Origin of the sequence: Streptomyces sp. NPDC015220 (genome assembly GCF_043079345.1) — a bacterium.
In the GTDB taxonomy this organism is placed as follows: domain Bacteria; phylum Actinomycetota; class Actinomycetes; order Streptomycetales; family Streptomycetaceae; genus Streptomyces.
The window spans coordinates 1-112554 of the sequence record NZ_JBIBUK010000006.1; the positions used below are offsets into that span (position 1 = coordinate 1).

Consider the following 112554-nt stretch of genomic DNA (forward strand, 5'->3'; position numbering starts at 1 on the left):
CCCGCGGAGCGGGTACCCCATCGCTGCGCGATGGGCAAGCGAACACCCCCGCTGCGCGGGGGTGTTGCGCGCCCCGCTCCGCGGGGCGCGTTGCTGCTCGCTCCGCGAGCAGCTCATCCGCCTTGCTGCGCAAGGCGGATGACGCTCCGTCCGCTGCGCTCCCGGAGCTGCGGGGCCTACAGGCCCCGAGAGGTGGCTTCCGCTGCGCTCCAGCCGCCGGCGGGCCTTCGGCCCGAGCAGCAAGGGGGCGTGGGGCTCGGCTGACTCAGCCACCGCGTGATGCCGCTCTCCTCCTGGCCCGGCTCGCCACCCACTGGGCCAGGAGGTTGCCTGCGGCCACGAGGACAGCGAAGACGGACGCGTCGAGCCACGTCCTTCCGGTAACGGCGCGCCACACCACCGCGACCGCCCCGTAGGCCGCAAACCACACCGCTACAACAGCCGTCCAGCGCATCCACCGCCGAGACCGCCACTCGATCAACCACTCCCGCCTCTGCATGCCGTCCGGTTACCCCCGTGAATGCTCGTCAGCAAGTCTTGCCCCGGATCCCGAACGGTGATCGGGGAGAGGTTTTCGCTTTCGGCTCGGATCGTGTCCTGGTGGCGCATCATCTGGTTGGGGCCTGGGGGCAAGGGTCTCGGTCTGGCCCCTCGGGTAACGGAGAGGAAGGATCTGCCATGGCTCTGGGCTGCCCCCGGCAAGCTGGGTCACGGCTGACGTGACCCAGCTTGCCTGGGGGATTTCGGGCGTTACTGCCGGGGTCGCATCGTCTCTTCTTGTCGGTGGCGGCGGAGCGTCCACAGTGTCCCGAGGAAGAACAGGGAGAACATGACTGCGCACGCGGCCGCCCTGACAACCGTCGCCGTGCCCTCGTCACCCGTGATCGCGTCGATCAGCAGCAGGCACCACAGCAACGCGAATCCTCCGTGGAACCAGCGTCCGAATCGAAGGATTTTCACTGCTTGGGCCGGGAGCGGGTACCGGCCCCGCCACCTGAACGGACTCATGAGCGTCTGCTACCCGCCACCGGTCAGCCTGCACCCCGACTTCTGCTTGGCGTCCCGAAGTGATGCATCATGTAGCTTTGGGAAAACTGGGCTACTTCCTGAGTGGCACTGGATAGAATCGATGGAAGTAGCGGGGCGGGTGGGGAGGGGAAGGGCACTATGAATTCCGACGCGCTGGGGCCGAGCGCAAAGTCGTGGACATCGGCGCATGAGGCCGTGGAGATGAGTGGCTACGAGACGCTCTCCATGCTCCTGGACGCCGGGGCCGATCCGAACGAGGTGTGCTTCGAGCTCACGCTGCTGCACGCGATCGACGTGGAAGGGGACAGCCACCTCCAGACGGGACACCCCCTGCACACAGCCACCACGGCGATCCTGCTGGCGTACGACGCCGACCCGCGCCTGCCGGCCATCGACGGAGAGACTCCCCTGCAGATCGCCGAGTACTGCGACCACGAGCCGGCCAGGCGGCTGCTCCAGCGATCCCTCGCCCTCACGCTGCAGGCACCCCCAGGGAGTGCGCGTGGCAAATGATCGCGGACCTTCGCCTCTTGACCCGGACTTCGCTTACGGCGACGCCTCGATCTACGTGGACGCGGTGGCCGCCTCGCGGATCGTGGCCCGGCTTCGAGACGCCCTCGGCCTCGAGGACGACGGTCCGGGGCTGACCGTCGGGCCGGTGCGCGTGTACGGCGAGCCCAACGACTACGCCACGGGCCGACGTGCTCATCCCTTCGACTTCCTTCAATGGCCCACCGTGCTGGAGTGCGAGGCGTGCGCGGGAGCGTCGGCCGAGGTGGTGCAGGCCGTCACGGCCATGCTCGAGGCGCTGTGGCGCGACGGCTTCAAAGCCGTAGCCGCCTGCGCCTTCGAGGACGAGCTGCCCGCGCGCGGCGGGACAGACAGGTATCTCCTCCCCGCCCCTGGCCCCGACGGGCCCGCGGCCTCTTCGGGCCTGTGGTGGAAGAACCTGATCTCACCCGGAAAAAGAAAAGGATGGATTCTGTGATCAGCCTCCGGGAACATCAGGTGACCCAGAAAACGAGCATTCGTGAATGGGTCAAATTCTTTGCAAGATCTTCTGTGCCTGCTGAGGGAGCACGGGGCACGCTGGTGTCCGCGACCGGATCGGGCAAGACGATCACCGCTGCCGCGAGCGCGCTTGAATGCTTCCCGGGCGGTCGGATCCTCGTGACCGTGCCGACCCTGGACCTGCTTGTCCAGACCGCCCAGGCATGGCGGGCAGTCGGTCATCGCGCGCCGATGGTCGGAGTGTGCTCGCTGGAGAACGACCCGGTCCTCAACGAGCTGGGCGTGCGCACCACCACCAACCCGATCCAGCTCGCACTGTGGGCCGGGCACGGGCCCGTGGTCGTGTTCGCCACGTACGCCTCCCTCGTGGACCGCGAGGACCCGGAGGACCTGACGGGTCAGCGGAAGGTCCGCGGGCCGCTGGAGGCCGCTCTGGCGGGCGGGGAGCGGCTGTACGGGCAGCAGATGGCGGGCTTCGACCTCGCGATCGTGGATGAGGCGCACGGGACCGCCGGTGATCTCGGGCGGCCGTGGGCGGCGATCCACGACAACCAGCGGATCCCCGCCGGCTTCCGGCTCTACCTCACCGCGACCCCGCGCATCCTCGCCGCCCCCGCTCCGCGAAAGGGCGGGGACGGCCAGGAGGCGGAGATCGCGACCATGGCCGACGACCCGGAGGGCACGTACGGCGCGTGGCTTGCCGAGCTCGGTCTCTCGGAGGCGATCGAGCGCGAGATCCTCGCCGGTTTCGAGATCGACGTCCTGGAGATCCGCGACCCCTCCCCCGTCCTCAGCGAGTCCGAAGAGGCACGGCGCGGCCGGCGCCTGGCCCTGCTGCAGACCGCCCTCCTGGAGCACGCCGCCGCATGGAATCTGCGTACGGTCATGACGTTCCACCAGAAGGTCGAGGAAGCCGCGGCGTTCGCGGAGAAGCTGCCCGGGACTGCTGCCGAGCTGTACATGAACGATGCCTCGGACAATGACCTGGCGGCTGCGGACCGGTTGCCGAAGTCGTCGATCGGCGCGGAGTTCTACGAGCTGGAGGCCGGCCGCCACGTCCCGCCGGACCGGGTCTGGTCGGCGTGGCTGTGCGGCGACCACCTCGTCTCCGAACGACGCGAGGTCCTGCGCCAGTTCGCAGGCGGCATTGACGCCAGCAACCGGCGCGTGCACCGGGCGTTCCTCGCCTCCGTACGCGTGCTCGGGGAAGGCGTCGACATCACCGGCGAACGGGGGGTGGAGGCCATCTGCTTCGCCGACACCCGCGGCTCCCAGGTGGAGATCGTGCAGAACATCGGCCGCGCGCTGCGGCTCAACAGGGACGGCAGCACGAAGGTGGCCAGGATCATCGTGCCGGTGTTCCTGGAGCCGGACGAGGACCCCACCGACATGGTCGCCAGCGCCAGCTTCCGCCCCCTCGTAGCGGTCCTCCAAGGCCTGCGCAGCCATGATGAACGACTCGTTGAGCAGCTGGCCTCCCGCGCGCTCACCAGCGGCAAGCGCAAAGTCCACGTCCGGCGGGACGAAGACGGGCGGATCATCGGGGCTGATGGCGAGGACCAGGAGCAGGGCGGCGCCGACGCCGCTGCCGAGTCCGCGCTGCTGCACTTCTCCTCTCCCCGGGACGCCGCGACCATCGCGGCGTTCCTGCGCACCCGGGTCTACCGGCCCGAGTCCCTGGTCTGGCTCGAGGGCTACCAGGCCTTGCTGCGCTGGCGGCAGGAGAACGGGATCACCGGCGTCTACGCCGTGCCCTATGACGTGGAGGTCGAGGTCGGGGTCACGAAGGATTTTCCGCTTGGCCGATGGGTTCATCAGCAGCGGAAGGCGCTGCGGGCGGGTGAGCTGGAGGAACGGCGCAAGACCCTGCTCGACGCCCCGGAAGCCGGGATGGTCTGGGAACCGGGCGAAGAGGCGTGGGAGAACAGGCTCGCCATGCTCCGGTCCTACCGGCGGGCCACCGGACACCTCGCGCCGCGACAGGACGCGGTGTGGGGCGAGGGCGAGACGATGATGCCCATCGGCCAGCACATGGCCAACCTCCGCCGCAAGGACGGCCTGGGCAAAGACCCGAAACGGGCGGAACAACGCGCGAAGCAGCTGGCCGCGGTCGATGAGGACTGGAACTGCCCGTGGCCGCTCAACTGGCAGCGCCACTACCGCATCCTCACCGACCTCGCCGCTGATGAGGCCGGCGGCGTGCTGCCCGACATCCAGCCCGGCGTCCTCATGGACGGCGACGACCTAGGCAAGTGGCTCCAGCGGCAGAGGAATGCCGCTACCTGGGCGCAGCTGTCCACCGAGCAGCAGGAACGGCTGACCAGGCTCGGCATCAAGCCGTTGCAGGCGCCGCCTCCCGCCCCTGCGGCCGGGCGTGCGGCGCGGGGCCCGAGCAAGGCACAGAAGGCATTCCAGCGTGGCCTGGCGGCCCTCACGCAGTGGGCCGAACGGGAAGGCGCCCAGCGGCCGGTACCGCGCGGCCACAGCGAGGAAATCACGGTCGACGGCCAGGACGAGCCGGTGGTCGTCAAGCTGGGCGTATGGGTCTCGAACACCAAAACGAGGCGCGACAAGCTCACAGTGGAGCAGCAGGCCGCGCTGCGGGAGCTGGGCATGGAATGGGCGTAGCGCGAAGGATTTGCCAGGCCACTCGGTTGGCAGGGTCATCCGGCTTTTCTTGGGCATCTCACCCTGCGGTGGCCGGCTATCCGCCTACGATGCCGTCCGCGGACTACGGGGAGGTCGGGGAATGCACGGGCTCGAAGCGGTGGTGGTCCGGCTGGCGTCCACGGTGGCGCAGACGGTCGCCAAGTCGGTGCTGACGCCGAAGCCGGGGGCGGGTCTGGTGGCGGATCCGGTACGACCGCTGCCGAAGCCGGCGGGGCCTGAGAAGCTGGCGCGGGTCCTCGGCGAGCGCATCGCGTCCGCGTACGCTTCATTGCCGGAGCATGAGCGGCTGGCCGCAGTGGCAGCGGTGCAGGACACGTTCGCTGCCGCGGGCCCGATCGGCTGAGGTTCTCCTGCTGCGCGGGAGGTATTGACTAGCTGGTCAGGACGGGTTGGCGTGGTGTCAGGTTCGCTGATTCGGTCGCTGCCTGGGTGGCGTAGTGCTTTGCTTCGAACTCGATGGGGCTGAGGTAGCCGAGGCGCTTCTGGATGCAATCGGTTCGGCGTGTGCGCCGTGAAGTCGCGTTGTATCAGGTCGGGGGATAGTTCGGCGTCCGGGTCCCGGCGGGTGGAGCCGTTGCCCCTGCGGGGGCTGATCCTGGTCAGGCCTGCTTGGCGTATGAGCCGCTCGACCGCTTGCGGCCGACGTGGACGCCCTCGCGTTTCAGGACGGCATGGATTCTGGTTGATCCGTAGATGGCGCCGGAGTCCTGGTGGATCTGCCGGATCTGCCCGGTCAGCTCGGTGTCCTGACGGATTCGTTCGCTGGGCTCCTTCTCTGCTTGGCGCCGGCGGTAGTAGGTGGAGGGTGGGATGTGCAGTTCCCGCAGGGCAGGCTCGACTTCCAGGTGCGGATGTTCGTCGAGGAGCGCGGTCACCTGGGCCGGGTCGGGTTGAGCTGGGCGGCGAAAAAAGCCGAGGCCGTCCGCAGGATTTCGTTCGCCCGGCGCAGATCGCGCACCTCACGTCGCAGCTGGGCGAGCTCTGCCTTCTCCTCGGTGGTGAGCAGGTCATTACGCTCGCCGGCATCGGCCTCGGCCTGCGGGATCCAGTTGCGCGGGGCTTCGTGATGCACGTCGAGATCCTCGGCCATGCGAGGGATCACGGGCTTCGGCTCGGCAGTTCGGTACATCCGCACCGCACGCTCGCGCAACTCCAACGGGTATTTCCTCGGCGCGGGCATCGTCTGGGCTCCTCTCGTGAGATCCATCTGACCTGCGGTCACTCTTCCCCGCATCTTGGGGGAGCCTTGGTCGCCCGCGCAGCCCTGCGCCTGTCCCCCGCAGCCCGCGAGACGCTGGCCCAGCGGACAGCGGACGAGTACCGCGTACGCCGCCTGCGTTTTTTGAAGGAGGATCTCTACGACCGCCCCGGCCTCATCGTCGTCGACCGGCTCGAGCGTCAGGCAGCCGACGCGCTGAGCGGCGGGCATGTCGCCGAACTCCAGCGCTTGGCTCGCCTGATCAGCTCCTGTGACCGCTGGTGGTTCCCGGTGCTACAGCAGTGGGAACAGGTCGGCCGGGGCTTCAGGGACGCCGGCATGCAGCAGCAGGCCATGCTCGTCCTGCACGACGCACTGAAAGCCCTCAATGGCGGCAGCCTGCCTCCTGGCATCACGCGACCCGAAGTGCCCGAGACCGGGGGCGCGGCGAAGAGGGCATACCCATGAAACTGGTTCTGTGGGAGTGCTGTTCGCGCGGCTGGCCAGCTGGCGGGCCTGGCGTATCCAACGGCACAGCGCAGCGCCCTTGTCCTACGACGCCGCTTGGCGCCAGGCTCGCCTGCACCGCTGCCCTGACGAGATGGTGTATCGACTGCACGGGCACGAAGCCCCTGCCACCCCAAGCACGGAACATCACGGTTACAACAGGCACTGGCCATCTGGTCCGGCTTGGGGGACAGCGTCCGTGCTTCCGCTGCCGGCTACTTCCGTGGACACGATCGACGATGTACTGCACCGCCGGTGCGCGTCAACGATTTCAATGCGCTACACGGTGGCCCCGGCCGGGCTGGAGCCGATCACGCGGCGGTGCCGCCGCAGTTCTGGTTGCTGTGGTGGCCGGGGGCCGGGTCACCAACTTCGCCCTGCCCGGACACGAGCGGCTGACCAAGTGCTGAGATCCAGGGTTTGTCCGGGCCGGGTGGGTGAAGCTGAGAGCGCCTGCATCCGGTCAAGAGCGAGCATCCGGTTCACGGCCTGCCGGATGGTGAAGCCGCCCTGGTCCCGCTGTGGGAGGACCGCCGGCGGGGAAGCCTCGGCAGGCTCAGCGGGAGGACTTCGATGCTCTGGCCTGGGGCGCGACGCGGCTGTGCTCGCGCTTGGAGGCAGCGAAGAAGACCAGAGAGGCCAGGCGGCGGCGCAGCGCGGGGAGGCGGCTGGCCACGGGGCAGATGACCGCATGCGGTTTTCCGCGCACGTACACGGGCACCCCCATGGCGAATTCCGGACGGCCCTCGCGGGCGGCGCTGGAATAGGCGCCGGCCTCGTGGTGGATGAATTCGACCGCTGGCTTGACCAGGGCCTTCTGGTGCTGGAGAAGGGCCTGGATCGCCGCCAGATGTTTCTGCTCGGCAGCCTGCCGCGTCTTGTGCTGTCGCTGCTGGACGGCCGGCGGGCGTCGCTGTTGGACGGGGTCTTCATGCCGCTGGTGACGGGATCCGCTGGAGGCGCGGCCCTCTCATCGATCGCAGCGCCCGCTGACCAGGCCGCACGCGTCGGGCCCGGTCCTTCGACGGGGGGGCCGGGCCGCTGGCTGTTCGGCAGGAAGCGTCGGCGTCGCTGGGTCTGGCTGCCATTCACCCGGGGCCGGGGAGCCGGGGTGGCTTTCCGGTCCTTTATCTGGTTTCGATGTTTGTCCGGCCAGGGTCAGCCGGTGCTGACGCATTCACGCGCTCAGCACGGTCGGATCTGGTAGACCGGGGTCCACGACGCGGTGCCGGTGTCCTTGGCCGTGTTGGTCCAGCGCAGGCTGCCGTTGGAGTTGTGGAACTTGGCGACGGTGCCCGACGTCCACCCCGCCTGCACCGCCGTCGGCCATGCCGCCGTGGTGTCGCGCCGCGTCGGGGCTTGGGAGGGGGCGGCTACCGCGGGCGGTAGCGCGGCCTGCCGGGTGTGGTCGTCGTCGCGGAAGTGCGCGGGCCCGCAAGCGCCCATGCGCCGGGCGCCACCGGGCTGCGGGGTGTGGCGGGGCCTCCCTGTACCGGCGGTGTCGGGCACGGTAACGCGTACAGGACGTCGCCTTTCCCGGGGGCATTTGTTCGAGTCGTGTCAGCAGTTGCCTCGGGGCGGGGCGGGATTCGAGCACGCGTGGCTCGTTCGACGCGCGGGCATGATGGCCGGCGTCCCGTCCCTTCGAAGCGCGCCGCTGCCTTCTGCTCGTTTCCTCCCGCTTTTTTCTTCCAGGTTGGGGTGCGGGGCTCGTCTGCGGGCGCGGTCGACGACGGCGCCCGCGTCCGTCCGGGGGGCGAGGGGCGCCGTCGTGGTCCGGGGGCGAGGTCAGGTGGTGCTGTCCGCCGCCTCCAGGGTGAGGGGGTGGGTGGCCAGCGGGGTGACCTTGATGTCCGCGTGGGGGCGGATGGGCAGGGAGGCCAGCACCTGCTCGAGGGCGTCCGCGTCGGCGGCTGACCAGATGCCGACGTTGCCGCGCTGGCCGGGCAGCCGCCAGATGTGCTTGAGCACGCCGGTGGCGATGAGTTCGTGGGCGTGGGCGTGCTCTCGTTTGATGACTTCGTCGCGTTCCTCGGGCGGGAGTGCGTAGACGCGGGAACCGTCAAGGTGGATCATGAAATCCATGGGGTTCTCCTTGAGTGGGTCGGCTGTGTGTTCCTAGGGGTCTGGTGCGTCAGCGGGTCCGTGGTCCGTCGGGGTGGGCGCAGACGCGGGTCGCCTGTTCCGGTGCCGGGTCCGGTGCGTCGGCGTGCTGGTGGCCGGCGGGCAGGAAGCGGACCACTCCCAGTGTCGTGACCACCAGGACCGCGGCCCCGATGGCGAGACTGATGCGCATGCCCGTCATGAAGTGGGCCGAGTCGGCGATCAGAGCACCCAGCAGGGCCACGCCGATGGCTCCGCCGAACTGGCGGGCCGCGCTGAGGACGCCGGAGGCCAGGCCCGCTCGCTCGTGCGGGACCGATTCCAGCATCGCCGTCGTCAGGGGCGGGACGGCCAGGCCGCCGCCGATGCCCAGTGGCACCAGCAGGACGAGCAGGAGGGGGGTCGGGGTGTCCTCGGTGACGAAGAGCAGTCCGAGGATGCCCAGTGTCTGGATGAGCTGGCCGGTGACCAGTGGGAAGCGGGGGCCGTGGCGGTTGGTGAGCTTGCCGGCCAGTAGGTTGACCAGGGTGGTGAAGGCCGTCATCGGGATGAACATCAGGCCTGCCATCAGGGCCGAGGCGCCGCGGTGTTCCTGGAAGAAGATCGTGAAGACGAAGACCAGCCCGTAGTAGCCCAGGTTGAGGGCCAGGCCGGCGCTGGTGCACACGGCCACCGCGGGGTTGCGGAACATGGACAGTGGTACCGCCGGATTGCTCTGGCGGGACTCGGCGGTCAGGAACGCGGTCGCGGCGGCGATCGCCACCGCGAATCCGGCGAGGGTGGCTGGGTGCGTCCAGCCGTCGGAGCCCGCGTTGATCACCGCGAAGACCAGGGCCGCGAGGGCCAGGACGGCTGTGATCTGGCCTGCCGGGTCCATCGGGGCCCGTCCGCGCGGGGAGCGCGGTGCGCGGAGCATGCCGATGAGGGCGACGATGCCGACGGGGATGTTGATGAAGAAGATCCAACGCCAGCCGAGTCCGGTCGTCAGGGCTCCGCCGACGACCGGGCCCGCGGCCACGGCCACCCCGCCGCCCGCTGTCCACCAGGCGATCCCGCGGGCCCGCAGGGACGGGTCGTCGTAGGCCTGGCGGACCAGGGCGAGGGAGGCCGGCATCATCACCGCTGCGCCGGCTCCTTGGAGGGCTCGCGCGACGATGAGCACGTCGAGGCCGGGCGCGAGTCCGCACAGGGCGGACATGAGGGTGAAGACGGACAGGCCGATGGTGAAGGCGCGGCTGGCACCGATGCGGTCCGAGATCGCGCCTGCCGACAGCAGCAGTGCGGCGAAGAGCAGGGTGTACGCCGTCACCACCCACTGCAGTGCCGAGACCTGGCCGTCCCACTGCGCGCCGATGCTCGGCAGGGCGACGTTGACCACCGTGGTGTCCAGCGTGATCACGAAGAACGCCAGGCAGGCGACGAGGACGGTGGCGTTGGGGCTCAGGGTGGGCCGGACGTCCGCCGCCTGTGTCTTTGGGGGAGCGTCGGCGGCGGGCGGCCTGCTCACAGTGTCCTTTCGAAGTGGTCCCGCACCGAGTCCAGTGCCGGGGTCACCGTCGTTTCCTGGTCGTAGAAGTCGAATTGGCTGCCCGTCGTCCATCGCAGCTCCTTGGGGGCCGTCAGGGCCTCGTGGAAGCGGCGGGCGCCGTCGGGGACGGCGGCGTCCGGGCTGTGCAGCATGAAGGTGGGGGCCGTGCACCGGGGGGCGACCGCGATGGGGTCGAACGTCAGCCATTGGGGCCAGCTCATGACGGCGAAGCGGTTGTCCCACTGCGGGACGGCTCCCCGGGCGGTGTTCAGGTAGTAGTCGAACGGCCCGTACATGGCGGCCCGCTCGTCGGTGTCGCTGGCCGCGGCGATGTAGTCGACCTCGCCGGTCGACTCGTACTTCGCCCGGGCCGTCTCGCCCAGGGTCATCCGCTCGCGGATGCCCTCGGGGCCGCCGTAGATGTCCTGGACCAGGGTCCGGTCGTGGAGCCAGGGGGCCACCATGGCGACGGAGCGGATCTGCGAGCTGCGTGATCCGGCGACCGCGACGTATCCGGCGCCGGCGCAGATGCCGAGTGCGCCGATTCGGGAGGCGTCCACGTCGGGGCGGGTCTTGAGGTACTCGACGGCGCTGGTGATGTCGGCGATCTTGCGCTCCGGCGATTCGAAGTTCCGCGGGTCGCCCTTGGACTCGCCGTAGCCGCGGAAGTCGAAGGCGAGGGCGGTCAGGCCCCGCTGGGCGAGGCCGGCGGCGTAGCGGCCCGCCATTTGCTCCTTGACCGTGAGCCACGAGCCGACGACGAGGACCGCGGGAGAGTTCTCCCCGGCGGGCTGTGACGCCGGCCGGTAGAGGTCGCCGCGCAGGTCGACTCCTTCACTGGGGAGCGCCACCCCCTCGACGCGCACATCACCGTTGGGGTTCATGGGGGTCTCCCTTCCTGGTCCTGCCGGCGCTCGCTGCGCTCCGCGACGTCAGGTAACCAAGCGGGTTGACTCTCTGTCAAGTGATAAGTCACATTTCCTTGATCGAAAATGACTCTCTTGTTGACATCGCATCCGTCGCGGAGTCACCCTCGATCGATCAACCGAACAAGGAGTCGACTATGACGCAGGGTCAGCTCGCCCCGCCGCGCGACGCGCAGTCGGTGGGGGTTTACTTCCTGGACCAGATCGGCGGCGGGCGGCTCGACGCCGCGTTCGCCTGCCTGGCCGACGACGTCGTGATGGAGATGCCGTTCGCCCCGCCCGGCAGCCCGACCCGGCTGGAGGGGGCCGACGCGCTGCGCGGCCTGTACCGGGGGGTCGTGGGCGCGGCCCTGTCGATCGAGCTGCCGGTGAGCACCACCCGGCCGTTCGCCGACCCCGAGTGGGCACTGGTGGAGTACACGGGCCGGATCGTGCAGCCCGGCGGGCAGGAGTACACCAACGTCTACCACGGCCTGTTCCGGGTCGTGGACGGGAAGATCAAGGTCTTCCGGGAGCTGTACGACACCTACCGGTTCGCCGAGCAGGTGCCCCTCGAGGCGCGCCGGGCGATGTTCCCGACCACCGGCGAGGGGTGAGCGCGATGTCCGAGGCAGCCGCCCGTGCCCTCGGCGTGGGAGTGCCCCTGTCCGGAGCCTGGGCGACACCGGCCGCCCAGGTGCGGGTCGCCCGGCAGGCCGAGGCGCTCGGTTACCGGTCCCTGTGGACCTTCACCCGTCTGCTCTTCCCGATGCGGAGCAACGACGCCGAGTGGTCCTCCGACTTCCAGCCGGCCTTCCACCACGGGGTGGCGGAGCCGCTGATCACGCTCGGCTACCTGGCCGGCCGCACCGAGCGGATACGGCTGGGCGTATCCGTGCTGAACGCGCCGTTCTTCGCGCCCGCGGTGCTGGCCAAGCAACTCATCCAGCTCGACCGGGTGTCGGACGGGCGGCTCGACGCCGGTCTCGCCCAGGGCTGGTCCGAGGAGGAGTTCCGGGCCGTCGGCCTGCCCATGGAGCGGCGGGTGGCGCGCACCCTGGAGTACGTCGAGGTGCTCCGGCTGATGTGGGAGCAGGACCAGGCGGAGTTCGCGGGCGAGTTCACCGAGCTGCCGCGCACCCTGGTGCGCCCCCGCCCCGTGCAGCCGGTCTTCCCGCTGCTGCTGGGGGGCTCCACCGAGAAGGCCTGGACGCGTGCGGGGCGTCTGGCCCAGGGCTGGGTCAGTCCGGGCTTCGTCACCGTGGCGGAGGTCGCGCGGGCCGCGGCCGGGGTGCGGGCGGCCGCCGAACGCGCCGGGCGTTCCCCCGACGAGATGCGTGTCGTCGTGCGGGCCACCGTCTTCCTCGGCCGCGAGGCCGGCTCCGGGCGGGCCCCCTTCAACGGTTCGATCGCCCAGATCCGGTCGGACATCGAGCAGATGCACGACGCCGGAGCCACCGAGGTCTTCCTCGACTTCAACTTCGATCCGCGGATCGTCGGCCCCGACGCGTCCCCCGCCGGTTCCCTCAGCCGGGTCGAGGAGGCGCTGGGCGAACTCGCCCCCGCCGCGCTCCCCGCCGCACGGTGAGACGCCCCCTTCGCGGACTCGAGGACTGGGAGACATCATGATCCATGCGATTTCGCGGCTCGTCGCGGGCTGCCGGCCCGACGGCGGCTCGGTGGTCGAGGCGGACGGGCCGGTCGCCGCGGTGACCGTGGGCGCGCTGCCCGGCGTCGAGTTCTACCGGGTCTGGGGGAGCAACGGCGCCCCGGTGGTGGGCGACGGCGGCACCGAGGCGGCCTTCGCGCCCTACTTCCCCGGGGCCGGGGGGGCCCGCTTCGTGATACTGCGCTGGCCCCCGGAGACGGGGCGGGGCCCGGAGGGCGACCCCGACGCGCTCACCGCCGAGGTCGAGCAGGTCTTCCCCGGGCTGCTCCAGGCGCTGGCGCCGGACGAGAAGGGGTACCACGCGACGGACACCGTCGACATGTCGGTCGTGCTGGAGGGTGAGCTCTGGCTCCGGTTGGAGGACGGCTTTGAGACCCGGCTGACGCCCGGCAGCTGCGTCGTCCTGCGTGGCAACCGGCACTCCTGGTCCAATCGGAACGCCGAGCCCGCCGTCATGGCCAGTGTCTTCATCGGCGCCCACGGCGCGCCCGGGCAGGCCGGCGTGGTCTAGCGGGCGGCGCCGGGCACGCCGGCGCGGTCGGTGGCGGCGGGCAGGCCCGGCAGGCCCGCGTCGTCGAGGGCCTGCCGGTAGGCGGCGCCCGCCTCGGCGGTGTGCCCGTGCCGGTGCCAGACGTCCGCGATCCGGCGCCACGCGGCGGCCGAGGAGCGGTCCGTGGGCAGTTGGCGCAGCTGCTGCGCGGCGGCCCGCAGGGTGTCCCGGGCCTGTTGGTCCTCGCCCTCGGCGAACTGGGCGTGGGCCAGCACGGCGCGGGCCTCGACCGATTCGCCGCGTGGCTCGTCGCGGAGCAGCGCCAGCGCTCTGGAGGCGTGCTGCCTGGCCTCGGCGGCCCGGTCCAGGCGCAGGCACGCCCAGGCGAGGCCGGTCTGCGCCGATGCCTGCTCGGCCGGTGTCCCGACGTCCACGAGCTGGGCGTGCGACCGCTCGAGCAGTTGGTGGGCCCGCTCGGGGTCGGCGGGTTCGCAGGACAGCAGCAGTGTGCCGTAGACCGTGCGGAGCAGGGCGTGGTGGCGCAGGTGGTCGCTCTCGGCCAGCAGCGCGCAGGCCCGTTCGGCCAGGGCGAGGGCCTCGTCGATCCGGCCCTGGGAGCGGGCCACGAGAGCGGCGTTCCAGTAGGTCTCCCGTTGGGCGCTGCGGCCGCCGCCGTCGTCGGCGATCCGGATCAGCCGGTCGGCCACCAGGCGGGCCTTGGCCAGGTCGCCGCGGCTGCGGTAGCAGCCGACCAGTACGGCGCCGAGCTGGATGTGGTCGTCCGTGGCCTCGAGGCCGAGCTGGTCGAGACGGCGCAGGGCCCGTTCACCGATCTCGACGCTGAGGACCTGGTCGCCCAGGGCCTGGTGGCAGCGGCTCAGCGCCGCGGCCAGCCGGCTCCACTCCGCCGAGCCGGCGACGCAGCGGGGGTCCTCGTACAGCGCGGTGAGGGCCTGGGCGGCGGCTTCGAGGCGGCCGAGCCGTTCCAGGGCGAGTGCCTGTCCCAGGCGGGCGCGGCGCACGGTGGCCTCGGGCAGGACGGGTGCGGCGGCGAGGACCTCGCTGAAGGCCTGCAGTGCCTCGGCGTCGGCGCCGTTGTGCAGGGAGAGGTCGGCGAAGGCCGCCTTGAGCTCCAGCTCGCGGGTGCGGGTGTCGTCCTGGCCGGTCAGCAGGTAGCCGGGGGTGCATCCGAGGCGTTCGGCGAGGAGGGCCACGACCGCCGCCGAGGGGGTGCGCTTGCCGGACTCGATCAGGGAGATGTAGCTGACCGAGACGTCGTCGCTGGCGAGGTCCTGCTGCTTGAGACCGCGAGCACGGCGGAGTTCCCGCAGCCGTCGGCCGGTGCCTTCACCGTCTTCGGCGGTGCTGTCCACAGTGTCTCCTCGGGCCTGCTGGTGGGCTGTCGACGGGGTGGCGGAGATTTTACAGGAAGTTTGACAAACTTCGCCATGGTCGGTGAAGGAAGTCACATTTTCCGGTTCGGCGGTGCGACTTCAGGATGTACAAGGTCGCTTTTCGCGGCTTCCCCGGGTCTTGGCTAAGGTCACGCGGAGTGACGGCGGTGCACCGCATGCAGGGATCCGGGGCTGATGGCGGGCGCGTGCGGATGGCAGACGGGAGTGGGCATGTTCCGACCGATCCGGCGCGCGGCCTTCTTCGACCTCACCCATCCGGAACGGTCCTGGAGTGAGGACGCGCTGGTCAGCGACGCGGTGGCGGGTCATCGGGCCGAGGGGGACCTGGTCGTGCTGGTGGTGGAGGCCCGCCGGCCGCCGCCGCGGCGGCTGTTGGCCGGGGGGACCGTTCTGCGGCTGCCCGCCTCCGCCGCCGGCGACACGGACAAGTGCACGGCGGTCGTCGAGGCGATGATCCGTCTGTGCATCGACCCGGCCAGCTGTTTCGGCTACGGGGACCTGTGCGCCGGGGCGGGACTGCTCGGTGTCGTCGGCAACCCGCGCGTCATCGCGTGCGGCGCGGACAGCGGCAGGCTCGCCCGGGAGCGGGGCTGGCCGGTCGTCGTGCCGTCTTCCGTCGCGTAGGTGTCCGCGGGCCGCTTCGCCCGGTCCGGGCGGGGCGCCGCCGGAGCCCGTCAACGTCCACGGACCCCAGGAAGTCGCCATGCATGTGTCCCAGCCCGCTCGTCCGTCCCGCATCCGCGTCGATCTGCTCACCCGGGAGTTCCCTCCGGAGGTCTACGGGGGTGCCGGTGTTCACGTGGCGGAACTCGCCGGTGAGCTGCGCGCCCTGGTCGACCTGCGGGTGCGGTGCTTCGGCTCGCCGCGCGACGCGCCGGGCGTGAGCGCCTACGCGGAGCCCGATCCGCCGGGAGAGGGCAACCCCGCCCTGCGCACCCTCGGTGTGAACGTCGCGATGGCCGCGGACTGTGCGGGCGCGGACCTGATTCACAGTCACACCTGGTACGCCAACGGGGCCGGCCGGCTCGCCCAGGTGCTGTACGGCGTCCCGCACGTGGCCACCGCCCACAGCCTGGAGCCGCTGCGCCCCTGGAAGGCCGAGCAGCTGGGCGGCGGTTACGCGCTGTCGTCCCTGGTGGAGCGGTCGTCGCTGGAGAGCGCGGACGCGCTGATCGCGGTGTCGCACGGCATGCGCCAGGACATCCTGCGTGTCTATCCGCAGGTGGATCCCGGGCGGGTGCACGTGGTGCACAACGGCATCGACACCCGGGTCCACCGTCCCGACCACGGCACCGGGGCGCTCGAGCGGCACGGGGTGCGCCCCGGCCGGCCCATCGTGCTGTTCGTCGGCCGCGTCACCCGGCAGAAGGGACTCCCGCAGCTGCTGCGCGCGGCGTTCGAGCTGGATCCGCGGGCCCAGCTCGTGCTGTGCTGCGGGCAGCCGGACACCCCCGAGATCGCCGCCGAGACCGCCGCGCTGGTGGACGAGCTGCGCCGGGTGCGGGAGGGGGTCGTGCGGATCGACGGGATGCTCGACCGCACGTCCCTGCTGCAGTTGCTCACCCACGCGTCCGTGTTCGTCTGCCCGTCCCTCTATGAACCGATGGGCATCGTGAACCTGGAGGCCATGGCCTGCGGCACGGCCGTCGTGGCTACCGCGACGGGCGGTATCCCGGAGGTCGTGGCGGACGGCGAGACGGGCCTCCTGGTGCCGGTCGAGCAGGAGCAGGACGGCAGCGGCACCCCCCTGGACGCCCGGCGATTCGCCTCCGACCTGGCGGCCGCGGTGAACCGGCTGCTGGCCGACCCGGACCACGCCGCCCGGCTCGGCGCGGCCGGTCTGGAGCGGGCGCGCAAGGAGTTCGGCTGGGACGTGGCGGCGCAGCGGGCGCACGCCGTCTACCGCTCGGTGCTGGACGGTCGCTCGACCTCATGATGTGTGGGTGGTTCGTTTGACCTGGTCACGGCGTGCGGCGCTACCTTCACGGACATGTCTCACACGACGTCCGCGCACCAGGCAGAAGGCGTCCCGGAGCATTCGATGCCCTCGTACGGGAAGTCACCGTTCGTGGGCGGGGAGATGAGATCCGGGGGGCCTGCCGCGTCATCCGTGGAGTCGTCCCCGAAAAGCGGCGCCCGGGTGACGACCCTGGAACTGTTCTTCGATCTCGCGTTCGTCTTCAATTTCACGCAACTGGCCCGGGTGCTCAGCCGCGACATGACGTTGCGCGGGGTCGGCCAGGTGCTGCTGGTCTTCTGGCTCCTGTGGTGGATGTACGGCGGGTACGCGTGGCTGACCAACCATCTCCCGCCGCAGCGCCGGCACCACCGTGTCCTGCTGCTGCTCGGCATGGCCTCCTTCCTGGTCATCGGCCTGGCCACGCCGAACGCCTTCGACGGGGACGGTGTCGCGTTCGGCATCGGCTACCTGCTGATCGTCACCGTGCACGCCGTGCTCTTCGCGTTCGGCGGCCCGGGCGCGGCGCGCAACATGCTGCGTATCGCGCCGTTCCACACGGTGGGGGCGCTGCTCATCATCTGCGCCGGTTTCCTCCACGGGTGGCCGGTGTACGCGCTGTGGGCCTCGGCCGTGGGTCTGGAGGTCATCGCGCCGGTGCTGACGGGTGTGTCGGGTTTCGAGCTGAAGCCGGGCCACTTCGTGGAGCGGCACGGACTGCTCATGATCATCGCGCTCGGGGACTCGTTCCTGGCGCTGGGCATCGGCACCGACGGCGGGCAGGCGGGGCCGTCGGTGGTGACCACGGCGGTCCTCATCTTCGTCATCCCGGCCGGCCTGTGGTGGGTGTACTTCGATGAGTCGGAGAAGGCCTGGCGGGCCGAACTCGCCCTGGAGCGCCAGGACCCGGTGCAGCGCTCGCGGCTCGCCCTCGCCGCGTTCTTCTACGCCCACGTCCCGATGCTGCTCGGGCTGATCCTCATCGCCGCGGCCGTCAAGAAGACCATCGTGCATCCCTACGACCCGCTGGCCACGGCCCCCTCCATCGCGCTGGCCGGCGGGGTCGCGCTGTACCTGGGCGGCATCGCCTGGTTCCACGGGATCCTGAAGATCGGCCCACAGCGTTTCCACTTCACCGCCGCGCTGCTGGCCGTGCCCGCCGTTCCGGTGGGCCACGCCGGGTCAGCGGTGGCCGAAGTCGTCCTGCTCGGCGTCCTCATCGGCGCCGCCCTGCTCAGCGACCATCGCTGGACCAAGAAAATGGCACACCTCTATCACTGAAGGAAGAACACTCCATGAGTTCTGTGGCCGACCGGCTGGACATCATCGAGACCTGCACCCGCATGGGCTGGTACATCGACCAGCGCGAATGGGAGTCGCTGGACGAGGTGTTCAGCGACCAGATCATGCTCGACTACACCAGCCTCAACGGCGGTGAGCCGGGCCCCGTGTCCAGGAAGGACCTGATCGCCGCCTGGTCGGGGCTGCTCGGCAACTTCGCCGCCACCCAGCACCTGCTCAGCAACTTCCTGGTCGACGTGCGGGGCGACAGTGCCGTCACGACCGCGATGTTCCAGGCGACGCACCGGATGCCGAACGAGCACGGCGGGCCGCTGTGGACGCTCGCCGGCACCTACCGCATCGACCTGGAGCGGACCGCCGGCGGCTGGCGGATCAACGGGATCGTGATGACGGCCACGTGGGCCGACGGGAACCAGCATCTGTTCACCCGCGCCGCGCAGGCCCAGTCCGCCGATTCCTGAACGGCGATATCAGAAAGTCGGCCACCTTTTTCTTGCTGGCTCCTGAGTTTCTCGCTCAGGATTTCCCTGGGATTCCTTCCATTTCTAGGAGAGTTCATGGGCAACACCACGGAAGAAACCAGGAAAGTCGTCCAGCGGTGGTTCGACGCACTGACATCGGGCGATTTCGACACCGCACTCGACACCCTCGCCGAGGACGTCGAGTGGATCAACTACACGCCGGTGCCCGGCTACAACGACGACATGAAGTGGATCGGCAGCTACCGCGGCCGGGACGCCGTCCTGGAGACCCTGAGGATCTTCACGGGTGCCGTGGACGTCCGCTTCGAGAAGTTGGTGAACCTGGTCGTCGACGGCGACCAGGCCGCGGGGGTCATCCACGAGATGTCCACCGTGCGGGGCACCGGCGTCGAGTTCGAGATCGAGTTCGTCCAGTGGCTGACGGTGCGCGGCGGCAAGATCACGCGCTGGAAGTCCTACACGGACCCGTCGCAGATCATCCGGGCCCTGAGGGGCGACGTGCCGGGGCAGGAGGCCGCCTGATGAGTGCCGAGCTGATCGCCGCCGTACGCGACCGGGACACCGCACGGGTCACCGGGCTGCTCGCGGCCGGCGCCGACGCGAGCCACCGCGAGCCCGGCACCGGGCTGAGCGCCCTGATGATCGCGGCGGGTCAGGCGGACGCCTCCACGGTCCGCGCCCTCATCGACGGGGGCGCCGACGTGCTGACCGCCGACAGCCGGGCCGGCGCGACCGCGCTGCACAAGGCCTGCCAGGGCGGCAGCCTCGAGGTGGTGAAGGCACTGGTGGAGGCCGGTGCCTTCGTGGACGCGGTGGCGCCCACCACCGGGCACACCGCCCTGATGGACGCCCTGTGGTACAAGTACCCGGACATCGCCGGGTACCTGCTGGACCAGGGCACCGCGCTGCAGGTCCACACGCACTACGGCTTCTCGCTGGAGCAGCACTTCGCGTACGAGCTGAACGTCAACACCTTCGGCAAGGACAGGCTGCTGGAGGCCGAGGAGCACCTCAAGGCCCGCCGGGCCGCGGACGAGCGCGCGGTGGCCGAGCAGGAGCTGATGGCGGCGACCGCGAAGGGCGACACCGAACGGGTGCGCGAGCTGCTCGCCGGCGGCTCGGCGGTCGACGAGCGCTCCCCCAACCTGAGCGGCTTCAACGACAGCCACACCCCGCTGCTGGTGGCCTGCCGCGACGGGCACGACGAGATCGTGCGGCTGCTGCTCGCGGCCGGTGCGGACGTCAACGCCGTCGAGCCCACCTTCGGCGCCGTGCCGCTGCACAAGGCCGTCTACAACGGTCACGCCGGCATCACCGCCGACCTGGTGCGCCAGGACGGCATCGACCTCGACTTCCAGGGCGCGACCAACGGCTACAGCCCGCTGCACGACGCGCTGTGGCACGGCTACGAGGACTGCGCGCGCACGCTCGTCGAGGCCGGCGCCCGGCTCGACCTGCGCGGCCACGACGGCAAGACGCCGCTCGACCTCGCCGTCGAGGTCTTCGGCGACGACCACGCGCTCACCGAGCTGATCCGCTCCCGCGGCTGACCCGGCACGGTCCGCCGCCCCACGCCCGACGGTCCTTCACAGACACGGAGTCGAAGCATGCTGTTCTACGTCCAGATGAAGTGGAAGCACGAGGGGCGCATCACCCTCGACGAGCTGTGGGAGCTCGAGCAGGACGAAGCGGCACACGCCCAGGAGACGGTGGAGTCCGGCTTCTGCGTGGGCATCTGGAAGGTCGCCGCGCAGAAGCGGGTCATCGCCATCATCGACTCGCCGGACGCCGAGGAGCTCGACCGCACCGCTCTGGGCCGGCTCCCCATGCGGGAGTACCTGGAGTTCGAGACCGTGTGGCCGCTGCGCGACTACCTCGGCTTCGCCGAGGACGTCAAGCAGCGCTACAAGGTCTGAGCGGGGCGAGGAGTCCGAGTCCGTGAACCTCGAACGCAACCGCACCGCCCTGGTGACGGGCGCCAACCGCGGCATCGGTCTGGAGACCGTCCGCCAGCTCGACCGGGCCGGCTTCGACGTCGTGCTGGCCGCGCGTGACGCCGCGCGCGGCCGGGCCGCCGCGCGCGCGCTGGGCAGCTCCCGCATCCGGGTGGAGGAGCTGGAGGTCACCGACGCCGAGAGCGTCGAGGCATGCGCCCGGCGGCTGGCCGGCGACGGCGTCGACGTCGACGTCCTGGTCAACAACGCCGGGATCTACCCGATCAACTCGTTCTTCTCGCTCGACGAGGACACCCTGCGCCGGGCCCTGGACGTGAACCTGATGGGAGCGTTCCACACCTGCCGGACGTTCTGCCCCGGCATGGCGCGCCGCGGGTGGGGCCGGGTGGTGAACGTGTCCTCCGGGCTCGGCTCCCTCACCGGCAACGTGCCCTCCCCCGCGGCCTACGGCGTCTCCAAGGCCGCCCTCAACGCACTGACCCTGGTGGTGTCCGCCGCGGTGCCGGAGACCGTCAAGGTCAACGCCGTCTGCCCGGGCTGGGTCCGCACGGACATGGGAGGCCGGGGCGCGCCGACCAGCGTCGAGCAGGGCGCCGACACGGTGACCTGGCTGGCGCGGCTGCCGGACTCCGGGCCCACCGGCGGCTTCTTCCGCAACCGCACCAGGATCGACTGGTGAGCAGCTCCCCGGGGCGCCGACCGGGCGCCGCTTCCACGGCCGTGCGGCGATCGCCGGCCGGGCCCGCGAGGAGGTCACCGGCGGCCGGTACACCGTCCCGCGCACCACGGCGGGCCCCGAGGGCCCCACGGTGCCGCCGCGCTTCGACCCCGCGGGGCTCATGGCCGGTTTCCGGGCCCGATACACCTTCGTCGTCGACCACGATGTGATCACCCGGATCACCCCGCGCCCTGCCTGACCCGCCACCACTTGCGAGGAGACCGCCGTGCCCCACCGCCCTTCGACGCCCGTTCTCGCGCTGGCCGGCGCCCTGCTGCTGGCCGGCTGCTCCGAGGGCTTGGAGCAGGCCGGCAGTCCCCCGCGCGGCTCGCGGCAGGCGGCACCGGGCCCGGTGCGGGAGACGGCCGGGCAGCCGCCGGCCGTCTCCCCCGGCGCCGGGCGGACGGACCCGGCGGTGGACCCCGCCGCCCAGGCCTACGTCGACGCCGTGGCCGCCGAGGACCTCGACGCGCTGGTGGCGGCGTTCCGCCCCGATGCCCGCCTCGTGGACGTGGAACGGGAGTTCACCGGTCACGACGAGATCCGCGACTGGGCCCGCAACGAGGTCATCGGCGGGCGGCTGACCGTGTTGAAGAGCACCCCCAAGAGCAACGGCACGACGCTGCTCGTGCACTTCGCGCCCGGCGGGAGCGGCGGATTCGAGGCCACCTACGACTTCGACGTCCGCGACGGCCGGATAGCCGCGCTCGATCTGCAGTACGCCTGACCGCGTCTTCGCGCCCTGCTTCCCTCCCCCCTTTCCTGCAAGGAGTGGCTCTCCCATGAGTACCGCCACCGCTTCGGGGCCCGGCGAGACCCGCAACCCCCTCGCCCTGGGCGCCCTCGGGCTGGGTGCCTTCGCCATCGGCACCGCCGAACTGGTCATCGTCGGCGTCCTCAACCTCATCGCCGACGACCTGGACGTCTCACTGAGCACCGCGGGCCTACTGGTCACCGCCTACGCGCTCGGCATCTCCATCGGCGGCCCGGTCGTCACGGCGGCCACCATCAGGGTGCGGCGCCACACGCTGCTGTGCGCGGCGCTCGTCGCCTTCGTCCTGGGCAACCTGGCAGCGGTCTTCGCCGGGGTCTTCGGCCTGCTGGTCGTCGCGCGGGTGCTCTGCGGCGCCCTGCACGGCCTGTTCCTGGGCGCGGCCTCCGCCGTCGCCACCGGTCTGGTCGCCCCCGAGCACCGCGGTCAGGCCGTCGGCCTGGTCTTCGGCGGCATCTCGGTGTCGACGGTGTTCGGGGTGCCGCTGGGCACCCTGCTGGGCCAGAGCCTCGGCTGGCAGGCCACGTTCGCCGGGGTGGCCGTCCTCGGGGTCGCCGCCCTGGTGGTGATCGCGATCTGGGTGCCGGCCGTCCACGGCAGCGGCTCGGGCGGTCTGGGCTCCCAGGCCCGGCACGCCTTCCGCCCGCGGGTGCTGGCCATGCTGGCCGCGCAGGTGCTGCTCATGGGCTCGCAGTTCATCGCCTTCACCTATCTGGCGGCGTTCCTGGAGGACGCCACCGGCATCGACAGCTCCCTGGTGAGCGTCTTCTTGATGATCTTCGGTGTGTTCAGTGCGATCGGTACGTTCGCGGGCGGGCGGTTCGCCGACGTCAACGCCTCGCGCACGCTGCTGGTGGGCAACGTGGTCCTCGTCGTGGGCCTGCTCGGGCTGTATGTCTTCCGGCAGAGCCCGCCGCTGGTCGGGGTGTCCCTGGCGGTGTGGGGCGTCGTCGGTTTCGGGGTCACCCCGGCGCTCCAGCTGCGGGTCATCTCGCTGGCCGGCAAGGGCGCGGACCTGGCCGCGACGCTGGGCGCGTCCGCCGCGAACGTAGGGGTCGCCGCGGGTGCCGCGGTCGGCGGCTGGGCCCTGGCCTCCTTCGGTATCGAGGAGGTCCCGCTGACCGCGCTGGTCTTCGCGGTCGTCGCGCTGCCCGCCGTGTGGGCCACCCGGTTCCTGAAGGTGCCCGTCGACCGGGTGGCGGCGGCCGGTTCCGTGCCGGCCGCCGCGAGCGACGCCACGCCCGTGTCCGCCGGCGGTTGAGCCGGCCGGCGGGTGGAGCCCGTCGCCGCGGCGTCCCTTGAGGGGCGCCGCGGCGACGGGCTCCGCGGTGTGGATGCCGCTCGCCCCGGCCGCCGAGATGGGCGGGGCGGGGGTGACGGGGCCGAACCGCGAGCACAGCACGTGCGGGGATCCGCCGATGCGCACGAGCGCCGTCGGGTGTTCGAGGGCCCGGCCGGTGAGGTGGCCGGCGGCGGTCGCGGACGGGCGGTCCGCGCGGAGCGTGAGCCGGGTGATGCCGTCCGGGCCGGACCGGACGGCCCACGCCCATGTCCTTCTCTCACGGCAGGCCGTCGGCGGAGACGGCGGCCGGCGCCGGTGACGGTCGGCTTGCGGATGCCGCCGGTGGCGGGCTCGAGCCGGAACAGGCCGCCAAAGGCCGTGTCGGCGGTGATCAGGCAGGTGCCGGCCGGGTCCGACTCGATGCCGTTCCGGGTGATGGCGCCCGGCGGGCGCGGGCGACGACGCCGTGGAGGTCGAAGCCGGTGGCCAGGGGGGCGTGCCGTGCGAGGCGACGGTGTCCTCGCTGGTCGCGGCGGGCAGGCGGTGGAGGAGCTGGAGCGGCGAGTCGGTGACGCGGGCGGTGCCGTCGGGGGCGGTCTGGGCCGTCGCGCAGCGGCGCGCCGGGGGCGGGCCGGCGAAGCGGGCCGGGCGGGTGCCGGTCGCGGTGTCGTGGACCGTGATGCCGTACGCGTCGTTGCCCCGGAGCCGGCCGTGCCGGTCGGCCACGGTGCCCCTGGTCCGGGTGCGGCCGTCGGCGCCCGCGGGCAGAACAACAGGGGCCCCCGTCCGGCCGGCGCGGGCAGGAGGACAGGGGCCCCCGTCCGGCCGGCGCGGGCGCGGCAGACCGTGCCGGTGGAGAAGGAGGTGACGTAAGAGGTCGCCGGTCCCGGGGTCGGTGGCCGGCTCTCCGGGTGGGCCTGGCTGCCGGGCAGGGCGATGGCCCGGGTGACGGTTCAGGACCCGGCTGCCGGTGGCCGGCGCGGTGATGCCGAGGGCGGACGCGCGGGCGAGGGCGAGTGTGCGGGCGGTGATCCGCCGGCGGGTGTGGGCCGCGGCCATGGGCCCTCTTCTCGCCGATGACGCGGAGCGCCGGGTGTGCCCCGGCGGGCGTCGGGGACCGTAGGGCCGGATCCGGGCCCATGGTGGGGGCCGGGAGCGGCCCGTCTTGGTCACGGTGGGGAGACCGGGCTGCGAGAGGGGGCGGCCGGGCCCGGATCGGTCGCGGGAAGAGGTCGGCTCCTGGTATGCGGCGTACGGGGTTCTGCAGGGTGGGGAGGGTTGTGTTTCGGCCACGGTGTCAGTCGGACACCGCGGCCGTGGGCTCCGGTTCGACGGGCCGGGGCGCGACGGTCCGCTGCCGTACGGGGGCGGTCCCGGGGTAGTCCTTGCCGCGCCACAGGGCGACGCGCTGGGCGATCGGTTCGGTGAAGCGGGCCGCCAAGGGGCCCAGGACGACGAGCAGCAGGACGTAGCCGGTGGCCATCGGGCCGAGGGAGGGGTCGACCGCGCCGGCGGAGACGGCGAGGCCGGCGATGACGATGGAGAACTCGCCCCGGGCGACCAGGGCGCCGCCGGCCCGCCACCTGCCCCGCTGCGCGACGCCCGAGCGCCTGGCGGCCCAGTACCCGGTGCCGATCTTGGTCAGGACGGTGAGCACCGCCAGCGCGAGGGCGGGCGCCAGTACCGACGGGATGGTGCTGGGGTCGGTGCTCAGGCCGAAGAAGACGAAGAACACCGCGGCGAACAGGTCCCGCAGCGGCATCAGCAGGTGGTGGGTGTTCTCGGCCACCTCGCCGGACAGGGCGATCCCCACCAGGAACGCGCCCACCGCGGCCGACACCTGCAGCTGCTGGGCGATCCCGGCGACGAGGAGCGTGGTGCCCAGGACGACGAGCAGCAGTTTCTCGGGGTCGTCGCTGGAGATGAACCGGGAGACGATCCGCCCGTAGCGCACCGCGACGAGCAGGACGGCACCGACCGCGGTGAGGGCGATGGCCAGCGTCATGCTGCCCGCCAGCAGTCCGGAGCCGCCGAGCAGGGCGGTCAGGATCGGCAGGTACAGGGCCATCGCCAGGTCCTCCAGGACGAGGATGCTGAGCACGACCGGCGTCTCCCGGTTGCCGAGCCGGCCCAGGTCGCCGAGGACCTTGGCGATGACGCCGGAGGAGGAGACCCAGGTGACGCCCGCGAGGACCACGGCGGCCACCGGTCCCCAGCCCAGCAGCAGCGCCGCGGCGGCTCCGGGGAGGGCGTTGAGGAGGAAGTCGACTCCTCCCGCGGGGGCGTGGGTCTTCAGGTGGCCGACGAGGTCGCCGGCGGTGTACTCCAGGCCGAGCATCAGCAGCAGCAGGACGACGCCGATCTCGGCGCCGACCTCGATGAACTCCTCGCTGCCGCCCAGCGGGACGACGCCGCCCGCGCCGAACAGGAGTCCGGCCAGCAGGTAGAGCGGGATGGGTGAGAACCTGAGCCGGACGGCGAAGCGGCCGAGCAGGCCGAGCGCGAGGACGACCGCGCCGAACTCGATGAGGAAGACCGCGGAGTCCACGTGATCAGCTCCGTTCGAGGATCTCGTGGGCGCCGTCCACGCCTTCCCGGGTGCCGATGACGATCACGGTGTCGCCGCCGTGCATGCGGAAGTCGGGCCCCGGTGAGGGGATCGCGTGGGAGCGGCGCATGACGGCGACGATGGAGGCCCCGGTGTCGGTGCGCATCCTCGTCTCGCCCAGGGTGCGTCCGTTCCAGTAGGAGGCGGCGGTGATGGTGACCTGCTCGGCGAGCAGCCCGAAGTCGCTGGTGTGCAGCAGGTTGGGGTTGTTGTGGCCGGGCAGCAGGACGTCGGCGAGGGAGAGGGCCTCCGCGCCGGTCAGCACCAGGGACAGGCCCGCCGAGTCGGGGTCGTCGTCGTGGTGCACGTTCAGGGTGCGTCTGCTGTCGCGGTGGGCGATCACCGACAGGGTGTCGTGCCGGCGGGTGGTGAGCTCGTACTGCACCCCGATGCCGGGCAGCGGGGTGGTCCTCAGGCGGGGAGCAGGCATGGTGTCTCCTTGGGCTGCGGGCTGTGTCATTGCTTGCGGAACCACACGCCGCCCAGCGGCGGCAGGACCACCCTGGCGCGGGCCGGCAGGCCCTGGGCGGGTTCGGGGGCGGCGTGCACGGGTGCGGGGTTGGTGGCCCCGGAGCCTCCGTAGTGGGCCGCGTCCGTGTTGAGGACCTCGGTCCACCGGCCCGGTTCGGGCAGTGCCAGGGGGAAGTCGCGGCGGACGGTGGGCTGGAAGTGGAAGACGCACACCAGTGTCTCGCCGCCCTCGCCGCGGCGGACGAAGGAGTAGACGTTGTCCTCGGCGGCGTCCGCGTCGATCCAGCAAAAGCCCTCCGGCCGGCCGTCCAGGCTCCACAGCGCCGGGTCGCCGAGGTAGGTGCGGTTGAGGTCGCGGACCAGGTCGCGCACGGCGCCGTGCGCGTCGTGCCGCAGCAGGGACCAGTCCGGGCCCCGGTCGTGGGACCACTCGGTGTCCTGTGCGAACTCCTGTCCCATGAAGAGCAGTTGCTTGCCGGGGAAGGCCCACATGAAAGCCAGGTAGGCGCGCAGGTTGGCCAGTTGCTGCCAGCGGTCGCCGGGCATCTTCGCCAGCAGCGACCCCTTGCCGTGCACCACTTCGTCGTGGCTGATGGGCAGTGTGTACTGCTCCGCGTAGGCGTACACCATCGGGAAGGTCATGGCGTGGTGGTGGTACTGGCGGTACAGGGGGTCCTGCGCCATGTAGGACAGGGAGTCGTGCATCCAGCCCATGTTCCACTTCGAGGTGAAGCCGAGGCCTCCGTGGTCGGTGGGGCGGGTGACGCCGTCCCAGGCGGTGGACTCCTCGGCGATGGTGATGGCGCCGGGGCAGCGCCGGGGCACGGTGGCGTTCATCTCCTGGAGGAACTCGACCGCTTCCAGGTGCTCGCGGCCGCCGTAGGCGTTCGGCAGCCAGGCGCCGTCGGGGCGGGAGTAGTCGAGGTAGAGCATGGAGGCGACGGCGTCGACGCGCAGGCCGTCGACGTGGAACTCCTCGCACCAGTAGACGGCGTTGGCGACGAGGAAGTTGCGCACCTCGTTGCGGCCGTAGTCGAAGACCAGCGTCCCCCAGTCGGGGTGCTCGCCGCGGCGCGGATCGGGGTGCTCGTACAGCGGCCTGCCGTCGAAGCGGGCCAGGGCCCACTCGTCCTTGGGGAAGTGCGCCGGGACCCAGTCCACGATGACGCCGATGCCGGCCTGGTGCAGGGCGTCGACCAGGGCCCGGAAGTCGTCGGGGCCGCCGAGGCCTGCCGCGGGGGCGTAGTAGGAGGTCACCTGGTAGCCCCAGGAGCCGCCGAAGGGGTGCTCGGCGACCGGCATGAACTCGACGTGGGTGAAGCCCAGCGCCTTGACGTAGGCGGGCAGTTCGGTGGCGAGTCCGCGGTAGTCCAGGCCCGGCCGCCACGATGCCAGGTGCACTTCGTAGACGCTCATGGCGCAGCGGTCCGCGGTGCGCTGGGCGCGCCGGGCCATCCAGGCGCCGTCGTTCCAGATGTGGCGGGAGCGGTGGACGACGGAGGCCGTGCCCGGTGCCGCCTCGGCCGAGGTGGCCAGGGGGTCCGCCTTCTGGGTCCAGCGGCCGTCGGGGGTGAGGATGTCGTACTTGTAGCGGCAGCCCTCGCCGAGGCCGGGGACGAACAGCTCCCACACCCCGCAGGCACCGAGCGAGCGCATGGGGTGGGCCCTGCCGTCCCAGTGGTTGAAGTCGCCGGTCAGGCGTACGGCGCGGGCGTTGGGGGCCCATACGGCGAACGCGGTGCCGGTGACCGGGGTCCGGCCGCCGCCGTGTTCGCGCACCCGGGCGCCCAGGACCCGCCACAGTTGCTCGTGCCGGCCTTCGCGAATCAGGTGCTGGTCGAGTTCGCCGAGGGTGGGCGGGAAGCGGTAGGGGTCGTCGCTGGTGTGCGTCTGGGTGCCGTAGTGGGCGCGTACACGGTAGTCGGGCGCCTGCGGGCCGGGCAGCCGGCCGGTGAACACGCCCTCGCCCTGGTGTGTGAGAGGTGTCAGTTCCTCGCCCGACGGCGTGGTCAGCCACACCTGGTCGGCGAGCGGCCGCAGCACCCGGACGGTCACGCCTTCGGTGTCCGGGTGCGGGCCGAGCAGGGCGTGCGGGTCGCTGAGGTCTCCGGTGGCGAGCCGCTTGCGGTCGGTGGCGGCCGGCTCGGTGGGGCGCTGTGCGGTGGTCACGACTGCGAAGTCCCGTCCGTGAGTATGTGGGCCACGCGGTGGCGGGGGTCGAGGCGGACGTAGTTGTCGCGGCCCCAGCGGTAGACCTCGCCGGACAGGGCGTCGTGCACCGCGAAGGTCTCCGAGCGGTCGATGCCGAGTGCGGGCAGGTCGAGGGTGACCGTGGCCTCGCGGGTGTCGTGCGGGTCGAGGTTGAGCACGACGAGGACCCAGTCGCCGTCGGCGGTCCGCTTGGAGTAGCAGGTCACCGCGTCGTTGTCGGTGCGGTGGAAGCGCAGGTTGCGCAGCTGGTGCAGGGCGGGGTGGGCGCGCCGGATGTTGTTGAGGGCGCGGATCAGCGGGGCCAGGGAGTTGCCCGCGGTCTCGGCGCCGGCCCAGTCGCGGGGGCGCAGCTGGTACTTCTCGGAGTTCAGGTACTCCTCGCTGCCCGGTCCCGTGGGTACGTTCTCGTACAGTTCGTAGCCGGCGTACACGCCCCAGGTGGGTGCCGCGGTCGCGGCGAGCACGGCGCGGGCGGCGAAGGCCGCTCTGCCGCCGTACTGGAGGTAGGCGTTGAGGATGTCGGGGGTGTTGACGAAGAGGTTGGGCCGCAGGTAGGCCGCGCTTTCCTGGCCGCCGAGGCCGGCGAGTTCGCAGAGGTAGCTTTCGACTTCCTCCTTGGAGTTGCGCCAGGTGAAGTAGGTGTAGGACTGGTGGAAGCCCACGCGTGCCAGGGCGTGCAGCATGGCGGGGCGGGTGAAGGCCTCGGCGAGGAAGAGGACGTCGGGGTCGTCGGCGTGGATGGTGTCGATCAGCCGCTGCCAGAAGGCGACGGGTTTGGTGTGGGGGTTGTCGACGCGGAAGATGCGCACGCCGTGGTCCATCCAGTGGCGCAGCACGCGCAGGCACTCGGTGTGCAGTCCGTCCGGGTCGGTGTCGAAGTCGATGGGGTAGATGTCCTGGTACTTCTTGGGCGGGTTTTCGGCGTGGGCGATGGAGCCGTCGGGGCGGTGGTGGAACCACTCGGGGTGTTCGGTGACCCAGGGGTGGTCGGGGGAGCACTGGAGGGCGAAGTCGAGGGCGATTTCGAGGCCCAGTTCGCCGGCGCGTGCCACGAAGTGGTCGAAGTCGTCGAGGGTGCCCAGGTCGGGGTGGACCGTGTCGTGTCCGCCCTCGGCCGAGCCGATGGCCCAGGGGGAGCCGGGGTCGTGCGGTCCCGCTTCGAGGGTGTTGCCGGCGCCCTTGCGGTGGGTGGTGCCGATCGGGTGGATGGGGGGCAGGTAGACGACGTCGAAGCCCATGTCGGCGACGGCCTCGAGGCGTTTGGCGGCGGTGCGCAGGGTGCCCGGGCGCGGTGGCCGGGTCCCGTTGTCCGCGGCCGTGGGGAGGGCGGCTCCTTCGGAGCGGGGGAAGAACTCGTACCAGGCGCCGTACAGGGCGCGTTCCCGGTCCACCCGCAGGGGGAGTTCGGGTGAGCGGGTGAGGAGCCTGCGCAGTGGGTGGGCGGTGAGCGCGGCGGTCACGGGGGCGGTGGTGGCGGCGGTGAGGCGCTCTTGCGGGTCCAGGCGCGTGTCGCGCAGCAGCCCGGCCGCGTCGGTCAGCGGTGCCGCCTGGCCGGGCGGGAGCGGGCCGGCGGCCTCGGTGAGGATCGCCGCGCCCTCCTGGAGGACCAGTTCGGTGTCGATGCCGGCCGGGATCTTGATTTCGGCGGCGTGCCGCCAGGTCGCCCAGGGGTCGCTCCAGGCTTGCACGTGGTAGGTCCAGTCGCCTTCTGCCGCGGCACGGATCCAGGCGGTGTAGCGGTCGGTGCCGGGGGCCACCAGGCGCATGGGGACGGGGTCGCCGGTGCGGCCGTGGGGGTCGGTGAGCACGACGTCGGCGGCGACGGCGTCGTGTCCTTCGCAAAAGACGGTGGCGCAGACGGCGAACTCCTCGCCGGGGACGGCGCGGGCGGGGGTGTGGCCGCCGTCGATCCGGGGTGTGACGTCCACGATGGGGATGCGGCCCTGGCGGGGTGCGGATCCGGCTCGGGCCGCCGGGCCGCCGGGCGGCGGTGCGGCTGCGGCGGCCGGGCGGGTCGCGTGGCGCTGCATGGGCTTGCCCTCCATGGGGCTCGTGCCTCCTCGGGCCGGGGTGGGGTCGCTGGATGGGGGGTGTGCGCTGGTGCGGGCGGTGCGTGGCGGCCGGTGGGTGCCTTTCAGCGTCGGATCGCGGTGGTGCCGTTGCTGACCTCGGAGATGATCCGGCGGTATCCCGTCACCAGGGGGTGGTGCGGGTAGGCCGTGGAGAACACTCGTTCCCCGGCGAGTTGTGCCATTTCGGGGGCGTACGGCAGGACGGTGGTGATGCGGGTGTTGTAGGCGCTTTCCACTTCGGCGAGCAGCCGGTCGCCCACGGCGCCGTCGGGGGCCATGTTCACGGCGATGCTCATGGCGCCGAAGCCGAGCCGGCCGGCCAGGGCGGTGGTCTCCCGGGCGCCGGCGAGGTCGAGGCGGTCGGCGCGGGTGACGACGACGAGGGCGTCGGAGCTGGCCATCGCGGTGACGGTCTCGTTGTTGAAGCCGGCGTGGGTGTCGAGCAGCAGTGCGTCGAGGGCCAGGGTGTCGATGAGCCGGTCGAAGCCCTCGCGCAGCAGGCCCACGTCGTAGCCGCAGCCCATGATCTCGTTGACGCCCGTGGTCTGGCTGCGGGCGGGGACGAGGAAGAAGCCGTCGTGTCCGGCGCTCTGGTCGACGGCGTAGGCGGCTTCCTCGATCTCGCAGCGGCCGATGAGGTAGTCGGTGAGCGACCGCCGGGCGGGGATCGTCGCGTCGGCGAACATCACGTCCAGCGCGGGGGTCTGGATGTCGGTGTCCACCAGGGCGACCCGCAGGCCCGAGGAGGCCAGCAGCAGGCCGAGGTTGGCGGCCGTGCTGGATTTGCCGGTGCCCCCTCGGTAGGAGTGCACCGTGATGATCTGCGACATGTTCTCCGCCTGACGGTTGTCGGGGGGGGGCGGCCGGTGGGGGGTTTCAGTCGGTGGCCCCGGCCGGTGCCTGCCGGTGCACGGCCAGCATCGTGATGTCGTCGGACTGTTCGGCCGGGCCGACGAAGTCGCTGAGTGCGCCGTCCATGTGGTCGAGGAGTTCCTGGCCGCGTGCGGTCGCTTCGGTCAGCTGCTCGATGAGGAGGTCCTCGCCGAAGAAGCGGCCGGTCGCGGAGCGGGCCTCGGTGACCCCGTCGGTGTAGATGAACAGGGTGTCGCCGGGGCTGATCTGTGTGTAGCCGAGCGAGAAGGTGCAGTCGGGCATGACGCCCACGACCGGTCCGGTGGGCTGGAGCAGTACCGGTTCGGCGCCGCTGCCGCTCATCAGGACGGGCGGGTTGTGGCCGCCGTTGATGTAGACGAGGTTGCCGGTGGCCGGGTCCAGGACGCCGAAGAACATGGTGGCGAAGTAGCCCTGTTTCATGTGGTTGCGGGTCAGGTAGCTGTTGGTGCCCACGACCGCGTTGAGCAGGGGGGTGGCGCCGACGACCGGGATGGCCCGGGTGTGTTCGGCGCCGGCGGGGTCCTGCGCCATCAGGTCCGCGGCGATGAGGTTCTGCAGGCCGCTCTGTTCCGCGGTGTGCCGCAGCAGTGAGCGGATGAGTGCCATGAACAGGGCCGCGCCGACGCCCTTGTCGCACACGTCGGCCACGACGAGGGCGAGGCGGCGGCGGTTGACCAGTTCGAAGACGTCGTAGAAGTCGCCGGCCACGGTCCGGGCGGGTCTGAAGCGCACCCGGATGTCCCAGCCGTCGGGGCTGGGCAGCGAGTCCGGCAGGAACCCGAGCTGGATCTCCCGGCCTATTTCCAGTTCCCTTTCGTAGCTGAGCAGTTCGGCGTGGGCGGCGACCTCCTCGATGTTCTGGTTGAGTGCGGCGTGCTGGTGGCAGTCGCGCAGCCGCGCCTCCACCAGGACGGGGTGGAAGGGTGGCAGCAGGTAGTCCGAGCCCGCGCGGACGTGGCCGTCGAGGAGGTGCAGGTCGTGCTCGGCGTAGGCCACCACGGTGGGCTGCTGTCCCTCGTCCGCCAGCCGTCGGGCCACCGATCTGACGGTGTGTGGTGACAGTGTCGCGTCGGCGAGGAGTGCGGTCACCGCCGGCATCCGGCCGCGGGAGGCGGCCAGCACGTCGCCCGGGGTGCAGGTGTGCGCCTCGGCGCCCACGGCGGCCAGTGCCTTGGCCAGCTGCTCGGGGGCGGTGCGTCGTTCATCCAGTATCAGGACTGTGGTCTGCGCCATCTCCGCCTCGTCTACTTGGCTGCCGGCCGGCGCATCACGAGGGTGCTGACGTTGCGCCCCGCGACGAGCTCGTACTCGAAGGTGTCCACCGCCGTGAACGCCAGGAAGACTCCCAGGCCGCCGATCTCCCGCTGCGCGAGCGGCACGTCGAGCGCGGGTGCCCGCATGCCCTGTCTGGGGTCGAACGCCGGGGCGTCGTCCTGGAAGCGGACCCATACCTCGTCCGGGTCGATGCCGCCGTCCACGGCGATCTCGCCGGGTTCGCCGCGGTATCCGTGCAGGACGATGTTGGTGGCCAGTTCGTCGGCCGCGAGGCGGAAGCGGTACAGGGAGCTCTGCGGCAGGCGGGCCTGTCGGCCGAGGACCAGGACGAAGTCGGACACCGGCTCGAGCGAGTCGACCGTCGCGGGGACGCGCAGGGCGCCGGCTGTGCCGCACTCCGGTGTCTGGGCGACGCCCGCCGGCCCTGCGGCCTCGAAGTCGAACGTCATCTCGGTCGGTCCTTTCAGGCGTCCACGAGATCGATGCTGTGGTCGAAGCCGGCGAGCCGGATGGTCCGGGCCACCGGTTCGCAGGCGCCCACGACGGCGATGCGCACCCCGTCGCCCATCTTCTGGCGGGCGAAGACCAGGGAGCGCAGGCCCGCGCTGGAGAGGTAGCCGAGCTGTTCGGCGCGGATGACCAGTTCCACCGCGCCGGAGCCGGCCGCCTGGCCGACGGTGTCGTGGAACTCGCCCGCCGTCGAGGCGTCCAGTTCCCCGGCGAGTTCGATGGTGGCGACCTTGTCGTTGATCCTCAGCCGCACGTCGAAAGCCATGATGGTTCTCCTTCGCAGGTCAGGCGGTTGTCCGGTGGGCCGGGCGGCCCACGAGGACGACCGCGCGGTGGGCTCCCAGGTGGTAGCGCCCGGGGTGCTGCAGTTCCGGCTCGCCGCCGACCGGGTGGGCGGCGGTGCCGGTGTCGGCGAACAGGTGCCAGCGCTGGGGTTCGGGCAGGGCGGGCAGTTCCAGGTCGTGGTCCTCCCAGTGCGCGTTGACCGCGACGTAGACGTGGTCGTCGCTCACGCTGCCGCCCTTGGCGTGCCTGCCGCAGCGCATCATCGCGAGCACCCGGCCGTGGGCGGCCCAGTCGGGGGACCAGGCGCTGACGCCGTGCCAGCTGACGTCGGGGTAGCCGCTGCCGACCCGGTCGGTGCCGGTGGGGTGGTCGCTGGTGCGCAGGACGGGGTGGGCGTGGCGGAAGGCGATCAGTTTGCGGGTGAAGTCCAGCAGTTCGGCGTTGGTGTCGGTGAGTGTCCAGTCGAACCAGGACAGTTCGTTGTCCTGGCAGTAGGTGTTGTTGTTGCCGAGCTGGGTGCGGCCGGCCTCGTCGCCGGCCAGGATCATCGGGATGCCCTGGCTGGTGAGCAGGATGGTCAGCAGGTTCTTCATCTGCCGCGTCCGCAGCTCGCGGACGTGCGCCGAGGCGCTGGGTCCCTCCTCCCCGCAGTTCCAGCTGTTGTTGTCGTTGGCGCCGTCGTTGTTGTCCTCGCCGTTGGCCTCGTTGTGCTTGTCGTTGTAGGAGACCAGGTCGGCCAGGGTGAATCCGTCGTGGGCGGTGATGAAGTTGACCGAGGCGGAGGAGGTGCGGCCCTGGTACAGGTCGGGTGAGCCGGCCATGCGGGTCGCCAGTTCGCCGACCAGGCCCGGCTCGCCCTTGACGAAGCGCCGGACGGTGTCGCGGTACTTGCCGTTCCACTCCGACCAGCGGCCGTAGTTGGGGAAGTTGCCCACCTGGTAGAGGCCGGCCGCGTCCCAGGCCTCGGCGATCAGCTTGGTGTGCCGCAGGATCGGGTCGTGCGCGAGCTGTTCGAGCAGCGGTGGGTTGGGCAGCGGGGTGCCGTCCGGGGCCCGGTCGAGGATGGCGGCGAGGTCGAAGCGGAATCCGTCGATGTGGTACTCGGCGACCCAGTGGCGCAGGCAGGAGAGCACGAAGTCCCGTACCACGGGGTGGTTGCAGTTGACGGTGTTGCCGGTGCCGCTGAAGTTGTAGTACTCGCCGCGGGGGGTGAGCATGTAGTAGGTGGCGTTGTCGAGGCCGCGGAAGGAGATGGTCGGGCCCTGTTCGTTGCCCTCGGCGGTGTGGTTGAAGACCACGTCGAGGACGACCTCGATGCCGGCCCTGTGCAGTTCCTTGACCAGGGTCTTGAACTCGTCGGCCTGCATGCCGAAGGGGCCGGTGGCGGCGTAGCCGGCCTTGGGGGCGAAGAACGAGACGGTGTTGTAGCCCCAGTAGTTGTACAGGCGCCTGCCGGTCGCCGGGTCGGAGCGCGGGTTGTCCAGTTCGTCGAATTCGAACACGGGCAGCAGTTCCACGCAGTTGACGCCGAGTTCGCGCAGGTAGGGGATCTTCTCCCGCATGCCGGCGTAGGTGCCGGGCGCCGTGACCTGCGAGGAGGGGTGGCGGGTGAAGCCGCGCACGTGCGTCTCGTAGATCACGAGGTCCTCGGCGGGGATCCGCGGCGGCCGGTCGCCGCCCCAGTCGAAGTCGTCGTTGAGCAGTTGCGCGCGGTAGTGGTAGACGTTGTCCCGGTCGCGTTCGCGGCCCCACACCTCGCGTCCGGAGATCAGCCGGGCGTAGGGGTCGCTGAGGATCGTGGTGCGGTCGAAGCGGTCGCCGCGCCCGGGGTCGTGGGGGCCGTCGGCGCGGAAGCCGTACTCCAGGTTCTCCGCGTCGAGCCCGAAGACCGTCATGGCGTACACGCTGCCGGTGCGGAACTCCGGTGGGAACTCCAGTTCGGCGCTGGGGTGGGTGGCGCCGCGTTCGAAGAGCACCAGGCTCATCGAGGTGGCGCCGTCGGAGTAGACCGAGAAGTTGACGCCGCCGGGTACCGGGGTGGCGCCGTAGGGGAAGGGGCGGCCCGCCCTGGCCCGGTAGGGGCCGATGGTGTGGGTCGGGAAGGCGTCGATGCGCTCCCGGATGTCCTGGGTGCTCATCGGCCCGCACGTTCCAGTTCGGCGTCCAGGTCCTCGGCGACCCGGAAGAAGTCCAGGAAGCCGGTGGCGGACATGACGAACGAGACCTCCTCGGAGAGGCCGACCAGGGTGATCTCCGCGTCCACCTGCTGGGCGTGGCGGTGCACGATGAGCAGGGTGCGCAGGCCGGCGCTGGAGATGTAGGAGATGTGGGTGAGGTCGATCAGGACGACCGAGTCCGGGCCGATGAACGGCAGTAGCTGGGACTGCAGTTGGCCGGAGGTGGTGGAGTTGATCTCGCCTTCCAGGGCGACGACGGTGGCTGTGGCGAGCACCTGTGTGCTGACCTTGACGGTCATCCCCTCACCTCCGGGCGGGAGTCGGCTTCGAGGCGGACCCTGACCTTGACGCGGCCCGAGGTGTCGGGCAGCCGGACGGTCAGGGCGTGCGCGTTGAAATCGGTGTGCTCCACGCCGTCGATCGTCACCGCCGCGATGCGCACGGCGCCGGCCGGCAGCAGGTCGGGGGCGACCCGCAGGACGCGGTCGGCGATCAGGGCGGGGTCGGGTTTGAACCAGAAGTCCATCGGTTTGCCGCCCGCGAGCAGGTTGTTGTAGACGGCGGCCAGGTAGCACAGCTCGGCCGAGTGGTACATCGACATCGAGTGGCTGCCCTTGAGGCGCTCCGCGCCCAGCAGGTAGGGCAGGCCGCCGGCCGTGGTGTTGAAGTAGACGGCGCCCTCGTCGTGGTCGAGGAAGAAGGCGTTGTAGAAGGACTGGGCGTCGCGTGCCTCGGTGCGGAAGTCCGCCCGTGCGGTGACGCCGTGCAGGATCAGGTAGGCGAGGATGGCCTGCTCCTGCTGCCACCATGCCTTGCGGTCGTGCCAGGCGAAGCGGAACCGCTCCTCGCCGTCCACCTTGACGCGTTCCACGACGTCGTACCATCCGCCGCGCTGGCGGTCGCCGCCGACCTCGGGCATGGTCTCGCCCAGAAGGACGGCTGTCTGGAGGTAGGCGTCCTTGGGGCGCAGGGAGTTCATGCGCATCAGGTTCCAGGCGATCTTCAGGTTGTGGCCGACGACCGCGCGGTTCTGCTGCCAGCCGTGCGTGGTGTCGGGCGACCAGTCCTTGTGGAATCGTTCCTGCACGAACGGGCTGTTCTTCGGGTCGGGGAAGCGCTCCACGATGGTGTCGAAGGTGTACTGCAGCATGTCGGCGTATTTCTGCTCGCCGGTGGCCAGGTACAGGTTGATCAGGTAGGCGGGGGCGTGGTCGCCGACGGAGTTCCAGTTCTTGCGGGACTGGTTGGGGCCGAGGGAGGAGTGGTGCGGGCTGAGCAGGATCGGGTCGATGTGCGAGAAGTAGCCGCCCTGCTCGGGGTCGAGGTAGAAGCGGTCGAAGAGCCGGATGGTGGCGTCGGCGTCCGCCTTGATCCGCGGGTCGCCGGTGATCCGGTAGGTCTGTACGGGGCCGGCGAGCGCGTAGATCTGCTCGTAGGCGGGCAGGGCGTCGTAGTCGTCGGAGAACTCGGAGGTGAACAGCTTCGTCTCGACGTCGCCGTCGACCTTGAGGCCGTGGTACCAGTACACGACGTTCTCGTCGGTGTCCACGAACCGCATGTGCTCGCGCAGGTACTCGGTGCCGCGCTCGGCGACCTCCAGGTACTCGTCGTCGCCGGTGAGCAGGAAGGCGGAGGCCATGCCGTAGACGAGCCGGGAGATGGTGTCCGTCTCCTGGACGTGGCTGGCGGTCTTGTCGCCGCCGAGACGGATCTCGGTGCGGTAGTCGGCGAAGTCGACGGGGCCGTCGCCGAACTGGGCCTTGCGGTAGAAGCCGGCGATCTGTTGGATCTGGCGGATCCACCAGCCGGTTTCCTCGAAGCGGAAGTCGTCGGGGTGGCGCCCGACGAAGATCAGCCGCTTGGCCTCGAAGCGCAGCGTGCGGCTGTGGGGGTAGAAGACGCCGTGGGCGAGGACGAAGGTGCCCTGGGTGAGCAGCTCGTCGATGTGGCTGGTGGCGTCCTGGTAGGGCTCGCCGAGGTTGTGCAGCAGTTCCGCGCTCGGGCCGCCGTCGAGGCTGATGTCGAAGGACCGGCCGTCGGCGGTGACCAGGGAGAAGACGCGGGCCTGGCTGTCGAAGCCGGACACCCGTCCCGCGATGGTGTCCGAGAAGGTGAAGTCGACGTTCCTGACGCTTTCTGGCATGAGGTCACATCCCTCGCAGTACGAGTTCGTCGATGATGGTCCTGGCGAAGAGATGGCAGTGGTCCCCGGTGCGGGCGGTCACCAGGTCCCCGTCGACGACGACGTCCTGGTCGACGTAGTGGGCGCCCATGTTGCGCACGTCGCCGAGCAGGTTGTTGTGGCAGACCACCTTGCGTCCGCGCACGGCGTACGGGATCGACGAGGCCAGCCACATGCCGTGGCAGATGATGCCCTTGACCACGCCCGGGCGGGCGAAGGCGCGGCGCAGCAGGTCGGTGGCCGGCGCGAGCTGTTCGATGTCCTCGGTGTAGCGCAGCCGGTCGGCGACCATGCCGGAGGGCACGATCAGTGCGCTGTACTCGCGCAGCCGTCTGTCGTCGAGGTCTTCCAGGCTGCGGGTCACTGTCAGCGGTGCGCGGTGCTCGTGGCCGGTGAAGGTGATCGACTTGTTGCCCCACAGGCGGGTGACGAGGTCGACCTGCGCGCCGTCCTCGGCGAACCGGCGCTGGTAGTAGGCGATCTCGGGTTCGTAGAAGTCGCTCTCCGTCAGGATCGCGATCTTCCGCCCGGTGAGCGCCCCGTCACGGGACGGTACGTCAGCCACGGTCTGCCCCTTCGGTGGTGCGCAGGTCGATGAGGAACGGCTTGTCGTCGGCGAGCATCCGCTTGACCGCGTCGGCGGTCTGGCCGTGGTCGTCGACGCGCAGGGCGTCGACGCCGAACCCGCCGGCGATCCGGGCGAAGTCCAGGTCGGGGTGGGAGAGGTCGAACGGTGTCGGGTAGGCGTGCGGGGCGACGTCCCGTTCGCGCCAGTACTGCTCGATGTTGTGGTCGAGCAGTCTGTAGCCGCGGTTGTTGCAGACGACGAACTTGGCGCCGATGCCGTGCCGTACGGCGGTGTAGAGCGCCTGGATGGTGTACATGGAGCCGCCGTCGCCGGTGAAGCCGATGACGGTCTTGTCCGGGTGGGCCAGTTTGACGCCCATCGCCCCAGGGATGCCGACGCCGAGCGAGCCGCCGCGGGTGGAGAACCAGTGGCCCGGCCGGCGGCCCGGCAGGTGGGCGGCGAGGGCGGGCGATGCGGTGAGGGCCTCGTCGAAGACCATCACGTCGTCGGGGAGCTGGGCTGCGAGTTCGCGCAGGAAGGCGTGCAGCAGCGATCCGTCGTCCGGTGTCCGGGTGGGCCGCTCGCCGCGGCGGGTGCGCAGGCGGTCGGCCGCGGCCGCCTTGTCGCGTGCGGACAGGTGGCGTTCCAGCTGGGCGCCGAGCGCGGACAGCGTCTCCTTGGGGTCGGCGACCAGGCCGAGGGTGACGGGGTGGTTCTTGGCGATCTCGTAGTCGTCGAGGTCGATGTGGACGATCCGGGCGTCCTCGCGGAACGGGTCGCCGGTGTCGGGGAAGACCTCGGGGAAGGTGTAGGTGCCGACGATCAGGACGGCGTCGGCGTCCTTGACGGCGGCGGTGCTGACGGCGCCGAACATGTGGCCCAGGTCCCCGCGGTAGAGGGGGTGGGTGACGTCCAGGTTCACCTCGGAGTAGTTGACGCCGTGGATGTCGGCGCCCAGCTGCTCGGCCACCCGTACCAGTTCCTCCTGGGCGCCGGACGCCGAGACGCCGTCGCCCACCAGGACGAGCGGCCTCTCGGCGCCGGTCAGCAGTCTGGCCGCCTGCGCCACGAGCGCCTCGGTGGGGGCGGTGCGGGTGCAGGGGGCGGCCGTCGGCACGATCCGCTCGGTGTTGAGCGCGTCGAGGACGTCGAGAGGGAGCGCGACGAAGACCGGGCCCATCGGGGGTGTCATCGCCAGCTTCATCGCCCGGCGCAGCACCCGCAGCACCGAGCGCGGGTCGGTGACCCGTGTCGCGTACTTGGTCACGGGCTTGGCCATGGCGACCAGGTCGGCGGCCATCTGGGCGTCCATGGACTCGTACTGGACGCCCGACTCCCCCGCGATCGTCAGGATCGGCGAGTGGCCGCGCTTGGCCTGGTACAGCATGCCGATGGCGTTGCCGAGGCCGACCCCGCTGTGCAGTTGCAGGAGCGCGGGCCGGCCCGTGGCGCGGGCGTAGCCGTCGGCGATGCCGACCGCGACGGTCTCCTGCAGGGTCAGGATGTACTGGAGGTCGTCATAGTCCTGCAGTGCGTCCAGGAATCCCTGCTCGACCGTCCCGGGGTTGCCGAACATGAAGGGAATTTTGTCGGCGATGAACTGCTCGATGATCGCCGCATTGCCCTGCCTGGCCATGTCTGCCTTCTCTCGGTTTCTCGGTCGTTGCCGCGGAATTACCATCCGAAGCGGCGCAGGCCGTCCTCGAGAACCTCGACGACCTTTTCTCCGGTCAGGTAGGAGTCGGGCGTCGAACGCCCGGTGATGAACGGGTAGTCGACGATGACCGAGGTTTCCTTGCCGAAGTTCCCGATGTAGCGGCCCTCGGGTCCGGTGGCGTCGCGCAGGATGTATTCCAGCGGGTACGGGGGCGGGCCGATCACGAAGTCGGTGCCGAGGAATCCGGTCCCGTCCTTGTAGTCGTACTCCTTGCAGTGGCCGGTGACGTGCTTGCCCCAGATGATGGACCTGCGGTCCTCCCAGTCGCGGGCGAAGGCCAGCGGCGCGACGCCGTAGCACTCGGCCGCGATCGGCTTGCCGGCGCGCAGGAAGGCCAGGATGATCTGGTGGACCCGCTCGTTGTTGGCCAGGTCCACGATCGGGCCCGAGCCGCCGACGATGAGCAGGGCGTCGTAATCCTCGAGTTCCTGGGCCACCACGTCGGCGGCCCGGTGGTAGGCCTCCAGTTTGCGCAGGTAGTCGTCGTCCGCGGTGTAGGGGCGCTCCGGGATCCAGCTGGAGATGTCGATCGGGTCGTCCAGGCGGGTGGAGCCGTCGATCTCCCGGGTGAGCTTGGCGACCTCCTCGGTGGTGACCGAGCGGCCGAGCGGCGGGTCGATGTACTCGGGTTGCATCGACGGCGGCAGGGCGTGTGCGCGCTTGCCGGTCGGGGTGGCGAACTCCACCTGGTAGCCCCGCTGGTCGAAGTGGTACAGGGGCCCGACGAGTTCCTCGCCCCAGTAGCCGTGCTCCGACAGGATCACGAGGATCTTCTTGGCCATCTTCCTGGGCACGCCGACTCCTTCGGTCTTCGGTTCGAAAAGGGGGTGGCCGGGCGCCGCGGGGAGGGGGCGGCGCCCCGGTCACCGGATCAGGGGGATCAGCGGGCCTGGGGGCCGATGATCCAGTTCTCCCTGGCGGCCAGGGAGAAGACGTGCTGGTGGTCGGCGATCTCGTCGCGTGCGGCCTTCACCTGCTGGGTGAAGTAGGGCGAGCGCAGCGCTTCCCGCAGGGCGTCGATGTCGTCGAACCAGAGCTGCTCGACGCTGTCGAAGGCCGCCTCGCCGAAGACGTAGGCGCCGTCCACGGTGTGGGCGTGCAGGTAGCGGCGCAGTCCCGGGGTGCCCTTGACGGCCGAGGCGTACTGGTCGAGGGTCTGCTTACGGTAGTCGTTGAGGGCCAGGCCGGGGCGCCTTTTGAGCAGCACGGTGAGCTTGACCCAGTCCCGGCCGGCGGCCGGCGGCGGGCCGGGGACGATCTCGTGGGCGGTGGTGTCGATGACGATGGTCTGCCAGAAGGCGGCCCAGTTGGGCTCGTCGAGCCGGGCGCCCTGCAGGAACTCCTCGGTCTGCAGCGAGGCCAGCTGCTCCTCGCCGTTGGCCAGGAAGATCTCGGCGATGCCCTGGTGCGGCAGCGCCGGCTCACCGAGGTTCTCCTCGATGTCCACCACGGTGTCGACCATGTACTTGCGGATCTGCGGGATCTTCGATGCGTACCGCACCGCGTGGACGTTCACCCAGTAGTCCTGGAATTCCTGTGCGGTCATCCCCGGCTTGGGTGCCGCCAGAATGAACTGGTGGATCATCGAATTCTCCTTTGGATGGGCTCTTTCATGATGTGCAGCGGTCATCCGGAAAGCCAAAGAAGGGAATTCGACTTTCTGAACTGCCGCGTCCGGCGGCGGCGCTGTCACTCTGCCTTCAGCTCCGGTGGGTAAAGGAAGTAGTTGGCCGCGGAGGCGGCCTGCGCGCCTTCTTGCACCGCGGCCGACACCTGGTGGGAATGGGGTGCGGTGATGTCCCCGGCGGCGTACACGCCGGGGATCGAGGTGTGCTGCTCGGTGTCCACCTCGACGTAGCCGTGCGCGTTGAGGCGGACGCCGAGGCCGCGGGCCACGGCCGTCTCCGGGGTGGCGCCCTGGATGGAGAACAGGGCGTCCAGCGGCAGGCGCCGGCCGCCGCGCGTCACGATGGCCGACAGCCGGCCGCCCGCGCCCTCGGCGGTCTTGATGCGGTCGTGGACGACCGGGACGCCGGCCGCGGCGAGGCGGCGCCGGAAGCGCTCGCTGATGTCGTTGCTGCGGCTGTTGGTGAGCAGCCGGACCTGTGTGGTCAGGCTGTGCAGCTGCATGGCCTCGCCCGCGGCGGCGTCGGTGTGTCCGACGACGAGGATGCGGCGCCCGCGGTTCTCGTACCCGTCGCAGGCGATGCACCAGAACATGGAGCGGCCCACGTAGCTGCGCCAGTGGGGGAAGTGCGGGAAGTGGTCGAGGACGCCGGTGGCGAGGATCAGCGTCCTGGCCCACCACACGTGTCCCTGGGCCTGGACGGTGAATCCGCGCCGCGCGTCGCCCACCACGCCGGTCACGCGGTGTGCGGCGATGCGGACGTGGCGGTAGTGGGCGAGCTGGCGCCGGCCCAGTTCGCGCAGTTCCGTGGTGGCGATGCCGTCGGGGAACCCGAGGTAGTTGCGGTTGGTCTGGTGGTGGGTGGAACGTCCCTGTCCGGTGTCGAAGACCGTCACCCGGCGTCCGTAGCGGGCCAGCTGGAGTGCGGCGGACAGTCCGGCCGGTCCCCCGCCGACCACCGCGACGTCCGTGCCGCCTTGACCGTCGGGGTGGTCCAGGTCGCGCGGGTCGCGCGGGTCACGCGGGTCGGGCAGGTCACGCGGGTCGGACCGGTCGGGCAGGTCGCGCGGGTCGGGCAGGTCGGGCAGGTCGGGCAGGTCACGCGGGTCGCGCGGGTCGGGCAGGTCGGGCGGGTCGGGCGGGTCGGGCGGGTCGTCGGGGTGCGTGGTCACGGCCACGTCGCCTCCCTCTTCGTCGGCGCCGGCGCGGTTTTCAGTGCGCGGACCCGCCGGCGTGTGCGAGCCGGCGCACCGCGGCGAGCGGTATGGGCAGCCACTCGGGCCGGTTGCGGGCCTCGTAGAGCGCCTCGTAGACGGCCTTGTCGGCCTCGAAGGCGCGCAGCAGCGCGGGGCTGGTGCGCGGGTCTGGGCCGCCGGCGGCGGTGTAGCCGGCGCAGAAGGCGCGTCGGGTGCGGGCGGTCCAGTCCGTGGCCCGGCGGGCCAGGCGGGTGCCGCGCGGGTCGCGTGAGGCCGGTGAGGCGGGCGGGGCGCCGAGGACGTCGCCGAGGGCGTGGTGTGCCGCGTAGTCGAAGGAGCGCAGCATGGCGGCGACGTCGCGGACGGCCGGCTGCGGGTGGCGCCGCTCTGCGAAGGGGTGGCCCGGTTCGCCCTCGAAGTCGATCAGGACCCAGGCGTCCGCGGCGCGCAGTGCCTGTCCCAGGTGGAGGTCGCCGTGGATGCGCTGGACGGGCAGCGGGGTGCCGCGTTGCACCGTTTCGCGCAGGTCCTGGTAGGCGTGGTGCAGGCCGCGCGCGTAGGGGGCCAGGCCGGGCACCTCGGCGAGGGCGTCGTCGAGCCGGGCCATGAGGGTGTCGGTCAGTTCCGCGGCTTCCGGCGGGCTCAGGGGGCGGGTGCGCAGTTGCCGCGCCAGGGCCCGGTGCACCTGGGCGGTGGCCCGGCCCAGCGAGAACGCCTCGTCCCGGAAGTCGCCCGGCGGCGGGCCGGATGCGCGTGTTGCGCGGATGCAGGCCTGCGCCTGTGCGGTGGCGATGCTCCAGCCGTCGCCGCGCGAGGGCACGAACTCCTGGAGGATGCACAGCGTGGCCGGCTCCGCGCCGTCTGCCGCGGGGGTCTGCGCCCAGGCCAGCGGGGCCGCGCTCGGCACGTCGCCGGCCCGCTCCAGTGCGGTCAGCATCTCCAGCTCGGTGTTGGCGCCGGGCATGATGCGGCGCAGCACTTTGAGCATCATCCGGTCGCCGAAGGCCACCGAGGTGTTGGACTGCTCCCCGGTGAGTGTTCTGGCGGGCAGTCCGGCCGGGATCACCGCCCCGGGCACGTGGTGGTACTCCAGGGCGCCGCACGGCTGGGCGGTGACGAAGCGGTCGAGCAGGGCGGACAGCAGCGCGGGGTCGCAGGTCGCCTCGTAGAAGGTCAGCCGCCGCCCCTGCGGTGTGCGGCCGTCGCCGATGACGGCGTCGGCGGGCACGCCGGGGCCGGGCGGGCCGGGCGCGGCGCCGACGAGGAACTGGTAGCACTCGTCGTCGCCGGTGCGGAAGACGGTCTGCAGCAGTGCCGGTGCGCCCGGTACGACGATCTCCGCGAGTACGGGCCGGACCTCGGGCAGGCCGCGGCCCTTGCCCGCGTACCAGCGTCTGCCGGGCAGCCAGGCCGGCAGGAGCCGGCACAGCTCGGCGACCATGGCCTCCAGGTCCGCGGCGGCGGGCCCGTCGGGGCGCGGGGGCGTCGCGGTGCGCTGTCCGGCGCCGTTCACGCGGCGCTCACTTTCGGGTCGCGGGCCGTGACGGGCGTGGCGCGGCCGGTGGGTGTGTGCGGGCCCTGGGCGTGGGAGGGCGAGAGCACGGTGGCGGCGTGGGCCAGGGACACCATCGTCATGTGGTGGTGCCAGCCGCGGTAGGAGCGGCCCTCGAAGTCACGGATGCCGAGGCCGTCGCTGACCTCCGCCAGGTCGCGTTCCACGCGCCGCGCGAGCATGGCCGTGCGGTAGACGGTGCCGAGCTGCGACTGTGCGAGGTTGGAGAGCCAGAACTCGCTCGGGGAGCGCCGGGCCGGGTCCGTCCAGGCGGCCAGCAGCACGAGGTCGAGGCGTTCGGGCCGGCCGGGCGGGGCGGAGCCGGCGCGCAGCGCGACGCGGGCGGCGCCGACCGAGGTGGCGCGCATGGTCTGTGTGGTGTGGTCGAACCATTCCACCGGCATGCGCCGGCGGTGCAGTGCGGAGAGCAGGCCGGCCGAGCCCACCCAGCCCTCGGCCGGGCCGGGGGGTGTGCCCGGTGGGGCCTTCGGTCCGGGCGGCAGGGGGGTGATGGAGGAGGCGTCGACCCGGACGACGAAGGGGAGCTGGCGGGCCACCAGTTCGGCGCAGACCGGCTGCGGCGGTGTCTTGCGCAGGTCCATCACCACCGGCCGGCCGCGCAGCCCCCACTCCCGCGCCATCTTGCTCACCGAGTCGACGGCGCACTGCTCGGGCGGGCACGATCCGACGTCGGTGGGGATGCAGGCGCGGCGGCGCAGGTCCTCGCGGTCCGTCCAGCACTCGGGCAGTGCCAGCTGCCAGTCCACGGGGCAGCTGGCGCGGTCCCCGGCGAGCCACACGCTCATCGCCTGCTGGCAGTTGACGACGCGTCCGATCTGCGAGACCCACTGCCGTTCCACACCGACCGAGTGCCGGCCCACCTTGGTGATCACCAGGGGCTGCACCACCCAGGCGCGGGGCTGGGCGCGTTCGATGAGCAGCCGGGCCAGGTCGCCGCGCACCGGGTCGACGTCCCACGGAGACTTGCTGATGAATTGGTAAAGACTTTGCTCGGAGCCGCTGCCCGCACCGTTGGCGAGAGCGCGCATGGTCTTCTTCCCGCGGACCGCGAGGAGTCCGCGTACATACACCTCGCCCCAGCGCCGCTGGTCGCTGCGCGGAATGGAGCGCAGTGCCGAGATGACTTCGGCGAATTCGTCCGGTGAAATGTCGCCGGGAAGCGTCTGCCGGTCTTTTTCGGACACTTTTATCTCCTCTCCATCAATTACGTGAGCCGCATCCCGGTCGAGTCGCGGGCGGGTGCTGCGCGTGCGGGGGGGGCCGCCGGATCGGGGCAGGCCTGGCCACCGCGTGCCGGGGGCGGCGTCGGGCGGCCGGGCCGGCGGGGCGCGGTGGTGGACACGGGGCCGGCGGGCGGTCGGTGCCGCCGGCCCCGTTGTCCCTCCTGCCGGTGACGGGGGAATGCCCGGCAGGTTCGGGGCGGGGTGAGCCGGCCGGGGGCTCCGCCCGCCGTGCGGGTGGGTGTCTCAGGCGCCCGTCAGCGGGCCGCCTGCCAGGTAGGCGGGGACCCGGTCGGGGATCAGCCGGCCGAACAGCGGGGCCCAGTCGGTGGGTTCCTGTCCGGGTTCGTTGTAGAGCTCGAAGGTCTTCCCGCCGGCGGCCGGCAGGCGCAGGGACTGCACGCACGCCTCGGCGACCGACTTCCTCGACACCCAGCCGCTGCCGCGGTCGTGCTGTTCGAGGCGCACCTGGGCGCCGGCCGTGTCGCCGTCCGTCAGCCAGCTGGGGCGCACGACGGTGTAGGGCAGGCCCGAGGCGCGTACTTCGTCCTCGCCGCGCAGGCGCCAGTCCAAAAGCCTGCCGTAGGCGTTCATCGGGTGTTCGCGCCGGGTCACGTAGATCTGGCTGACCAGGACGATGTGCGGGCGCCGTCCGCCGTCGGCGGCCGCGGCGAGCACGTTGCGCACCCCGTCGTAGACGGTGGTCTCGGGGCTGTGCGGTCCTGAGTCGGCGGTGCCCGGCTCGACGGTGAAGACGATGGCGCGGCAGTCGCGCAGTGCGGGGCCCAGGGAGTGCGCGTACCGGACGTCGGCGCGGTGCCTGTCCACGGCGGGCGGCAGTGCCGCGCGGTGCGGGTCGCGGCTGACCACGCGTACGCGGCGGCCCTCCTCGGTCAGCCGGCGTGTGATGAGCACGCCGGTCCGGCCGGCCCCTCCGATGACTGCAATGGGGCTGTGCATGGTGCCCTCCAGGGGTGAGTGCCGTCACACCCAGCGCAGGATGTCGTCAGCGTGCCTGAGCTCGGTCTGGGCGGGTACGCCGGTCAGGGCCGGCACCCGCAGTCGGGGGTACACGGTGACCCCGCGCAATCGTGATCCCGGCCAGAGCACGGCTCCGTCGCCGACGGCCGAGAACTGCTCCAGCCGCAAGGGCCTGACGCGCTCGGAGAGCACCTGGGCCATGGGGCCTATGTAGGTGTCGGTGATGTCGGCCCAGCTGCCGACCACCGCCGACTCGCCGACCGTCGACCGGGCGAGGGCGGCGCCCTCGCGGATGTCGGCGCCGTCGCCGACGTCCGTGTGCTCCAGGCGCACTCCGGGTCCGATCTCGACGTCGCGGCCGATGCGGACGCCCGGGCCGATGACGACCGAGCCGTCGTCGATCTTCTGGGCCAGCGTGGTGCCGGCGACGTCGTCCTTCGTCTGCAGGCTGCTGTCGTGGATCCAGCAGCGCGGATCCGTCCGGTGGGGGGCCGGCATCAGCCGGTTCATCTGCTCGTACGCGCCGTCGAGCACGAGCTGGACCGTCTGCAGGTAGTCGGGCACGTTGCCCATGTCGCCCAGGCGCCCGATGGTGTGGGTGGCCACCGGCACGCCCCGTCCGACGAGGTGGGGCAGGAGGTCGCCGCCCCAGTCCAGGCGCTGGTGGGACTGCCGGAAGAGGTCCGGCTCGCGGGCGAGCATCCGCAGGCGGCCGCAGTCCACCAGGTACATCCCGGCGTTGGTGGCGAGGGTCGCGGCCGGGTCGCCGGCCGTCCGGGGGAAGAGGGAGGCGAGCTGCCCGGTGCCGGGTTTCTCCACGAAGCCCTGGACCAGGCCGCGTTCGTCGGTGCGCATGACGCCGTACTTGCCGGCGATCTCCGCCGCGGTGCGGGCCACGGACGCGACGGTGACCACCGCGCCCCGGGCGCGGTGGGTCGCCTCCATCCGCGCCAGGTCGAAGTCGAAGAGCGAGTCGACGGGCAGGACCAGGGCGCGGCCCTGGAGGTCCCACTGCTCGAGGTTGTGCAGGGTGGCACCGGCCGAGCCCACGTTGTACCGGTCGAAGCGGGAACGCGAGTAGGTGATGTCGACGCCGAGGCGCTCGCCGTGGCCCAGCAGGAGCTTGATCTGGCCGCGGTTCTCCAGGCCGTGGGTCACGACGTAGAACCGGCGCACGCCCTGTGCCCGGCAGGCGTCCGTCATCCACTCGACCAGCCGCCGGCCGGCGAGCGGGATGAGCGCCTTGCTGCGGATGTAGTCCGGGGACTTCAGGGTGATCGGCTTGGCCCGCTCGCCCCTGCCGCCGGCCAGGATGATGCCTACTGTTTCCTCGTCACGGTTCACGCCCACTGCCCCCCGCGAATGTGGATGGTGCTGCGTCGAATTCCGGTTCCCGGTCCGCCCGGCCGCCGCCCTATCGCGGAGCGGCGCTCCAGTTCTCGTCGTCCGATTCCGTGGGCGACACCCGTCCCCTGTGCGGCGGAAGAGCCAAAAACGTATTCCGTTGCATTTCCGTCCCCTCTGTCCGGCGGAAATGGCACCGCGCCATTCCGCCTGAAACAGCATGGCGCGCAAAGGGGCCAAATCCATGGACGGGTAGGCTCGGGATCGCGCATTGCGGGAATCAGCAAGGGGGAAATGTGTGCAGGGATCCGGACATAAGCCCACAACCGAACGTCGTACCTCTGTGCGAGCGCGGGCTTGGCTGTTACCGCCGCGCGCTGGCGGAGGGCCTGGTGTCCGACGACGTCCCGGACTGCCTGATCGAGCTGGGCCTGATGCGGCGGCAGGCCGAGCCCGGCAGCCGCTGGGTCGCCGTGCCGCCGGACATCGCCTCCCACGACCTCACCCGCCCGCTGGAGCGCGCCATCCTGGCGCAGCAGCACATGGTGGCGGGCATCTACGACGCGCTGTCCGCGGCCGAGGACGTGTACCGCACGCAGCAGCGCACCTCGGCGGCGTCCGTGCGCCTGCTGCACGGTGCCGACGTCATCTACGCGGCCCTGGAAAGGGCCTCGGATGCCTGCCGCGAGGAGCTGCTGACGGCGCATCCCGGCGGTGCCCGTGACCCCGACGCCCTGGGCAGGACCCTGCCGCGCACACTGCGCCTGAACAAGCGCGGGGTGCGCCAGCGCACGCTCTACCAGCACTCGGTGCGCGCGCACGGTCCGACGCTGGCCTACATCGAGCGGGTGACGAACGCCGGGGCGCAGGTGCGCACGCTGGACGAGGTCGTCGACCGGCTCATCGTCTACGACCGCTCCGTCGCCTTCATCCCCGACCCCCGCTACGACCAGCAGACGACCGCCCTCGCCGTGGAGCACCCGGCGCTGATCCACTACCTCGTCAAGGTCTTCGAGCACGCCTGGCAGCGCGCCGAGCCGGTCACCGTCAGCCAGGACAGCAGGCCGCCGCTGCTGACGGACGAGACCCGCCGGGCGGTGCTGAAGCTCATGGTCGAGGGCCACACGGACGCGGGGATAGGCAAGCGGCTCGGCATCAGCAGCAGGACGGTGTCCTACCACATCAAGAAGGCGTCGGACCTGGTGGGAAGCCGCAGCCGGGCCCATCTCGCCTACCTGCTGGCCCGCTCGGAGCTGCTCGAGCCGCCGCGCGGCGGCTGAGGCGGGAGCCGGGCCGGGCCGGGGCGGGCGGAGCCGGCCGCCCCGGCGCCGGCTCATCGGCCCAGCCGTTCGGCGCCGTGGAGCACCCGGACGACGTCGGCGGCGAGGTCGCCGCCCAGCGCCATCTCCAGCACGTCGCAGCCGGGCATCAGCCGGCTCAGCCGCGTGGCCACCCCGCCCGGCCCCCGGTGGCCGCCGAGCACCACGAACCGGTCGTGGCGGCGGGCCAGTTCGCCCGCCGCGGCGGCCAGGTGGCTGTCGTCGAGGTACACCAGGTGCGCGTGCGCCGGCCCCGGCCCGCGCTCGCGGACCGCCAGCGCGAGCCGGGTGCCGTCCTCACCGACCGAGACCAGGCAGACCCCGGCGGGGTCCGTGCGCCGCCCCGCACCGCGGCCGGCGTCCCAGACGACCACGGGGATGTCCCCGTCGCCGCTCCCGGCCCAGCCGGCCGTCACGTCGGCGGACGCCCCCGCACCGATGCGGATGTGGTACGGCCGCCCCGAGCGGGCCGCGCTGCGCACCACCGCCCTGATCTCCCGCACACCGCTGGGCGCCGCGATCCGCACCCGCGGCGTCCGCAGCAGCTCCACCGGGTCGCTCTGGGAGTCGGGCACCACCACCGAGGCGCCCGAGCGCAGGTGGGCCAGGGCCAGCCGGGGCAGCCGCTCCGCACCGGCGCCCGCGCCCAGTCCGCACACGAACACCCTGAATCCCGCCGTGACCAGCCCCTCGACCATGCTCACCATGGCACTGTCGACCCTGCCCAGCTGGAAGAACCGGTCCGGGTGAGCCGCCTCGAAAGGGTGCCGGCCACCGCCCGGCACAGCTTCCACGCACACCACCCGGCCGTCCTGCGCGCCCATCCTCGCCAGTTCCTCGCGGTAGACGTCCTCCGCCAGGATCGCTGGAGCCCCCATGGCGACACCCCTCTCAGAGAAGATCACGGAACATTTAGAATGCTCTCTTTGTTTTTTTGGACGAAGAACCGCCCTCCCCGGACGCCGGCTCAGGCGGCCGCGGAAGGCGCCGGACGATCACGCGCCGTCGGTGACGACGGCGCGCCACACGAACGGCAGGAGCCGCGCCAGGAAGTCCTCGGCACCGCCGCCGCCCTCCCCCGCGGGACGTCCGCGGTGGACCTCGGCCCCGGTGAGCAGGCACACCGCCAGGTCCGCCACCACCGGGGGCCGGGCCTGGCGGTGCAGCTGCCCCGCCCGGTCGGCCTCCCGCAGCAGCTGGTGCAGCGTCGGCACCCAGGCCTGGTGCCAGCCGGGCACCGCCTTCGGCCTCTCCCGCGCCAGCAGGGCCGCCGCCCGGACGACCACGCTCTCGTCGAGCAGGTCGGCCAGGCGCTGGAGCAGGGCGACCGCGGCCGGCAGCGGGGAGGACTGGCCGGCGACCGCGGCCGCGGCCCGCGCCCGGGTCAGGGCCGAGGCCTCCTCCACGACACCCTCGGCCAGCGCGCGCTTGCTGGAGAAGTGGAAGGTCAGGGCCCCCATGGAGACCTGCGCCGAGGCGCTGATCGCGGAGAGCGTGGCCCCGTCGTAGCCGTTCACGTCCATGTCGGCGGCGGCAGCCGCGATCAGCGCCCGCCGCGTGCGCGCGGCCCTGTCCTGAGTCACCATCCGCCCTCCCGCGGCCGCGGCGGCCGTCCGCCTTCCCGGGGAAGACCGTAGCCGAACCGCACCCCCAAAGCAAAGTGATCGTTCTATTTATTTTTGTCCCGTGGCATGTGACGCGGTCCGGTGCGCGGGCGGGGGCCGCCGATGGGCCGGGGGGCCGGCCCCCGCCCGCGCCGCAGCGGCTCCCGGCCCGCCGGACCCCCCGGGCGGCGCCTCAGCGGTGCACCGCGGTGACTCCCCCGTCGACCGGGACGGCCGCTCCGGTGACGAACGACGACAGGTCGCTGCACAGCCACGCCGCCGCCCGGGCCACCTCCTCGGGGCCCGCCATCCGCTTCTGCACCGCCGCGTCCATGAAGACCTGCTCCAGCCGCGGCGTCCGGGCGAGGACCTCTTCCATCATCTCGGTGCGCGTACTGCCCACGACGAGCGCGTTGACGCGGACACCCCGCTCCCCGTAGTCGGCCGCCGCCGCCTTCGTCATGCCGATCACAGCGTGCTTGGCGGCCACGTACGCCGCGGAGGCGCCGGTGGCGGCCACACCGGCCACGCTGGAGGTGTTGACCACCGCCCCGCCCCGCCCGGAGGCCAGCATGACGGGGATCTGGTGGGCGAGGCAGTTCCACACGCCCCGCACGTTGACCTCCATGGTGCGCGTGTACACCTCCTCGCCGATCTCGTGGAGGGCCTGCCCGGCCGTGGCGTACCCCGCGTTGTTGAAGGCGGCGTCCAGGCCGCCGAACGTGTCCGCCGCCCTGCCCACGGCATCGGCGACGTCCTGCCCGCGGGTCACGTCGCCGGCGACCGCGAGGGCCCGCCCGCCCGCCGCGGTGATCTCGCCGACGAGGCGTTCCAGCCGGTCCGCGCGCCTGGCCAGCAGACAGACCGCCGCGCCCTGCCGGGCGAACAGCCGCGCGGCGGCCGCCCCGATACCGCTGGAGGCGCCGGTGATCATGACGGTCTTGCCGTCCAGCATGCTCACCGCTCCCAGCTTCCGCCGGCCGCCGCCTCGGCGTCGATCCGGTGCAGCAGCCCGGCGTCGATCCGCTCGAGCCGGTCCACGACGTGGCGCACGCCCGCCTCGGCCATGAGCTGTGCCTGGAAGCTGTGCTCGAAGGCGCTGGGGTGGCCGATGAAGGCGACGCCCAGGGCCCGGGCCTCCTCGGCCACGCGGGCGACGTCGTCGATGACCAGCGCCTCCTCGTGCTCCAGGCCGAACGTCCGGGTGACGATCTCGTGGATGCCGGGACGGAAGTCGTTGGTGCAGACGTACCCGGGGGCGTCGAACAGGTCCGCGTACGCTCCCAGATGGGTGTCGAAGTGCGACCTGGCGAGACCTCCGTAGCACACCACCTTCAGGCCCATCTCCCGCAGGCGGTGCAGCAGTTCCACCGCACCCGGCGTCAGGGCGACCGGATGGCGTTCGAGGTACCTCTCCCGCTCCTCGAAGTAGGCCCCCAGCGCCTGCTCCGCGGTGAGGGGCTCGGCGACGGCCTGCGCCATGCGCAGGCCCGCTATGTGCTGGGGCTGGGAGAAGATCGCCCGCTCGGTCTGCGCGGTGTACCGCCCGCCGCGCTTGACCACGAAATCGTGGATGACGGGACTGAAGGTGTCGTTCAGGAGCACCCCGTCGATGTTCACCGCGGCAAGCCGCAGCCGCGCGAAATTCCGCCTCATGAATCCTCCCCGGTCCTCGGCCCCGCCCCGCCGGGCGGGGCGCGGTGCGCTCTCCAAGCGCTCATGGACTGCCCCGCACATGCACCCTTGCACCGTGCGGCCGTGCGCTCATGGACTGCCCCGCACATGCGCCCTTGCACCGTGCGGCCGTGCGCTCATGGACTGCCCCGCACATGCGCCCTTGCACCATGCGGCCGTGCGCTCATGGACTGCCCCGCACATGCACCCTTGCACCATGCGGCCGTGCGCTCATGGACTGCCCCGCACATGCACCCTTGCACCATGCGGCCGTGCGCTCATGGACTGCCCCGCACATGCACCCTTGCACCATGCGGCCGTGCATCACCCCGGACCGCGCCCGGCCGGGCACGCCGCGCGAGAGACGCCCGGCGGCCTCAGCCCGACACCGGCTCCGCCCGCTCCAGCGCCTGCGCACGACGCGGATCGAGATCGAGCCGCACCACCGTAGCCGGGACGGCGATGCCCGGCAGCAGCAACTGCCACATCCGCCGCGTGCGCTGCGGCAGATCCACCCGGCCGGTACTGGCCGCCTCCGACAGCATCTGCATACCGGTACACGTGGCGACGATGTACTCCGCCACATGCGCGGGATCCACTCCCGCCTGGAGCTCCCCGAGATCCCGCGCGGCCAGCAGGCACTCCTCCATCACCCGGCTCCAGGCCGCGTACGGCTTGTCCGCACCGCCCATGCCCAAAACCCCCACCTCCGTGGTGAGCCGGACCCCCGCCCGCAGCACGACATCACTCTGCAGCTGATGCGACCACAGCAAAGTGATGTCCACCAGCCGCTGCAGCCCCTCCGACTCCAGCAGCGGCAGGATCCTCTCCGACTGCCGGCCCATCACCGCGCGCGCCAGCCCCTCCTTGGACTCGAAATGGAAATAGAGGGAACCAGCCGTGGCACCGGCACGCTCCAGGATCCGGTTGATACCGGCAGCCGCGTAACCCACCTCGTCGAAGACCTCGGCCGCGGCGCGCAGGATGCCCTCGCGTGTCTCCACAGCCCGCTGCTGTTTCGGCTGCCGCATCGCCCCTCCAAAGAAAATAGAACGATCTCTAACTTACTCGATCCCCCACGATGCGGCAGCCCCCCGGACAGAATCACCCCGTTCGACTGGTATCTCCGCCCCCCATGACCATCCCCCGCACGTTTCTTTGCTGACCCTTGACCCGAAAAAAAGAGAGCACTCTCTAAAGTTCGAGCTGCTCTCCCGTACGTCTCCAGTCAGGCTCGAGGACCGGTACACATCCCGGGCACGCCTCGCAGATCCGAACGTCCTAGGGGGAAACGCCGTATGCACAGCACCGTTCCGATGTTCCCGGCAGCCCGCGCAGGGGGCACGCCCGTCACCAGCGAGCAGGTCCACAAGAGCGCCGGCGCCGAGCAACTGCTGACCCAGTACCACCAGCACGGTGACGACGACTACCTCATACGCGCCCGCTGGCCGCGCAACCACAGCTTCTACACCCCCCGGCACGGCCTGCTCGACCCGATGCTGCTGGCCGAGTCGGTACGCCAGTGCGTACCACTGCTCAGCCACGCGGCCTACGACGTGCCCTTCGGACACCGCCAGTCATGGAGCCACTTCAGCTACACCCTGGACCCCGCAGCACTCACCCCCGACACCACGACACCGGCAGACGTGGAACTCCACGTCGCCTGCCGGGACATCGTCCGCCGCTCCACACGGCTGGCCTCCCTGAACATGCACGTCACCGTCGTACGCAACGGCACCCGGGTCGGCACCGCCCACACCCGGTTCACCAACCACACCCCCGCCCTCTACCAACGACTGCGCGGCCCCTACGCCGACCTCACCGAAGCCACCGCCCGCGCCCTGCCCCTCCCCCCACCCCTCACCCCCGCCCACGTCGCACGCGACGCCTTCGACGACGTCGTACTCTCACCCACCAACTCCCCCCGTCGCACCCAACTACGCATCGACCTCAACCACCCCGTCCTCTTCGACCACCCCGTCGACCACGCACCCGGCATGCTCCTCCTCGAAGCAGCACGACAATCCGCACACGCCGCGACCCACCCCCACCCCGCACACCCCCTCGCCATGGACGCCGTATTCGCCCGCTACACCGAACTCGACACACCCTGCTGGATCCACACCGACCCACTCCCCACCCAACACCCCCACGAACACCGCATCCTCACCACCGCCGTCCAGCACAACACCTGCGTCTTCTCCGCCATCACCACACTCCGACAACCACCCACCAACTGAACCCACCCCAACCCCACCCCCACCCCACCCCCAACCCCAACCCCAGCCACCCAGCCACCCGCCCAGCCACCGGACCACCACGAGACCGGAACCGGCCCTGCCGACCCTGCCGGCCCGCTCACCCGCCACACCAACCGCACGACACCCCCCCACCGGACCAGCGTGACAGGTCAGAAAACGCAGCACACCACGACGGCAGGCCCGACGAAGCCGGAACGGCACGCTTCGGCGACCCAGAGCCCTCTGCGTCAGCCGCGCACCCCGGCCGGCACGCCCGCCCGGCCCCCCACCGCCGGGACCCCGACCAGTCCCGACCGCCCGGCAGCGGGACCACACCACGCGAAACCGGCCGTCAGCGCCGCTAACCGGTAACGGTGCAGGCGCCGACCACCCACCCGTGAAACCCGCGGGCGGGACCAGTCATGACTTCACCGTAAGCCCACCAGACGTCATCGACCGCGCCCCAGCACTGCGCATAGAAGCCGGTGCCCCTCAGCAGGACGGTCAGCACACGGGCGCGCGTGCCACAGTCCCCACGCAGCCGGACAACGTCCGTGGTGTGCAGCTGGAGAACCGACTACAGCAGACTGGACGAGTCCAACACCCCGACCGTCACCCACACCCGGACACCCAAACCGTGAGAAGCCTGAGCGCCATGCCCCCGACACCCCATCAGGAGCACGACACCCATGTGCTCGCGATACAGCCCTGAGAGCGTTGGATCGGGAACGGGGGTGTGTTCGGCGGTGAACGCCACTGGGGCTCTGAGCCCCAGTGGCGTTCACCTGTCCGGGGGCAACTACCGCCTGATCCCGGCGGTTTGGCTGCTCTCGCGCTTCATACAGGGGCAGCCGCTCGTTACCGTCTCCGATCATGCGTGCCCTCTTCCCAGGATCCTTCGACCTGGTCACTCAAGGGCTCGAGGACATACTCCGGCGCGCCGCCCCCCTGTTCGACGAGGTCGTCGTGTGCGTGATGTCCAATTCGAACAAGACCGGCCGCCCCCCGTCACGGAACGCCTGGACCGACTCCGCGCGGCAGCGGAGGACTTGAGCAACGTCACGGTCAACTCCCACACAGGGGGTCTGCTGATCGACTACTGCCGCTGAGCCGGCATCGACGTCGTCGTTCGCCGAGTCCGGGGTGTCGCCGACCTGGACTACGGAGCGCCGATTGCCCGTATGAACCACGAACTGGCCGGAGTCGAGACGTTCTTCTCCGCCGCGGATCCCGCCCTGGCCCACGTCTCCTCCACCCTTGTCACCGCGATGGGACAGCGGTAGGGCGGCACACCCGGGTCCCGTCGCACCGTTGACGCCCGCGGCGGCGCTGCGACCGTGCCGCCGAACAGCGGCGACGAGCCGACGCCACGAAACCTTCACATCATGATCCACGTCACTCGGGCAACCCGCGCTGCCGAACCCGCGTCTTTGTCGACAACAGACCGACACGCCCCGGTCCTCTCGGCCGGGGCGTATTTACAACGCGCTATACACAGCATGTATACACAGCGTTTATAGAAAGGCATGCATGTACGGCAAGGCTTTCGCTCCCGAGTACCAGGGCGCCCTGACCACCCTGTCCGTGAACTCCTCGCTCACGGACGTGCTGGCGGAAGGCATCAAGAAGCTGCGCGAGGCCGAGCGGTCGGGTCAGCTGGCCGAGGCCGCCCGCTGCGGGCTCGCCGTCGCCGAGGCGTACCGGCGGCTCGGAAAGGTGGAGGAGGCCGACCGGGCCTGGAAGGCGAGCTACCGCACCGCTCGGGAGGCCGGTGACGCCGCGGCGATGGCGTGGGCGCTGTGGAGCGGCGGCACCCTCGCCCGGCAGCGCGGGGCGTTCCCACTGGCCTGGCGGCTGCTCGGACTCGCGGCCGAACTCGGCGAACGGGCCGGCGACGTCGTCTGCCGGGGCTATTCGCTGGCCGGACTCGCGGAGACCGGCCGCATCCAGGGCGACTACGCGGCGGTCGGCCGGCTGCACGAGCAGCTGCTGGCCGAGGCCCGCAGGCGCGGCGAGGCCCGGCACACGGTGTGGGCCCTGGAGGGCATCGCCCAGATGCACCGCAACACCGGGGACTTCGACCGGGCGTACGCGCTGTTCGAGGAGGCGGCGGAGATAGCCGAGCGCGCCGAGGACCGGCGCGGGCACGCATGGGCGCTGCGCGGCCTCGCGGACATCCTCTCGGTGCGCGACAAGGACACCGAGCGCGCGCTGGAGCTGCTGTCCCGGGCGGAGGCCGGCTGCCGCGCGATGAACCTGTCCAGCGCGCTGGCCTACAACCACAAGATGCGCGGCAACGTCCTCTACCGGGCCGAACGTCACGAGGAGGCGCGCCGGACGTACGAGCTGGCGCTGTCGGAGTTCCGCGCGATGAACGAGCCGCGGGGCGAGGCGCTCGCCCGGCTGGGCCTCGCCAAGTCGCTGGCACGGCTTGGCAGGAGCCGCGACGAGACGGCGGCCGAACTCGCCGACCTGGCGCGCTCGTTGGAAGGCAGCGGCCTCAAGCACGTGCAACGGCTGGTGGAACGCGCCCAGGAGGAGTTCGGACTCGACGCGGAGGTCGTACGGTGACCGCGCTCCAGGCCCCGCCTGCCGCGCCCGAACTCCTTGCCCACTGCGCCGGGTTGGTGCGGCCGGCGCTGCGCCAGGCGGTGGGTCGGCTTCATCCGTGGCTGGGCGAGATGGCCGCGTACTCCTTCGGCTGGTGCGAGGTGGGCGGCGCGCCCGCCACCGCACCGGGCGGCAAGGGTGTACGACAGGCACTGGCGGTGCTCGGCGCGCGAGCGGCGGGCGCCGACGAGCATGCCGGGATCCCGGCGGCCGTCGCGGTGGAACTGGTCCACGCTTTCTCGCTGCTGCACGACGACATCATGGACGGCGACGCGACCCGGCGACGCCGCCCGGCCGTGTGGAAGGCGTACGGCACGGGCCCGGCGGTGCTGGCCGGCGACGCCCTGTTCGCGCTGGCGGTGGAGACCCTCGCCGCCGTGCCGCAGGGTGCCGGTGCCGTACGGCTCCTCTCGGCGGCCTTGGCCGACCTGATGCGCGGGCAGGCCGACGACCTGCTGTTCACCGGCCGCCCGTGCACCGGCCCGGACAGGGTGACGGTCGAGGAGTACCGGTCCATGGTGGAGGCCAAGACCGGTGCCCTGCTGGGCTGTGCCGCCGCCCTGGGCGCCGTGCTCGGCGGCGCGGACGAGGACACCACCAGCGTGCTGGACCGGGCCGGACGGCATCTCGGCATCGCCTTCCAACTGGTCGACGACGTACTCGGAATCTGGGGCGACCCCGCCGTCACGGGCAAGCCCACGGGCGGCGATCTACGGGAGCGCAAGAAGACCTACCCCGTGCTGGCCGCCCTCGATTCCCCGGCGGGCCGTGCCCTGCCCGAACTGCTGGACTCGCCGGGGCGTTCCGAGGAGGCAGCCGAGCTGATCGAGGCGGCCGGCGGCCGAACAGCGGCACTGGCCGAGGCCCGCACGCACACGTCCACCGCCCGTGCCCTCCTGTCACGGGCCCCGCTGGCCGCCGGGGCCGCAGGGGACCTGCTCACGGTGCTGGACTTCCTGGCCGGCCGCGAGCTGTAAATAGGCCCTGACAGAAGTTGTTGATCAAGTGACCGTCGGCTTGTCCGCTCGTTGGTCGGGACGTGGGGAAGCGTGAGTCTCGGCCGTTGTTGATCAAGTGACCGTCGGCTTGTCCGCTCGTTGGTCGGGACGTGGGGAAGCGTGAGTCTCGGCCGTGGATCGTGTCGGACGAACTGTGGTCTCTCATCGAGCCGTTGCTGTCGGAGCCGGGCCCGAAGCTGGTGGCGGGCCGGCCGCGGGTGCCGGACCGGCAGGCGTTGTGCGGGATCCTGTTCGTGCTGCACACCGGGATCCAGTGGGAGTACCTGCCGCCAGAGCTGGGCTTCGGGTCCGGCATGACCTGCTGGCGGCGCCTGGCCGCCTGGAACGAGGCCGGCGTGTGGGAGAAGCTGCACCTGGTGCTGCCGAAGAAGCTGCGGTCGGTGAAGCAGTTCGACTGGTCGCGGGCGGTGATCGACTCCTCCCACGTCCGGGCGGCCCGCCGGGGCCCGAAAGCGGTCCCAGCCCGGTCGACCGCGCGCGGCCGGGCAGCAAACACCACGTCCTTGTCGACGGTCAGGGCGTCCCACTCGCGGTGTCGCTGACCGGCGGAAACCGCAACGACGTCACCCAGCTCCTGCCCTTGCTGGACAAGGTTCCCGCGGTGGCCGGTGTCGTCGGGCGACCACCCAGACGGCCGGACATGCTCTTCGCCGACCGGGGCTACGACCACCACGACAAGTGCCGGCGCCTGCTGTGGAAGCGCGGCATCCGACCCGTGATCGCCGAGCGCGGACAGCCACACGGCTCCGGCCTGGGCATCTTCCGCTGGGTTGTGGAGCGGACGATCTCCTGGCTGCACGGCTTTCGCCGCCTGCGAATCCGCTGGGAGAGACGCGACGACATTCATGAAGCCTTCCTCGGCCTCGCCACCTGCCTCATCACCCACCGCCACGTTCAACGCCTTTGGTTAGAACCTCTAAGCTTGTTGTTTAACCTCGCACGTCACCCGACCTGCTGACATCTTCTGTTTCGGAAAACGTGAGACGCGGCCGTCCTTCACGCTTCGAGGTGTTGAGTCACGGAGTGTGAAGGAACGGCCGCTGTGATCAGTCTTCCGGTTGAGGGACCTGCCGTCGAGGCGTTGGGTTTCCTGTCCCGCTTTCGGGTCGAGTTCTACGACTGCCTGTACGCGCGTGCGGATGCGCTCTTCGAGCTCACTGACGCGATGCTGTGCGCGGACGGTCCGGTCAAGTCGCCGGTGGAGCTGACATTGGCAGCCGAGCACCGGCGCGGGCACGGTGCGATGTACGCCGCGCTGGACAAGGGGTGGCTGCAGTCGGCCCGCCTGCGCCGCGTCCTGGCCGGCCTGCCGCTGCCGGGCGCCGCCGACGGTCGAATCGTGCTCGCCGCGGACGTCTGGGATCACGAAGTGCATCCCAACGTGCGATAGCCCGATCCATAACAACTGGGGGCGTTCACCGCAGCCGCGGTGTTCAGGTGGTCAGGCGTGCCAGGAGCGCGGGATGGTCTGCCAGGGCTGATGCCAGCATGGCTCGGGCATGGAGCTTGAAGGAGTCGAGGTCGGCGGAGCTCCAGTCGATGCCGCCCAGGGGTGGCTGCGGGTCGTACTCGATGAAGAGCTGGACAGTGCGGGCGGTCTGCTCGCCCGCGAGCCGTTCGACCAGGTGGAGAGCCATGTCGATACCGGCTGACACGCCGGCGGCAGTGAGCAGGGGGCCGGATTCGACCCAGCGTTCGGCGGTGGGCGTCGCGCCGAACTTGGCCAGCAGGTCGCGGAAGCCCCAGTGAGTGGTGGCCTGACGACCGTCGAGCAAGCCGGCGGCGCCCAGGATCAGTGAACCGGTGCACACCGAGCCGACGACGTCCGCCGTTTGCGCGGCCTTGCGAATCCAACTCAGCAGGGGCTCGTTGGCCAGGGCGGCGAGGGTCGGTTCAGTCCCGCCGGGGACGATCAACGCGAAGGGCTCGGTGACCTGGTCGAACGTGTGGCTGGGCACCAGCTTCAGCGGAGTGTCGGTGCCCAGGGGGACGAGGTTCTGACCGACGACGGCCACCTCGAATGTCGGGTCGATCTGGGCCAGCGCCGACAGCACCTGAAGTGGCCCTACAAGGTCGAGCGGGGTGATGCCGGGATAGAGCACGAATGCGAGCGTCTTGGTCATGTCGTCACCTTCGGCCCCTGGCCACGGGAGCGCCAAGGGCGGTCAGCGAGTCGGTCGGAATTCTTGGGGTGCAAGTCATTCAGACATAGGGTCAGGGTCATGGAGGAACGAATGGTGGTCCTCGTCGGATACGACGAGGCGGAGTTGCTGGACATCGCGTGCGTAACGACGAGCTTGATCACGGCCAACCGGCTCGGTGCCAGCCCGGCCTATGCCGTGAGCGTGGCCACCCCGGGTGGCCACGCGATCACCTGCGACTCAGGGCTGACGCTGCAGAGCCAGCGGTCCCTGGAGCGTCTGAGGGGGCCGCTGGACACGCTGATCGTCTCGGGAGGGTTCGGCCACGAGGCCGCAGCGGACAATCAGCTGATCGTCGGCCATGTCCGTCGCCTGGCCCGGGAGAGCCGCAGAGTCGCCTCGGTCTGCACCGGGGCGACCATCCTGGCGTCCGCTGGCCTGCTCAACGGAAGACGCGCCACGACTCACTGGCGGTATGCCGAGCAGTTGGCCGCAGCCTACCCGGAGATCACCGTGGATCCCGCGCCGATCTACATCCGCGAGGGAAGAGTGTCGACGGCCGCGGGTGTCACCAGCGCCCTGGACCTGGCCTTGGCCTTCATCGAGGAGGACCACGGCGCGCAGTTGGCGCGCGACGTCGCCCGCAGCCTGGTCACCTATCTGCAACGACCAGGCAACCAGGCACAAATGAGCATGTTCACAGCCACGCCAGCACCCACGAACAGCCTGGTCAGGCGAGTCGTCGACCACATCACCTGCCACTTGGCCGACAACCTGACCGCAACCACACTGGCAGCCGGGGCGGGGGTGAGCGAACGCCACCTGACCCGCCTCTTCATCGACCACCTTGGCAAGGCACCAGGCCGATTCGTCCGCGACGCACGCACCGAAGCCGCCGCCCACCTCCTGGCTTCCACCTCAATACCAGTGGCGAGCGTGGCCGCACAATGCGGCTTCAGAACCGCTGAAACGCTCCGCCAGGCATTCGTCAGCCGCTACGGGACACCGCCTTCGCGCTATCGAGCAACGCAAAGTACACCAGCCTCCTGACGGCAGCACCGCGCTCTCCCCACCAGGAACCACCACCGACCGAAGGCGGGTCTGTGTAGCGAACGGTGGAACTCGGTCGGTTTTGTTCAGCGTCGTCCGGCGGTGAGCCGGCCGTCAAAGGTGATGTCGAAGACTTGGAGTGCGGCCTTCCAGCGCATGGTCCAGCGTTTGCGTCCGGTGCCGGTCGGGTCCAGGCCCATGGCAGCCAGGTAGACACATGTGAGGCCGGGACCTCATCCACGGCGCCCGTCCCACTCACGTGATGGGCAGTGGGCGCGGCATCCGGGCAGTGATCCCTGTCCCGGCGGACCAGCGCAGTCACCGGCTACGTCGAGGCAGCCGGGGCGGCAGGCCACCGGCCTTCCGACCGCGAGAACTACAAGCGGCGCAACACCGTCGAGCGGTGCATCAACCGCCTGAAACAACGGCGCGGCATCGCCACCCGCTACGAGAAGACCGCCACCATCTGCCGTGCCGGACTCCACATCGCAGGCATCTTCCTCTGGTCCGCCCGATGATCCTCACGAAACTGCCGAGGCCGCCTGGCAATGGGCACGTAGATGGCGTCAGTCGGTGTCGAGGCCGTCGATCAGGCGGCCCAGGAACCGGGTGAACGTGGCGTCGGGGGTGAGGGGGCGCCCGGGGGCGGAAAGGGCCTCGGCGAGTTCCGGGTGGCGGCCGTCGGCGGCGACAGCGGCGAGGTAGCGGCCTTCGGCCGCGCCCCTGTCCGGGGATCGTGAGACTGCGGCCTGCGCGATCTCGTAGGCGACATGCCCGGCCACGAATGCGGTGAGCTGGGCGAAGACTTCCAGCTTCGCCGCACCGTCCAGTCCGGTGGGTCGCAGGACGGCGAGCGCGTGTTCCAGGAAGGCCAGCGTGTTGGGGCCCGGGACGCGACGGGTGGACAGGGCGGCGGGCAACCAGGGGTGGCTCAGCATGTGGGCGCGCTGGGTGTGGGCGATGGTCTTCAGATCGGCGCGCCAGTCGCCGGTGGGTGGGTCCGTGACTGTGAGTTCACCGCTGACGTGGTCGACCATCAGTTCCAGCAGTGTCTCCTTGTCAGGTGCGTAGCTGTAGAGCGACATGACGCCCGCTCCGACCTCGGCGGCCACCCGCCGCATGGTGACCGCTTCGAGTCCTTCAGCGTCCGCCAGAGTGACGGCTGCCGCGGTGATCGCCTCCCGGCTGAATGATGGCCTGCGGCCCCTGCGGGGCTCGGTGGGCCGCAGCCAGAGCTGTTCGGGATCGACGCCCGCGGCACCGGACTTTCCGTCGCTGGTCACGTTCTTGCGCTCCTTCCCCTGGTTGTCGAGGCAGCTCTTGCCGAGGTCATCCAAGCATGCTCTATTCTCGTACGTCGTACGAGAAATAGGAGGGGAACGATGTCATCACGCACGCCCGACGCCGTGGCCGGACCGGCCTGGGTGCCACCCGCCGGCAAGCCGCCGCTGTCCTCCCGGATGATGAGGGCGATCTGGCGAGGCCTGCCGGTGAAACGGCACGAGGTCGGATGGGAGCCGGGGCTGGTGGTGCCGGCTGCCGACGGCAGCCCGTTGATCACTGACCATTACTTCCCACGGGCCCAGGGCGACTTCCCCACCCTGCTTGTCCGCTCGCCTTACGGCCGAGGCCTGCCGTGGTCGCCCCAATACGGCCTGCTCTTCGCCGAACAGGGCTTCCACGTGGTCCTGCAGAGCTGCCGCGGCACCGGCGGTTCGGCCGGCGTCTTCGACCTGTGGCGCAACGAGGCCGCCGACGGCCAGGCCACGGTGTCCTGGCTGCGCGGGCAACCCTGGTTCAACGGAACACTGGGGACCGTCGGCCCCAGCTACCTGGGCTACGTGCAGTGGGCCCTCGCTTCGGACCCACCGCCGGAACTGAAGGCGATGGTGGTGCAAGTAGGGCTGCATGATCCCTACGCCCTGTTCCACGCAGACGGTGCGCTGCGTCTGGAGAACGCCCTCGCTGTCGGCGTGAGCATGACCTACCAGCACAAAGGCATGGCGCCGTTCCTCAGGGCGACGCTGCGTCTGCAGCGCCGCCTGCGCGATGTCACAACCGCGCAGCCCCTGCGTGGGGCGCACGTGTCCGCCCTCGGCAGGGAGGTTCCCTGGCTGGACGACGTGATGACACACCCCGACGCCAAGGACGCCTACTGGCATGGCGCGTCGTTGACGGAGGCGGCAGAGAGGCTCCGCGTGCCCACGGCTCTGATCGCCGGATGGCACGACGCGCTGGTCGACCAGACCTTCACGCAGTACGACCGACTGCGACACGTCGGATGTGAGACCGCCCTGCTCGTCGGTCCCTGGACGCACACCTCGGCCCTGCAGCAAGGATGGCCCCTGGTATTCGCTGAAAGCCTCGCGTGGCTGCGCGCCCACCTGTACGCCGATCCCTCCGGCCTGCGTCCTACCTCGGTGCGGGTGCACATCGGCGGCGAAAACACCTGGCGGGACCTCGACGACTGGCCACCGGCCGCGGCTGCCACCTCGTGGTACCCCGTCCCCGGCGGGCATCTCACCCAGCAGTCCCCCGCGCACTGCGCACCCGTGACAGCGTTCCACTACGACCCGGCCGACCCCACCCCCTCCCTCGGCGGCCCCCTGCTCTCCCGCACCGCCGGTCCCCGGGACAACGCCACACTGGAGGCCCGAGACGACGTCCTGACATTCACCGGCCCACCACTGACCGAGCCCATGGACATCCTGGGCCCCGTCACCGCACGGCTGAGCATCTCCACGGACACCGGACACGCCGACGTCTTCACCCGCCTGTGCGACGTGGACGCACAAGGCCGCTCCGTGAACGTCTGTGACGGGCTGGGCCGACTCCGGACGACTGGACAAGCGCCCTCGCAAGTCACCGTATCGATGAGCTCCACCGCCCATCGATTCGCCGTCGGGCACCGCATACGCTGGCAGATCAGCGGAGGCGCCCATCCACGCTACGCCCGCAATCCCGGCACCGGGGACTCGTCGGTGAACGCCACGAACTTCACACCGGTGCACATCACGATCCACACCGACTCGGCATTGATGCTCCCCCACGCCTCCGGACTCGTGTAAGTCCGCCGGCTCTCCGAGGAACGGCTGACGAGCCGGGCCGTCCGGCCCGGCTCATTCCTCCACGCCCTCGTGCGGCAGGCCTCGGTGTGAGGTCCCAGACGCTATCCGCTTATCGATGGCGGGGCTGGTCTGGTCGAACAGGGTTCCTGTTCGGGTGATCGCGCGAGGGCCGGCGCATGACAGCAGGGCCTCTTGGTAGGTCGGGGGTGCGGACCAAACCGATCACCAGGAGGCCCTGTTGCCGCGGTCTTTCGCGCTCACCTGTGTGGAGTCCAACTCGCCGTCCCTGTCGTGTGACTGCCTCGCGCACAGGTTCGGTAACGCGGCCGACGGGCAGGAGCGCGTGCGGTGCTACGGCTCGGACATGACGGATGCGGAATGGCAGGTCATCCGGGCGGTGCTGCCGGTGCCCGCGTGGCTTGAAGGACGGGGCGGCCGGCCGGAGAGCTATTGCCACCGTGCGATGCTGGATGCCGTCCGCCACGTGGTCGACAACGGCGTCAAGTGGGCCAATCTGCCTGTGGACTTCCCGCCGTACCGGCGTGTGCATGCATTCGCCCGCCGCTGGCAGGTGCCGGGTCTGCTCGCCGAGCTCCACGACCGGCTGCGTGACCGCGTGCGGGAGAAGGAGGACCGCTCACCGGATCCGACGGCCGCCATCGCGGACTCGCAGTCACTGCGGGCAGCGGCGAACATCCCGCGCTCCACGTCCGGCTGGGACGGCGGGAAGGAGGTGGGTGGCCGCAAGCGGCACCTGGTGGTGGACTGCCTCGGCCTGGTCCTGGCCGTCGCGGTGACCGCGGCGAGCGTGCAGGACCGCGACGCCGCCGTCCCGCTGCTTGAGCGGCTGCGACAGATGTACTTCTCCATCCGCCTGGTGTGGACGGACGGACGGCGGCTATGCCGGGCGGCTGGTCGACTGGGCGGCCGAGAACCTCCACCTCACCCTGGAGATCGTCAGACGCACCGACGACACATGCGGCTTCGTGGTGCTGCCGCGCAGGTGGGTGGTTGGAAAGAACGCTCAGCTGGCTGATGCGTTCGCGCCGCCTGGTGCGCGACTTCGAGATGCTGCCCGTCACGCACGAGGCCATGGTGCTGTGGTCGATGACGATGCTCATGAGCGGCCGCCTGGCCGGACGCCGCCCCGGTGCCCTCAGCCGGCCGGCACCACGAGCGCGGTGAACACTCCCGGCCGCGCCTGCCGAGCCCACCCCCGCTCCACCAGGCGTTTCGCCTTCAACCACAGCCCCTCTACCTTCGCTGGAACCACCTGAAGCCCCAGAGCCCTGGCCAGCTGCTGACAGCGCATGCCCTCCCTGCCCGCTTCCGGCTCCAGCACCGACACGATCCGCTGGTAACCCGCGCCAGGGCCGACACCGTCATGCCGTCGGTCCGGTGGGGCACCACCGAGCCGGCCACTGAACCCCGCTGCGGCTCCTCGACCACGGAAGGCGGCTCGGCCAGCACCTCGGCCACCGCTGCACGGGCATCCACCAGCCGCTGAAGAGCCCGTTCCGCCTCGCCGAGCGCGGCCTGCACCCGCTCGGCCTCCTCCTGCAACCGTGGGACCTCTTCCCGCACCTTCTTCTCCTGGGCTTCCAACAGACCGAGCACCGACGGCACCAGCCACCTCCACGAGCGACGCGAGCGAACGAACCGTCCGCATCTCTCCCGCCGCCAGCCGCAGTTCATGCCCACCCAGCCCGAACCAAACGATCACGTTCGGAAAGCGGATGGCGTCTCAGCCCACTCTGTGCAGAGCTGGATACGGCCCGTGACATCCTGTCACAATGCGATTGAGCGATCACGCAAACAGTGTTGACCTTCGCCCGCTCCGCTATCGGTTTCCGGCAGTCACGGGCGACTCCTACGACGACAACTGGCTGGTCATCGGTGGTTCCGTGACGACTCCCGCAGGCAACTGTCCTTTGCCGATCCCTGCTTGCTGATCGATGAAGCACGTGAGGTGCCCGCCTGGCTGCGCGCGGTAGCAGCGGGGGCGGTGGCTGTGACCAGACCTGATGCCGACGGCGAGTTGTCCCCGGACACGTGGTTCGTCGAGCCAGTCCTGGCGTTCAGCCTCGCCGACCGGAACGAGGCCAGGGTGGTGCTTCGTGTTCACCTGTCTTTGGAGGGGGCGCCCCCGTGGCAGCAGCGTGATGACGGAGCGGACCTCTACCAGTACGTCGTAGAAGTGCAGCTGGATACGGCTGCACTCCTTCACGCAGCTGACCAGTGGGATCTCGCGTTGGCGTCCTTCCCGACCCGCTGACCGCCCTCTTCTCCCCGGATGCGGTCCGCTGGCTGCCCAGCACACACTCCATTCCTTGACTTCTCTATCGGGATTTCATGGGGACACCGCCGATGTCGTACACCTGACCGCTTATGGCGTCCACGCGGTACGTTTCCTGCGGGGGTGAGTCCTGCGATTCACCGCCCTGCCCCTCTGTGTCCCACGACACATTCACCAGCCAGTTAGGGGTCCACGTGCCGTCCTCGTCTTCCGCTTTGACCGCGAAGGCTTTGGCTTGAAACGCGGCATCAGCAGACCCATTGCTCCGCAGCCGTGCCGCTAGCGCCTTGCCTACCGCATTCTCGGCCTGCTTGGCGTCGAGCTTGCCCTTCGGTAGGTTCACGCGGGTCGGGCCCAGGGTGACGTCGACCTGGGCGACCTGCCCGGCCTTGTCGACCTGGACGTCCAGCATCCTGGGCATCAGGACGCCGTCGTGCGTCCACCGCCACTTGGTGATCCATCCGAGTCGGGCTTCGTCGCTCACGGCATCCGTTTGCCGCACGTCCGCGTCCTTCACCCACGGGTACTGCTGTCTGGCGTAGGACTCCGCGACCCGGTAGGCCTCCTTCGCTGTTGCGGGCGCCTTCGCGCCGGGCACCGGGTATCCCATGACAGTGGGACGATCACGGTTTTCCAGCAGGACGTTCAGGTGCTTCTTGTCCGGCCAGGACAGACTGCCGTGGCCGAACTCCTGTGAGTAGCCCTTCTCACGGCTGTGCAGGTTGAAGATGACGTTCTTGCACGGCGCTCCCACGCACGGCTGCTCGTAGAACTGGCCGATCGTGTACCGGTCGCCGAACGCCTCCTTCACCGCGGTCCCGACGGCTCGCTTCTGGTCGGAGTCCGCGGCGGAGAGGCCGGTGCCGTCCACGTTCGTGTAGTCGAGCATGGGGCTGGCGACTCCCGTGCCGAGGATCAGGAAGGTGGCGGCGGTGATCAGCGTCCCCTTCAGGCCGGCCAGCCAGGTCAGCGAGCGGCGCACCGTGAGCACAGTTGCGGCGGCAGCGAGGCCGGCCAGTCCGCCGAGGATGTTCATCTCGGCGTCCGAGCTGTCGCACACGCGTCCCAGTCCGTCCACGGTGGCCTGGGTGAACTCGATGCCGAGAGGCAGGACGACGACGCCGACCAGGACGGGCAGCGGGCGGCGGACGGCCATGAGAGCGAGGATGCCGACGGGCACCATCATGGCGAGGTTCCACAGGCCTTGGGTGGTGTGGAAGGGCTCGTCTAACTGGTGGTTGAGGACGCATGTGCTGCTGGCCGGGCCGGCGTTCATGAAGGTGACGCCGAGTACGCCGGTGAGGGTGAAGACGAGACCGGCCCACCACACGCTGTGAGGGTTGCCCAGCCTGCGGGCAAGCGCCCATGCCGCACCACCGAGCACGAGGGCGGTCAGCAGGCAGGCGGCCAGGTAGCCGACGTGGTGTTGGAAGATGGCGGTAAACACGGCCCTGTTTCTGTTCCTTGCGTGGTCACGGCGAGGGGGACACAGGGGCAGCAGGGCCCCGCCTGTACAGACGGGGCCCCTGGGCCGCTGGTTTCAGCAGTGCGTCGAAGGCGTCTGGAACGTGCCGCCGCTGCAGTTGACCACGCACGGTCATGCCCTGACAGTAAGCGCCGTGGCTCAGGGTCCACGACCTCTGCACCCTCTGGACCGAACTGACGGGGAAGTAGCTCGAGTAATGCACAGAGCTCAGCGCGGCATAGATGCCCCCGCAGCGGCCGAACCTCAAGCGGCCCGCGGTTCTCCTGGTAGATGCGGCCGATCTCGAACGTGGCTGTAGAGCCGATGTTGAGTCGATCCAGGCGTGGCGGCGACGTGTAGGTCCAGCGCCTACGCACACGCTGCGTCACTGCCCGCCGAGCCCGCGGACAGCTCCGCACCGCTCGCCCTGGAAGAGGATGGCGATATTTGTATCTGGTTCTGTCCGCACCTCCGTGGACGATCTCTCTCCGATCCTCCCTCAGGCAACTCGATAGAATCGCGGCATGCTGGAGGATCCTGTGGTCGCGCTGTCAGAGGCTGAGTACCGACGCGTCTGGGACCGCTTCTACGAGGACTTCAGCTTCCGGCCGAGTATGAGTTCGTTCAAGTGGCCGGCCGTCAAGGAGCCCGTCGCGTCGGTCACCTGGAGCCTTGCTGCGCTTGACGGTGATCCGGGTTACAAGCGCCTGGACCGCCTGGTCAAGGTGGTCGAGCAGGGGCTGGCTTCCTGCGTTGGCCCGCAGGGCACGCTGCTCGCGCTCGACTGGCAGCACACGTCGTACCGCTTCGCACCGCAGGAGGTCGGTGGTCCTGGGCAGCCGGCTTGGCCTCTGAGTCCCTACCCCGACGGGGATTACTACATCTACCTCTCGGAAGACTTCCGCTGCGGCAGTTTCGGACACCCTTGGGAAGAGTCCCTCTGCCTGTTCGACGAGGAACTCCTCGACGCCGTAGCCGCGGAGGTCGACGAGCTCCTGGGCTCACCGATCCGCAGGTCCGGCACAACAGCGGGGCCCGTCTGAGCTCGCTTTTTGACTCAGGGCCGCCCACGCCTTCACCGTCAGCGAAGTCGGGCTGGCCTTCGTCCAGGACGCCCGGCGCCGCGGGGAACCGTGCCGGCCACTGGACTGGATCCCCGAGATCTACCACCCCCTGGGCGGGGGCGAGGCCGTCATCCCCGACGCCCTGCTCTACTACCGACGCGGCCACGAAAACGGCCAAGGCTCGATGCTCCGGGCCTTCGTGGAAGTCGACCGCGCCACCATGGGACCCGAACGCCTCGCTGCGAAACTCACGCCCGCCTGCACCACTACACACCCACGCCGCCTCCCGGACGCCGGCCGGCGATGCTGGAACCGGTGCAAGAGGAATGCGCCGGCACTACCCGCTCTTCCCGCGACTCCTGTTCGTGCTGGACGGCACCGGCCCCGCCTGCATCAAAACCCGCATCAACGCGCTGCGCGCGGCCGCCGCAAACCCGGCGGTGGCCGCCTTCCTACGCGACGTCCCCACCCTGGCGTCACCGCTGACCGACCCTGCTCCGCGACGGCCCCACCGAGCCCGTATGGCGACCCGTCCAATCTTGAACCGCCAGATCGCGCCCTCAAACTGCTGTCGCAGCCGCTTGGGGTACGGGCCGTAATCGCCGATCGGCAGATACGGCTCGATGAACTCCCATTCGCTGTTGGTCAGTTGCACTCGCGTCACGCAAGAAGATCTGGCATCCCCGCGTGAGCCACTGCCCACGGAGAACGCGCCCCCGGGGTCTTGAACGGCCCTCGGAGCGAGGTGGGGCGCCGGCTGCCAGGAATAGGAACGGCGAGCCAGGCCTGGAGTGCGGACCGTGGTCCGTATGAGACCGCCTGCGGGCTTCAGCCTGCCGACATGCGTGTCGTGCCCCTGGTGCGAATGTGCTGACTGAGAAAGAGAGCGGCGCGGTCCAGTGCCTCGTCGGCTTCGTCCAGGACGCCGGCGAACGCCTGGAAAACATGTGGAACGTCAGCGGTGATGTCCAGGATGACGTCCACTCCGGCTTCCCTCGCGCGGGTGGCCATGCGTGTGGAGTCGTCCAGGAGTATTTCGTTGGCGCCCGTTTGCAGAAGCATTGGAGGGAAGCCGGTCAGGTCGGCGAGGGTGGCGGGGCTGAGCATGGGCTGATGCGGATCCTGTCCCGCAAGGTACATGGTCCCGGTGTGTTCCAGGCCCTCACGCGTGAAGAACGGGTCGATGCCCGCCTTGGTGTCCATGCTCTCGCCTGTCCGGGTCATGTCGAGTCCGGGGGAGAACGCCACGATCGCGGCGGGCATGGGCAGGCCCGCGTTGCGGGCGGCGAGGCAGGTGGTGACGGTGAGGCCGCCACCGGCGGAGTCCCCGGCGAACGCGATCGCCGAAGGGTCTTCGCCGCTGTCGAGAAGTGCGCGGTAGGCGCTCAGTCCGTCCTCGATTGCGGCCGGGAACGGATGCTCGGGGGCGAGCCGGTAATCCAGGGAGAACGCCCTGGATCCTGTTTTGGCCACCAGGTTCCCCGTCAGTGACATCGCCGTCTCCGGTGAACCGACCACGTAAGAGCCGCCGTGAAAGTAGAGGATCGTCCCGGCCTTCGGAGTGTCGGTCGGCTCGACGAGCATCGCGGGCCTATCACCGAGCGTCGCAGTCCGGGTGCGGATCCCAGCCGGGACGACCATTTCCCCCATCATCGCCCTGAAGCCGGCGCGGAGCTCCTCCACGGACCGAGGACCCGCCGGCCGAGGCTGTCGGAACATCGCGTCGATTTGCGCGCGCTGCTGCCTGCTCATTGTCGCCTCCATCGCGAGTGCATGCCAAAGAACTATATGCTCAGGCATATAGGCTAGAATATATGCCATGGCATCTAAGTCAAACTGTGCCCCGATCGACCTCCCGGGCTTCTTCGCCGATCTCGTCCGCTGCGAGACACGCCTCTACAACGCGCTGAACGACCGCCTTCGCGAGCGGCACGGGATCGTCACCTCGCAGTTCGAGTTCCTGCGCTTCCTGCGCGACCACCCCGGGTCCCGGGTCGCGGACCTCGCCACCGAATTCGCCATCGGGGTCGGCGCGACCAGCAAGGGCGTCGACCGCCTGGAGAAGCAGGCCTGGGTCATACGGCGAACCAATCCATCGGATCGCCGCTCATCACTGCTGGACCTGACCGCTGGAGGCCTGCAACTCGCCGAAGCGGCGGAGGCGACCTTCACCAAAACACTGGCCGAGCTGACCGCGGACGTCCTGGGCGGCCCCCCAGGACTGGCCGCCGTTCAGATCCTCTCGGAGCTGCGCTCCGTACTCGAACGCGACCAGATCGGCCTGCCCACAGGCTGACCGGCATGCGCATCCAGCGCGACTGCCCGTTGGCCCCGTGATCAACGTTTGTTGCGAGGCCGTATCCGGCAGATTGATCACGACCCGATACGCGTACTAGCGGCCTTCGGACCGGACCCTGTCGCCCAGCGCATGCGACTGGGCAACGCCCGCGTCCGGGTCACCACCGAACAGCTGTACACACGCAAAGTCGCCCCGGTGCGCGACACCCTGCCCGAACTCAAACACGTCCTGATCGTCGGCGAGCACAGCCGGGATCTGCCCGGCACCCTGTCCCTCGACTCGCTGATGACGGCGGCCGACGACGGCTGCCCGCTTCCCCGCACTGATCCCGGCGAGGTGGCGCTGCTGCACTTCACCAACGGCACCACCGGCGCCCCCAAGGGCGCGGTCCACGTGCACGAGGCTGTCGTCGCCCATCACATCACCGCCGCGTACGCGCTCGACCTGCACCCGGACGACGTGTACTGGTGCACCGCCGACCCCGGCTGGGTCACCGGCATGTCGTACGGCATCATCGCTCCGCTCACGCACGGCGTCACGGTCGTCGTCGATGAGGGCGACTTCGACACGCGCCGCTGGTACGGCGTCCTCGCTCAGGAGCGGGTCACGGTCTGGTACACCGCGCCCACCGCCCTGCGGATGATGACGCGTGCCACTCCCCGGCAGGGCCCCTACGACCTGCCGCGCTCCTTCGATCTGCCGGCTCTGCGATTCGTCGCCTCGGTGGGCGAGCCGCTCAACCCCGAGGTGGTCCTGTGGAGCCGGACGTAGTCGAACTCCCGGTGCACGACAACTGGTGGCAGACCGAGACAGGCTGCATCGTGATCGCCAACCTGGCTGCCTGCCCCATCAGGCGACGTCGTGCGCAGGGACGCGGACGGATACCTCTGGTTCATCGGGCGCGGTGACGGCGTCATCAAGTCCGCGGGCCACCTGGTCAGTCCGTTCGAGGTGGAGAGCGCACTGCTGGAACATCCACTGGTGGCAGAGGCCGGGGTGATCGGGCGCCCGGATCCGAACGCCGGATTACGGATGAGGCCCTTGCCTTCGGCAGGATGGGCGCATGACCGAGATCCGCACACCCCGCCTCCTCCTCCGTACCTGGCACGATGACGACCTCGCGCCGATGGCTGACATCAACGCGGACCCACGGGTCATGCGCTGGATCGACGACGGCTCGGTGCGCGACCTGGGCCGCACGGCCGAGGACATCGAGCGGTGGGCGGAGGAGTGGGACGAGGAGGGCTTTGGACTCTTCGCCGTCGAGCTGCTGGCCTCGGGCGAACTGATCGGCTTCACGGGACTGTCCGTGCCCAAGTTCCTACCGGAGGTGATGCCCGCTGTGGCGATCAGCTGGCGGATCGGCTCACAGTTCTGGGGCCAGGGATACGCGTCCGAAGCCGCCCACGCCACACTGGAGTTCGCTCTCCAGGACCGCGGCCTGGAGAGCGTCATCAGCATCAACCGGGTGGGTGACAACGCCTCCGAGAACGTCATCCGCAAGCTCGGCATGGCGCCCGAGCGGGAGACGGCACACCCGGTGTACGGCTACCCACTGCGCGTTCACGCCATCGATCTCACCGAGTTCCAGGCATGAACCGGCTGAGCCGTCGATCACCACAAAACAGCCGTCGGCATTGTCAGGTTGAGGGGTGGCCTTCTCGGACGGCGTGATCATCCGTCTGGTCAAATCGCTGGAGGGGCTGTCCGTGGTGGTGCCGTCGTACCAGGTTTCTGCTTACCTCCGGAGGTCATCTCCTGCGTGTGGCTGTACCACCGCTTCAATCTGAGCCTGCGCGACATCGAGGAGCTGAGGCTCGGCGCGGCATCGAGGTCAGCTACGAGACGGTCCACCAGCGGACGCGCCGGTTCGGCCCGGCTTACTGATTTCGGCGTCTTGGGATCTGGATCCGTACCGGGCCCGGTGACGCGGTCGGTCCGGGCTGGTACGCCGGAGGCATGCGGTATCCGGACGGGGCGGGCTCACCGCCGAGCAGCGCAGTCGCCGGGAAGAGGTGCGGATGCGGGCCGTTGACCTCTTCGAGGAGGGCGGGGAAGCCTGCGAGTACTGATTGTTACGTCCTCGCAGGTTTGGAGTTCCCGGGCACTCCGGCTGTGCCCTGCTCAGGGCTGAGCCCGTCCACAGCGAGGCGGAAGAGGCGGTCGGCCTGGGTACCGGGGTCCTCGTGATGCTCGGTGGCCAGGGCGATGCCGACGGCGAGGGTCAGCAGGTCGTGAAAGGTGACGTGCGGTGCAACCGCCTTGTCGCGGATGGCCCGCTGGAGCAGAGGAGTTCCGGCCGCTTCGATTCTGCTGCCGCAGCTGTTCGGGGAGGGTTTTTCGGTGGGGCGCTCGTAGCTGAGGATATCGGCCAATCCGCGTGCTGAGACGGCGTAGAGGACAAGGGCGTGGAGCCACTCCAGGAGTGCGGTACGGCCGTCCTCGGTCGCACTCAGCCGGTGGGCGCGCTCGCACAGGCCCTCGATGCGTTCCTGGAAGACGGCTTCGAGCAGGGCCCGGCGGGTGGGGAAGTGACGGCGCACGGTCGCCGAGCCGACGCCCGCGGTGCGGGCGATCTGCTCCTGGGATGCCTCGGCGCCGTGCGCGGCGACCTCGGCTTCGGCGACGGCGAGGATGCGCTGGTAGTTGCGTCGGGCGTCCGAGCGCTGACCGGTCATGATCTCCTCATTGCTAAACGGCGGGCCCCGCCATATCTTAGCGGCATACAAACCGGCGGGCCCCGCCGTTTTGTCTCTCCGGTCCGTGAGGAGCAGCAACCATGCCCGGCAGCAGCGATATCGTCCTGGTCACCGGCGCCACCGGCCAGCAAGGCGGGGCCACGGCTCGCGCACTTCTGGCCGCCGAGGTGCCCGTACGTGCGCTCGTACGCGACCCGTGGTCGAAGCCCGCCCGGGCGATCGAGGCGCTGGGCGCCGAACTGGTGCGGGCGGATCTTTCCGACCGGGCCTCCCTCGGCCCGGCGGTCGAGGGGGTCCGCGCGGTGTTCTCGGTGCAGATACCGCCTATGACCGAGACCAGCGTGGACTTCGCGAGCGAACTCGCCCAGGCCACCAACCTGGTGGACGCGGCAAAGGCCGCAGGAGTACGGCAGTTCGTACAGTCCTCGACCAGTGGAGTCGGTGAACACACCCGGGTCGCCGGCTGGGCCGAGGGCCGCTGGGCGGCGATGGCGGACTACTTCCACACCAAGCAGGCGATCATGGAGGCGGTACGTGGTGCGGGTTTTGCCCGCTGGACGGTGATCAAGCCCGCCTTCTTCATGGAGAACCTGCCCCTGCTGGCGCCCAAGGGGCCCCGCGGCGGACTGCTGACAGTACTGAAGCCGGGCACCGAACTGGCCCTGGTGGCCGTGCGGGACATCGGCACGGCCGCGGCGCACGCCCTGCGAGATCCCGACCGGTTCCACCAGGTGGAACTGGAACTGGCCGGTGACCTGCGCACGATGGAGCAGATCGCGCAGACCTTGTCCGCCGCCTGGCGCGTGCCCGTGACCGCGCCTTCCATGAACGTCGAAGAGGCCCTCGACGCGGGGATGCCGAAGTGGGCAGCCGGACACGAGTGGAACAACGAGGTCCTCCAGCCCGCCCGGCCCGAGTTCGCCCGGGAGTTGGGCATCCCGCTCACCACCTTCACCGAGTGGGCGGATGAGCAGTTGACACCCGTGTCCGGCTAGTTGTTGTGGGTCATGACGTTGTTGACGCCTGCGAGGGCGGGGCGCGAAGAGAGTGGTGTCGGTCGGTGGTGGTTAGCTCTCCTCGGTCCTCGTCCCACGAGAGGCTGGCGGTGGCGGTCCAGGACACGTTGGCCGCGGCGGGCCCGGTCGACGCGGACCGGTTGTTTGCCGCGGAGCTCGATCCCGAGCGTCTGGCCGACGAGCTGCGGCGGCCCATGGCGGACCTGGCGGCCGGTAGACGCCCGGCTCAAGGCCGTCGAAGACCAGGCTGCCGTCGGCGCCGGTGGTGCCCTCGGTGACGACGCGGCCGCTGCCGGGCTCGGTGAGCTGGAAGGCGGCACCGGCCAGGCGATCACCGTCCGGGTCCCGCTTGTGGATGGTCACACCCCCGGGGCGGCGGTGACCTTGATGGCGCGCCCGCGGTCGCGGTGGTGGTGTCGCCAGCCAGCAGTATCCGCTGCGTCCTGCTGTCGCGGGGCGTGAGGATCTTCAAATCGGAGCCCGGCAGGTCCGCGGCGGTGGCGCGGACGGCGGCCGTGCCCTTCAGCGACCGTGGCTCCGGGAGCCCGGACGCCGGAGAGCTGGGCGGTGACCGTGACAGTAACCGTTACCTTCGTCCCGGCCGGGGCCTGGGCCACCTTCGGCGTGACGGCCGGCTACGAGGTTCCCGGTGACCCGGGCACGCCCGAGGGCAGGGAGCTGCTGGAGATGCTGTGCGCGGAACTCAATCCGGACGGGTGACGAACGCCGGGTGGCTCAGTACGCGGAGTTGACGTTGTCGATGGAGCCGTAGCGGTGGGCGGCGTAGTTGGCGGCGGCGGTGATGTTGGCGACCGGGTCGGTGGAGCTGTTGGCGGTGCCGGCGACGTGGAATGCCTTGAACGTGGGGTCGATGACCTGGAGCAGGCCCTTGGAGGGGGTGCCGTTCTTGGCGTTGACGTCGTAGTTGTTCTGGGCGTTGGGGTTGCCGCTGGACTCGCGCATGATGTTGCGGTGCAGGCCCTCGTAGGTACCCGGGATGCCCTTGGCCTTCATGATGGCCAGGGACTGCTTGATCCAGCCGTCGAGGTTGTTCGCGGCGCCCTTGGCACCGGCGGGGTCGGCGGCCTTGGAAGCGATGGCGGGGGCGGCCTTGGGGGCCTCGGCGGCGTGGGCGGTGGCCGGCATCAGCGTCAGGGCCGCGGCCGCGGCGCCGGTGGTGACCAGGCCGGTGACGGCCAGGTTGCGCAGACGGGCGAGGCGGGACGCAGCGGTGATCGCGGTCATAGGGGTCTCCTACGGGACGTCTTTGAGGCGCCGGCCGGATCATCCGGTCGCGGCCTGTCGGGCGTCGGGGCGAGGCCCCGCACAGCGCGGCAAACAAGGACGGCCCCGGCGATCCCGCCCGGCCCGAACCGCTGTTTGCGGCGACGAGAGACATGGTTAGCGACCGCGAAATCGGAAAGCAAGAATGTGACCTACTACCCAAGGTCGTATAAAACTTCCCAATTCGGTCATTTAGTGTCTTTCTTGTGCGTCGGACCGCTGCGCGGCTCTACGATCCCGCTTAAGACGTGACCTGCCTCTCGTGGGTGGCGTCACGCGTAGAGCCGGAAAATGAGGCTTCCGGCCGGGCTTGCTCCACCCGGAAGGGGGCAGAGCGCAGCTCGGAAATACGTACACGTGAGCGACCCAGCCCTCTCCAAGGCGACTGCGGGTCTCCTGAACCCACCGTGAACGGCACGCGTCGCCTGCCACAGCCCGGCTTCATGCCTCCACCAGGGCGGTCTTTCCCGGCAGTGACACGCGGACAGCCAGCCGGGCGACGCGGATGAACAGCGGCAAGGTGCACGGTGGCGGGGCACGTCTGCGTGGGACGGTCAGCCGACCGCGCGCAGTACCAGCCGTGCGACGCTCGTGCTTCCTCGCCTGACCCAGCCAAGCAGTCCTGTCGCCACGGCCAGCTCGGCAGCATCCGCGGCCGTATCCCCCGGCCCGGCTGGGAAGGGCACCGAGGAAAGGGGAGGAGGCCAAGGGCGCTTCTGCGCGACGCCCCCGCTGCGCGGATTGCCGCAACTGCACTTCGTCCGGGTCGGGTCCGCCGACAGTGGGATCCCTGCCGCCTGCTTGTCGTGGGAGGAGGGCGGATGCTTCAGTGAGCCGTTCTGAGGGGAGGGGTGCGTGTTCTTCATCGTGCCGGGGCGGAGGACAGGCCGCACAGGAGACTGCTTCCGGTCATGGCGTCAGTCTCCGCTCCCGATGATCAGTGAGGACCGCAGCTTCTTCCCTTGTGGATCAGCATCGCGGTCAAGAGCAGCGAAGCGCTCAGTGCGTTCGAGGCGATGAGGAACAGCACTGTTGCGCTGAGGTAGATGGCCGCGAGTCATGGGTGAGACCCCGGCCGTCCTCCGGCCCGGCGGAGTGACCCGCGAGGACCTCGAAGCGGTGCTGGGGTATCCGGTCCCGTCCACGAGCCATGTCCGGGTGCCGGGTCAGCATCCGTCGCACTACGCGCCGTCTGCGCGGGTCGTGGTCGAGCCGGAGAAGTGGTGGATGTCCCAGCGTCCCTGGCCGGCTACGCGCGCGAGCTGTACGGGTTCCTACGCGAACTCGACCAGCGGGGGTGCGACCTCATTCTCGCCTCCTTGCCGGCGGAGGAGGGGCTGGGCTGGCGATCGTCAACCGGCTGCGCCGCGCCGCGGGGCACCGGCCCACCGCGTGACCAGCCATGACGGTGGACCTCTCGCGTCACCGGACGCGATTGATCTGCTCCTGCGTCCACAATGCCCTCGTGCAGCTGCTGCCCATTCCTTGTCCCGCCCACCTCATTCCGGGCGTCCCCGGCGCCGACGCCTTCCACAACGTGTACTGGACGGCCATGGCGCAGCAGGCTGTGTTCGTCGCCATCGAATCCCAAAGATGGCAGCGGTGGGCCGTGAAGGCGGACACGCTCACTGCCGACTCCGGCCACGCTGTCGACGATGCGGTGATCGATGCGGTCCGGGCCACGATCACCTGCCTGGTCGAAAACCGTGAGGTGGACCTGGACGCCTACGCAGGACCGATCTGCTTCATGGTGCTCGGCGTGCGGAGCGACGAGGGTGCCCGGCAGCGGGTTCTGCTCGGTCCAGGGCGCGGTGAGCAGGCTACGCATGGCTTCCAGCGGCGGGGTGAGCGGGTTGATGTCGGCCGCGTGGGCCGTCCAGCCGCCGAGCTGGTCACGCGGGACGAAGGTGGGCGGTGAAGAAGGAGAGCGGGAAGAAGACCAGGATCACGGAGCCGACTGCCGAACTGTCGCCGGTGTGGAGGCCGACCGCGGCGGCCAGCAGCAGGAATCCCGTCCCCAGCAGGACGGTGGCGCCGATGAGAGCGAGGAGGGCGGGGGTCCCGGAGGCGGGATTCGAGCCGAGCAGCAGGCCGAGTGCGGTGAGTGCGGCGGCGTGGGCGGTCAGGACGACGACGCCTGCCAGGACGGGGGCGGTGACGAGGGTCCAGCGGCTGACCGGGGTGAGCCAGAGCCGTGCGTGGTAGCCGGAGCCGATGTCGCTCACCAGCAGTTGCCCCGCGGTCGCGCCGCCGGTGAAAGCGGTGGTGAGCAGGCACAGCGGCAGAACGACGTCGATGTAGCGGCCGCCGGGAGTGGTCGCCGCCGTGACCGAGGAAAGCTGCCCTTCGTAGATGATCAGGAAGAACGCGCTCGTCAGCAACGGCGAGAGGAGCAGGGAAGGCGCACGGAGGCAGGATCTGAGCGAGCGGGCGGTCAGTGGTCCCAGGGCCGCCCACGACTTCGGCGCGGCGGGCGGGCCCGCGGGGCCGGCGACGGCGGCGGTGATCGTACTCATGCGGCAGTGGCGCCTTCCGGGGGGAGGGCCAGACGGAGGAATACGTCCTCCAGGCTGGGTTCGTCGACGGTCAGGGACTCGGCGTGCAGGCCGGCGGAGGCCAGGGTGAGCAGCGTCTCCCCGTCGGCTCCGGGACGGGCGAGCCGGATGCTCACAGCGTGAGGGGCGGTCTCGGCCGTGGGGAGCTGCTCGCCCCTGGCGGCGAGCAGCTCCCGGGCCTGGCCGGCGGCCCAGGCGTCGCGAAAGCGCAGGGTCAGGACACGGTCGCCGACCTCCTCGTTGAGGAGGTGCGGGGCGGCGGAGGCGATGAGGCGTCCGGCGCGGAGGATGCCGACGCGGTCGCAGAGCTGGTCGGCCTCTTCCAGGTACTGGGTGGCCAGCAGGACGGTGACGCCGTGACTGGCGGACGGTGCGCGGATCTGGTCCCACAGGTCCCGGCGGCTGGCCGGGTCGAGCCCTGTGGTGGGTTCGTCGAGGAAGAGGACGTCCGGGCGCTGGACCAGAGCGACGGCGAGGTCGACCCGACGGCGCTGGCCCCCGCTGAGCTTGCCGACCGGGGTGTCCGCGAACTCCTGCGCGTCGAAGGCGGTGAGAAGCTCGGCGCAGCGTGTGCGGGCCTGCCGGGCGGTGAGCGACTGGATTCGTCCTTGCAGGCGCAGCAGTTCGCGGGCGGACATCGGAGGGTCGAGGGCAGTGCCCTGAAGGACGACTCGGTGCGGCGGACGGTCCGGAAGAAGGTCAGGGCCTGCACGCAGGCGGAGGGTGTCGGCTCGCCCTTGCCGTCGGCTTGATCGCCGTGGTGATGAAGTGTCCCGAGTGGGGCCCGGACGGTTTGACGTCTGGGCCCCACAGGGGACGGGGGTGTCAGCGCTTCATGAGAGCGAAGACGCCCCAGCTGAGGTACTCACGCCCGTAACGGGCGTAGTGGGCGGGCTCGGTGGTGAGTTCTTCCCTTACTTCGGGGGCGAGTTCGTCGTCCGGGTTCTCATCGAGCCAGCGGCGCATGCTGAGCCACTGGGCCGCGGCGTAGCGGTCCCAGCTGTTCTGGTCGGCCAGCATCATCTCCACGACGTCGTACCCGAGTTCCTGGAACTGCTCGATCAGAGCGGGGAGGAGCAGGAAGTCGGCGATGGAGGTGGCGTGGCATGCCTTGGCGGTCTCCTCGTCCGGAGGGGTCTGCCGCCAGAAGGGTTCGCCGATCAGCATCATTCCTCCCGGACGGAGGCTGCGCTGGAGCAGTTGGGTCGTTCCGGCGACGCCATTGCCGATCCAGGTGGCGCCGACACAGGCTGCCAGATCGACCGGCTGGTCGGCGATGTGTCCGGCGGCGTCGCCGTGGAGGAACTCGACTCGGTCGGCGACGCCGAGTTCGGCGGCGCGGGCCCGGGCCTGCGCGGTGAAGAGCGTGCTGATGTCGACCCCGGTGCCGGTGAAGCCCAGGTCGCGAGCCCAGGTGCAGAGCATTTCGCCCGAGCCGCTGGCCAGGTCTAGTACCCGGGTCCCGACGGGGAGGCGGAGGGATTCGCCCAAGGTGGCGAACTCGTCCGCGGTCAGCGGGTTGTGGATGCGGTGGTTGCTCTCACGGACAGTGAAGATGCGGGGAAGGTCCATGACCGTATTCCTTTCCGTCATGCCTTGAAGCGGGGGGACTGCTTGAGGGCGCGCACCTGTCGCGAGATCTGCTTCAAGGCCGTTCCAGCTCGGCGCGCAGGCGCGCGTCGGTGCGGGAAGCGGCGTAGGTGTTCTCGCGCTGCAGTCGGTGGTAGCTGTCGAGGCGCCGCTGGGTGACTCCACCACGACGCGGATCACACCTACCTGACGATCATCCGCCACCCCGTCGTCCTGCCGCCGAAGCTCGCCCGCCTCATCGACGACCACCTCAACAACGGATCCCGGCACAGCAACGAAGCCAGCAGGTACCTGCTGCCGGGCCGAGCCCCCGGGCGCCCCCGCAACCCTGCGGGACTGTCCGCCAAACTCAAGCGCTACGGCCTGCCCGCTCGCGCAGCCCGGAACACGGCCATGATGCAAGCGCTCGCCGACCTGCCACCCGTCGTGCTCTCCGACTTGATCGGCCTCCAGCCGAGAACTGCGGAACGCTTCGCAGCCATGGCCGGCGAGAACTGGTCCGACTACCTGGCCGCGACCCGCCCGCACCCGCACCAAACGAGTTGATGGGGTGTGTGCATCAGGCAACGATAGGACGCCCGGCGGGATCGGTGATGATCTGCACGTTCATGCCGTGCTTCTCATGCTTCCCAGAGCAGAAGGGCCAGCCGGCCGCGATTCGGTCGATCGGCAGCAACGTGCCGTCCAGGATCGAATGCTTGGTGGAGGCGGTGCAGCCCGCGGGCCGCAGGTCCGCCAGCGCGGCGAGGACCGCACCCGCAGCGACCGCCTCAAGCGCTGACACTTCGCGAAAAACCCACTGCAGGCGGCCGCGAGCCAGCAGGCCGGAAACGACGACAGGCGGATCAGGGTGCCGGCTCAGACGTGCCTCGCGCCTGGTCGCGGCTGGCGACCACCAGGTATCCATCGCTCTCGGGGTCGAAGGTGGTGGACTGCACCGTGAGCCCGACACTCCGCAACTGAGCCACGAGATCCTCGTACCGGTAGGGCCAGATGGACAACCGCTCCGAGCAAGCCCGCACTGCCCCATCCGGCTCGATCGGGGCGACCACGATCTCAAGGAAGTGTTCCTGCTCCCAGCACTGCTCGATCTGCCAGTAGTAGCTGACGACCGCATCTCGGTCGTCGCGGCGGATGAGTCGATCACGGACGTCTACCCGTGAGCCGGCGGAGCGCACAAGCTCCCAGTTGCGTGAGTGGAGCACAAGACGTCCGCCCGGATTCAGCAGCCGCGACATCGCTTCCAGTGCGGCCAGGCGCCCGGCTGCGCCCTCAGCGTGCCCGAGCGAGTTGCCGACGCAGAACACCAGATCGAACGTGGAGTCCTCCAGGTGGTCGGGCAGCTCGTCCCAGCTCGCGCGGAGGGCTCGAAGCGAGACCCCCTGCTCGTCGGCGGCCTTCTCGGTCCGGCGAACCATCCCATTGCTGGCGTCTGCGGCGACCACGTCAAGGCCAAGACTCGCGAGACCGACGGCGAGCTGGCCGGTTCCACACGCGCAGTCGAGGACGCGCGCGTTGGGCGGCAGAGAGCCCACGACATCGCTGTAGTAAACCGCGGCTGTATTGGCGGGGGTCAACCTGTCCTCCCCGATCAGCCACTCGTATACGTCGGAACGTGCCCCATAACCAGCCACCGCGATAACCTCCATCACTCGACGACACGCGGGCTAGGCCGCGCCTGAGATTCGGACCTTGCGCCTCGCACTGTGACGGGCCGTGTCAGCGAAGCATTGAGCAGGACCCAACCACTTCCGGCCGCTGAGACTCCACCGGATTTCGTGGGAAACCGCGGCACGCCGGACCGTCGCCGGTCCCCACTCCACCGGCGCCCCATCGGCCACGATGGGGACCGCGGCCGGCAAGCGCGCGTTTGCTGCGGAGCGCTTTAGGCACAGCGGCTACGTCCATCTCGCCGACTTCGCCGGATACAGGTTCTCCTACGACGCACCAGAGGGCGGATACCGGGGCCTGGGCAACGGCCTCTGAAAGCTCGTCAGTAGCTTCCGCATCGGCGTACAGCGGGCGGTGCGCACCGTCCGCCGCGGTCCGCTGCACGAATTGTGCATGAATCGAATACTGCCTCTTCGCCAGTAGGCCTGGGAGGCCGCGGATGCCGTCGTCGGCGCGTTCACCGGCTCTCCGGCCGCTCCCTGCATGCTGCTGGGCCGGTACGACACCGACCGGAGCCTGCGGTACATCGGGCGCAGTACACGCTCCCGCAGAGCGCGGGCCGGGCGGTCGCCGGGCTCCTCACCCCGGTCGAAGAGCCCCCTGGGCGGGCCGGACGTTCAGCGCGGGGTGGGGCTCGCGCGAAGTTCTGCACGTCACTCTCGTGACGCCGGAACTGGTGGTGGAGGTCGGCGTCGGCATCGCGCGCGACGGTGCCGGACTCTGGCGCCACCCGGCACGCTGGCACCGGATTCGAGCCGAAATGCATCCGATGCGAGTGCCGAAGTCCGGAGAACCGGACTAACCGCCAGTTCCTGACGCTGTCGCCAAGTAGCGCTCGCTGTAGTGCGCGACGACGTCGCGGACATCAGGGTCGTCGTGATCGACGGTCTGCTGCACAAGTCGTTGCAGCAGAGTCCAGGCTTCGCACCGAACGGCCAGATAGGCGAGGTCTGCGTAGTCGTTCCCGGTCTCGGCTGCTGCCAGATACTTCAGAAAGATCGGTTCGAGCAGCGGCATGCACTGATCGCAAGGAATCTGCGCGATGATTTCGATGGGTTGCCGTCCCCACTTGTCGGACATGACGGCCAGGCTGACCAGCTCGGGCAGCAATGGTGCGGCGTCGCCACCGAATCCCTGGAGGTAGTCGAGCGCGGTGCCCTGCTGCCAAGCCCCGGCTCCCGGTTCGAGCGCAGCCCGGAGCACGGCCTCTCTGTCACCGGCCTGCTGGTAAAAGGCCGCCTGCCGACGGCGCAGTTGACGCTCGGCCTCGACACACGCACCCCACAGCTCCTGATCTCGCGGCGTGCTGCTCACGAGCCCTCCCGTCATCCAGCGCTGCTTTTACCAGGGGCGGTTCCCCCGTGCGCCACGAGACGGATTCCTACCCATGCCCAGCAGCCCGTCCTCGGCGGCATGAGCCCTTCAGACAGTCAGTCAACGCCGCTCCACTATGGGCATCCCGGCAGCCCATCGCACCGGCGTGAACAGAGGAATAGCTCCATGCACGAATACGTACCGGGTACCAGTTATCCACCCGGACCTGTCCCCCGTCCACACCCCGGCCTTCGAGCCCAGGCCGACAGGCTGAACACCCGCCGAGGCCACGCCGCCGTGCCACGGCGGCACACTCCAGCTGGGACAAGCCGCAGCGTCACTGCCCGCAGCCGGGTGCCCCGGCACGCCGGGCGAGGTGCCCCGCCCCGTTCGCCACGCCGGTATCCGCCCGGCGGCGGCCGCGCTGCTGCCTGGACACGAGCCGGCCTGCACACGCCTGGGCCGGCCGGGCCCCTGCCCGCTTCTCCAGCGGGCCAGGACCACACGCTGATTTCGCCATGGCGGACGACGGTGTGCCGGCGGCCTCTGGCTGTGCGTCGTCCGTGCCCGTCCTCTAGGGTTCCAGTGATTCAAGGGAGGGGTGCACGCATGATGCGCAGGGGGTTCGCCGCGGTTGCCGTGGTGGCTATGGTGGGGATGTCGGCGGCGGGCTGCGGGCGGGCTGCCGGGTACGGCCGTCCTGCGGCCACGGCACAGGACGACAAGGACTACGCCGGGACGTACAGGGTGCCGGAGCGGCTCGGGGCGGACGGGACGACCATCGTGGTCGGGGATCCCGGGGCCAAGATGAGCGTGCGCTTGTACGAAGATCCGCGGTGCCCGGTGTGCGAGCGGTTCGAGATGAGCGGAGGCGCGCCGGAACTGCGCCGGGCTTCCGTCCGACGCGAGGTGAGGCTCGAGTACACCCTTGCCTCGTTCCTGGACGAGCGGCTGGGCGGCTCCGGATCCAGGAAGGCGGTCAACGCCCTGCGGGCGGCGGTGGAGGTCGGCAAGTTCGCCGAGTACCACGACGTGCTCTATGCCCAGCAGCCCGCGGAGAGTATCGACGGATTCACCGATGCCCGGCTGCTGGAGCTGGCCGGGCGGGTGGAGGGGCTGCGCGGGCCGGCCTTCGACTCGGCCGTCCGGACCATGAAGTACCGCTCGTTCGTGAGCGCGGCCGAGAAGGCGTACGAGCGCGCGGGTGGGACGAAGGAGCCGAAGGGGCCGGGTACGCCGACGGTGGTGATAAACGACGTCCGGATTCCGGTCGAGTACAATGGCGTGCTGTTCGACAGCAGCCGCTTCGGCCGCTTGCTGACCGCGATCCGCCAGGCCCCGGACACCTGGAACGACGAGATCTTCTCCAAACGCGGCGCCTGACACCACTCGCGCCGCCACACCCGCGGCCCGCCGTTCGGGGCCGTCGAGCCGGACGGCACGCCGGTGTCCAGCCGCCAGGCTCGGGGTCGCCTAGGGTCCGTCTTCAAAGATCATCTAGGGTCAATACCGGTGATTTAGGTTGTTTTACGGCTGGTTGAAATGGCTCTGGTTGGCTCGACCAGCCGGACCGTCGGGGTGTCTGGCCGTGGTGGGCTGTGGTGCTCGGCTCGTTTGAGGGCCCAGTTGGACATCTTGCGTTTGATCACGCGGGGGTTGGAGCGCAACCGCCGTGCGGGCATCAGCCGTTCGGTGATCTCACGCAGGCTCTGGGCGGTGGACCGGGCCAGTCGCGAGGGGGGAAAGCGCCGCCTGCCCGGTGACGTGGCGGCGGACGACGCGAAGGGTGCGGGTGAAGGAGATCCGGTCGGGATCGTGCCCGGCCTTGAGGGCGGCCTGGTGCATCAGGTCCCGCAGCGCGTGGTGGACCAGCAGGAACGCGAAGATCTCCTGTTCGACGCCGCGTGGGTGCTGGGAACGCAGCACCAGTCCCGGGACGCCCTGGTGGTTCTTGATCTCGTCCAGGGTGTTCTCGATCTCCCACCGCTGGGCATAGAGGGCGGCAAGTTCCTCGGCCGGTGCCTGCTCGAGGTCGAGGATGGTGGTGATCAGGCGGTAGACGGTGCCGTCACCGCCGGATGGGCCGAGGGTGTATTCGATCACCCGCACCCGCTCGGGGTCCGCGCGCCGGTAGTGGTCCCGCGCGGCGACGATCTCCGACAGGTAGGAGCCGTCGGCGAGGGCTTCCAGGACCGGCAGCACCACGGTGCTGCGGACCCGCCACAGCAGGTCCGCTCCGCCCGCCTTCGCCGCCCGCCACAGATCGAGGCCGCAAAACCCCCGGTCGGCGAGCACGAGCATGTCCTTCGTCAGTGCGGGGAACAGTCGCTGGGCCAGGGCGGTCTCGTGGACCCCCAGTGGTCCGACCTCGGCCGCGAACACGGCATGGGTGCCGCACTCGGCCAGGGCCGCCACCCTCGCCTGCGGATACGCACTGCGGCCCGGCCCACGACTGGTACCGGGACGACCGAAGCACTGGGCGTTCGCCGCGGTGTCCGGAACGTCGAAGACCGTGCCGTCCACCGCGACCAGCCGCCACCGCCGATACCAGGCACCCTCCGTGTCCGCGACGGCCACCGGCCGGCACACTCGGGCGAACAGGGCCCGCAACGGCTCCGGCCCGAGCCGCAACCGGGCCCGCCCGATCGCCGCCGTCGTGGGAACCCGCCAGGCGGTCGCCCACCGGCCCTCGCGCTCCAGCCCCTGAACCAGAAGCCGGGCCACCTCTTCATAGCCCTGCCCGAAGAACAGACACATCGCCAGGACGAAGTAGACCACCACCCGTGCCGGCAGCAACCGCGTCCGCTGCTCGACCCGGCCGCACTCGGCGACCACCTCATCGACCAGCTCCGGCGGAAACGCCCGCGTCAGCACCCCCAACGCGATCCGATCCGAGAACCGACCAACCCCCGACGACTTCACCTGACCCGGCCTTGGCACAACCCACCCAACGACCAGAAACCACCAAAGTCACCGGTATTGACCCTAGCGGTGATTGTTCTTCGCCTACGACACCGTGGTCTGGGGGCTCAACAGCTGGAGCGCCTCGTACCTGATGGAGGAGCGCGGCCTGAAGGTGGCCGACGCGGGCCTGGTCTCCCTGGGGCCGACGCTCCTCGCGGCGGTCACCGCGATCGTCGGCGGACGCCTGTCCGACCGGTTCGAGGGGCGGCCCCGGGCGCACCGTCGTGCCGACCATGTCCGCCGCGGCCGTCCTGCTCGCCGTCCTGCCGCTGACCGGCTCGCTGACCGGGTTCGTGCTGGTGGGGCCACCCTCATCAGCGGGGCGATCGGCCTGTGCTGCGTGCCTTGCTTCTCGGTGCCCCTGCGCAGCCTTCCGCCGGGCCTGACGGGGGCCGCCTCCGGCGTCATCCTGTTCGGCGGGCAGCTGTCCGGGATCGTGGTGCCGACCCTGTTCGGCCAGGTGGTCGACGCCTTCTCCTACCGCGTGGCCTTCTGGGCACTGGCTCTCGGCCCCGCCCTCGCCGTCACGGCCGTGCTCCGCGTCCCCCGGACCTCCCGGCGTCTCCTGGCGCGCCTTGGCGCCGTCACCGACGACACCGACGACACCGACGACACCGACGACACCGACGACACCGACGACACCCTAGTGAAGGAGGACGACAGCGATGCGTCCACAGTCCCCCATTCCTCCTGAGACCGGCCTGACCACCGGCCTCGCGGCCCATCTTCCGCACTGGGAGGAGGTCTACCGCGACCTGCACGCCCACCCCGAACTCGCCTTCGCCGAACACCGCACCGCGGCGACGGTCGCCTCCGAACTCGCCGGCATCGCGGGCTGGGAGGTCACGGAAGGGGTCGGCGGCACCGGCGTGGTGGCGGTGCTGCGCAACGGTGCCGGACCCGTCGTATGGCTCAGGGCGGACATGGACGCACTGCCCGTCCGCGAGGAGACCGGTCTCGCCTACGCCTCCGGCACAGCGGGCCTCATGCACGCGTGCGGTCACGACGTGCACGTGGCCGCCCTGCTGGGGGCCTGCCGGCAGCTCGCCGCGCGTCCCGACGCGTGGCGGGGAACCGCGGTGGCCGTCTTCCAGCCCGCGGAGGAGGTCGGCGCCGGCGCGCTGGCCATGCTGGACAACGGCGTCCTCGACCGCTTCCCGCGTCCCGACGTGGTGCTGGGCCAGCACGTGGGTCCGCTCCCGGCCGGCGTCGTGATCACCAGGCCGGGCGCCGTCATGGCCGCCGCGGACAGCGTCCGCGTCACTCTGCACGGGGCGGGCGCGCACGCCTCCGCCCCCCATGTGGCCGTCGATCCCGTCGTGATGGCGGCGTCCGTGGTCCTGCGCCTGCAGACGCTCTCGGCCCGGCTCGCCCCGCTGTCCCCGTCCCCCCTCCTCACGGTCGGCGCCATCCACTCCGGAACCGTCCCCAACGTCATACCCCACACCGCCGAACTGCTGTGCAGCCTGCGGACATTCGACGAGCAGACCCGCGAACAGGTGCTGACCGACCTACGGCGGATCGTCCGCGCGGAGGCCGAGGCCCAGGGCGCCACCCGCACACCGGACATCGGTACGTACGACTCCTTCCCGCTGACCGTCAACGACGCGGACGCCACCGAGCGCGTCCTCGCGGCCCTCGCGGCCGACGGGACCCTGGGCCGTGTACTGCCCGTGCCGCTCTCGGCCAGCGAGGACTTCGGCCGGTTCGGGACGGCGGCCGGCTGCCCGTCGGTCATGTTCCACTTCGGCGGCGCCGACCCCGCGGACTTCGACGCCGAGGCCGTGGCCGCCTTGGAGCGCGGCACGCTCCCGCCGGGCACGGTGATGAACCACTCCCCCCGCTACGCGCCCTCCGACCGGCACGCCGTCGCCGCCGGGGTGCGTCACCTCCTCGCCGTCGCCGGGTCATGGCTGGCCGACGACGGCACCACGGCCGAGCCGGCCCCGTGCCCGGCCTGAACCGCTCCCGCGGTGTCCGCCCCACGGTCCGGTCGCACCGGCCGCGGGGCGGGCAGGCCCGCGGACCCGTACCGCCCGCCGCCCCTTCCCCCCACCCGCAGGCACCCCTCCTCGGCGTCCTGGACGTTCTCATAGGCGTCGCCTACTGGTTCGCGCTGGTCGCCGTGGCGGCACGGCTGCGCGCGCTCCTCGTCCGCCCGGAGGTTTGCCGCCACTGGGAACTGACGACCGGCCGGCTGTTCATCGCGATCGGCGTCGGCGTCGCCGCGGCCGCCTGAGCGGACCGCACCGCACGGGCCTCCGCCGCGCCGCCGTCACCGACGGGCGCCACCCAGCTCCACCGCCGTGCACCGGTCCCGGCAGAGGAACCGCGATCGTCCGCGCTTCAGCGGATCAAGAGCGCCCCTACCGGCTACTGTCCTCCATGGATGTATGGAGGACCTGTTGCGAGACGCCACCCACGGCGCTGCCCAGACCGACGCCAAGGCCGCCCTCCACGACGCGTTCGCGGCCGGCGGCAAGGCACCGGCCCGCGGAAAGCGGCTGGAACTGCTCGACCTGCTCGCCCAGTGCGAGCGCACCGTGGACGCCCTGTCGACGGCCGCCAGGCTGGACCTGACGACCGTGTCGGCCCATCCGCAGACGCTCAAGCGGGCCGGGTTCGTCGCCACCCGACGCGAAGGGGTCCGGATCCACTGCCGGCTCGCCGGTGACGACGTCGCCCGGCTCCTCACCCTGCTGCGCGAGGTTGCCGACCGCCACCAGACCGCCGTGCCCGCCGCCCGCAGCGCCTACCTGGGCGAGGACGGCGCCGTGGAGGTCACCCACGAGGAAGTGCGCGCCCGGGCCGAAGCCGGCGACGTGGTGATGCTCGACGTACGACCTGCCGAGGAGTACCCCGCCGGACGCATTCCCGGAGCGATCTGCATCCCCGTGACCCGACCGGCAGACCGCATCGCCGAGTTGCCCGAGGGCACGGGGGTCGTCGTCCACTGCCGCGGCGAGTACCGTTCGCTCGCCCACGAGGCCGTACGGCTGCTGGCCGACCACGGGCGGCGGGCGGTCCGCCTCAGTGCCGGCATGCTCGAATGGCGCCTGGTCGACCTGCCCGTACGCACCGGGGAGGCGGCGTGAGGAACGCACCCGAGGGTCTCCCGCCGTATCCCGGACTCGCCGGCGGACCGGTCTACCTCGACCACAACGCCACCACCCCGGTCGACCCCCGGGTCACCGAGGCGATGCTGCCGTATCTGACCTGCTTCTTCGGCAACCCCTCCAGCGGCCACCCGTACGGCGCCGAGCCCCGGCGGGCGCTCGGGACGGCCCGGGCGCAGGTCGCCGCGCTGATCGGCGCCGTGCCGCGGGAGGTCGTCCTCACCGCCTCCGGCTCCGAGGCCGACCTGCTGGCGCTGCGCGGCGCCGTCCTCGCCTCCGGCCGGCCGCACCCGCACGTGATCACGCAGGTGACCGAGCATCCGGCCGTCCTGGAGACCTGCCGCGCTCTGGAGCGGCTGCACGGCACGCGGGTCACGGTGCTGCCCGTCGACGGCGACGGACTCGTCTCCCCCGGCGCCCTGGCCGCCGCGCTCGACGAGGACACGGTGCTGGTGTCGGTGATGGCCGCCAACAACGAGACCGGCGCCCTCCAGCCGATCACCGAACTGGCCGCGCTCGCCCACCGGCACGGGGCCCTCTTCCACTGCGACGCCGCCCAGGCGGCCGGGAAGATCCCCCTCGATGTGCGCACCCTCGGCGTCGACCTGCTCACGGTGGTGGGGCACAAGACGCGCCGAAGGGCGCCGCGGCGCTGTACGTACGCGACGGCGTACCCCTGGAGCCGGTCGTCCACGGCGGCGGCCAGGAACGCGGGCTGCGCGCCGGCACGGAGAACGTCGCACTGGCCGTCGGATTCGGCGCCGCCGCCGACATCGCGTCCGCCGAACTCGCCGACGGCGGAGCCCCGGCCCGCACCGCGGCCCTGCGCGACGACCTCCACCGAAGGCTCGCCGCCGCGCTCCCCGGCCGTGTCCGCCTCAACGGACCCGAGGAGCGCCGTCTGCCCAACACCCTCAACGTCGGCGTCAAGGGCGTCCCGGGTCATGAACTCCTCGCCCGCGCCGGCGAGATCGCGGCCTCCACCGGATCGGCCTGCCACAGCGGCGTCCACGCGCCCTCCCCGGTGCTGACCGCGATGGGCATGTCCGCCGACCGGGCCCTGTCGGCGGTACGGCTGTCGCTCGGCCGCTGGACCACCCCGAAGGACGTCGAGACGGCGGCGCAGGCCCTGACCCGAGCGGCTCTCGCCCCGGTCCGGCGCCCTGGGCCCTGACCGGACCGGCACCACGCGTCCCTGATCCGCCGCCGTCCGCCCCTCACCGACCGCCGCCACGACGCCCACCACCGCTCCGTCGATCCGCGTCGCCCACCACCGCCCCTGAGACCCCATGACGAGTACCGCCGCCCGCGCCGCACCCGCCATATCCGACGCCGACCAGGCCCGGTGCCGCATCCTGCGCGTCCTGGTCGCCTCCCGGATCCTCAGCGACGCCGGACTCGCCGCCGGCGTCACCGGCGGGGCCCTTCTCGCCCAGGACATGCTGGGCTCCACCAGCCTGGCCGGGCTTCCCAGCGCCCTGTTCACCGCCGTATCCGCCCTGGCCGCCGTCGCCGTCGCCGCGTCTCCCAGGCCCGGGGCCACCGCCCCGGACTCGCGGCCGACTGTCTCACCGGCGCCGTCGGCCGACAGCGCCGAGCGCCTGGCCGCCTGCCTCCCCAGCCAGGACACCCAGCTGACCGTGCTGTCCCCGAAGGACGTGCGCGAAGCCCACGCCCGGCGGGCCCAAACCCTCCTGACAGCCAACCGCTGACGGCGGGAATCGAGGTGGCTGTTCCGCGAAGGCGGGCGGGTCGCGCGGCGGGCGCAGCGCGGCGGTGCCGTGGGGCAGGTGAGTACCGTCCGTCGGGATTGATGTGCTCATAAATGACGGTCTCGGGACTGGTGGGGCTTTGGAGGAGATATCCGCGAAGCGGCCCCCGCGGGGGCCGCTTCGCGGATATCTCCTCCAAAGCCCCCGGACCTGTTGTTGGGGGTGTCCCCCGTCTAGCGAATACACAGAGTGATGGCAGAAGGGACTGGTTTGCCTGCGGAGAGATCGCTGTGCGAACCTCTTGCCTCATCTCTCGGAAAGGGCTGGTCGTGACACTCGGCATGGTTCTCGGCGACTCCTCCTCTCGCGCTTCGACGCGGGAGCGGTAGCCCTACCTGCCCTGACACACGCGCCCGTGCTGCAGCACGGGCCGTTTGCCCTGCTCCTCGTCGAAGTGCTCTTCGTGCCCCTGCACGTTCGATCACGAGGAGTACGTGGTGTCCACGATCCACTGGACTGAGACGAACACCCCCCGTTCCGCCCACTGGCATTCCGAGAGCGCGACACCGCCTCCCAGCCGGGTCATCGGCGCGGACGACCGTATGAAAGCCGACGTTGCTTACCGTCTGGCCTGCGAAGGCACCGCCTTGCTGTGGCGGGGCGACTTCCACAACGCACGTCAACTACTGCAAGCGATGGGCCGCCGCATCGACCGGAAACCTTCCCAGCAGCAAGGCGGCAGCCCAGCAGACTCCTTCCACCTGCACCGCAGGGCACGCAGCCACCGTGCCCGCGTGCTCGGCAGGCTCCTCGTTCTGCTGGAAGACGACTACTGCCTGAACCTGCGCAGAGCCCCCGATGTGCGCCAGGCATGCACGGAGGCGTACGGTCCGGCGTCCGAGCCGATGGCCGCCTCGCTCACAGAACTACTGGGCGTGATCGGAGCGCATCAGTGGCGCACGAAGGGCGTGGAGGTACCGGCCCTCGACGCTCGCATTCACCCGCACTATGGCGTGTTCTCCCCGGTCAGGGGCGAATACGTCGACCTTGTTGCACATGCACCGCTCCCCGCACCGGCGGCTCATCGCGCGGGTCGCCGTACCGCATTCGACCTCGGGACGGGGACGGGAGTACTCGCCGCCGTCCTGGCCCACCGGGGGATCAACCACGTCGTGGCCACCGACATCAGCCCGCGTGCCCTGGCCTGCGCACGCGAGAACGTCCGCCGACTGCACTTCACCGGGCGCATCGACATCGTGGGCCCAGGCCTGTTTCCCGAAGGGCGCGCGGACCTCATCGTCTGCGACCCGCCCTGGATTCCAGCCCGCCCCACCTCCGCCGTAGAGCAAGGTGTCTACGACCCGGGCAGCAGCATGCTCCGCGACTTCCTGGACGGACTCACCGCGCACCTCGAACCGGGAGGTGAAGGATGGCTCATCCTGTCGGACTTGGCCGAGCACCTCGGCCTCAGGACGCGCAGCGAACTGCTGGCCGACATCAAGGCAGCGGGCCTGCACCTGGTGGACAGGACTGACACCCGGCCGCGGCATCCACGAGCGAGAGACACCGCTGATCCCCTCCACGCCGCCCGCGCCGCGGAAGTCACTTCGCTTTGGCGTCTCGCCAGCACTTGACGATCAGCGCCGGCGGTTGTCGCCGGGGGCGAGCAGGCTGGTGACCTCGGCGATCGCCTCCCCAAGGGAAGGCGATCGCCGCTGGTGATCACCGTCGCGCTGTTGCCTCCGTGCACGCTTCGTCGGTAATGCGAAGGGTCGGGTTGTAGGCGGGTGGGGGTATGTGGAGTTGGTCGGTGGTGTAGTCGCCGAAGCGGAGCACGTTCTCGCGCCGGTAGGGGCTGAGGACCGCCAGATCACTGGCACGGATAGTCCAGCCTTCGCGGGTCATCTGACGCAGGGTCCGGGTCATGTCGATGGTGGTCGAGAAGATCACGCTCGCGGCGACGAGATCGAGGAACTTCACCGCCTTGTCCTGCAGTTCCGGGTCGCGGCTGGTCAGCCAGCCGGCGTTGCCGAAGTGGAGCCACTTGGTGAACCCGTTGTACGCCTCGGCCTTGTTCGTCGCCCGTTGGATCTGCTCCCGCAACTGAGGATCCGATAGGTAACGGAGCAGCACGGCTGTGCGCACGGCGCGTCCGACTTCGCGGAAGGCCTGGTAGATCTGGTTCTTGTGCGACCTGTTGTTCAGTCTGCGCAGCAGCGTTACGGAGGAGACGGTGCCCTGTTTGACCGAGAGCGCGACCTGCATGAGGTCGGGCCAGTGGCGGCGCAGAAGGCCCCAGTCGATGGCGGTGCGGGGATCGGTGGAGAACAACTGGTCGATGTGCTGGTAGCGCACCGCAGGATCGGGACGGTGGAAGGTGAGGTCCTGGAAGTTGCGGATTCTGGGCAGACGGTCGATGCCCAGCACGTGCGCGAGTCCGAAGACAGGGAACGACTGGCCTTGCGTATCGGCGTGGACCTGCTCCGGCTGGGCCGCCGACTGGTTCTGGAGAAGGGAGTCGATGAGGTAGACCGCTTCCCACACACCACAGGGCACGAATCTCGAGAAGAGAGCAACGTAGGTGTCGGCGACCAGATGATGGGCTATGCCACCATAATATCCCGGCAGTTCCAGGCCCGCGCGGACCAATTCCTCCAACGCGACGTTCACCAGGTCCACCACCGAGGCGCGAACCGGAGCCGCCTCTTCCATCGCAGCAGCGGCGACCCCACGGGCTCGGGCCGGGTCGTACGCCAAACCCAGATACTCCCGGATCCAGGAACGATAGCGCTTCACCGTCCGCTCCTCCGCCAGCGGCATGACATTCTCCGGCAGACCGGCCGCGGCACGTGCACGGGTGACGACCAGCGCCGGAACCTCGCCCAGACCCGGGAAACAGCCCAGCCTGGCACAGGACTTCAACAGCACCAGCAGCGTCAGGAGCGACTCCGGACGGTCATGAGTCCGCTTCGCCGCCCACGCTGTCTCAGCCTCGTCAGGAGTGAAGAACTGCGCCAACTCGCGTTCGGAGATGATCCGCTTGAAACGCGGATACGCCGTCCGCTCCACCGACGCCACAACCACACCGCCAATCACATGATCGGCAGCACACTACCCCGCACCTCCAGGTCTACGATCATCACGGATCGTCACCCCGAAGCGAGCACGCTCCGCTGTCGAGCGCTACACAGAGTGCCCAAGTGGCCCCTTTCGCGCGTATCTCCTCCGAGCACCTGGTGGGCTCGCGTACCCAATTGTCCCGAGTTGCCCGGGTCGCCGCCCCCGTCGGCTGCGGAGAGCGAGGTTTGTTCTTGATCGGCGGATGCACCGGCGGTGGTTGACCGACCGTGCGAGCTCACCAGTGTCAGGCCCCTCATCGGGGCCTCGTAGTCCTGGCGCCGGGCCTGCTGCCGGGGGCGACCGGGTGCAACGTGAGGTCCGATACCCACCGGACTCGGCTGCCGTCCCGCTGCAGTCTTTCGGAGGTGGTCGCGCTCCGGGCCCGGCCGACCCCACAGGTACCACGGCGGCGCCCGTCGCAAGGACATCGGTGAAGGGGACGCCGAGAGCATCCGGGCCACGGGTGGCCGGGCGCTCTTCGTTCCCGCCGACGTCTCCGTCGAGGCCGACGCCGCCGCGCTGGTCACAGCGGCGCTCCGCGAATTCGGTCGCCTGGACGGGGCGTTCGACAACGCCGGCTCCGTCAACGCCTCCGGCCCGGTGTCCAGTATCGACGGCGCCGCCTGGAACGCCGAGATCGCACAGAACGTCACCAGTGTCTTCAACTGCCTCAAGCACCAGATACCGAGGTGATCAAGACCCGCGGGGCGATCGTCAACAACGCCTCCAACATGGGGGGCGTCGCGCTGCCCGGCGTTGCCCCCTACGTCGCCGCCAGGCACGCGGTCGTGAACCTGACCCGCGCCACCGCGCTCGAAGTGGCCGAACAGGGCGTGCGTGTCAACGCCATCACCACCGGCGGCGTCGACACGCCGCTGGCCCGCACCTCGATGCTGACCAGCGACGAGGCGGTCGCGCAGATCTCGGCAACGCATCCGGTGAACCGCATCGCCCGACCCGAGGAGAGCGCCCTGTTCGTGACGTTCCTCCTGAGCGACGACGCCTCGTTCATCACCGGCGCAGCCCTCGCGATCGACGGTGGATCCACCACTCGGTGACCGCCGGGCCACCGGCGGGCTCCGTATCCGGTCCGCCACTCCGGCCCTGGTCAACCACTACGGCTACCGCGACGTCGGGGCTGTCGGCCTGGTGCTGCTGGGCGCGCCGGCGCCGGCGCCGGCGTTCTCCCGGACGCGCGTGAGGAGTGAGGTGAGGGGGACGGCCGCACTGGTAGTGCTCTGCCGTCTTTCGCGGGTCAGGCCACCACCGAGACGGCACCGCCGTCCTCACGGTCGTATCGCGTTGCGATGCCGCGCCACTGCTTCAGCGCCTGTCGAAGCAGTGGCGACGACGTTCCGGCGCTCGTTGAGCTGCTCGTCGAACGAGGGCGGGCGGCCGCCGGAACACCGCGCCGGAGTCGGTTGGCGATCTGATCCGCGCGCTCAGGGATGGTGTCGGCGATGTCGCGCTGCCGTAGGCACCTGGTGCGGGCGCTGGACGAGTACCTGCCGGTGCGCACCCACAAGGCCCCGCGTCCACCGAGGCCGAAGGCCCGCTGCCGCTCTCGCGCACCGGCCGCGAACTCGACGATGTCACCTGCTGTCGCGCGTCGGGGAGGTGCCGTTGGGTCCCACCGGCAAGGTCTGCCGCACCACGCTCGCGCGGCTCGCGGCGACCGGGTGAAAGCCGGACGGGAGCCGTCAGGACCGCGCGGTCCGGAACGCGAGATACCGGCTGAAGGCTTCGTGGCTGTCGGGGGTGAAGCGCCACTCCAACAGGGCCGACCGCAGCTCCGGCTCGGTCAGCCAGCCATGCCAGGCGACCTCGTCCGGACCGGCGGCAACGGCGTCCGGCACCACGGCTTGGTGCACGCCGAGCCAGTGAGGGCTCAAACCACTGCGGTTGAGGAACGTGAACAGCAAGCGCGGCAGCACACGAATGCCCAGCTCTTCGGCCAGCTCCCGCGCGGCGGCCTGTTCATAGGACTCACCGACATCCACTGCGCCACCGACCACGGCCTCATAGAGCCCGGGGAAGCGCGACAGCTGCTCCGACCGCCGGTGAACGAGGATCCGCCCACGCTCATCACGACAAACCGTCACGGCGACCCGGTGCAGCCAACCCTCCCGGATGGCCTGCCGACGGCTGACCACCACCCCCAGCACACGATCTTGATCGTCGACACGCTCCACCAGTTCGTCCACGGCGCACACCCTGGCAGAGCCCACTGACAACGCCGCTTCGCGGAGCCCCGTGGAGGCCGACCTGTCCTGTCGCAGCGCAGGTGGCAGTTGACGTGGCGCTGACTTGCATAGGTGCCAGATGTTCTGGGACTGCGGGCCGGTGACTATTCTCAAACGATCTCGCTCTCGCGGAAGTGACGAGGGCGCCAGGTGGCCCGTCCGTTGTCAGTGGTGCCTGGCAGGGTGCTCTTCGTGAACCTTGAGAAGTACTGGGAACTCGTGGAGACCTGTCGCCGCCAGACGGAAAGCAGGGATGCGCGACTTACATGGCTTCGTGAGGATTTGTCGCGCAGGCCGCTGGAAGAGATCGTTGAGTTCCAGATGTGCCTGGACCAAGTGACCCGTCAGGCTTTCACCTGGGAACTAGGGCGCGTATGGAGTTGTGATCTCGATCCTGGCCGTCGCTTCCGGCGACCGTGATCGAACTGATAGAACGCCCCTGTACCTCGACGTGAACTGACCGATATGGATTGGGAGTTGATCAGCCTTCACCTGCCGATTGGGCAGTACGGGCCCTATCCGGAGAACCTGCGCGACCAGCTGGAGGGGATCATCTGGCGGTTCCGTACCGGCAGCCCGTGGCGAGACATGCCGGAGGCGTTCGGGCCCTGGTCTATCGTCTACGACCGGTTCGCCCACTGGCGGGATGCCGGGGTGTTCGCCGCCGCGATGGAGGCCGTGATCGCCGAGGCCGCTCGCCGCGGGCAGGCGGACTTGTCCCTGGTCAGCGTGGACTCCACCACCGCCCGCGCCCACCACGACGCGGCTGGCATGGTCGTGGGCGAGGAGGTCCTGTCCGCCCTGGAGAAGGCTGCCGAAAAGGGGGCACGCGAAAGGGGCGAAAGCAACGCAAGCGGCAGGGCGCGGCCGAGGCGGTGACCCCGGCCGGGGAGGCCGAGCCCGACCCGGAGCGCGAGGAACGCCGCCGGATGCGGCGCCGGCAGCGCGCTCGGTTGAAGGCGGCAGCCCTGGGGCGCTCCCGGGGTGGTCTGACCTGCAAGGTCCACCTGTCGGCCGAGCGGCGGTGCCGTCCGCTGTCGTTCGTGGTCACCCCCGGGCAGGCCGCCGACAGCCCGCAGTTCACGGCGGTGCTGGCCAAGATCAAGGTGCGCGGGCTGGTCGGGCGCCCACGCACCCGGCCCGGCGCCGTGGCCGGCGACAAGGCATACTCCTGCCGCGCCAACCGCGCCCACCTGCGGCAACGGAAGATCAAGGCAGTGATCCCGGAGAAGGCGGACCAGGCAGCGAACCGGAAGAAGAAGGGATCGAAGGGCGGGCGCCCGATCACGCACGACGCCGAGCTGTACAAGGAACGCAACACCGTGGAGCGGTGCATCAACAAGATCAAGGACTGGAGAGGGCTGGCCACCCGCTACGACAAGAAGCCGGAGAGCTTCGAAGCGGGGCTTCAGCTGCGCGGCACGGTCATCTGGCTGCACAGCCTCCGCCCCGCCTGATCACGGCGCCTTACAGGTTCTGGACCCGACGGCCCGTTGCGGAGGCGAAGCCCAGCCAGGTGTGACGGTTGCCCGCCCAGCACCAGCCGACCTTGGCGGCGTTGCGGCGCTCGCGGCCATCGCGCCCGGTGCCGTTGCTGATCCAGAGTGCTGGCGTGCGGGCGTCCAGAGCGCCGTTGGCTTTGCGCAGCCGAGAGCCGATGGTCATGAAGCAGTGGTTGCGCTCCAGGACGGCGGGCTGCTGCATCACCCAGTGGATGCCCTCGGTGAGCAGCAATGGGGTCCGGGCCGTCGCGGTGAGAGCGGGCAGCGCCTCGTTCGGGCTCCAGTTGGCCATCTGGTCGCCACGGTTGAGGCCGATGAGGAGGTAGAGCGGAGCGGCAGGCAGCACGACCGTGTCGAGCGGGGCGAAGAGGTCGACATCCGGCATGTCTGTGACAACGAAGCCCGCTTTGCCGTTACGGCGGAGCAGCGGCGCCAGGGCGGAGGCAGGGGCTTGGTTCGGGTGAACAGCGAGCAGGGCGTTATCGCCGCCCGCAGGGGCCTCGGCGGCTGCGGCGAAGGTACGAAGCTCGACGGCAGGCAGCCCTGCTAACTCGTGCACCCCCAGCTCGATGAGTCGCTCGGCCTGCGCGCTCAGGGCCGGGAGTGCGGGGAGAACAGTGGAGGTGGCGTGCGTGGTTTCGGGCACGATACTCCCAGGGGTAGCAACGTGGATGGGCCCCAGAGGCAACGAAACGCCTCGCCGGAACATTCCCGCAGCTGCGGCCTTCCCCCGGTCCCGTGATCGCGACTCCGTACAGGCCCTAGTGGCTGCGGCGGAGCGGATCTTCGGTGGCCGGTGTTCGGATGACGACTTCTGCTACTTCGGCCTCTGGATGGTCGGGCTGGGCAAAGAAGCCTTCGGGCGAGCCGTGCTCGACCCTGATGCTCTGGCTGACACTCCTGATGTCCTGCGCCTGGCGGGGCGAACTTGGAGGTCCTGGGGCGATGACTGGCCCGGTTGGGAATCGCTCCACTATGTGGCGTTGGAAGCATTCGGGCTTGTGACTGGGGATCCCGACGAGTGCGGGGATGCCTTCTATGCGGCGGTGCGGACCCGGCGGGGCAAGCACGCGGTCGGCCAGGGCCCGGCCGGGAAGCGCTGGAACGTCTGGGATGAAGAAGAAGCGGCTCGCAGGCTGCCGAGGTTGAGCATCATGTTCCCGCTCAGCGCCGACGCATGAGGCGCGACGAGTAGGCATTGTTGCTGAAGAGCGCCGGGACTTTGGTGTTCTCAACGGGATTGCTTCCACGGAAGCGTGTGCAGGTCAGCCGCCTTGCTCTTCCGTGAAGCTGCCCATGGTCTCCCGCAGGCGGCGCCGTGCTGCATCCACACGCTCCGCGTAGTCAGCGGCGAAGATCCCGGGAAGCGCCTTGTCCAGCGTCCCCGCGAGCTTGTGGATCGGGGCCCAGGCGGCTGGGTCGTCAACCAGACGACTGAGGTCCGTCATCTGAACTCGCTCCAGCCAGTCCGAGAGGACGAGTGCCTCGTCGGGGGTGAGCTTGATGGTGATCTCCGTGCCGTCCACGAGTCGAACTTAGCCCGGAGCCTCACGGAAGTCTCGTTCGCGGTAGAGACAGAAGCGCCGGTAGAGGGGGTCCTGGGTTCCGAGGGTGGTGTAGATCCGCGCGAATCGTCGGCTCAGCTCGGCGGTCGTCGCAAGATAGAGCTCCTTGGGATCGAGGGCAGTGGTGGGCGGGTCGAGGATCAGGTGCGTCAGCACCACGACTTCGGGGAACGCCGCGAGGTGGCTGCGGTCCTCAGCCGAGATCTTCTTGCTGACTGCGAGAGCTTCGACTCGGTCGAGGCGGTCGGTCCACTCCTTTCCAAGATCGATCGGCATTCCGGAGGCGGACCAGTCCTCGACGATTCTCCGTGCCAGGTCGAGGGCTTGTCGGACCTGGCGGTGACGGCGGGCGAGCTGGTCGAGTCGACGCTGGGCCTCGATGACTTCCGGCAAGGAGACGAGCGGGATGTCGTGAGTGGAGCGGGTCCAGAGCTGATGCCGCAGGCAGAGGTGGACGTGGGCAGGCGAGAGGGTGATGACCACGGAAGCGGTGAGGCTGCGGCGGGCTGTGCAGCAGCGGCAGGGGCGGCTGATCGGCTGTTCCGTTCGCCGCCCGGGAGCATGCGGGCTGAGGAAGTCGGCGAGCGCGGGCAGGGCCCGGGCGAGCTGGGACGTTGGGCGCCCGGAGAGTGTGGCCAGGCGTTCAGGCGAGTGGGGAGTCCAGCCGGCCGTGGTGTTGCTGAGCGGGGAGGACTCCAGCGGCAGCGGTCCAAGGAGGCGGGCGAGGAAGCCCGCGGGACGGTTGTTGGCGACGGCCAGGCGGTGGAGATAGGAACCGACGGTCTCGTTGTGGATGGGCCCGAGAGCGATGGGCAGCTGACGAAGTTGGTCAGGCTGCGTCGACATCCGGCCTCCGGCGGCGTGGGCGACGGTTGCGGCGGTGTTCCTGGCGGGCGTCCTCGGCAGTCTGGTCGACCTCGATGGTCTCCAGAGTCTTGCGGGTGATGGCCTCGCTGCCGTTGATGATGGCCTCAAGGGCGGCGCCGCGGACGAGCTGGGAGAGGCTGCCGATCGCGCCGTCAGTGCGTTCGTGGAGGTAGCCGTCGAGTTTGACCAGGCTGCCGGGCTTGTGCCGGTGGAGTCGCAGGGCGTCTTCGAGCGAGGCGACCAGGTTCCGCCAGTTCTGCCGCTGCCCGGTGGTGCCGTAGGCGAACGGTTCGGTCTCGGTGACGGTGTATCGGCCAGCGATCTGCTGACCCCGGACCCCGCTGAACAGGCCGCTCGCGGCGACGTCGATGCCGGCGAGCACGAAGGTGGCGGGGATCCGCTCGGACAGGTATTTGAGCTGGTCGGAGGCTTCGGCCCCGGCCTGGGTGGCGAGGTTGAGGTTGTGGATCTCGTCGACGAGCGCGAGTTCGACGCGCATTTTGATCAGCAGGTCGCAGACGGCGTTGGTGATGGAGGTCTGAGTCTCCTGCCGGACGACGGGAAGGCCGAGGAACCGGGCGAACTCGATGGCGAGCATCTTCGGGGTGGCCCGGGGCGGGACGGTGACGTAGACGACCGGCAGCCGTCCCGCGGCGGCCAGGCCGAGCCGTTTACGGACCAGGAGTTCATGGTTGCGGCCGAGCTGAGCGATGGCGGTCGTCTTGCCTGTCCCGGCCTGGCCGGTGACGATCAGCCCGCGGCGGCCGGAGATCTGGTGCCGGTTGAGCAGGACCAGGCGCCGTCCGGTGGTGAACACGTTGCCGACGGTGGGGGTGGCCACGATCACGAGCCGTGAGTGGTAGTCCAGCCGGGGCTCGTTGTAAGCAAGCCGCTTCTCCTCGGTTAGGGCCTTGAAGGCCCGCAGCGAGAGCATCGGCGGGCAGGCCGGGGCGTCGTCGACGAATTGTCTCCAGCCGTCCTTGGTGGTCAGCGGGTTGTGCTCGTCGTCATGGGTGTCAGGCGGAGTCACCACAGCGGGTTCCCTTCCTCTTCCAGGGGGTTAAAGACGCCGAACGGGGTGACTGGCGCATCCTCCGGCCCTTCGTTCTCGCTGTCGTCCGCATCGGCGGACCGGGCGGGCGGGAGTGCGGGCCGTGCGGGGGCCTCAAGGGCTGCCCGGGTGCGGGCCATGACCTGCTCCGATCCGGCCGGCGGCTTCCCCGCCCTGCGCAGCAGCTTGGCCAGGACCTGGGCAATGGCGGTCTCGCTGGTGTCGTCGCGGCGCTGGTCGGCGAGAAGCTGGCGTGCGTGGCGCCAGGTGAAGTCGGCGAACGGAGCCCGGACCATAGGCAGATGGGTCCACGGGACTTCGATCCACCGGCGGCTGTCGCTTCGCCGTACCCAGACGCGGGAGACGTCGTAGGGGTCGTAGTGGACCTCCCACAAATCCTGCTTGCCCGTCACTCCGGACGGCTGCCTCCGCAGCCGGTTGAGCTCGGGGCTGTCGTAGGTGCGGTAGTTGACCTTGATACCGTAGTCGTTGACGGCCCTCCAGACCGCGGGCAGCAGTTCGATGTAGTCCTGCGCCGACAGAGCGACGGGCAAGTATCCGGCGCGGGCGACAGCGATGGCGTACGACTCGTTCGGCGACAGAGTCCGCCCCGCCATATAGGGGTTGCGTAGACCCTCGTGGGGACGCTGCTGCCAGCAGATGATCCACTCGTCCAGGAGGTCCTGGAGCTGGGCGAGGGTCCAGACCGCCTCGGAGGCCGGATCGCTGCCGCGTCGGGTGACATCGGAGCCGGTGTAGCCCGCGACGTACTGGCAGAACAGCGAGTTGATCGACGCGAACGTTCTCTCCACGATCGCCTTGTCCGTCGGGGTCCTGGGCCGGGCGAGCTGCACCGAGATCCCCAGCAGCGAGCAGGCGGAGGAGAACGTGTCGGAGACGAACACCTTGCCGTGATCGATCACGATGGTGTCCGGGACGATGACCGGCTTGGCCGCTGTTTTCTCCAACCGCGCGTCCACCGCCATGAGCCGCTGGTGCGGCAGGATCGAGTCCGACATCGCCAGGGTCTGGCTCCAGCCCGGCCGCATCGGCTCGGGAACCAGCATCCTCGCCAGCAGCACCGCGGCGTCGACGCCTTTCGTGCCCGCGGGCCTGAGCAGGGCCGCGCAGATCGTGCGCGTCGTGACATCGACCGCGATCGTCAGTTCCGGACGGGCCACGACACCGTCGTCCAGCACTGCCATCACGTCCAGCCGCGTGGAGTCGATCTGCACGATCTCCCCGGGGCGGGCGGCCATGGACGGGGTGAAGGGCCCCACGGGTCGAAGAGCCCGCTGACGGCGGACCGTGGCCGACCCGAAGGACTCGTTGTTCTTGGCGATGCTGTTCACCAGCCGGTAGAAGGTCGCCCTCGTCGGCAGGAGCTTCACCGCTTCCTCGCCGTGCTTCGCGGCGAGGATCTGCTCGGCCTGCAGCATGAGCCGCTTGCGGTCGCCCGTCGAAAGGTCCGTCTGCCCGGCCAGTGCCTCGGTGACCGCCTCGACGACGCGCTCGTCCGTCCTTCCGGTGCCGGGGACCGGGGCCGGGGGTTTCCGGGACCGGCCGTCCACCAGTCCCCACAACCCTTCGGCCTCGTAGCGCTGCCGCATCCGCAGAAAGGTCCGCTTGCTGATCTGCTGCCCGCCGGCCGCCAGCTCGGCGACCTTCGCAGCTTCCCGCTCCATCAGCGTCCGCCAGGCCGGGTCGTACTCGGGCCGAGGAGTCGTGCCCTCCGGAGCGTCCGGGGGCAGCCCGGTGAGCACTTCCACCACGTGCTGTTCCCAGAACCGGGCCTGCTCGACGGCCGACGGCGGCAACGCGTCGACCAACGCGAACGGCGGCAGGACTCGCTCCGGGACCGCCTCCGGCCCCCGGTCCAGCACCTCGAAATCGGCGGCCGCCATCACGTAGCCGGCAGCCATGACACTGGTGTCGCCCTCGTCGCTGAGCAACCGCAGGGCCGTTCCATCCAGCCCGATGACCTGCTGGTTCCGGCCCTCGAACCGGATCCGGTCCCCGACCCGCAGAACCCCGCGTGGCGCCAGTTCAGCCATGACTCACCGCCGCGCAGCCGATCATGGAGCCGTCTCCCAGCGGCACCGCCAGGTCAAGACGCAGGTCACCACACCACAGCAGGTGGAAGAGCGTCGGCAGCACGGACAGCGGGTCCCCCACTGCCTCGGCACCGTCCATGAGCAACCGCGGGTCGCCGAAGACGTCCATGAGCTGTTTCGCGACGTCGCCGACCCGGTTGCGGGGATGCCGATAGCCAGACAGCCAGCGGACGTTGGCCATCTCCACCGGATCGGGCTCATGCACCAGCGCGAAGGACCAGCAGCCCATCTCCTGGCACATCGCCTCGGTCGCCGAGAACTTCACCGCGTCCTCCGGGCCGACCCGGTCCGCCGGGCGGACATCGACGACCAGACCCGAGCTGTCCTCCAGCCGTGCGAAGTAGTCCGGCGTATGCGAGATCCGGCGCTTCTCCCCCTGCCATGTCACCCGGAACGGCTGCGAGGCCAGCCCCACCACCCTCCGGTCGTGATCGAGGAGCATGGCCCGGTCCCGCTCCAGCCACGACTCGAACCCCACCAGCGACTGCGTCGTCGCAGCCCAGTACCAGCCCGTGAAGTGTCGCTGCCCGCGGTACGACGTGATCCGCCGTACCGGGAGCACCGACTCGAACCGAACCCGGGACACCGCCTCCAGCACTGACTTCCGCAGCCCGCCGCCCTCACCGTCAGCCCACTCGACATCAACCAGACCCAGATCCATCGCCACCCCCGGCTCCGCATACCTGCCGAAAACGACCGTGACAGGTACAGCGAGAACCGGACCAGGGAAATGAGATCAAACCGCACGTACGGGGCAAACCTCGTCGCTCAGCGCACGACGCAATGAGAATCCGACAGCACGAACGAGAAGCAGTGAGAATCCGACAGGCTCAGTGCGACCGGACACGACCCAGGAGAACCTGCACCAGGAGGCCGGACGCGGATGACGACAGTTGTCGTGCAAATACGACACCTATCGTGCTCAGGCTCATCCGTGCTGTCCGCAACCCCCCGAAGGAGTGACCCGACCTGATCGAACGAGTTTGAGCGGCGACACCCCAGAGCCCGTACGGCCCGCCCACGGCATGAGAACTTACGTTCACCAAATGCCCTCCGATCAGGCCGTGACGGGACCGGATCCACTGCGTTTTTAGAGCATCAGTGCCACACCGACGCCCAGACGGAGGAACGCCATGCGCCCCACACTCGCCCCTGTGCAGCAGCCTCCCGGAATCGAACGGCGGCCCGTCGTGATCAGGCACAGCGTTGACGGCACGCTCATCTCAGAACGCCCGGATACGGGGTGGGCGGCATGAGTGAGCCCACCGATGCTTCAGCCGACAGCGTTCCGGGACCGCGCACCACCCCCGCAGCGCCCGCCTCCTCCCCCATCGCACTGTCCGCCTCCGCTGCGTCGGCCAGCGCGCCCACTCGCGCTCCCGAGCCGCAGATGCGGTACGTCGACCTGACCGGCAGCCGCGAGGCAGCCGGCCGCTCGATCCGGATGCGCGACATGGCCCGCCGCCTGCCGCAGCTGGTGCGCCGCTCGCTGGCCCTGGCCTGGCGTGTCGACCGGCGGGCGACCGTCGGCCTCCTGCTGTGCCAGCTGATCACCGGCGTGATGCAGGCCCTGGGCCTGGTCGCCATCGCCGGCACCCTGACCGCTCTGCTGCGTGACGGGGACGTCTACCACCGGATCCTTCAGGCATGGCCCTCCGTCGCCCTGCTCGCCGGGGCCGCCGGCGTGCGCGCGCTCCTCGGCATCACCGTCAACTGGCTGTCCTCCCGGCTGGGTCCGCTGATGTCCCGCGAGGCCGAGCAGATGCTGCTCACCGGCTGCGCCGAGGTCGAGCTGTGCGCGTACGACGACCCCGACTTCAACCGCGACCGCGAGGCCGCCGACCGCGGCGCCCAGGTCACCGGCGACCTGATCAACGAAGGCCAGGACCTGATCGCCTCGGCCGCCGCCTTCCTCGCCGGGGCCATCGTCCTGGCCGGCGTGCACTGGGTCCTTCTCCTCCTCCTTGTCGCCGCCAGCCTGCCCCAGGCCCTGGCCCAGGTCAGCGCCGCGCGCGTCCGCTACCTGGCCAACCTCCGCAGCAACGGCGACAACCGGATGCTGTCGGTGCTGCGCTGGCACATCTACACCAAGGACGCCGCCGACCAGATTCGCGCCGGCACCATGGCCGACTTCCTCTCCGGCCGCTACCGGCACACGGTTGCCCGGATCAACCGTGAGGACCGGGCCGCGGCCGACCAGGGCGCCCGGATGTCCCTGGTCGGCGCGATGTGCGGAGGGCTGGGGTCGGCGGTGGTCTGGGCGGCGGTCGTGTGGCTGCTCGCCGCCGGCCGGATCACCGTCGGTCATGCCGGCACGGCCGTCTTCGCCCTGCAGACCGTCGGCATGTCGGTCCGCGGCCTGGTGGCCGTCGGCGCGCGCGCCGTACGGACTGGGCTGTACATGGACGACTGGACCGGCTTTCTCGACAAGGCCGGCGGCTTCCGCATGCGCCGGGGCCCGCATCGCCCCGAGCCGCCGGAGACGATCAAGGTCAAGTCGGTCACCCACCGCTATGCCGGCAAGGACCGCGACGCCCTGTCCGACGTATCCCTCACCCTGCGCCGGGGCGAAGTCACCGCGCTGGTGGGCTTCAACGGCTCGGGCAAGTCGACGCTGTCGAAGCTGGTCAGCGGCCTCTACCTGCCCACCGACGGTCAGGTTCTGTGGGACGGCGTCGCCACCGGTGACTGCGACCCGCAGGCCCTGTGGCAGCAGGTCGCCCTCGTGCCGCAGGACTACGCGCACTGGCCGCTGACCGTGCGCGAGAACGTGACCCAGGGACAGCCCACCGAGCGCGGCGACGCGGCGGTCCGCGAGGCGTGCGAGGCGGCCGACGCCGACGAGGTCGTCGACAAGCTCGGCGCCGGCCTGGACACCCTCCTGGCCCGCGAATGGCTCAACGGAGAGGAACTCAGCGGCGGCCAGTGGCAGCGCATCGCCCTGGCCAGGGCTTTCTTCCGCCAGGCCGGTCTGCTGGTCCTCGACGAGCCGACGGCCAACCTCGACCCCCGCGCCGAGTACCGAATCTTCCAGCGGCTGCGGACCCTCGCCCGGGACCGGGCGGTGCTGCTGGTGACCCACCGCATCACCAACGTGGCCGTCGCCGACCGCATCGTGGTCCTCGACGAAGGCCGCGTCGTCCAGGAGGGCACCTACGCCCAGCTCTCCCAACAGCCCGGTCTCTTCCAGCAACTGCTGTCCTACCAGATCACGTCCGAGCCGAACGGTGACAAGCAGGAGGCCCCCGCGTGAGCCGCCCCGGCACCACCTCAGCGCGCCCCGCCGAAGCGACCGCCCCCACCGCCGCGGACCTCGCCACCCCTCTTCCGCCGTCCCGAGGTGATGACGTGCCGCTCCCCCGCTCCCACATTCGCAGAACCGCCGAGGCGTACCTGGCCCTGCATCCGCACGAGAGGGACTCCCTCGCCGGGTTGATGTCCCTGCTGGACGGCGCCGACGACCCGGCCGACCGTGCGACGCTCCCCGGCCACGTCACGTGCAGCGCGGTGGTCATCGACCGTGAACAGCGCGTTCTGCACATCGGTCACGGGGGCACAGGGCTGCTCCTCAACCCGGGCGGCGCCCGCGACTGCAGCTCGGATCCGCAGCGAGTTCGCCCACATCCTCGACACGGTTGCCGGCCGGGCCGGGGAGCTCGTGGCGCTCGGCCAGCTCTTGCAGGCCTGCAGCAGAGGCGTCCACCCCGCACTCGCCCCACTCATCGCGCGCCGGGCCGAGCAGCTGACCGGCGCTCTCGTACCTGTTCCCTGACCGCCCCCTGCCCCTTGGAGGAGCACGTGCCCGATCCGCGTATCGATGTCGTCGTCCTGACGATGAACGATCGGCCGTCCGAGGAAGCCGCCGCCCAGGAGACCCTCTTGGCGCAGGCCGGGGTCGATGTGCGGGTGTGCGTGGTCGGCAACGGATGCGAGCCCCAGATCGTGCCGCCCGGAGCCCTCACCGTCCACCTACCGAACAACATCGGGATCCCCGGCGGACGCAACGCCGGCGCCGACGCCCTCGGCCGGGAACCCGGCCCCGCCGAGTGGCTGTTCTTCCTCGACAACGACGCTTCCCTCCCCCGCACGGACGTCCTCGCCCGGCTCATCGCCGAAGCCCGGCAGCACCCCCGAGCCGCGTACGTACAGCCGAGACTGGCCGGCCCGGACGATATGACCACGCCGCGCCGCTGGGTCCCTCGGTTGCGCGCGAACCGTCCGGAGCGTCCTGGCACGATCACCACGATGACCGAGGGAGTCGTCCTCGTCCGCCGAGAGGCATTCGACTCGGTCGGCGGGTGGCCGGCCGAGTTCTTCCTCTATCACGAGGGCCTCCATCTGGCGTGGCGATGCTGGGCAGCCGGATGGACCGGCTGGTACGCCGCCGGGATCCGGATGCACCACCCGCTCACCTCCCCCACCCGGCACGCGCTGTTCCACCGGCTCGCCGCCCGCAACCGGATCTGGGTCGCCTACCGCAACCTCCCTGCTGCGCTCATTCCGCTCTATCTCAGCGCGTGGGCCGCGATCACTCTCGCCCGGGCCGTACGCACCGGCGGGCTGGGTCAGACGCTGCGCGGCATGCGCGAGGGCTGGACGAGCCGCCGCTGTCAGGAGCGGCGCCCGATGAGCTGGCGCACCGTCTGCCGCCTGACCAAGGCCGGCAGGCCTCCCGTAATCTGAGCTGTGAACCGACCGCCGTCCAAATTCGAAGACGAAGTCGAACGAGGAGCCCATGTCCACTGCGCCTCGCCCACCCGGCCACGACCACCCCACCTGCTCGAGCGAGCGCTCCGGCCGTGACGACGAAGCGCTACTCGCCGGCACGGCTGAACCGGCGGCCCAGGTGCGGACTGGCGGCTGCGAGTGCGGCGACAGGAGGTACGAAGTAACCGGTGAACCGGACGATCCGCATTTGTGTTTCCCTGATGATTGAGTGAGTTCAAGGGACTCACAGGGGTGGCAGATGGACGAGTGGTGGCTGGTGTTCGTGCCGGATCCGGAGCGGTGGGGGCCGCTGCCGGAGGAGGGGGTGCTGGGGGTTCGCGACTTGCCGGCAGAGGTGGCCGCGGTGGGGCTTCAGTCGGGCGATCCGGTTTTTGTACGGCCTGATTTCGTGGTCGATCCCGAGCTACTGGAATTCGTTCTCTCCTCAGAATTCCACCCTCTGGAGCGGGAAACTCGACGGAATTACGCGCTGGACATCAGGCTGTTGCTGACTTGGTTGTGGCGACGAGGGATCCCGTGGCGGCAGGCGACCGAGAGCGACTTGCGCGCGTACCGGGAATTTCGGTGCGACTCGCCACTCAACCCAAGCCGAATCAGCGGGACGAAGTGGGATCGGGAAGCGTCGGCTTTCACACGGCTCTATCGGTGGGCGAAGGTCACGCCGCGGCCGGTGGATAGCCAGCGCCGGGCGGACCGCGCCGCGGACGCCCGCAGCTCCCGGGTGTCGTGGCTGACACCGCGCACCTGGGGTCTCTGGCAGGATGTTGGGCTTCGCGGCCTCGGTCCCGACGGGACACCGGTGCCGGGCTGGGACGGACGGACCGAGCTTCGGAACACCTCGTTCGTCGGGTTCACACTCAGTTCGGGACTGCGGCGGCAGGAATCTGGCGCCATCTTGACGTTCGAAGTGCCGTCCCGCCCGCTGCGCTCGGGCCGCTACTGCCACGGGCAGATGGCCCGAGCGCTGTCCCGGTCGAAGCGAGACCGGACCTTCTACGCATCGGTCGATTCATTGCGCCAGGTCAGCGCCTACGCGGAGTCGGAGCGGGCCTGGGCGGTCGAGCGGGCCCAGGCCCAGGGACGCTACGAGAAGTTGCCGCAGATGCGGCTGATCACGAAGGTCACGATGGGCCGCACCTCGACGGTCCACTGGGTCGACCGTGACGGCGTCCAAGGCCGCCATGACTTGAACCTGCTCGACTGGCGCGAGCGGCAGTGGCTGTTCGTCGAGGGACCCCAGGGTCCAGAGCCGGCGTGGCTGTGGCTGACCGAGCAAGGGTTGCCCAGGCTGCCAGACCGCTGGAACACCGTGTTCCGGCAAGCCAACCAACGCTGCGAACAGGCTCTGCTGACCCCGGAAGAACGAGAGACGCCCCGGCTGCTCCGGGTCGCGGAGATCCGCGGGAAGGTCCCATACGCGACACCCCACTCCATGCGGCACTCGATGGCGCTCTACATGTTGATCCTGCTCAACGAGTTGATGGACAAGAAGTACGGGCTGACCGCCGCGGACAGGCGCGACTTCGCCCAGCTCTACGGTGACCCGTGGTGGCTGGTCAAGACCTTGTTGGGGCACAAGGATGTTGAGACAACGAAGGAGCACTACCTCCGCCCGGTCATGCATCTGCAGCTGGAGTCGATCCTCGCCTTCGACACTGACGACGAGCACGGTGAGACGGACGAGACGAAGGATCTGAACGGTCTGTTCGCTCGGCTGGCTCGGGAGACCTCCGGGATCCAGGACGTCGAGCGGCTGGTCGAGGCCCGGCCCGTCGCGGCGGCATCGTGAGCGGGCGGGGCCGCCGGGCGGTCCTGCCACCGCCGGACTTCCAGGCAACCCAGCGAATAGCCGCCGACGGACTGCAGGTCACCGTGGTCAACAAGGAGGGCTTCGAGCGGGTCTTCGACTTCGCCGAGCTCTCCGTACCGCAGCCGATGCGGTCCTCCCTCGCGCGAGCGTTCGCCGCGCAGTCCATGGGATGGAACAGCCACTCAAGCGGCGAATCGTACTGGCGGTCCATCGAGGTCTTCGCCCGGTTCCTCAAAGCCCAGGGGCACCCGGCTGAGGATCTCGGCGACCTCACGTCGGCCACGCTCCGGCTCTGGCGCAACAACCACAAGGACAGTCCCGGCGGGCGCGAGGCCCTCGCGAAGATGCGTACGCTTCTCAAGCGGGAGCCGCGGCTGGCGCATGGCCTGGCCGCCGAGGAACTGGCCCGCCCGGTTCCGAAGAAGGGCAAGCCTTCCAAGCAGTCCTACCGGCCGTCGGAGCGCGGCCAGGTGCTGCTGGCCGCCGAGCGGCAGTTCCGGGCCGCGCTGCTGCGGATCCGGGAGAACACCACGCTGCTGGACCGCTACCGGGCAGGCTCGTTGGACCCGACCAGCCGTGAGTGGAGGGTCGCGTCCGTCCTCGAGTGCTTGGCCGCCACGGGCGAACTGCCCGGGTACCCGGACAAGGAGGGGAGGGTCTACACCCGGGCCGAAGGGCTGCTGCGCGGAAAGAACGGCGGGAAGACGACGGGTCGGCTGTTCCTGAGCCGGGCGGAGCTGACGGCCCTCGCCGTGATGATGACGGACGGCTACGGCTGGAACCTGTCAGTCTACGACCGTCTGCATGTGCCCGTGATCACCCCGTCCGCAGGAGAGAAGACCACGGTCACCTACGAGGTCCTGGTGGAGAAGCGCCGCTCCGGCGAGGGACGGTGGTTCGCTACGGAGAACTACACCGACTCCGGCGCGGACTCGCCAGGCCGGCTCATCACCCAGGCCCTGGAAGCCACGAAACATGGGCGGACCCTGGCCGCCGCCCTGTCACCGAGCCACGACCTGCTGATGGTCGCTCGCAACCGGCGCCGTACGGACGTGGACTCCAATCTGGACCGACCCCGGAACGTCGGCCCGCTGTGCTTCGGGGTGTCCAAGGCCGATGCGCGAGTCTGGGCGAGATCCCACAACATCGGCTCACCCTTCCAACGCGCCCGCAGGACCACTGTCATCACGACGGGAAAGCCGCTGCAGCACAAGCCCGGCACCCACGAGAGCATCTACGTCCTGCCCGACGAGAACGTCCAGGAAGCCGCCGTGGACGTCATCGCGGCGGGCGCCGAGGAGGCCCTCGAACAGGCCCGCGACTACACCTTCCACGGGCGTCTGACGGACACGGCCGACGAGACCCACCAGGAGACCGCGACGGCGGACTGCGCAGATGAGGACAACAGCCCCTGGCCGGACCCCAACGGCGGGTGCGGCGCCGACTTCTTGCTCTGCCTGTCCTGCGAGAACTCCCGGGTCCACACCGGCCACCACCCGCGCCTCGCGCTTCTGCGCCGGCAGCTGATCTCGCTTCGCTCCGCCTGGCCCGAGAAACTCTGGCGCGAACGCTGGGACGAACACCTCCAGCGACTCGATGACCTGCGGTCAAAGGTCAACGAGAGCACCTGGGATGCCGCATTGGGCCGGGTAACCGACCGCGACCGAATGATCATCGATCACCTGCTCGAGGGAGACCTGGCCCCGTGACGACCGCACTGTCTATCGAGGCCGATCCTTACATCCTGCCGCTGCCGGAACCAGACAGCCCGGTCGTCATGGAACGGTGGATCAGCGCCGGCAACACCCACCCCAACTCCGTCTACAGCGACGACATCTGGTCGCTGGGCCCGCTGACCGACAACCCCGGGGACAGCATCT

General features: G+C 70.3%; 107 protein-coding genes and 14 pseudogenes (1 of these 121 only partly in view). 63 read left to right on the forward strand and 58 right to left on the reverse strand.

Translation table 11 applies throughout. The features are described 5' to 3' along the window. The first annotated feature begins 1230 nt into the window (after nucleotides 1-1230). From ACF061_RS15175 to ACF061_RS15190, 4 genes are all read left to right on the forward strand, one after another. The gene (locus ACF061_RS15175) at nucleotides 1231-1542 is read left to right on the forward strand and encodes an ankyrin repeat domain-containing protein (protein WP_392267335.1); all 312 of its coding nucleotides are present in this window, start codon (nucleotides 1231-1233) and stop codon (nucleotides 1540-1542) included. After that, nucleotides 1532-2017, forward strand: coding sequence for a hypothetical protein (locus ACF061_RS15180; protein WP_392267336.1), 486 nt, complete (start codon nucleotides 1532-1534; stop codon nucleotides 2015-2017). Before ACF061_RS15175 ends, ACF061_RS15180 begins: the two co-directional genes overlap by 11 nt. Next, a complete protein-coding gene (locus ACF061_RS15185; RefSeq protein WP_392267337.1) occupies nucleotides 2005-4668 on the forward strand; it encodes a Helicase associated domain protein in 2664 nt (887 codons plus the stop codon). The genes ACF061_RS15180 and ACF061_RS15185 overlap by 13 nt, the downstream gene beginning before the upstream one ends. A gap of 121 nt (nucleotides 4669-4789) precedes the next feature. Further along, complete coding sequence (locus ACF061_RS15190) at nucleotides 4790-5053, forward strand: hypothetical protein (protein ID WP_392267338.1); 264 nt, start codon at nucleotides 4790-4792, stop codon at nucleotides 5051-5053. A 256-nt stretch (nucleotides 5054-5309) separates the two neighbouring features. On the opposite strand, the gene ACF061_RS15195 is transcribed toward ACF061_RS15190, so the two are convergent. Beyond that, the gene (locus tag ACF061_RS15195; RefSeq protein WP_392267611.1) at nucleotides 5310-5585 is read right to left on the reverse strand and encodes an IS3 family transposase; all 276 of its coding nucleotides are present in this window, start codon (nucleotides 5583-5585) and stop codon (nucleotides 5310-5312) included. Nucleotides 5586-5605: 20 nt separating this feature from the next. Continuing rightward, nucleotides 5606-5944: pseudogene (locus ACF061_RS15200) on the reverse strand (transposase); the annotation flags it as partial. A 12-nt stretch (nucleotides 5945-5956) separates the two neighbouring features. Here ACF061_RS15200 and ACF061_RS15205 point away from each other — a divergent pair. Both ACF061_RS15205 and ACF061_RS15210 read left to right on the forward strand, forming a co-directional pair. Beyond that, nucleotides 5957-6376, forward strand: coding sequence for a hypothetical protein (locus tag ACF061_RS15205; RefSeq protein WP_392267339.1), 420 nt, complete (start codon nucleotides 5957-5959; stop codon nucleotides 6374-6376). 817 nt (nucleotides 6377-7193) lie between these two features. Further along, nucleotides 7194-7622 carry a hypothetical protein gene (locus ACF061_RS15210; RefSeq protein ID WP_392267340.1) on the forward strand — a complete coding sequence of 143 codons (429 nt, stop codon included), beginning with the start codon at nucleotides 7194-7196 and terminating at the stop codon, nucleotides 7620-7622. Here the strand turns inward: ACF061_RS15210 and ACF061_RS15215 are convergent. The 4 genes from ACF061_RS15215 to ACF061_RS15230 form a co-directional block, all read right to left on the reverse strand. Then, complete coding sequence (locus tag ACF061_RS15215) at nucleotides 7601-7861, reverse strand: hypothetical protein (protein ID WP_392267341.1); 261 nt, start codon at nucleotides 7859-7861, stop codon at nucleotides 7601-7603. The two genes, ACF061_RS15210 and ACF061_RS15215, sit on opposite strands and share 22 nt — an antisense overlap. Nucleotides 7862-8203: 342 nt before the next feature. Then, nucleotides 8204-8500 (reverse strand): muconolactone Delta-isomerase family protein, encoded by a 297-nt coding sequence (locus ACF061_RS15220; protein WP_392267342.1) that lies wholly within the window; start codon nucleotides 8498-8500, stop codon nucleotides 8204-8206. 49 nt (nucleotides 8501-8549) lie between these two features. Next, entirely contained in the window at nucleotides 8550-10025 is a 1476-nt protein-coding gene (locus ACF061_RS15225) for an MFS transporter (RefSeq protein WP_392267343.1), read from the reverse strand. Beyond that, the gene (locus ACF061_RS15230) at nucleotides 10022-10930 is read right to left on the reverse strand and encodes an alpha/beta hydrolase (protein WP_392267344.1); all 909 of its coding nucleotides are present in this window, start codon (nucleotides 10928-10930) and stop codon (nucleotides 10022-10024) included. The genes ACF061_RS15225 and ACF061_RS15230 overlap by 4 nt, the downstream gene beginning before the upstream one ends. A 179-nt stretch (nucleotides 10931-11109) precedes the next feature. Here ACF061_RS15230 and ACF061_RS15235 point away from each other — a divergent pair, with 179 nt between their 5' ends. The 3 genes from ACF061_RS15235 to ACF061_RS15245 are packed head-to-tail and all read left to right on the forward strand — an operon-like array spanning nucleotide 11110 to nucleotide 13131. Further along, nucleotides 11110-11568 carry a nuclear transport factor 2 family protein gene (locus ACF061_RS15235; protein ID WP_392267345.1) on the forward strand — a complete coding sequence of 153 codons (459 nt, stop codon included), beginning with the start codon at nucleotides 11110-11112 and terminating at the stop codon, nucleotides 11566-11568. A gap of 5 nt (nucleotides 11569-11573) precedes the next feature. After that, entirely contained in the window at nucleotides 11574-12539 is a 966-nt protein-coding gene (locus ACF061_RS15240; protein ID WP_392267346.1) for a TIGR03619 family F420-dependent LLM class oxidoreductase, read from the forward strand. Nucleotides 12540-12576: 37 nt separating this feature from the next. Beyond that, nucleotides 12577-13131 carry a cupin domain-containing protein gene (locus ACF061_RS15245; protein WP_392267347.1) on the forward strand — a complete coding sequence of 185 codons (555 nt, stop codon included), beginning with the start codon at nucleotides 12577-12579 and terminating at the stop codon, nucleotides 13129-13131. On the opposite strand, the gene ACF061_RS15250 is transcribed toward ACF061_RS15245, so the two are convergent. Continuing rightward, nucleotides 13128-14483: a helix-turn-helix domain-containing protein gene (locus ACF061_RS15250; RefSeq protein WP_392267348.1), complete on the reverse strand. Its 1356-nt coding sequence runs from the start codon at nucleotides 14481-14483 to the stop codon at nucleotides 13128-13130. The genes ACF061_RS15245 and ACF061_RS15250 overlap by 4 nt on opposite strands. A gap of 252 nt (nucleotides 14484-14735) precedes the next feature. Here ACF061_RS15250 and ACF061_RS15255 point away from each other — a divergent pair, with 252 nt between their 5' ends. The 10 genes from ACF061_RS15255 (at nucleotide 14736) to ACF061_RS15300 (ending at nucleotide 22972) form a co-directional block, all read left to right on the forward strand. Next, nucleotides 14736-15149 carry a hypothetical protein gene (locus ACF061_RS15255; RefSeq protein ID WP_392267349.1) on the forward strand — a complete coding sequence of 138 codons (414 nt, stop codon included), beginning with the start codon at nucleotides 14736-14738 and terminating at the stop codon, nucleotides 15147-15149. A 79-nt stretch (nucleotides 15150-15228) separates the two neighbouring features. Next, nucleotides 15229-16461 (forward strand): glycogen synthase, encoded by a 1233-nt coding sequence (gene glgA / locus ACF061_RS15260; protein WP_392267350.1) that lies wholly within the window; start codon nucleotides 15229-15231, stop codon nucleotides 16459-16461. A gap of 204 nt (nucleotides 16462-16665) precedes the next feature. Further along, on the forward strand, nucleotides 16666-17763 hold the full coding sequence (locus tag ACF061_RS15265) for a low temperature requirement protein A (protein ID WP_392267351.1): 1098 nt from the start codon (nucleotides 16666-16668) through the stop codon (nucleotides 17761-17763). A gap of 14 nt (nucleotides 17764-17777) precedes the next feature. After that, nucleotides 17778-18245, forward strand: coding sequence for a nuclear transport factor 2 family protein (locus ACF061_RS15270; protein ID WP_392267352.1), 468 nt, complete (start codon nucleotides 17778-17780; stop codon nucleotides 18243-18245). Nucleotides 18246-18341: 96 nt separating this feature from the next. Beyond that, nucleotides 18342-18788: a nuclear transport factor 2 family protein gene (locus ACF061_RS15275; protein WP_392267353.1), complete on the forward strand. Its 447-nt coding sequence runs from the start codon at nucleotides 18342-18344 to the stop codon at nucleotides 18786-18788. Continuing rightward, nucleotides 18788-19816 (forward strand): ankyrin repeat domain-containing protein, encoded by a 1029-nt coding sequence (locus ACF061_RS15280; RefSeq protein ID WP_392267354.1) that lies wholly within the window; start codon nucleotides 18788-18790, stop codon nucleotides 19814-19816. Before ACF061_RS15275 ends, ACF061_RS15280 begins: the two co-directional genes overlap by 1 nt. 57 nt (nucleotides 19817-19873) lie before the next feature. Next, nucleotides 19874-20182 (forward strand): muconolactone Delta-isomerase, encoded by a 309-nt coding sequence (locus ACF061_RS15285; protein ID WP_392267355.1) that lies wholly within the window; start codon nucleotides 19874-19876, stop codon nucleotides 20180-20182. Between the two features lie 22 nt (nucleotides 20183-20204). Further along, complete coding sequence (locus ACF061_RS15290) at nucleotides 20205-20900, forward strand: SDR family NAD(P)-dependent oxidoreductase (RefSeq protein WP_392267356.1); 696 nt, start codon at nucleotides 20205-20207, stop codon at nucleotides 20898-20900. Between the two features lie 265 nt (nucleotides 20901-21165). Beyond that, nucleotides 21166-21666: a nuclear transport factor 2 family protein gene (locus ACF061_RS15295; protein ID WP_392267357.1), complete on the forward strand. Its 501-nt coding sequence runs from the start codon at nucleotides 21166-21168 to the stop codon at nucleotides 21664-21666. 55 nt (nucleotides 21667-21721) lie between these two features. After that, nucleotides 21722-22972, forward strand: a complete 1251-nt coding sequence (locus tag ACF061_RS15300) for an MFS transporter (RefSeq protein ID WP_392267358.1) — start codon at nucleotides 21722-21724, stop codon at nucleotides 22970-22972. Nucleotides 22973-24290: 1318 nt separating this feature from the next. Here the strand turns inward: ACF061_RS15300 and ACF061_RS15305 are convergent. The 20 genes from ACF061_RS15305 to ACF061_RS15400 all read right to left on the reverse strand — a co-directional run bounded on the left by ACF061_RS15305 (nucleotide 24291) and on the right by ACF061_RS15400 (nucleotide 47904). After that, a complete protein-coding gene (locus ACF061_RS15305) occupies nucleotides 24291-25541 on the reverse strand; it encodes a cation:proton antiporter (RefSeq protein WP_392267359.1) in 1251 nt (416 codons plus the stop codon). 4 nt (nucleotides 25542-25545) lie between these two features. Then, nucleotides 25546-26031, reverse strand: coding sequence for a cation:proton antiporter regulatory subunit (locus ACF061_RS15310; protein ID WP_392267360.1), 486 nt, complete (start codon nucleotides 26029-26031; stop codon nucleotides 25546-25548). 26 nt (nucleotides 26032-26057) lie between these two features. Beyond that, nucleotides 26058-28241: a 1,4-alpha-glucan branching protein GlgB gene (glgB, locus tag ACF061_RS15315; RefSeq protein ID WP_392267361.1), complete on the reverse strand. Its 2184-nt coding sequence runs from the start codon at nucleotides 28239-28241 to the stop codon at nucleotides 26058-26060. Beyond that, entirely contained in the window at nucleotides 28238-30328 is a 2091-nt protein-coding gene (locus ACF061_RS15320) for a maltotransferase domain-containing protein (protein ID WP_392267362.1), read from the reverse strand. The genes glgB and ACF061_RS15320 overlap by 4 nt, the downstream gene beginning before the upstream one ends. 89 nt (nucleotides 30329-30417) lie before the next feature. Continuing rightward, entirely contained in the window at nucleotides 30418-31185 is a 768-nt protein-coding gene (locus tag ACF061_RS15325; RefSeq protein WP_392267363.1) for an AAA family ATPase, read from the reverse strand. Between the two features lie 46 nt (nucleotides 31186-31231). Continuing rightward, entirely contained in the window at nucleotides 31232-32482 is a 1251-nt protein-coding gene (locus ACF061_RS15330) for a PP2C family protein-serine/threonine phosphatase (RefSeq protein WP_392267364.1), read from the reverse strand. An 11-nt stretch (nucleotides 32483-32493) separates the two neighbouring features. Beyond that, a complete protein-coding gene (locus ACF061_RS15335) occupies nucleotides 32494-32973 on the reverse strand; it encodes an ATP-binding protein (protein WP_392267365.1) in 480 nt (159 codons plus the stop codon). A gap of 14 nt (nucleotides 32974-32987) precedes the next feature. Continuing rightward, nucleotides 32988-33299, reverse strand: coding sequence for an anti-sigma factor antagonist (locus tag ACF061_RS15340; RefSeq protein ID WP_392267366.1), 312 nt, complete (start codon nucleotides 33297-33299; stop codon nucleotides 32988-32990). A gap of 19 nt (nucleotides 33300-33318) precedes the next feature. Then, a complete protein-coding gene (gene glgX, locus ACF061_RS15345) occupies nucleotides 33319-35457 on the reverse strand; it encodes a glycogen debranching protein GlgX (protein WP_392267367.1) in 2139 nt (712 codons plus the stop codon). Beyond that, nucleotides 35454-35795, reverse strand: a complete 342-nt coding sequence (locus ACF061_RS15350) for an STAS domain-containing protein (protein ID WP_392267368.1) — start codon at nucleotides 35793-35795, stop codon at nucleotides 35454-35456. Before ACF061_RS15350 ends, glgX begins: the two co-directional genes overlap by 4 nt. Continuing rightward, nucleotides 35792-37639 (reverse strand): AGE family epimerase/isomerase, encoded by a 1848-nt coding sequence (locus ACF061_RS15355; protein WP_392267369.1) that lies wholly within the window; start codon nucleotides 37637-37639, stop codon nucleotides 35792-35794. Before ACF061_RS15355 ends, ACF061_RS15350 begins: the two co-directional genes overlap by 4 nt. Nucleotides 37640-37643: 4 nt before the next feature. Next, the gene (locus ACF061_RS15360; RefSeq protein WP_392267370.1) at nucleotides 37644-38243 is read right to left on the reverse strand and encodes a DJ-1/PfpI family protein; all 600 of its coding nucleotides are present in this window, start codon (nucleotides 38241-38243) and stop codon (nucleotides 37644-37646) included. After that, the gene (locus ACF061_RS15365) at nucleotides 38236-39882 is read right to left on the reverse strand and encodes a thiamine pyrophosphate-binding protein (RefSeq protein WP_392267371.1); all 1647 of its coding nucleotides are present in this window, start codon (nucleotides 39880-39882) and stop codon (nucleotides 38236-38238) included. The genes ACF061_RS15360 and ACF061_RS15365 overlap by 8 nt, the downstream gene beginning before the upstream one ends. A 38-nt stretch (nucleotides 39883-39920) precedes the next feature. Next, entirely contained in the window at nucleotides 39921-40745 is an 825-nt protein-coding gene (locus ACF061_RS15370; RefSeq protein WP_392267612.1) for a type 1 glutamine amidotransferase domain-containing protein, read from the reverse strand. Between the two features lie 98 nt (nucleotides 40746-40843). Next, nucleotides 40844-41548: an EthD domain-containing protein gene (locus ACF061_RS15375; protein ID WP_392267372.1), complete on the reverse strand. Its 705-nt coding sequence runs from the start codon at nucleotides 41546-41548 to the stop codon at nucleotides 40844-40846. A 104-nt stretch (nucleotides 41549-41652) separates the two neighbouring features. After that, nucleotides 41653-42768, reverse strand: coding sequence for an NAD(P)/FAD-dependent oxidoreductase (locus ACF061_RS15380; RefSeq protein ID WP_392267373.1), 1116 nt, complete (start codon nucleotides 42766-42768; stop codon nucleotides 41653-41655). Nucleotides 42769-42802: 34 nt separating this feature from the next. Then, nucleotides 42803-44299, reverse strand: coding sequence for a maltokinase (locus tag ACF061_RS15385; protein ID WP_392267374.1), 1497 nt, complete (start codon nucleotides 44297-44299; stop codon nucleotides 42803-42805). After that, nucleotides 44296-45543 carry an IS701 family transposase gene (locus ACF061_RS15390; protein ID WP_392267375.1) on the reverse strand — a complete coding sequence of 416 codons (1248 nt, stop codon included), beginning with the start codon at nucleotides 45541-45543 and terminating at the stop codon, nucleotides 44296-44298. Before ACF061_RS15390 ends, ACF061_RS15385 begins: the two co-directional genes overlap by 4 nt. A gap of 282 nt (nucleotides 45544-45825) precedes the next feature. After that, nucleotides 45826-46539 (reverse strand): SDR family oxidoreductase, encoded by a 714-nt coding sequence (locus tag ACF061_RS15395; RefSeq protein WP_392267376.1) that lies wholly within the window; start codon nucleotides 46537-46539, stop codon nucleotides 45826-45828. Nucleotides 46540-46563: 24 nt separating this feature from the next. After that, the gene (locus ACF061_RS15400; protein ID WP_392267377.1) at nucleotides 46564-47904 is read right to left on the reverse strand and encodes a sugar phosphate nucleotidyltransferase; all 1341 of its coding nucleotides are present in this window, start codon (nucleotides 47902-47904) and stop codon (nucleotides 46564-46566) included. A gap of 392 nt (nucleotides 47905-48296) precedes the next feature. Here ACF061_RS15400 and ACF061_RS15405 point away from each other — a divergent pair, with 392 nt between their 5' ends. After that, nucleotides 48297-49184 (forward strand): LuxR C-terminal-related transcriptional regulator, encoded by an 888-nt coding sequence (locus tag ACF061_RS15405; RefSeq protein WP_392267378.1) that lies wholly within the window; start codon nucleotides 48297-48299, stop codon nucleotides 49182-49184. A gap of 53 nt (nucleotides 49185-49237) precedes the next feature. On the opposite strand, the gene ACF061_RS15410 is transcribed toward ACF061_RS15405, so the two are convergent. From ACF061_RS15410 to ACF061_RS15430, 5 genes are all read right to left on the reverse strand, one after another. Further along, nucleotides 49238-50101, reverse strand: a complete 864-nt coding sequence (locus ACF061_RS15410) for a transketolase (RefSeq protein ID WP_392267379.1) — start codon at nucleotides 50099-50101, stop codon at nucleotides 49238-49240. Between the two features lie 117 nt (nucleotides 50102-50218). After that, on the reverse strand, nucleotides 50219-50809 hold the full coding sequence (locus tag ACF061_RS15415) for a TetR family transcriptional regulator (RefSeq protein WP_392267380.1): 591 nt from the start codon (nucleotides 50807-50809) through the stop codon (nucleotides 50219-50221). A gap of 211 nt (nucleotides 50810-51020) precedes the next feature. After that, the gene (locus tag ACF061_RS15420; RefSeq protein WP_392267613.1) at nucleotides 51021-51782 is read right to left on the reverse strand and encodes an SDR family NAD(P)-dependent oxidoreductase; all 762 of its coding nucleotides are present in this window, start codon (nucleotides 51780-51782) and stop codon (nucleotides 51021-51023) included. 2 nt (nucleotides 51783-51784) lie between these two features. After that, nucleotides 51785-52483, reverse strand: a complete 699-nt coding sequence (locus tag ACF061_RS15425) for an HAD family phosphatase (protein ID WP_392267381.1) — start codon at nucleotides 52481-52483, stop codon at nucleotides 51785-51787. A 395-nt stretch (nucleotides 52484-52878) separates the two neighbouring features. Next, a complete protein-coding gene (locus ACF061_RS15430; protein ID WP_392267382.1) occupies nucleotides 52879-53532 on the reverse strand; it encodes a ScbR family autoregulator-binding transcription factor in 654 nt (217 codons plus the stop codon). A 267-nt stretch (nucleotides 53533-53799) separates the two neighbouring features. On the opposite strand from ACF061_RS15430, the gene ACF061_RS15435 reads away from it, so the two are divergent. From ACF061_RS15435 to ACF061_RS15460, 6 genes and pseudogenes are all read left to right on the forward strand, one after another. Beyond that, the gene (locus tag ACF061_RS15435; RefSeq protein ID WP_392267383.1) at nucleotides 53800-54741 is read left to right on the forward strand and encodes a ScbA/BarX family gamma-butyrolactone biosynthesis protein; all 942 of its coding nucleotides are present in this window, start codon (nucleotides 53800-53802) and stop codon (nucleotides 54739-54741) included. Between the two features lie 873 nt (nucleotides 54742-55614). Further along, a complete protein-coding gene (locus tag ACF061_RS15440) occupies nucleotides 55615-55794 on the forward strand; it encodes an adenylyltransferase/cytidyltransferase family protein (RefSeq protein WP_392267384.1) in 180 nt (59 codons plus the stop codon). A gap of 477 nt (nucleotides 55795-56271) precedes the next feature. After that, complete coding sequence (locus ACF061_RS15445) at nucleotides 56272-57312, forward strand: tetratricopeptide repeat protein (RefSeq protein ID WP_392267385.1); 1041 nt, start codon at nucleotides 56272-56274, stop codon at nucleotides 57310-57312. Then, entirely contained in the window at nucleotides 57309-58328 is a 1020-nt protein-coding gene (locus tag ACF061_RS15450; protein WP_392267386.1) for a polyprenyl synthetase family protein, read from the forward strand. Before ACF061_RS15445 ends, ACF061_RS15450 begins: the two co-directional genes overlap by 4 nt. A 158-nt stretch (nucleotides 58329-58486) precedes the next feature. Next, a protein-coding gene (locus ACF061_RS15455) for an IS5 family transposase (RefSeq protein WP_392267614.1) occupies nucleotides 58487-59328 on the forward strand; the annotation gives its coding sequence in 2 pieces (ribosomal slippage) (nucleotides 58487-58823 and nucleotides 58823-59328; 843 coding nt in all). A gap of 123 nt (nucleotides 59329-59451) precedes the next feature. Further along, nucleotides 59452-59727: pseudogene (locus ACF061_RS15460) on the forward strand (transposase); the annotation flags it as partial. A 76-nt stretch (nucleotides 59728-59803) separates the two neighbouring features. Here ACF061_RS15460 and ACF061_RS15465 read toward each other — a convergent pair. Beyond that, complete coding sequence (locus ACF061_RS15465; RefSeq protein ID WP_392267387.1) at nucleotides 59804-60493, reverse strand: DJ-1/PfpI family protein; 690 nt, start codon at nucleotides 60491-60493, stop codon at nucleotides 59804-59806. 99 nt (nucleotides 60494-60592) lie between these two features. On the opposite strand from ACF061_RS15465, the gene ACF061_RS15470 reads away from it, so the two are divergent. Next, nucleotides 60593-61561 carry a GlxA family transcriptional regulator gene (locus ACF061_RS15470; RefSeq protein WP_392267388.1) on the forward strand — a complete coding sequence of 323 codons (969 nt, stop codon included), beginning with the start codon at nucleotides 60593-60595 and terminating at the stop codon, nucleotides 61559-61561. A gap of 86 nt (nucleotides 61562-61647) precedes the next feature. On the opposite strand, the pseudogene ACF061_RS15475 reads toward ACF061_RS15470, so the two are convergent. Further along, nucleotides 61648-61785: pseudogene (locus tag ACF061_RS15475) on the reverse strand (IS256 family transposase); the annotation flags it as partial. A 50-nt stretch (nucleotides 61786-61835) separates the two neighbouring features. Between ACF061_RS15475 and ACF061_RS15480 the strand changes: the two are divergent. Then, nucleotides 61836-62079, forward strand: a pseudogene (locus ACF061_RS15480) (IS5/IS1182 family transposase); the annotation flags it as partial. A gap of 48 nt (nucleotides 62080-62127) precedes the next feature. Here ACF061_RS15480 and ACF061_RS15485 read toward each other — a convergent pair. Continuing rightward, the gene (locus ACF061_RS15485; protein WP_392267615.1) at nucleotides 62128-62844 is read right to left on the reverse strand and encodes a TetR/AcrR family transcriptional regulator; all 717 of its coding nucleotides are present in this window, start codon (nucleotides 62842-62844) and stop codon (nucleotides 62128-62130) included. 99 nt (nucleotides 62845-62943) lie between these two features. Here ACF061_RS15485 and ACF061_RS15490 point away from each other — a divergent pair, with 99 nt between their 5' ends. The 3 genes from ACF061_RS15490 (at nucleotide 62944) to ACF061_RS15500 (ending at nucleotide 65814) form a co-directional block, all read left to right on the forward strand. Next, a complete protein-coding gene (locus tag ACF061_RS15490; protein ID WP_392267389.1) occupies nucleotides 62944-64629 on the forward strand; it encodes a CocE/NonD family hydrolase in 1686 nt (561 codons plus the stop codon). 364 nt (nucleotides 64630-64993) lie between these two features. Beyond that, nucleotides 64994-65665, forward strand: coding sequence for a transposase (locus ACF061_RS15495; protein WP_392267390.1), 672 nt, complete (start codon nucleotides 64994-64996; stop codon nucleotides 65663-65665). Continuing rightward, nucleotides 65665-65814: a hypothetical protein gene (locus ACF061_RS15500; RefSeq protein ID WP_392267391.1), complete on the forward strand. Its 150-nt coding sequence runs from the start codon at nucleotides 65665-65667 to the stop codon at nucleotides 65812-65814. Before ACF061_RS15495 ends, ACF061_RS15500 begins: the two co-directional genes overlap by 1 nt. Before the next feature lie 69 nt (nucleotides 65815-65883). Here the strand turns inward: ACF061_RS15500 and ACF061_RS15505 are convergent, their stop codons facing one another. Further along, a complete protein-coding gene (locus ACF061_RS15505) occupies nucleotides 65884-66255 on the reverse strand; it encodes a hypothetical protein (protein WP_392267392.1) in 372 nt (123 codons plus the stop codon). A gap of 319 nt (nucleotides 66256-66574) precedes the next feature. Between ACF061_RS15505 and ACF061_RS15510 the strand changes: the two genes are divergently transcribed. Further along, nucleotides 66575-66904, forward strand: a complete 330-nt coding sequence (locus ACF061_RS15510) for a hypothetical protein (protein WP_392267393.1) — start codon at nucleotides 66575-66577, stop codon at nucleotides 66902-66904. 64 nt (nucleotides 66905-66968) lie between these two features. On the opposite strand, the gene ACF061_RS15515 is transcribed toward ACF061_RS15510, so the two are convergent. Then, entirely contained in the window at nucleotides 66969-68372 is a 1404-nt protein-coding gene (locus ACF061_RS15515; protein ID WP_392267394.1) for a VanZ family protein, read from the reverse strand. Nucleotides 68373-68914: 542 nt separating this feature from the next. On the opposite strand from ACF061_RS15515, the gene ACF061_RS15520 reads away from it, so the two are divergent. Both ACF061_RS15520 and ACF061_RS15525 read left to right on the forward strand, forming a co-directional pair. Beyond that, entirely contained in the window at nucleotides 68915-69433 is a 519-nt protein-coding gene (locus tag ACF061_RS15520; protein WP_392267395.1) for a DUF2716 domain-containing protein, read from the forward strand. Between the two features lie 52 nt (nucleotides 69434-69485). Further along, a pseudogene (locus ACF061_RS15525) lies at nucleotides 69486-69644 on the forward strand (hypothetical protein); the annotation flags it as partial. Nucleotides 69645-69992: 348 nt separating this feature from the next. Here ACF061_RS15525 and ACF061_RS15530 read toward each other — a convergent pair. Both ACF061_RS15530 and ACF061_RS15535 read right to left on the reverse strand, forming a co-directional pair. Next, nucleotides 69993-70118 (reverse strand): annotated as a pseudogene (locus ACF061_RS15530) (transposase); the annotation flags it as partial. Between the two features lie 164 nt (nucleotides 70119-70282). Continuing rightward, complete coding sequence (locus ACF061_RS15535; protein WP_392267396.1) at nucleotides 70283-71206, reverse strand: alpha/beta hydrolase; 924 nt, start codon at nucleotides 71204-71206, stop codon at nucleotides 70283-70285. A gap of 67 nt (nucleotides 71207-71273) precedes the next feature. Between ACF061_RS15535 and ACF061_RS15540 the strand changes: the two genes are divergently transcribed. The 5 genes and pseudogenes from ACF061_RS15540 to ACF061_RS15560 form a co-directional block, all read left to right on the forward strand. Then, nucleotides 71274-71750, forward strand: coding sequence for a MarR family winged helix-turn-helix transcriptional regulator (locus ACF061_RS15540; protein WP_392267397.1), 477 nt, complete (start codon nucleotides 71274-71276; stop codon nucleotides 71748-71750). Between the two features lie 51 nt (nucleotides 71751-71801). After that, complete coding sequence (locus tag ACF061_RS15545; RefSeq protein WP_392267398.1) at nucleotides 71802-72524, forward strand: AMP-binding protein; 723 nt, start codon at nucleotides 71802-71804, stop codon at nucleotides 72522-72524. Between the two features lie 180 nt (nucleotides 72525-72704). Continuing rightward, entirely contained in the window at nucleotides 72705-72866 is a 162-nt protein-coding gene (locus ACF061_RS15550) for a hypothetical protein (RefSeq protein WP_392267616.1), read from the forward strand. Beyond that, on the forward strand, nucleotides 72817-73350 hold the full coding sequence (locus ACF061_RS15555) for a GNAT family N-acetyltransferase (protein WP_392267399.1): 534 nt from the start codon (nucleotides 72817-72819) through the stop codon (nucleotides 73348-73350). Before ACF061_RS15550 ends, ACF061_RS15555 begins: the two co-directional genes overlap by 50 nt. 93 nt (nucleotides 73351-73443) lie before the next feature. After that, nucleotides 73444-73637, forward strand: a pseudogene (locus ACF061_RS15560) (hypothetical protein); the annotation flags it as partial. Nucleotides 73638-73828: 191 nt separating this feature from the next. On the opposite strand, the gene ACF061_RS15565 reads toward ACF061_RS15560, so the two are convergent. After that, nucleotides 73829-74431 carry a TetR/AcrR family transcriptional regulator gene (locus ACF061_RS15565; RefSeq protein ID WP_392267400.1) on the reverse strand — a complete coding sequence of 201 codons (603 nt, stop codon included), beginning with the start codon at nucleotides 74429-74431 and terminating at the stop codon, nucleotides 73829-73831. Between the two features lie 101 nt (nucleotides 74432-74532). On the opposite strand from ACF061_RS15565, the gene ACF061_RS15570 reads away from it, so the two are divergent. Both ACF061_RS15570 and ACF061_RS15575 read left to right on the forward strand, forming a co-directional pair. Continuing rightward, nucleotides 74533-75447, forward strand: a complete 915-nt coding sequence (locus tag ACF061_RS15570) for an NmrA/HSCARG family protein (RefSeq protein WP_392267401.1) — start codon at nucleotides 74533-74535, stop codon at nucleotides 75445-75447. Between the two features lie 68 nt (nucleotides 75448-75515). After that, on the forward strand, nucleotides 75516-75746 hold the full coding sequence (locus tag ACF061_RS15575) for a hypothetical protein (RefSeq protein ID WP_392267617.1): 231 nt from the start codon (nucleotides 75516-75518) through the stop codon (nucleotides 75744-75746). Here the strand turns inward: ACF061_RS15575 and ACF061_RS15580 are convergent. Then, nucleotides 75742-75831: pseudogene (locus ACF061_RS15580) on the reverse strand (hypothetical protein); the annotation flags it as partial. The gene ACF061_RS15575 and the pseudogene ACF061_RS15580 overlap by 5 nt on opposite strands. A 210-nt stretch (nucleotides 75832-76041) precedes the next feature. On the opposite strand from ACF061_RS15580, the gene ACF061_RS15585 reads away from it, so the two are divergent. After that, nucleotides 76042-76188, forward strand: coding sequence for a hypothetical protein (locus ACF061_RS15585; protein WP_392267402.1), 147 nt, complete (start codon nucleotides 76042-76044; stop codon nucleotides 76186-76188). Between the two features lie 15 nt (nucleotides 76189-76203). On the opposite strand, the gene ACF061_RS15590 is transcribed toward ACF061_RS15585, so the two are convergent. Further along, nucleotides 76204-76713: a transglycosylase SLT domain-containing protein gene (locus ACF061_RS15590; RefSeq protein WP_392267403.1), complete on the reverse strand. Its 510-nt coding sequence runs from the start codon at nucleotides 76711-76713 to the stop codon at nucleotides 76204-76206. Nucleotides 76714-77808: 1095 nt separating this feature from the next. On the opposite strand from ACF061_RS15590, the pseudogene ACF061_RS15595 reads away from it, so the two are divergent. Continuing rightward, nucleotides 77809-78148, forward strand: a pseudogene (locus ACF061_RS15595) (Sua5 family C-terminal domain-containing protein); the annotation flags it as partial. Between the two features lie 69 nt (nucleotides 78149-78217). Next, the gene (locus ACF061_RS15600; RefSeq protein ID WP_392267404.1) at nucleotides 78218-78670 is read left to right on the forward strand and encodes a hypothetical protein; all 453 of its coding nucleotides are present in this window, start codon (nucleotides 78218-78220) and stop codon (nucleotides 78668-78670) included. Here the strand turns inward: ACF061_RS15600 and ACF061_RS15605 are convergent. The 3 genes from ACF061_RS15605 to ACF061_RS15615 form a co-directional block, all read right to left on the reverse strand. Beyond that, nucleotides 78645-79268, reverse strand: coding sequence for an ABC transporter permease (locus ACF061_RS15605; protein WP_392267405.1), 624 nt, complete (start codon nucleotides 79266-79268; stop codon nucleotides 78645-78647). The genes ACF061_RS15600 and ACF061_RS15605 overlap by 26 nt on opposite strands. Next, nucleotides 79265-80023 carry an ATP-binding cassette domain-containing protein gene (locus ACF061_RS15610; protein WP_392267618.1) on the reverse strand — a complete coding sequence of 253 codons (759 nt, stop codon included), beginning with the start codon at nucleotides 80021-80023 and terminating at the stop codon, nucleotides 79265-79267. The genes ACF061_RS15605 and ACF061_RS15610 overlap by 4 nt, the downstream gene beginning before the upstream one ends. Before the next feature lie 109 nt (nucleotides 80024-80132). Then, entirely contained in the window at nucleotides 80133-80879 is a 747-nt protein-coding gene (locus tag ACF061_RS15615) for an SAM-dependent methyltransferase (protein WP_392267406.1), read from the reverse strand. A 411-nt stretch (nucleotides 80880-81290) separates the two neighbouring features. Here ACF061_RS15615 and ACF061_RS15620 point away from each other — a divergent pair, with 411 nt between their 5' ends. Next, entirely contained in the window at nucleotides 81291-81443 is a 153-nt protein-coding gene (locus tag ACF061_RS15620) for a hypothetical protein (protein WP_392267407.1), read from the forward strand. Nucleotides 81444-81471: 28 nt separating this feature from the next. Here the strand turns inward: ACF061_RS15620 and ACF061_RS15625 are convergent. From ACF061_RS15625 to ACF061_RS15635, 3 genes and pseudogenes are all read right to left on the reverse strand, one after another. Beyond that, a pseudogene (locus ACF061_RS15625) lies at nucleotides 81472-81648 on the reverse strand (IS5/IS1182 family transposase); the annotation flags it as partial. Nucleotides 81649-81742: 94 nt separating this feature from the next. Next, nucleotides 81743-82546 (reverse strand): class I SAM-dependent methyltransferase, encoded by an 804-nt coding sequence (locus ACF061_RS15630; protein ID WP_392267408.1) that lies wholly within the window; start codon nucleotides 82544-82546, stop codon nucleotides 81743-81745. Between the two features lie 820 nt (nucleotides 82547-83366). Next, nucleotides 83367-83882, reverse strand: a complete 516-nt coding sequence (locus ACF061_RS15635; RefSeq protein ID WP_392267409.1) for a hypothetical protein — start codon at nucleotides 83880-83882, stop codon at nucleotides 83367-83369. Between the two features lie 609 nt (nucleotides 83883-84491). On the opposite strand from ACF061_RS15635, the gene ACF061_RS15640 reads away from it, so the two are divergent. Continuing rightward, complete coding sequence (locus tag ACF061_RS15640; RefSeq protein ID WP_392267410.1) at nucleotides 84492-85265, forward strand: DsbA family protein; 774 nt, start codon at nucleotides 84492-84494, stop codon at nucleotides 85263-85265. A 315-nt stretch (nucleotides 85266-85580) separates the two neighbouring features. Here ACF061_RS15640 and ACF061_RS15645 read toward each other — a convergent pair whose 3' ends face one another. Beyond that, nucleotides 85581-86822, reverse strand: coding sequence for an IS4 family transposase (locus tag ACF061_RS15645; RefSeq protein WP_392267411.1), 1242 nt, complete (start codon nucleotides 86820-86822; stop codon nucleotides 85581-85583). A gap of 55 nt (nucleotides 86823-86877) precedes the next feature. On the opposite strand from ACF061_RS15645, the gene ACF061_RS15650 reads away from it, so the two are divergent. The 7 genes and pseudogenes from ACF061_RS15650 (at nucleotide 86878) to ACF061_RS15680 (ending at nucleotide 93308) form a co-directional block, all read left to right on the forward strand. After that, entirely contained in the window at nucleotides 86878-87540 is a 663-nt protein-coding gene (locus tag ACF061_RS15650) for an MFS transporter (RefSeq protein ID WP_392267412.1), read from the forward strand. Then, nucleotides 87512-88807: an amidohydrolase gene (locus ACF061_RS15655; RefSeq protein ID WP_392267413.1), complete on the forward strand. Its 1296-nt coding sequence runs from the start codon at nucleotides 87512-87514 to the stop codon at nucleotides 88805-88807. Before ACF061_RS15650 ends, ACF061_RS15655 begins: the two co-directional genes overlap by 29 nt. Beyond that, a complete protein-coding gene (locus ACF061_RS15660) occupies nucleotides 88795-89085 on the forward strand; it encodes a hypothetical protein (RefSeq protein WP_392267414.1) in 291 nt (96 codons plus the stop codon). Before ACF061_RS15655 ends, ACF061_RS15660 begins: the two co-directional genes overlap by 13 nt. 166 nt (nucleotides 89086-89251) lie before the next feature. Next, complete coding sequence (locus tag ACF061_RS15665; RefSeq protein ID WP_392267415.1) at nucleotides 89252-89941, forward strand: ArsR/SmtB family transcription factor; 690 nt, start codon at nucleotides 89252-89254, stop codon at nucleotides 89939-89941. Nucleotides 89942-90045: 104 nt separating this feature from the next. Next, a pseudogene (locus ACF061_RS15670) lies at nucleotides 90046-91136 on the forward strand (cysteine desulfurase family protein). Nucleotides 91137-91251: 115 nt separating this feature from the next. Beyond that, nucleotides 91252-91547 (forward strand): annotated as a pseudogene (locus ACF061_RS15675) (MFS transporter); the annotation flags it as partial. Nucleotides 91548-92171: 624 nt separating this feature from the next. Then, the gene (locus tag ACF061_RS15680; protein WP_392267416.1) at nucleotides 92172-93308 is read left to right on the forward strand and encodes a methyltransferase; all 1137 of its coding nucleotides are present in this window, start codon (nucleotides 92172-92174) and stop codon (nucleotides 93306-93308) included. Nucleotides 93309-93396: 88 nt separating this feature from the next. Here ACF061_RS15680 and ACF061_RS15685 read toward each other — a convergent pair whose 3' ends face one another. Next, complete coding sequence (locus ACF061_RS15685) at nucleotides 93397-94758, reverse strand: Tn3 family transposase (RefSeq protein ID WP_392267417.1); 1362 nt, start codon at nucleotides 94756-94758, stop codon at nucleotides 93397-93399. A gap of 462 nt (nucleotides 94759-95220) precedes the next feature. On the opposite strand from ACF061_RS15685, the gene ACF061_RS15690 reads away from it, so the two are divergent. Together ACF061_RS15690 and ACF061_RS15695 are read left to right on the forward strand one after the other, a co-directional pair. Continuing rightward, on the forward strand, nucleotides 95221-95487 hold the full coding sequence (locus ACF061_RS15690; protein ID WP_392267619.1) for an SDR family oxidoreductase: 267 nt from the start codon (nucleotides 95221-95223) through the stop codon (nucleotides 95485-95487). Beyond that, complete coding sequence (locus ACF061_RS15695) at nucleotides 95484-95852, forward strand: SDR family oxidoreductase (protein ID WP_392267418.1); 369 nt, start codon at nucleotides 95484-95486, stop codon at nucleotides 95850-95852. Before ACF061_RS15690 ends, ACF061_RS15695 begins: the two co-directional genes overlap by 4 nt. 230 nt (nucleotides 95853-96082) lie before the next feature. On the opposite strand, the pseudogene ACF061_RS15700 reads toward ACF061_RS15695, so the two are convergent. Continuing rightward, nucleotides 96083-96298, reverse strand: a pseudogene (locus ACF061_RS15700) (IS5/IS1182 family transposase); the annotation flags it as partial. Nucleotides 96299-96494: 196 nt separating this feature from the next. Continuing rightward, the gene (locus ACF061_RS15705) at nucleotides 96495-97007 is read right to left on the reverse strand and encodes an NUDIX hydrolase (RefSeq protein ID WP_392267419.1); all 513 of its coding nucleotides are present in this window, start codon (nucleotides 97005-97007) and stop codon (nucleotides 96495-96497) included. A 249-nt stretch (nucleotides 97008-97256) separates the two neighbouring features. Between ACF061_RS15705 and ACF061_RS15710 the strand changes: the two genes are divergently transcribed. Both ACF061_RS15710 and ACF061_RS15715 read left to right on the forward strand, forming a co-directional pair. Beyond that, nucleotides 97257-97457: a DUF4240 domain-containing protein gene (locus ACF061_RS15710; RefSeq protein WP_392267620.1), complete on the forward strand. Its 201-nt coding sequence runs from the start codon at nucleotides 97257-97259 to the stop codon at nucleotides 97455-97457. 45 nt (nucleotides 97458-97502) lie between these two features. Further along, nucleotides 97503-98494 (forward strand): annotated as a pseudogene (locus ACF061_RS15715) (IS5 family transposase). A gap of 10 nt (nucleotides 98495-98504) precedes the next feature. On the opposite strand, the gene ACF061_RS15720 reads toward ACF061_RS15715, so the two are convergent. Then, nucleotides 98505-99185 (reverse strand): DUF5701 family protein, encoded by a 681-nt coding sequence (locus ACF061_RS15720; protein WP_392267420.1) that lies wholly within the window; start codon nucleotides 99183-99185, stop codon nucleotides 98505-98507. A gap of 118 nt (nucleotides 99186-99303) precedes the next feature. On the opposite strand from ACF061_RS15720, the gene ACF061_RS15725 reads away from it, so the two are divergent. Next, complete coding sequence (locus ACF061_RS15725) at nucleotides 99304-99720, forward strand: DUF4240 domain-containing protein (protein WP_392267421.1); 417 nt, start codon at nucleotides 99304-99306, stop codon at nucleotides 99718-99720. Between the two features lie 84 nt (nucleotides 99721-99804). On the opposite strand, the gene ACF061_RS15730 is transcribed toward ACF061_RS15725, so the two are convergent. From ACF061_RS15730 to ACF061_RS15750, 5 genes are read right to left on the reverse strand one after another with little or no spacing between them, the layout of a single operon-like run. Then, a complete protein-coding gene (locus tag ACF061_RS15730) occupies nucleotides 99805-100065 on the reverse strand; it encodes a hypothetical protein (RefSeq protein WP_366776087.1) in 261 nt (86 codons plus the stop codon). Between the two features lie 9 nt (nucleotides 100066-100074). Further along, nucleotides 100075-100950 carry a TniQ family protein gene (locus ACF061_RS15735; RefSeq protein ID WP_392267422.1) on the reverse strand — a complete coding sequence of 292 codons (876 nt, stop codon included), beginning with the start codon at nucleotides 100948-100950 and terminating at the stop codon, nucleotides 100075-100077. Continuing rightward, nucleotides 100934-102004: an AAA family ATPase gene (locus tag ACF061_RS15740; RefSeq protein ID WP_392267423.1), complete on the reverse strand. Its 1071-nt coding sequence runs from the start codon at nucleotides 102002-102004 to the stop codon at nucleotides 100934-100936. The genes ACF061_RS15735 and ACF061_RS15740 overlap by 17 nt, the downstream gene beginning before the upstream one ends. Continuing rightward, nucleotides 101998-104076: a Mu transposase C-terminal domain-containing protein gene (locus tag ACF061_RS15745; RefSeq protein ID WP_392267424.1), complete on the reverse strand. Its 2079-nt coding sequence runs from the start codon at nucleotides 104074-104076 to the stop codon at nucleotides 101998-102000. The genes ACF061_RS15740 and ACF061_RS15745 overlap by 7 nt, the downstream gene beginning before the upstream one ends. Next, complete coding sequence (locus ACF061_RS15750; protein WP_392267621.1) at nucleotides 104069-104797, reverse strand: TnsA-like heteromeric transposase endonuclease subunit; 729 nt, start codon at nucleotides 104795-104797, stop codon at nucleotides 104069-104071. The genes ACF061_RS15745 and ACF061_RS15750 overlap by 8 nt, the downstream gene beginning before the upstream one ends. Before the next feature lie 729 nt (nucleotides 104798-105526). Here ACF061_RS15750 and ACF061_RS15755 point away from each other — a divergent pair. From ACF061_RS15755 to ACF061_RS15775, 5 genes are all read left to right on the forward strand, one after another. After that, entirely contained in the window at nucleotides 105527-107389 is a 1863-nt protein-coding gene (locus tag ACF061_RS15755; protein WP_392267622.1) for an ABC transporter ATP-binding protein, read from the forward strand. A gap of 545 nt (nucleotides 107390-107934) precedes the next feature. Beyond that, a complete protein-coding gene (locus ACF061_RS15760) occupies nucleotides 107935-108819 on the forward strand; it encodes a glycosyltransferase family 2 protein (RefSeq protein ID WP_392267425.1) in 885 nt (294 codons plus the stop codon). A 283-nt stretch (nucleotides 108820-109102) separates the two neighbouring features. Beyond that, the gene (locus tag ACF061_RS15765; protein ID WP_392267426.1) at nucleotides 109103-110653 is read left to right on the forward strand and encodes an integrase; all 1551 of its coding nucleotides are present in this window, start codon (nucleotides 109103-109105) and stop codon (nucleotides 110651-110653) included. Further along, a complete protein-coding gene (locus ACF061_RS15770; RefSeq protein ID WP_392267427.1) occupies nucleotides 110650-112383 on the forward strand; it encodes a hypothetical protein in 1734 nt (577 codons plus the stop codon). Before ACF061_RS15765 ends, ACF061_RS15770 begins: the two co-directional genes overlap by 4 nt. Then, a protein-coding gene (locus ACF061_RS15775; RefSeq protein ID WP_392267428.1) for an integrase crosses the window boundary here: on the forward strand, nucleotides 112380-112554 show its start. It continues 1967 nt past the right edge of the window; only the first 175 of its 2142 coding nucleotides appear in the window; its start codon is at nucleotides 112380-112382; its stop codon lies beyond the right edge, outside the window. The genes ACF061_RS15770 and ACF061_RS15775 overlap by 4 nt, the downstream gene beginning before the upstream one ends.

Coding starts and splice junctions, on each gene's coding strand:
- ACF061_RS15175 (WP_392267335.1), top strand. CDS start 1,231: ATGAGTGGCTACGAGACGCTCTCCATGCTCCTGGACGCCGGGGCCGAT.
- ACF061_RS15185 (WP_392267337.1), top strand. CDS start 2,005: ATGGATTCTGTGATCAGCCTCCGGGAACATCAGGTGACCCAGAAAACG.
- ACF061_RS15190 (WP_392267338.1), top strand. CDS start 4,790: ATGCACGGGCTCGAAGCGGTGGTGGTCCGGCTGGCGTCCACGGTGGCG.
- ACF061_RS15215 (WP_392267341.1), bottom strand. CDS start 7,861: ATGGGCGCTTGCGGGCCCGCGCACTTCCGCGACGACGACCACACCCGG.
- ACF061_RS15220 (WP_392267342.1), bottom strand. CDS start 8,500: ATGGATTTCATGATCCACCTTGACGGTTCCCGCGTCTACGCACTCCCG.
- ACF061_RS15230 (WP_392267344.1), bottom strand. CDS start 10,930: ATGAACCCCAACGGTGATGTGCGCGTCGAGGGGGTGGCGCTCCCCAGT.
- ACF061_RS15235 (WP_392267345.1), top strand. CDS start 11,110: ATGACGCAGGGTCAGCTCGCCCCGCCGCGCGACGCGCAGTCGGTGGGG.
- ACF061_RS15240 (WP_392267346.1), top strand. CDS start 11,574: ATGTCCGAGGCAGCCGCCCGTGCCCTCGGCGTGGGAGTGCCCCTGTCC.
- ACF061_RS15245 (WP_392267347.1), top strand. CDS start 12,577: ATGATCCATGCGATTTCGCGGCTCGTCGCGGGCTGCCGGCCCGACGGC.
- ACF061_RS15255 (WP_392267349.1), top strand. CDS start 14,736: ATGTTCCGACCGATCCGGCGCGCGGCCTTCTTCGACCTCACCCATCCG.
- glgA (WP_392267350.1), top strand. CDS start 15,229: ATGCATGTGTCCCAGCCCGCTCGTCCGTCCCGCATCCGCGTCGATCTG.
- ACF061_RS15270 (WP_392267352.1), top strand. CDS start 17,778: ATGAGTTCTGTGGCCGACCGGCTGGACATCATCGAGACCTGCACCCGC.
- ACF061_RS15275 (WP_392267353.1), top strand. CDS start 18,342: ATGGGCAACACCACGGAAGAAACCAGGAAAGTCGTCCAGCGGTGGTTC.
- ACF061_RS15280 (WP_392267354.1), top strand. CDS start 18,788: ATGAGTGCCGAGCTGATCGCCGCCGTACGCGACCGGGACACCGCACGG.
- ACF061_RS15285 (WP_392267355.1), top strand. CDS start 19,874: ATGCTGTTCTACGTCCAGATGAAGTGGAAGCACGAGGGGCGCATCACC.
- ACF061_RS15300 (WP_392267358.1), top strand. CDS start 21,722: ATGAGTACCGCCACCGCTTCGGGGCCCGGCGAGACCCGCAACCCCCTC.
- ACF061_RS15310 (WP_392267360.1), bottom strand. CDS start 26,031: ATGCCTGCTCCCCGCCTGAGGACCACCCCGCTGCCCGGCATCGGGGTG.
- ACF061_RS15320 (WP_392267362.1), bottom strand. CDS start 30,328: ATGGAGGGCAAGCCCATGCAGCGCCACGCGACCCGCCCGGCCGCCGCA.
- ACF061_RS15325 (WP_392267363.1), bottom strand. CDS start 31,185: ATGTCGCAGATCATCACGGTGCACTCCTACCGAGGGGGCACCGGCAAA.
- ACF061_RS15330 (WP_392267364.1), bottom strand. CDS start 32,482: ATGGCGCAGACCACAGTCCTGATACTGGATGAACGACGCACCGCCCCC.
- ACF061_RS15335 (WP_392267365.1), bottom strand. CDS start 32,973: ATGACGTTCGACTTCGAGGCCGCAGGGCCGGCGGGCGTCGCCCAGACA.
- ACF061_RS15340 (WP_392267366.1), bottom strand. CDS start 33,299: ATGGCTTTCGACGTGCGGCTGAGGATCAACGACAAGGTCGCCACCATC.
- glgX (WP_392267367.1), bottom strand. CDS start 35,457: ATGAGCACCCAGGACATCCGGGAGCGCATCGACGCCTTCCCGACCCAC.
- ACF061_RS15350 (WP_392267368.1), bottom strand. CDS start 35,795: ATGACCGTCAAGGTCAGCACACAGGTGCTCGCCACAGCCACCGTCGTC.
- ACF061_RS15355 (WP_392267369.1), bottom strand. CDS start 37,639: ATGCCAGAAAGCGTCAGGAACGTCGACTTCACCTTCTCGGACACCATC.
- ACF061_RS15365 (WP_392267371.1), bottom strand. CDS start 39,882: ATGGCCAGGCAGGGCAATGCGGCGATCATCGAGCAGTTCATCGCCGAC.
- ACF061_RS15370 (WP_392267612.1), bottom strand. CDS start 40,745: ATGGCCAAGAAGATCCTCGTGATCCTGTCGGAGCACGGCTACTGGGGC.
- ACF061_RS15375 (WP_392267372.1), bottom strand. CDS start 41,548: ATGATCCACCAGTTCATTCTGGCGGCACCCAAGCCGGGGATGACCGCA.
- ACF061_RS15395 (WP_392267376.1), bottom strand. CDS start 46,539: ATGCACAGCCCCATTGCAGTCATCGGAGGGGCCGGCCGGACCGGCGTG.
- ACF061_RS15410 (WP_392267379.1), bottom strand. CDS start 50,101: ATGGGGGCTCCAGCGATCCTGGCGGAGGACGTCTACCGCGAGGAACTG.
- ACF061_RS15415 (WP_392267380.1), bottom strand. CDS start 50,809: ATGGTGACTCAGGACAGGGCCGCGCGCACGCGGCGGGCGCTGATCGCG.
- ACF061_RS15420 (WP_392267613.1), bottom strand. CDS start 51,782: ATGCTGGACGGCAAGACCGTCATGATCACCGGCGCCTCCAGCGGTATC.
- ACF061_RS15425 (WP_392267381.1), bottom strand. CDS start 52,483: ATGAGGCGGAATTTCGCGCGGCTGCGGCTTGCCGCGGTGAACATCGAC.
- ACF061_RS15430 (WP_392267382.1), bottom strand. CDS start 53,532: ATGCGGCAGCCGAAACAGCAGCGGGCTGTGGAGACACGCGAGGGCATC.
- ACF061_RS15435 (WP_392267383.1), top strand. CDS start 53,800: ATGCACAGCACCGTTCCGATGTTCCCGGCAGCCCGCGCAGGGGGCACG.
- ACF061_RS15440 (WP_392267384.1), top strand. CDS start 55,615: ATGCGTGCCCTCTTCCCAGGATCCTTCGACCTGGTCACTCAAGGGCTC.
- ACF061_RS15445 (WP_392267385.1), top strand. CDS start 56,272: ATGTACGGCAAGGCTTTCGCTCCCGAGTACCAGGGCGCCCTGACCACC.
- ACF061_RS15465 (WP_392267387.1), bottom strand. CDS start 60,493: ATGACCAAGACGCTCGCATTCGTGCTCTATCCCGGCATCACCCCGCTC.
- ACF061_RS15470 (WP_392267388.1), top strand. CDS start 60,593: ATGGAGGAACGAATGGTGGTCCTCGTCGGATACGACGAGGCGGAGTTG.
- ACF061_RS15490 (WP_392267389.1), top strand. CDS start 62,944: ATGTCATCACGCACGCCCGACGCCGTGGCCGGACCGGCCTGGGTGCCA.
- ACF061_RS15495 (WP_392267390.1), top strand. CDS start 64,994: ATGACGGATGCGGAATGGCAGGTCATCCGGGCGGTGCTGCCGGTGCCC.
- ACF061_RS15500 (WP_392267391.1), top strand. CDS start 65,665: ATGCGTTCGCGCCGCCTGGTGCGCGACTTCGAGATGCTGCCCGTCACG.
- ACF061_RS15520 (WP_392267395.1), top strand. CDS start 68,915: ATGCTGGAGGATCCTGTGGTCGCGCTGTCAGAGGCTGAGTACCGACGC.
- ACF061_RS15535 (WP_392267396.1), bottom strand. CDS start 71,206: ATGAGCAGGCAGCAGCGCGCGCAAATCGACGCGATGTTCCGACAGCCT.
- ACF061_RS15540 (WP_392267397.1), top strand. CDS start 71,274: ATGGCATCTAAGTCAAACTGTGCCCCGATCGACCTCCCGGGCTTCTTC.
- ACF061_RS15555 (WP_392267399.1), top strand. CDS start 72,817: ATGACCGAGATCCGCACACCCCGCCTCCTCCTCCGTACCTGGCACGAT.
- ACF061_RS15565 (WP_392267400.1), bottom strand. CDS start 74,431: ATGACCGGTCAGCGCTCGGACGCCCGACGCAACTACCAGCGCATCCTC.
- ACF061_RS15570 (WP_392267401.1), top strand. CDS start 74,533: ATGCCCGGCAGCAGCGATATCGTCCTGGTCACCGGCGCCACCGGCCAG.
- ACF061_RS15590 (WP_392267403.1), bottom strand. CDS start 76,713: ATGACCGCGATCACCGCTGCGTCCCGCCTCGCCCGTCTGCGCAACCTG.
- ACF061_RS15605 (WP_392267405.1), bottom strand. CDS start 79,268: ATGAGTACGATCACCGCCGCCGTCGCCGGCCCCGCGGGCCCGCCCGCC.
- ACF061_RS15615 (WP_392267406.1), bottom strand. CDS start 80,879: ATGGACCTTCCCCGCATCTTCACTGTCCGTGAGAGCAACCACCGCATC.
- ACF061_RS15620 (WP_392267407.1), top strand. CDS start 81,291: ATGATGCAAGCGCTCGCCGACCTGCCACCCGTCGTGCTCTCCGACTTG.
- ACF061_RS15630 (WP_392267408.1), bottom strand. CDS start 82,546: ATGGAGGTTATCGCGGTGGCTGGTTATGGGGCACGTTCCGACGTATAC.
- ACF061_RS15640 (WP_392267410.1), top strand. CDS start 84,492: ATGATGCGCAGGGGGTTCGCCGCGGTTGCCGTGGTGGCTATGGTGGGG.
- ACF061_RS15655 (WP_392267413.1), top strand. CDS start 87,512: ATGCGTCCACAGTCCCCCATTCCTCCTGAGACCGGCCTGACCACCGGC.
- ACF061_RS15735 (WP_392267422.1), bottom strand. CDS start 100,950: ATGTCGACGCAGCCTGACCAACTTCGTCAGCTGCCCATCGCTCTCGGG.
- ACF061_RS15745 (WP_392267424.1), bottom strand. CDS start 104,076: ATGGCTGAACTGGCGCCACGCGGGGTTCTGCGGGTCGGGGACCGGATC.
- ACF061_RS15750 (WP_392267621.1), bottom strand. CDS start 104,797: ATGGATCTGGGTCTGGTTGATGTCGAGTGGGCTGACGGTGAGGGCGGC.
- ACF061_RS15755 (WP_392267622.1), top strand. CDS start 105,527: ATGCGGTACGTCGACCTGACCGGCAGCCGCGAGGCAGCCGGCCGCTCG.
- ACF061_RS15765 (WP_392267426.1), top strand. CDS start 109,103: ATGGACGAGTGGTGGCTGGTGTTCGTGCCGGATCCGGAGCGGTGGGGG.